At 70.9% G+C, this 111,263-nt stretch carries 109 protein-coding genes and 1 other RNA gene (2 of these 110 only partly in view); 34 read left to right on the top strand and 76 right to left on the bottom strand.

Annotated features, from left to right (window positions below):
- From map to ABIA36_RS13750, 4 genes are all read left to right on the top strand, one after another.
- Window positions 1–199: the final stretch of a type I methionyl aminopeptidase gene (gene map, locus ABIA36_RS13765; protein WP_369963052.1), read on the top strand. Its footprint begins 668 nt before the window's first position; only the last 199 of its 867 coding nucleotides appear in the window; its start codon lies off the left edge, out of view; it ends in the stop codon at window positions 197–199.
- A gap of 64 nt (window positions 200–263) precedes the next feature.
- Entirely contained in the window at window positions 264–1,079 is an 816-nt protein-coding gene (gene ppgK, locus ABIA36_RS13760) for a polyphosphate--glucose phosphotransferase (RefSeq protein WP_369963051.1), read from the top strand.
- Window positions 1,080–1,104: 25 nt separating this feature from the next.
- Window positions 1,105–3,603, top strand: a complete 2,499-nt coding sequence (locus ABIA36_RS13755) for a DUF4118 domain-containing protein (protein WP_369963050.1) — start codon at window positions 1,105–1,107, stop codon at window positions 3,601–3,603.
- Complete coding sequence (locus ABIA36_RS13750) at window positions 3,600–4,322, top strand: response regulator (protein WP_369963048.1); 723 nt, start codon at window positions 3,600–3,602, stop codon at window positions 4,320–4,322. Before ABIA36_RS13755 ends, ABIA36_RS13750 begins: the two co-directional genes overlap by 4 nt.
- A 79-nt stretch (window positions 4,323–4,401) precedes the next feature.
- Here the strand turns inward: ABIA36_RS13750 and rnpB are convergent.
- The 4 genes from rnpB to ABIA36_RS13730 form a co-directional block, all read right to left on the bottom strand.
- An RNA gene (gene rnpB, locus ABIA36_RS13745) (RNase P RNA component class A) lies at window positions 4,402–4,771 on the bottom strand.
- 28 nt (window positions 4,772–4,799) lie between these two features.
- The gene (locus tag ABIA36_RS13740) at window positions 4,800–5,534 is read right to left on the bottom strand and encodes a zinc ribbon domain-containing protein (protein ID WP_369963047.1); all 735 of its coding nucleotides are present in this window, start codon (window positions 5,532–5,534) and stop codon (window positions 4,800–4,802) included.
- Between the two features lie 106 nt (window positions 5,535–5,640).
- On the bottom strand, window positions 5,641–6,459 hold the full coding sequence (locus tag ABIA36_RS13735) for a Nif3-like dinuclear metal center hexameric protein (protein WP_369963046.1): 819 nt from the start codon (window positions 6,457–6,459) through the stop codon (window positions 5,641–5,643).
- A gap of 46 nt (window positions 6,460–6,505) precedes the next feature.
- A complete protein-coding gene (locus tag ABIA36_RS13730) occupies window positions 6,506–8,797 on the bottom strand; it encodes a cytosine permease (RefSeq protein ID WP_369963045.1) in 2,292 nt (763 codons plus the stop codon).
- Window positions 8,798–8,889: 92 nt separating this feature from the next.
- Here ABIA36_RS13730 and ABIA36_RS13725 point away from each other — a divergent pair, with 92 nt between their 5' ends.
- A complete protein-coding gene (locus ABIA36_RS13725) occupies window positions 8,890–9,699 on the top strand; it encodes a thymidylate synthase (protein ID WP_369963044.1) in 810 nt (269 codons plus the stop codon).
- Window positions 9,696–10,193: a dihydrofolate reductase gene (locus tag ABIA36_RS13720; protein ID WP_369963043.1), complete on the top strand. Its 498-nt coding sequence runs from the start codon at window positions 9,696–9,698 to the stop codon at window positions 10,191–10,193. Before ABIA36_RS13725 ends, ABIA36_RS13720 begins: the two co-directional genes overlap by 4 nt.
- A gap of 50 nt (window positions 10,194–10,243) precedes the next feature.
- Here the strand turns inward: ABIA36_RS13720 and ABIA36_RS13715 are convergent, their stop codons facing one another.
- Window positions 10,244–10,888 carry a DUF1345 domain-containing protein gene (locus tag ABIA36_RS13715; RefSeq protein WP_369963042.1) on the bottom strand — a complete coding sequence of 215 codons (645 nt, stop codon included), beginning with the start codon at window positions 10,886–10,888 and terminating at the stop codon, window positions 10,244–10,246.
- Between the two features lie 61 nt (window positions 10,889–10,949).
- Here ABIA36_RS13715 and ABIA36_RS13710 point away from each other — a divergent pair, with 61 nt between their 5' ends.
- A complete protein-coding gene (locus ABIA36_RS13710; protein WP_369963040.1) occupies window positions 10,950–12,239 on the top strand; it encodes an aminotransferase class I/II-fold pyridoxal phosphate-dependent enzyme in 1,290 nt (429 codons plus the stop codon).
- Between the two features lies 1 nt (window position 12,240).
- Complete coding sequence (locus ABIA36_RS13705; RefSeq protein ID WP_369963038.1) at window positions 12,241–12,744, top strand: GNAT family N-acetyltransferase; 504 nt, start codon at window positions 12,241–12,243, stop codon at window positions 12,742–12,744.
- A gap of 35 nt (window positions 12,745–12,779) precedes the next feature.
- Here ABIA36_RS13705 and dhaM read toward each other — a convergent pair whose 3' ends face one another.
- The 4 genes from dhaM to trpD all read right to left on the bottom strand — a co-directional run bounded on the left by dhaM (window position 12,780) and on the right by trpD (window position 16,271).
- Window positions 12,780–13,493 (bottom strand): dihydroxyacetone kinase phosphoryl donor subunit DhaM, encoded by a 714-nt coding sequence (dhaM, locus tag ABIA36_RS13700; RefSeq protein WP_369963037.1) that lies wholly within the window; start codon window positions 13,491–13,493, stop codon window positions 12,780–12,782.
- Window positions 13,490–14,122: a dihydroxyacetone kinase subunit DhaL gene (dhaL, locus tag ABIA36_RS13695; protein ID WP_369963036.1), complete on the bottom strand. Its 633-nt coding sequence runs from the start codon at window positions 14,120–14,122 to the stop codon at window positions 13,490–13,492. Before dhaL ends, dhaM begins: the two co-directional genes overlap by 4 nt.
- Window positions 14,123–14,194: 72 nt before the next feature.
- The gene (gene dhaK, locus ABIA36_RS13690; RefSeq protein ID WP_369963035.1) at window positions 14,195–15,196 is read right to left on the bottom strand and encodes a dihydroxyacetone kinase subunit DhaK; all 1,002 of its coding nucleotides are present in this window, start codon (window positions 15,194–15,196) and stop codon (window positions 14,195–14,197) included.
- A 25-nt stretch (window positions 15,197–15,221) separates the two neighbouring features.
- Window positions 15,222–16,271 carry an anthranilate phosphoribosyltransferase gene (gene trpD / locus ABIA36_RS13685; RefSeq protein ID WP_369963033.1) on the bottom strand — a complete coding sequence of 350 codons (1,050 nt, stop codon included), beginning with the start codon at window positions 16,269–16,271 and terminating at the stop codon, window positions 15,222–15,224.
- Between the two features lie 132 nt (window positions 16,272–16,403).
- On the opposite strand from trpD, the gene ABIA36_RS13680 reads away from it, so the two are divergent.
- The 5 genes from ABIA36_RS13680 (at window position 16,404) to ABIA36_RS13660 (ending at window position 21,545) form a co-directional block, all read left to right on the top strand.
- Window positions 16,404–17,048 (top strand): heme-copper oxidase subunit III, encoded by a 645-nt coding sequence (locus ABIA36_RS13680; RefSeq protein ID WP_369963032.1) that lies wholly within the window; start codon window positions 16,404–16,406, stop codon window positions 17,046–17,048.
- A gap of 24 nt (window positions 17,049–17,072) precedes the next feature.
- Window positions 17,073–17,927, top strand: a complete 855-nt coding sequence (locus ABIA36_RS13675) for a c-type cytochrome (RefSeq protein WP_369963031.1) — start codon at window positions 17,073–17,075, stop codon at window positions 17,925–17,927.
- A 44-nt stretch (window positions 17,928–17,971) separates the two neighbouring features.
- Entirely contained in the window at window positions 17,972–19,045 is a 1,074-nt protein-coding gene (locus ABIA36_RS13670) for a Rieske 2Fe-2S domain-containing protein (protein WP_369963030.1), read from the top strand.
- On the top strand, window positions 19,042–20,661 hold the full coding sequence (locus ABIA36_RS13665) for a cytochrome bc complex cytochrome b subunit (protein WP_369963029.1): 1,620 nt from the start codon (window positions 19,042–19,044) through the stop codon (window positions 20,659–20,661). The genes ABIA36_RS13670 and ABIA36_RS13665 overlap by 4 nt, the downstream gene beginning before the upstream one ends.
- A gap of 77 nt (window positions 20,662–20,738) precedes the next feature.
- Window positions 20,739–21,545, top strand: a complete 807-nt coding sequence (locus ABIA36_RS13660; RefSeq protein ID WP_369963028.1) for a methyltransferase domain-containing protein — start codon at window positions 20,739–20,741, stop codon at window positions 21,543–21,545.
- A 532-nt stretch (window positions 21,546–22,077) separates the two neighbouring features.
- Here the strand turns inward: ABIA36_RS13660 and ABIA36_RS13655 are convergent.
- The 5 genes from ABIA36_RS13655 to ABIA36_RS13635 form a co-directional block, all read right to left on the bottom strand.
- A complete protein-coding gene (locus ABIA36_RS13655; RefSeq protein WP_369963027.1) occupies window positions 22,078–22,500 on the bottom strand; it encodes a cytochrome c oxidase subunit 4 in 423 nt (140 codons plus the stop codon).
- Between the two features lie 3 nt (window positions 22,501–22,503).
- Window positions 22,504–24,252, bottom strand: a complete 1,749-nt coding sequence (gene ctaD, locus ABIA36_RS13650) for a cytochrome c oxidase subunit I (RefSeq protein WP_369963026.1) — start codon at window positions 24,250–24,252, stop codon at window positions 22,504–22,506.
- A gap of 25 nt (window positions 24,253–24,277) precedes the next feature.
- Complete coding sequence (gene coxB, locus ABIA36_RS13645) at window positions 24,278–25,165, bottom strand: cytochrome c oxidase subunit II (RefSeq protein WP_369963025.1); 888 nt, start codon at window positions 25,163–25,165, stop codon at window positions 24,278–24,280.
- A 144-nt stretch (window positions 25,166–25,309) separates the two neighbouring features.
- Window positions 25,310–25,666, bottom strand: coding sequence for an iron-sulfur cluster insertion protein ErpA (gene erpA / locus ABIA36_RS13640; protein WP_345834712.1), 357 nt, complete (start codon window positions 25,664–25,666; stop codon window positions 25,310–25,312).
- Window positions 25,667–25,741: 75 nt separating this feature from the next.
- The gene (locus ABIA36_RS13635; RefSeq protein ID WP_369963024.1) at window positions 25,742–27,193 is read right to left on the bottom strand and encodes a dipeptidase; all 1,452 of its coding nucleotides are present in this window, start codon (window positions 27,191–27,193) and stop codon (window positions 25,742–25,744) included.
- A gap of 41 nt (window positions 27,194–27,234) precedes the next feature.
- Between ABIA36_RS13635 and ABIA36_RS13630 the strand changes: the two genes are divergently transcribed.
- Complete coding sequence (locus ABIA36_RS13630) at window positions 27,235–27,828, top strand: DUF3043 domain-containing protein (protein ID WP_369963023.1); 594 nt, start codon at window positions 27,235–27,237, stop codon at window positions 27,826–27,828.
- A 1-nt stretch (window position 27,829) separates the two neighbouring features.
- Window positions 27,830–28,747, top strand: coding sequence for an RNase H family protein (locus ABIA36_RS13625; RefSeq protein WP_369963022.1), 918 nt, complete (start codon window positions 27,830–27,832; stop codon window positions 28,745–28,747).
- Here ABIA36_RS13625 and ABIA36_RS13620 read toward each other — a convergent pair.
- The 3 genes from ABIA36_RS13620 to hisD all read right to left on the bottom strand — a co-directional run bounded on the left by ABIA36_RS13620 (window position 28,715) and on the right by hisD (window position 31,738).
- The gene (locus ABIA36_RS13620) at window positions 28,715–29,758 is read right to left on the bottom strand and encodes a quinone-dependent dihydroorotate dehydrogenase (protein ID WP_369963021.1); all 1,044 of its coding nucleotides are present in this window, start codon (window positions 29,756–29,758) and stop codon (window positions 28,715–28,717) included. The genes ABIA36_RS13625 and ABIA36_RS13620 overlap by 33 nt on opposite strands.
- Window positions 29,759–29,862: 104 nt before the next feature.
- The gene (nrdR, locus tag ABIA36_RS13615) at window positions 29,863–30,336 is read right to left on the bottom strand and encodes a transcriptional regulator NrdR (protein ID WP_369963020.1); all 474 of its coding nucleotides are present in this window, start codon (window positions 30,334–30,336) and stop codon (window positions 29,863–29,865) included.
- Window positions 30,337–30,433: 97 nt separating this feature from the next.
- Window positions 30,434–31,738 (bottom strand): histidinol dehydrogenase, encoded by a 1,305-nt coding sequence (gene hisD / locus ABIA36_RS13610; RefSeq protein WP_369963019.1) that lies wholly within the window; start codon window positions 31,736–31,738, stop codon window positions 30,434–30,436.
- 111 nt (window positions 31,739–31,849) lie between these two features.
- Between hisD and ABIA36_RS13605 the strand changes: the two genes are divergently transcribed.
- A complete protein-coding gene (locus tag ABIA36_RS13605) occupies window positions 31,850–32,344 on the top strand; it encodes a flavin reductase family protein (protein ID WP_369963018.1) in 495 nt (164 codons plus the stop codon).
- A gap of 9 nt (window positions 32,345–32,353) precedes the next feature.
- On the opposite strand, the gene dnaE is transcribed toward ABIA36_RS13605, so the two are convergent.
- The 25 genes from dnaE to ABIA36_RS13480 form a co-directional block, all read right to left on the bottom strand.
- Window positions 32,354–35,824 (bottom strand): DNA polymerase III subunit alpha, encoded by a 3,471-nt coding sequence (gene dnaE / locus ABIA36_RS13600; RefSeq protein WP_369963755.1) that lies wholly within the window; start codon window positions 35,822–35,824, stop codon window positions 32,354–32,356.
- 90 nt (window positions 35,825–35,914) lie between these two features.
- Entirely contained in the window at window positions 35,915–36,835 is a 921-nt protein-coding gene (locus ABIA36_RS13595) for an RluA family pseudouridine synthase (RefSeq protein WP_369963017.1), read from the bottom strand.
- Window positions 36,835–37,434: a signal peptidase II gene (gene lspA, locus ABIA36_RS13590; protein WP_369963016.1), complete on the bottom strand. Its 600-nt coding sequence runs from the start codon at window positions 37,432–37,434 to the stop codon at window positions 36,835–36,837. Before lspA ends, ABIA36_RS13595 begins: the two co-directional genes overlap by 1 nt.
- 31 nt (window positions 37,435–37,465) lie before the next feature.
- Entirely contained in the window at window positions 37,466–38,248 is a 783-nt protein-coding gene (locus ABIA36_RS13585; protein ID WP_369963015.1) for a DivIVA domain-containing protein, read from the bottom strand.
- Window positions 38,249–38,409: 161 nt separating this feature from the next.
- On the bottom strand, window positions 38,410–38,706 hold the full coding sequence (locus ABIA36_RS13580; RefSeq protein ID WP_369963013.1) for a YggT family protein: 297 nt from the start codon (window positions 38,704–38,706) through the stop codon (window positions 38,410–38,412).
- Window positions 38,707–38,782: 76 nt separating this feature from the next.
- Entirely contained in the window at window positions 38,783–39,304 is a 522-nt protein-coding gene (locus ABIA36_RS13575) for a cell division protein SepF (RefSeq protein ID WP_369963012.1), read from the bottom strand.
- Window positions 39,305–39,374: 70 nt separating this feature from the next.
- Window positions 39,375–40,079, bottom strand: coding sequence for a YggS family pyridoxal phosphate-dependent enzyme (locus tag ABIA36_RS13570; protein WP_369963010.1), 705 nt, complete (start codon window positions 40,077–40,079; stop codon window positions 39,375–39,377).
- Window positions 40,045–41,223 carry a cell division protein FtsZ gene (ftsZ, locus tag ABIA36_RS13565; RefSeq protein WP_369963009.1) on the bottom strand — a complete coding sequence of 393 codons (1,179 nt, stop codon included), beginning with the start codon at window positions 41,221–41,223 and terminating at the stop codon, window positions 40,045–40,047. The genes ABIA36_RS13570 and ftsZ overlap by 35 nt, the downstream gene beginning before the upstream one ends.
- 142 nt (window positions 41,224–41,365) lie before the next feature.
- Window positions 41,366–42,376, bottom strand: coding sequence for an FtsQ-type POTRA domain-containing protein (locus tag ABIA36_RS13560; protein ID WP_369963007.1), 1,011 nt, complete (start codon window positions 42,374–42,376; stop codon window positions 41,366–41,368).
- A gap of 6 nt (window positions 42,377–42,382) precedes the next feature.
- Window positions 42,383–43,813 carry a UDP-N-acetylmuramate--L-alanine ligase gene (murC, locus tag ABIA36_RS13555; protein WP_369963006.1) on the bottom strand — a complete coding sequence of 477 codons (1,431 nt, stop codon included), beginning with the start codon at window positions 43,811–43,813 and terminating at the stop codon, window positions 42,383–42,385.
- A 57-nt stretch (window positions 43,814–43,870) separates the two neighbouring features.
- Window positions 43,871–44,962 (bottom strand): glycosyltransferase, encoded by a 1,092-nt coding sequence (locus ABIA36_RS13550; RefSeq protein ID WP_369963005.1) that lies wholly within the window; start codon window positions 44,960–44,962, stop codon window positions 43,871–43,873.
- On the bottom strand, window positions 44,959–46,200 hold the full coding sequence (ftsW, locus tag ABIA36_RS13545) for a putative lipid II flippase FtsW (protein WP_369963004.1): 1,242 nt from the start codon (window positions 46,198–46,200) through the stop codon (window positions 44,959–44,961). The genes ABIA36_RS13550 and ftsW overlap by 4 nt, the downstream gene beginning before the upstream one ends.
- Window positions 46,201–46,325: 125 nt before the next feature.
- Window positions 46,326–46,733, bottom strand: coding sequence for a hypothetical protein (locus tag ABIA36_RS13540; protein WP_369963002.1), 408 nt, complete (start codon window positions 46,731–46,733; stop codon window positions 46,326–46,328).
- Window positions 46,734–46,870: 137 nt separating this feature from the next.
- Window positions 46,871–47,236 (bottom strand): hypothetical protein, encoded by a 366-nt coding sequence (locus ABIA36_RS13535; protein ID WP_369963001.1) that lies wholly within the window; start codon window positions 47,234–47,236, stop codon window positions 46,871–46,873.
- A 149-nt stretch (window positions 47,237–47,385) separates the two neighbouring features.
- Window positions 47,386–49,062, bottom strand: coding sequence for an alpha/beta hydrolase (locus tag ABIA36_RS13530; protein WP_369963000.1), 1,677 nt, complete (start codon window positions 49,060–49,062; stop codon window positions 47,386–47,388).
- Window positions 49,059–49,376, bottom strand: coding sequence for a hypothetical protein (locus ABIA36_RS13525; RefSeq protein WP_369962999.1), 318 nt, complete (start codon window positions 49,374–49,376; stop codon window positions 49,059–49,061). Before ABIA36_RS13525 ends, ABIA36_RS13530 begins: the two co-directional genes overlap by 4 nt.
- 62 nt (window positions 49,377–49,438) lie before the next feature.
- Entirely contained in the window at window positions 49,439–50,962 is a 1,524-nt protein-coding gene (gene murD / locus ABIA36_RS13520) for a UDP-N-acetylmuramoyl-L-alanine--D-glutamate ligase (RefSeq protein WP_369962998.1), read from the bottom strand.
- Complete coding sequence (gene mraY / locus ABIA36_RS13515) at window positions 50,959–52,071, bottom strand: phospho-N-acetylmuramoyl-pentapeptide-transferase (RefSeq protein ID WP_369962996.1); 1,113 nt, start codon at window positions 52,069–52,071, stop codon at window positions 50,959–50,961. The genes murD and mraY overlap by 4 nt, the downstream gene beginning before the upstream one ends.
- Window positions 52,068–53,519: a UDP-N-acetylmuramoyl-tripeptide--D-alanyl-D-alanine ligase gene (gene murF, locus ABIA36_RS13510; RefSeq protein ID WP_369962995.1), complete on the bottom strand. Its 1,452-nt coding sequence runs from the start codon at window positions 53,517–53,519 to the stop codon at window positions 52,068–52,070. Before murF ends, mraY begins: the two co-directional genes overlap by 4 nt.
- Window positions 53,519–55,063 carry a Mur ligase family protein gene (locus ABIA36_RS13505; protein ID WP_369962994.1) on the bottom strand — a complete coding sequence of 515 codons (1,545 nt, stop codon included), beginning with the start codon at window positions 55,061–55,063 and terminating at the stop codon, window positions 53,519–53,521. The genes murF and ABIA36_RS13505 overlap by 1 nt, the downstream gene beginning before the upstream one ends.
- A gap of 67 nt (window positions 55,064–55,130) precedes the next feature.
- Window positions 55,131–56,873 (bottom strand): peptidoglycan D,D-transpeptidase FtsI family protein, encoded by a 1,743-nt coding sequence (locus tag ABIA36_RS13500; RefSeq protein WP_369962993.1) that lies wholly within the window; start codon window positions 56,871–56,873, stop codon window positions 55,131–55,133.
- Between the two features lie 25 nt (window positions 56,874–56,898).
- A complete protein-coding gene (locus ABIA36_RS13495; protein WP_369962992.1) occupies window positions 56,899–57,660 on the bottom strand; it encodes a hypothetical protein in 762 nt (253 codons plus the stop codon).
- Window positions 57,657–58,607 (bottom strand): 16S rRNA (cytosine(1402)-N(4))-methyltransferase RsmH, encoded by a 951-nt coding sequence (gene rsmH / locus ABIA36_RS13490; RefSeq protein WP_369962991.1) that lies wholly within the window; start codon window positions 58,605–58,607, stop codon window positions 57,657–57,659. The genes ABIA36_RS13495 and rsmH overlap by 4 nt, the downstream gene beginning before the upstream one ends.
- A 106-nt stretch (window positions 58,608–58,713) precedes the next feature.
- Window positions 58,714–59,145: a division/cell wall cluster transcriptional repressor MraZ gene (mraZ, locus tag ABIA36_RS13485; protein ID WP_369962990.1), complete on the bottom strand. Its 432-nt coding sequence runs from the start codon at window positions 59,143–59,145 to the stop codon at window positions 58,714–58,716.
- 250 nt (window positions 59,146–59,395) lie between these two features.
- Entirely contained in the window at window positions 59,396–59,773 is a 378-nt protein-coding gene (locus tag ABIA36_RS13480; protein WP_369962989.1) for a DUF3040 domain-containing protein, read from the bottom strand.
- A gap of 78 nt (window positions 59,774–59,851) precedes the next feature.
- On the opposite strand from ABIA36_RS13480, the gene ABIA36_RS13475 reads away from it, so the two are divergent.
- The gene (locus tag ABIA36_RS13475; RefSeq protein WP_369962987.1) at window positions 59,852–60,973 is read left to right on the top strand and encodes a polyprenyl synthetase family protein; all 1,122 of its coding nucleotides are present in this window, start codon (window positions 59,852–59,854) and stop codon (window positions 60,971–60,973) included.
- A gap of 47 nt (window positions 60,974–61,020) precedes the next feature.
- Here the strand turns inward: ABIA36_RS13475 and ABIA36_RS13470 are convergent, their stop codons facing one another.
- Window positions 61,021–61,362, bottom strand: coding sequence for an Rv2175c family DNA-binding protein (locus ABIA36_RS13470; RefSeq protein ID WP_369962986.1), 342 nt, complete (start codon window positions 61,360–61,362; stop codon window positions 61,021–61,023).
- Window positions 61,363–61,514: 152 nt separating this feature from the next.
- Here ABIA36_RS13470 and ABIA36_RS13465 point away from each other — a divergent pair, with 152 nt between their 5' ends.
- Window positions 61,515–62,618, top strand: a complete 1,104-nt coding sequence (locus tag ABIA36_RS13465) for a LysM peptidoglycan-binding domain-containing protein (RefSeq protein ID WP_369962984.1) — start codon at window positions 61,515–61,517, stop codon at window positions 62,616–62,618.
- A 97-nt stretch (window positions 62,619–62,715) separates the two neighbouring features.
- A complete protein-coding gene (gene pknB, locus ABIA36_RS13460) occupies window positions 62,716–64,617 on the top strand; it encodes a Stk1 family PASTA domain-containing Ser/Thr kinase (protein WP_369962983.1) in 1,902 nt (633 codons plus the stop codon).
- A gap of 98 nt (window positions 64,618–64,715) precedes the next feature.
- Here the strand turns inward: pknB and ABIA36_RS13455 are convergent, their stop codons facing one another.
- From ABIA36_RS13455 to ABIA36_RS13445, 3 genes are all read right to left on the bottom strand, one after another.
- Window positions 64,716–66,044: a class II 3-deoxy-7-phosphoheptulonate synthase gene (locus tag ABIA36_RS13455; protein WP_369963754.1), complete on the bottom strand. Its 1,329-nt coding sequence runs from the start codon at window positions 66,042–66,044 to the stop codon at window positions 64,716–64,718.
- 85 nt (window positions 66,045–66,129) lie between these two features.
- Window positions 66,130–66,894 carry a lysophospholipid acyltransferase family protein gene (locus tag ABIA36_RS13450; protein ID WP_369962982.1) on the bottom strand — a complete coding sequence of 255 codons (765 nt, stop codon included), beginning with the start codon at window positions 66,892–66,894 and terminating at the stop codon, window positions 66,130–66,132.
- A 61-nt stretch (window positions 66,895–66,955) separates the two neighbouring features.
- Window positions 66,956–67,903, bottom strand: coding sequence for an ROK family glucokinase (locus ABIA36_RS13445; protein ID WP_369962981.1), 948 nt, complete (start codon window positions 67,901–67,903; stop codon window positions 66,956–66,958).
- Between the two features lie 163 nt (window positions 67,904–68,066).
- Between ABIA36_RS13445 and ABIA36_RS13440 the strand changes: the two genes are divergently transcribed.
- The gene (locus ABIA36_RS13440) at window positions 68,067–69,896 is read left to right on the top strand and encodes a long-chain fatty acid--CoA ligase (RefSeq protein WP_369962980.1); all 1,830 of its coding nucleotides are present in this window, start codon (window positions 68,067–68,069) and stop codon (window positions 69,894–69,896) included.
- A 40-nt stretch (window positions 69,897–69,936) separates the two neighbouring features.
- Here the strand turns inward: ABIA36_RS13440 and ABIA36_RS13435 are convergent, their stop codons facing one another.
- The 4 genes from ABIA36_RS13435 to ABIA36_RS13420 form a co-directional block, all read right to left on the bottom strand.
- The gene (locus ABIA36_RS13435; RefSeq protein ID WP_369962979.1) at window positions 69,937–70,785 is read right to left on the bottom strand and encodes an NAD-dependent epimerase/dehydratase family protein; all 849 of its coding nucleotides are present in this window, start codon (window positions 70,783–70,785) and stop codon (window positions 69,937–69,939) included.
- Between the two features lie 18 nt (window positions 70,786–70,803).
- A complete protein-coding gene (def, locus tag ABIA36_RS13430; RefSeq protein WP_369962978.1) occupies window positions 70,804–71,295 on the bottom strand; it encodes a peptide deformylase in 492 nt (163 codons plus the stop codon).
- Between the two features lie 47 nt (window positions 71,296–71,342).
- The gene (locus tag ABIA36_RS13425; protein WP_369962977.1) at window positions 71,343–72,665 is read right to left on the bottom strand and encodes an AAA family ATPase; all 1,323 of its coding nucleotides are present in this window, start codon (window positions 72,663–72,665) and stop codon (window positions 71,343–71,345) included.
- A gap of 137 nt (window positions 72,666–72,802) precedes the next feature.
- Window positions 72,803–76,207, bottom strand: a complete 3,405-nt coding sequence (locus ABIA36_RS13420; protein WP_369962976.1) for a pyruvate carboxylase — start codon at window positions 76,205–76,207, stop codon at window positions 72,803–72,805.
- A gap of 79 nt (window positions 76,208–76,286) precedes the next feature.
- Here ABIA36_RS13420 and ABIA36_RS13415 point away from each other — a divergent pair, with 79 nt between their 5' ends.
- Window positions 76,287–77,096 carry a ParA family protein gene (locus tag ABIA36_RS13415; protein WP_369962975.1) on the top strand — a complete coding sequence of 270 codons (810 nt, stop codon included), beginning with the start codon at window positions 76,287–76,289 and terminating at the stop codon, window positions 77,094–77,096.
- Between the two features lie 222 nt (window positions 77,097–77,318).
- On the opposite strand, the gene ABIA36_RS13410 is transcribed toward ABIA36_RS13415, so the two are convergent.
- From ABIA36_RS13410 to ABIA36_RS13395, 4 genes are all read right to left on the bottom strand, one after another.
- Window positions 77,319–77,870, bottom strand: a complete 552-nt coding sequence (locus ABIA36_RS13410) for a MerR family transcriptional regulator (RefSeq protein ID WP_179605594.1) — start codon at window positions 77,868–77,870, stop codon at window positions 77,319–77,321.
- A 119-nt stretch (window positions 77,871–77,989) separates the two neighbouring features.
- Complete coding sequence (locus ABIA36_RS13405) at window positions 77,990–78,688, bottom strand: MerR family transcriptional regulator (protein WP_369962972.1); 699 nt, start codon at window positions 78,686–78,688, stop codon at window positions 77,990–77,992.
- A gap of 7 nt (window positions 78,689–78,695) precedes the next feature.
- Window positions 78,696–79,145, bottom strand: a complete 450-nt coding sequence (locus ABIA36_RS13400) for an FHA domain-containing protein (protein ID WP_369963753.1) — start codon at window positions 79,143–79,145, stop codon at window positions 78,696–78,698.
- Between the two features lie 61 nt (window positions 79,146–79,206).
- Entirely contained in the window at window positions 79,207–79,836 is a 630-nt protein-coding gene (locus ABIA36_RS13395; RefSeq protein ID WP_369962970.1) for a CDP-alcohol phosphatidyltransferase family protein, read from the bottom strand.
- Between the two features lie 63 nt (window positions 79,837–79,899).
- Between ABIA36_RS13395 and ABIA36_RS13390 the strand changes: the two genes are divergently transcribed.
- Window positions 79,900–80,727 carry a DUF1295 domain-containing protein gene (locus tag ABIA36_RS13390; RefSeq protein WP_369962968.1) on the top strand — a complete coding sequence of 276 codons (828 nt, stop codon included), beginning with the start codon at window positions 79,900–79,902 and terminating at the stop codon, window positions 80,725–80,727.
- Here ABIA36_RS13390 and ABIA36_RS13385 read toward each other — a convergent pair.
- Window positions 80,711–81,208, bottom strand: a complete 498-nt coding sequence (locus ABIA36_RS13385) for a hypothetical protein (protein ID WP_369962967.1) — start codon at window positions 81,206–81,208, stop codon at window positions 80,711–80,713. The genes ABIA36_RS13390 and ABIA36_RS13385 overlap by 17 nt on opposite strands.
- Before the next feature lie 91 nt (window positions 81,209–81,299).
- Between ABIA36_RS13385 and ABIA36_RS13380 the strand changes: the two genes are divergently transcribed.
- The 3 genes from ABIA36_RS13380 to ABIA36_RS13370 are packed head-to-tail and all read left to right on the top strand — an operon-like array spanning window position 81,300 to window position 83,064.
- The gene (locus tag ABIA36_RS13380) at window positions 81,300–81,797 is read left to right on the top strand and encodes a hypothetical protein (RefSeq protein ID WP_369962965.1); all 498 of its coding nucleotides are present in this window, start codon (window positions 81,300–81,302) and stop codon (window positions 81,795–81,797) included.
- Complete coding sequence (locus tag ABIA36_RS13375; protein ID WP_369962963.1) at window positions 81,794–82,180, top strand: RNA-binding S4 domain-containing protein; 387 nt, start codon at window positions 81,794–81,796, stop codon at window positions 82,178–82,180. The genes ABIA36_RS13380 and ABIA36_RS13375 overlap by 4 nt, the downstream gene beginning before the upstream one ends.
- Window positions 82,181–82,239: 59 nt before the next feature.
- Window positions 82,240–83,064: a DUF72 domain-containing protein gene (locus tag ABIA36_RS13370; RefSeq protein ID WP_369962962.1), complete on the top strand. Its 825-nt coding sequence runs from the start codon at window positions 82,240–82,242 to the stop codon at window positions 83,062–83,064.
- Window positions 83,065–83,075: 11 nt separating this feature from the next.
- On the opposite strand, the gene ABIA36_RS13365 is transcribed toward ABIA36_RS13370, so the two are convergent.
- Window positions 83,076–83,465 carry a VOC family protein gene (locus ABIA36_RS13365; protein WP_369962960.1) on the bottom strand — a complete coding sequence of 130 codons (390 nt, stop codon included), beginning with the start codon at window positions 83,463–83,465 and terminating at the stop codon, window positions 83,076–83,078.
- 33 nt (window positions 83,466–83,498) lie between these two features.
- Window positions 83,499–84,446 (bottom strand): J domain-containing protein, encoded by a 948-nt coding sequence (locus tag ABIA36_RS13360; protein ID WP_369962959.1) that lies wholly within the window; start codon window positions 84,444–84,446, stop codon window positions 83,499–83,501.
- A 113-nt stretch (window positions 84,447–84,559) separates the two neighbouring features.
- Here ABIA36_RS13360 and ABIA36_RS13355 point away from each other — a divergent pair, with 113 nt between their 5' ends.
- Window positions 84,560–84,943 carry a glyoxalase superfamily protein gene (locus tag ABIA36_RS13355; RefSeq protein ID WP_369962957.1) on the top strand — a complete coding sequence of 128 codons (384 nt, stop codon included), beginning with the start codon at window positions 84,560–84,562 and terminating at the stop codon, window positions 84,941–84,943.
- Here the strand turns inward: ABIA36_RS13355 and ABIA36_RS13350 are convergent.
- Genes ABIA36_RS13350 through ABIA36_RS13325 form a run of 6 tightly spaced genes read right to left on the bottom strand, consistent with a single transcriptional unit; the run spans window position 84,940 to window position 90,220 of the window.
- Window positions 84,940–85,827 (bottom strand): prenyltransferase, encoded by an 888-nt coding sequence (locus ABIA36_RS13350; RefSeq protein ID WP_369962955.1) that lies wholly within the window; start codon window positions 85,825–85,827, stop codon window positions 84,940–84,942. The two genes, ABIA36_RS13355 and ABIA36_RS13350, sit on opposite strands and share 4 nt — an antisense overlap.
- Entirely contained in the window at window positions 85,824–86,201 is a 378-nt protein-coding gene (locus ABIA36_RS13345) for a lycopene cyclase domain-containing protein (protein WP_369962954.1), read from the bottom strand. Before ABIA36_RS13345 ends, ABIA36_RS13350 begins: the two co-directional genes overlap by 4 nt.
- Window positions 86,198–86,527: a lycopene cyclase domain-containing protein gene (locus ABIA36_RS13340; RefSeq protein ID WP_369962952.1), complete on the bottom strand. Its 330-nt coding sequence runs from the start codon at window positions 86,525–86,527 to the stop codon at window positions 86,198–86,200. Before ABIA36_RS13340 ends, ABIA36_RS13345 begins: the two co-directional genes overlap by 4 nt.
- On the bottom strand, window positions 86,524–88,140 hold the full coding sequence (gene crtI, locus ABIA36_RS13335; protein WP_369962951.1) for a phytoene desaturase family protein: 1,617 nt from the start codon (window positions 88,138–88,140) through the stop codon (window positions 86,524–86,526). Before crtI ends, ABIA36_RS13340 begins: the two co-directional genes overlap by 4 nt.
- 11 nt (window positions 88,141–88,151) lie before the next feature.
- Complete coding sequence (locus ABIA36_RS13330; RefSeq protein WP_369962950.1) at window positions 88,152–89,081, bottom strand: phytoene/squalene synthase family protein; 930 nt, start codon at window positions 89,079–89,081, stop codon at window positions 88,152–88,154.
- On the bottom strand, window positions 89,078–90,220 hold the full coding sequence (locus ABIA36_RS13325) for a polyprenyl synthetase family protein (protein ID WP_369962949.1): 1,143 nt from the start codon (window positions 90,218–90,220) through the stop codon (window positions 89,078–89,080). Before ABIA36_RS13325 ends, ABIA36_RS13330 begins: the two co-directional genes overlap by 4 nt.
- A gap of 73 nt (window positions 90,221–90,293) precedes the next feature.
- Between ABIA36_RS13325 and ABIA36_RS13320 the strand changes: the two genes are divergently transcribed.
- Window positions 90,294–90,851 (top strand): MarR family winged helix-turn-helix transcriptional regulator, encoded by a 558-nt coding sequence (locus ABIA36_RS13320; protein ID WP_369962948.1) that lies wholly within the window; start codon window positions 90,294–90,296, stop codon window positions 90,849–90,851.
- Here ABIA36_RS13320 and ABIA36_RS13315 read toward each other — a convergent pair.
- Entirely contained in the window at window positions 90,832–92,349 is a 1,518-nt protein-coding gene (locus ABIA36_RS13315; protein ID WP_369962946.1) for an SDR family oxidoreductase, read from the bottom strand. The genes ABIA36_RS13320 and ABIA36_RS13315 overlap by 20 nt on opposite strands.
- A gap of 93 nt (window positions 92,350–92,442) precedes the next feature.
- On the opposite strand from ABIA36_RS13315, the gene ABIA36_RS13310 reads away from it, so the two are divergent.
- Together ABIA36_RS13310 and ABIA36_RS13305 are read left to right on the top strand one after the other, a co-directional pair.
- On the top strand, window positions 92,443–92,784 hold the full coding sequence (locus tag ABIA36_RS13310; RefSeq protein WP_369962945.1) for an ATP-dependent DNA ligase: 342 nt from the start codon (window positions 92,443–92,445) through the stop codon (window positions 92,782–92,784).
- Between the two features lie 126 nt (window positions 92,785–92,910).
- The gene (locus ABIA36_RS13305) at window positions 92,911–93,108 is read left to right on the top strand and encodes a hypothetical protein (protein ID WP_369962943.1); all 198 of its coding nucleotides are present in this window, start codon (window positions 92,911–92,913) and stop codon (window positions 93,106–93,108) included.
- A gap of 51 nt (window positions 93,109–93,159) precedes the next feature.
- Here the strand turns inward: ABIA36_RS13305 and ABIA36_RS13300 are convergent, their stop codons facing one another.
- The gene (locus tag ABIA36_RS13300) at window positions 93,160–94,071 is read right to left on the bottom strand and encodes a sigma-70 family RNA polymerase sigma factor (protein WP_369962942.1); all 912 of its coding nucleotides are present in this window, start codon (window positions 94,069–94,071) and stop codon (window positions 93,160–93,162) included.
- A gap of 283 nt (window positions 94,072–94,354) precedes the next feature.
- On the opposite strand from ABIA36_RS13300, the gene ABIA36_RS13295 reads away from it, so the two are divergent.
- Complete coding sequence (locus ABIA36_RS13295) at window positions 94,355–95,776, top strand: MFS transporter (RefSeq protein ID WP_369963752.1); 1,422 nt, start codon at window positions 94,355–94,357, stop codon at window positions 95,774–95,776.
- A gap of 3 nt (window positions 95,777–95,779) precedes the next feature.
- Here ABIA36_RS13295 and ABIA36_RS13290 read toward each other — a convergent pair whose 3' ends face one another.
- On the bottom strand, window positions 95,780–96,745 hold the full coding sequence (locus tag ABIA36_RS13290; protein ID WP_369962941.1) for a DNA topoisomerase IB: 966 nt from the start codon (window positions 96,743–96,745) through the stop codon (window positions 95,780–95,782).
- Complete coding sequence (locus tag ABIA36_RS13285; RefSeq protein WP_369962940.1) at window positions 96,742–97,677, bottom strand: Ku protein; 936 nt, start codon at window positions 97,675–97,677, stop codon at window positions 96,742–96,744. Before ABIA36_RS13285 ends, ABIA36_RS13290 begins: the two co-directional genes overlap by 4 nt.
- Window positions 97,678–97,763: 86 nt before the next feature.
- On the opposite strand from ABIA36_RS13285, the gene ABIA36_RS13280 reads away from it, so the two are divergent.
- Window positions 97,764–100,202 carry an ATP-dependent DNA ligase gene (locus ABIA36_RS13280; protein ID WP_369962939.1) on the top strand — a complete coding sequence of 813 codons (2,439 nt, stop codon included), beginning with the start codon at window positions 97,764–97,766 and terminating at the stop codon, window positions 100,200–100,202.
- Here ABIA36_RS13280 and ABIA36_RS13275 read toward each other — a convergent pair.
- Complete coding sequence (locus tag ABIA36_RS13275) at window positions 100,189–101,763, bottom strand: phosphatase PAP2 family protein (RefSeq protein WP_369962938.1); 1,575 nt, start codon at window positions 101,761–101,763, stop codon at window positions 100,189–100,191. The genes ABIA36_RS13280 and ABIA36_RS13275 overlap by 14 nt on opposite strands.
- Before the next feature lie 76 nt (window positions 101,764–101,839).
- On the opposite strand from ABIA36_RS13275, the gene ABIA36_RS13270 reads away from it, so the two are divergent.
- Both ABIA36_RS13270 and ABIA36_RS13265 read left to right on the top strand, forming a co-directional pair.
- Entirely contained in the window at window positions 101,840–102,274 is a 435-nt protein-coding gene (locus ABIA36_RS13270) for a hypothetical protein (RefSeq protein WP_369962937.1), read from the top strand.
- Window positions 102,275–102,363: 89 nt separating this feature from the next.
- Entirely contained in the window at window positions 102,364–103,629 is a 1,266-nt protein-coding gene (locus tag ABIA36_RS13265) for an MFS transporter (protein ID WP_369963751.1), read from the top strand.
- A gap of 20 nt (window positions 103,630–103,649) precedes the next feature.
- Here the strand turns inward: ABIA36_RS13265 and ABIA36_RS13260 are convergent, their stop codons facing one another.
- Entirely contained in the window at window positions 103,650–104,285 is a 636-nt protein-coding gene (locus tag ABIA36_RS13260; RefSeq protein WP_369962936.1) for a putative glycolipid-binding domain-containing protein, read from the bottom strand.
- Between the two features lie 74 nt (window positions 104,286–104,359).
- Window positions 104,360–105,529 (bottom strand): citrate synthase, encoded by a 1,170-nt coding sequence (locus ABIA36_RS13255; RefSeq protein ID WP_369962935.1) that lies wholly within the window; start codon window positions 105,527–105,529, stop codon window positions 104,360–104,362.
- 51 nt (window positions 105,530–105,580) lie between these two features.
- On the opposite strand from ABIA36_RS13255, the gene ABIA36_RS13250 reads away from it, so the two are divergent.
- Complete coding sequence (locus ABIA36_RS13250; protein ID WP_369962934.1) at window positions 105,581–106,786, top strand: citrate/2-methylcitrate synthase; 1,206 nt, start codon at window positions 105,581–105,583, stop codon at window positions 106,784–106,786.
- A 16-nt stretch (window positions 106,787–106,802) separates the two neighbouring features.
- On the opposite strand, the gene ABIA36_RS13245 is transcribed toward ABIA36_RS13250, so the two are convergent.
- From ABIA36_RS13245 to ABIA36_RS13220, 6 genes are all read right to left on the bottom strand, one after another.
- Window positions 106,803–107,462, bottom strand: coding sequence for a methionine ABC transporter permease (locus ABIA36_RS13245; RefSeq protein ID WP_369962932.1), 660 nt, complete (start codon window positions 107,460–107,462; stop codon window positions 106,803–106,805).
- Window positions 107,459–108,484 (bottom strand): methionine ABC transporter ATP-binding protein, encoded by a 1,026-nt coding sequence (locus ABIA36_RS13240; protein WP_369962930.1) that lies wholly within the window; start codon window positions 108,482–108,484, stop codon window positions 107,459–107,461. Before ABIA36_RS13240 ends, ABIA36_RS13245 begins: the two co-directional genes overlap by 4 nt.
- Before the next feature lie 2 nt (window positions 108,485–108,486).
- Window positions 108,487–109,446, bottom strand: a complete 960-nt coding sequence (locus tag ABIA36_RS13235; RefSeq protein WP_369962928.1) for a MetQ/NlpA family ABC transporter substrate-binding protein — start codon at window positions 109,444–109,446, stop codon at window positions 108,487–108,489.
- A 266-nt stretch (window positions 109,447–109,712) separates the two neighbouring features.
- Window positions 109,713–110,132 (bottom strand): VOC family protein, encoded by a 420-nt coding sequence (locus tag ABIA36_RS13230; protein WP_369962927.1) that lies wholly within the window; start codon window positions 110,130–110,132, stop codon window positions 109,713–109,715.
- 159 nt (window positions 110,133–110,291) lie between these two features.
- Window positions 110,292–110,705 carry a helix-turn-helix transcriptional regulator gene (locus tag ABIA36_RS13225; RefSeq protein WP_369962926.1) on the bottom strand — a complete coding sequence of 138 codons (414 nt, stop codon included), beginning with the start codon at window positions 110,703–110,705 and terminating at the stop codon, window positions 110,292–110,294.
- Between the two features lie 16 nt (window positions 110,706–110,721).
- Window positions 110,722–111,263, bottom strand: the final stretch of a protein-coding gene (locus ABIA36_RS13220; protein ID WP_369962924.1) for a TM0106 family RecB-like putative nuclease. Its footprint extends 2,968 nt past the window's final position; 542 of the gene's 3,510 nt are visible here — the last part of the coding sequence; its start codon lies off the right edge, out of view — the gene reads right to left on this strand; its stop codon occupies window positions 110,722–110,724.

Below are 111,263 nucleotides of genomic sequence, written 5' to 3'. Positions count from 1 at the left end.
CTCCGCGCCCGCGTTCGACGACGTGATGGAGGTCGGGATGGTCTTCACCATCGAGCCGATGCTCACGCTCGGCACGAGCGAATGGGACATGTGGGCCGACGACTGGACCGTGGTCACACGCGACCGCAGCATCACGGCGCAGTTCGAGCACACGCTCGTGGTCACCGAGCGGGGCGCGGAGATCCTGACCCTGCCGTGACCGGCTCCCCGGTCGCGCCGCGCGCTGCTGCCGCCGCACCGACCCGCGGGGTAGATTCGAGATCATGAGCGCGCAGAACCACGCAATCGGGATCGACGTCGGCGGAACGGGCATCAAGGGGGCGCTGGTCGACCTCGACAGTGGTGAGCTGGTGAGCGACCGCATCAAGCTCCCGACTCCGGAGGGCGGCAAGCCCGACGACATCGTCGAGACTGCCAAGGAGATCGCCGAGAAGCTGGCCGCCGAGGAGCCGGACGCTCCGGTCGGCGTGTGCTTCCCCGCGATCGTCAGCCACGGCGTCACCCTCTCGGCGGCCAACGTGTCCAAGAAGTGGATCGGGCTGAACGCCGAGGAACTGTTCGAGAAGGCGCTGGGCCGGCAGATCCACTTCGTCAACGACGCCGACGCGGCCGGCTACGCGGAGACCCGGTTCGGCGCGGCGAAGGGGACCGACGGGCTGGTCATCATGACCACGCTCGGCACCGGAATCGGTTCCGCGCTCATCTACGACGGCGTCCTGATCCCGAACGCGGAGCTCGGCCACCTGGAGATCGAAGGCCACGACGCCGAGTCCCGCGCGGCCTACTCGGCGAAGGAGCGCGAGGACCTCTCCTGGGAGAAGTGGGCGAAGCGGCTGCAGAAGTACTACTCGACGCTGGAGTTCCTGTTCACCCCCGACCTCTTCATCGTCGGCGGCGGCGTGTCCAAGAACTACGCCGAATTCCTGCCGCTGCTGGACCTCAAGACGATGATCGTCCCCGCCACCCACCGCAACAACGCGGGCATCCTGGGGGCTGCGGCCCTCGCGGTGCGCAACGAGCGGCGGGATGCGGGAGCGCGCGGGCGCGCGGCCGAGGTCGGCGTCTCGTCCGACGACTAGACACCCGAGAGAGGGATCGAGAGCAATGGCGCGTGGCCACCTCCGGGTCATGCTCGGCGCGGCGCCCGGCGTCGGCAAGACCTACGCGATGCTCGAGGAGGGCAAGCGGCTGAAGGCGCTGGGGAAAGACGTGGTGGTCGCCGTCGTGGAGACCCACGGCCGCTCCGCGACCGCCGCCATGCTGGAGGGGCTGGAGGTCGTCCCGCGCCGCACGGTCGAGCACCGCGGGGTGGAGCTCACCGAGCTGGACCTGGACGCCGTGCTCGCCCGGGCGCCGGAGCTCGCGCTCGTGGACGAGCTCGCTCACACCAACGCCCCCGGCTTGGAGAACGCCAAGCGCTGGGAGGACGTGGAGGTGATGCTCGCCGCCGGCATCGACGTGATGTCGACGGTCAACATCCAGCACATCGAGTCGCTGAACGACGTGGTCGAGCAGATCACCGGCGTGCAGCAGCGCGAGACCATCCCGGACGCGGTGCTGCGCCGCGCCGACCAGATCGAGGTGGTCGACCTCGCCCCGCAGGCGCTGCGCGACCGGCTCGCGGAGGGCGTGGTCTACCCGGCCGCGCGCGTGGACGCCGCCCTCTCCAACTACTTCCGGCTCGGCAACCTGACGGCGCTGCGCGAGCTCGCCCTGCTCTGGCTGGCCGACGAGGTCGACAGCGCGCTGCAGCAGTACCGCGCCGAGCACGGCATCGCCGGCAAGTGGGAGGCCCGCGAGCGCGTGGTCGTCGCCCTCACCGGCGGCCCGGAGGGCGAGACGCTGCTTCGGCGCGGCGCCCGGATCGCCGCGCGCTCGGCCGGCGGCGAACTGCTCGCCGTGCACGTCACCAGCCAGGACGGCCTCCGCGAGGCGAACCCCGGCGCGCTCGCGTCGCAGCGCGCACTGGTGGAGCAGCTCGGCGGCAGCTACCACCAGGTGGTCGGCAGCGACATCCCGCAAGCCTTGGTCGACTTCGCGCGCGGCGAGAACGCGACGCAGCTCGTCATCGGCGTCTCCCGCCGCAGCCGGCTCGCGGCGCTGCTGACCGGGCCGGGGATCGGCTCGACGGTGGTCAGGGAGTCCGGTGACATCGATGTGCACATCGTGACGCACTCCCGGGCGGGCGGGCGGTTCTCGCTGCCGCGGCCGCGTGGCGGACTCACGACGCGGCGGCAGGTCTACGGCTTCCTGCTGGCGCTGATCGGCGGCCCGCTGCTGACCGTGCTGCTGGTGAGCCTGCGCTCGACCGAGTCGATGACCGCCGACGTGCTCAGCTACCAGCTCCTGGTGGTGGTCGTCGCGCTCGTCGGCGGGATCTGGCCGGCGCTGTTCGCGGCGCTGCTGTCCGGCCTGACGCTGGACTACTTCTTCGTCGCCCCGCTGTACACGATCACCATCGCCGAGCCGCTGCACCTGATCGCGCTGATCCTCTACATGATCATCGCCGCGCTGGTCAGCCTGGTCGTGGACCAGGCGGCCCGGCGCACGCGCGCCGCCCAGCGCGCCGCGGCGGAGGCCGAGCTGCTGGCGACGGTGGCCGGCGGCGTCATCCGCGGCGAGGACGCCCTCCAAGCTTTGGTGACCCGCACCCGCGAGGCGTTCGGGCTCACCGGAGTGCGCCTCCTGGACGGCGACGAGGTGGTGTCCACGGACGGCGAGGCCGCCGACTCGGATCACACGCAGCGCATCGCCGTGGGCGACCGCGGCACCTTGGAGCTGTCCGGCCGCGACCTGGAGGCCGCCGACCGGCGCCTGCTCGGAGCGATCGTCGCCCAGCTCGACGCCGCGCTGGAGCACCGCGAGCTGGCCGCGACCGCGAGCGAGCTCGGCCCGCTCGCCGAGGCCGACCGGGTCCGCAGCGCGCTGCTCGCCGCCGTCGGCCACGACCTCCGCCGGCCGCTCGCCGCCGCGACCGCCGCCGTCACCACGCTGCGCCAGCGCGACCTCCGGCTCAGCGACGCCGACCGGGAGACGCTGCTGGAGACCGCGGAGGACAGCCTGGACGGCCTCGCCACCCTGGTCACCAACCTGCTCGACGTCAGCCGGGTGCAGGCGGGCGTGCTCGGGGTGTCGCTGGCGCCGACCGAGCTGGACGACGTCATCCCGGCGGCGCTCGAAGAGCTCGGGCTCGGGCCGGCGAAGGTGGAGCTCGACCTGGCGGAGGAGGTGCCGCCCGTGCTCGCCGACGGCGTGCTGCTGCAGCGCGTGCTGGTGAACCTGCTCGGCAACGCCCTGCGGTTCTCGCCCGACGGCCGCCCTCCCGTCATCGCGGCCAGCGAGTTCGGCGGCACGGTGCAGCTCCGCGTCGTCGACCACGGGCCAGGAATCCCCGGCGAGCGCCGCGAGGCCGTCTTCCTGCCGTTCCAGCGGCTGGGCGACACGGACAACGACACCGGGATCGGGCTGGGACTCGCGCTCTCCAAGGGCTTCGCCGAGGGGATGGGCGGGACCCTGGAGGCCGAGGACACCCCGGGCGGCGGGCTGACCATGGTGGTGTCGCTGCCGGCCGCACCCACATCGAACACGGAGGAGACGCCATGAGGATCCTGATCGCCGACGACGACCAGCAGATCCTGCGCGCGCTGCGCATCCTCCTCACCGCCCGCGGCTACGAGGTCCACACGGCCCGCACCGGCGCCGAGGCCCTGTCGGTGGCGGTCGAGCACCATCCCGACCTGGTAATGCTCGACCTCGGGATGCCCGAGCTGAACGGCATCGAGGTGATCGAGGGGCTGCGCGGCTGGTCGACGGTCCCGATCCTGGTCGTCTCGGGCCGCACCGGCTCGGCCGACAAGGTGGACGCGCTCGACGCGGGCGCCGACGACTATGTGACCAAGCCGTTCGCGGCCGACGAGCTGCTCGCGCGCATCCGGGCGCTGACCCGGCGCCAGGCCGGCCCCTCCGACGAACCGACGGTGCGCTTCGGCGACATCACGGTCGATCTGGCGGCGCACCAGGTGGTGAAGCGCACGGCCGACGGGGAGTCGCCCGTGCGGCTGACCCCGACCGAATGGGAGATCCTGGAGGTGCTCGTGCGCAACCCGCGCCGGCTGGTCACGCGGCAGGCCCTGCTCACGCAGGTGTGGGGCCCGCAGTACACCAACGACACCGGCTACCTCCGGCTCTACCTGGCCCAGCTCCGCAAGAAGCTGGAGCCCGTCCCCTCCGCCCCGCGCTACCTGCTGACCGAGCCCGGCATGGGCTACCGCTTCACCCCCGACCCCGACACTGACGCCGACACCGACCCCGACCCCGAGTAACCGCCGAGTACGCGAAAAGTCAGGCGAAAACCGCCGAGTACGCAGACTATTCGCGTACTCGCGAGGTGATCGGCGGAAGGGAACGGGTCGGCCGATACGCCGGGTTCTGTCACGGCGCTCGCGCGCCGCGGACGGCCATCTCTCTCGGGACGACGTTGCCGCCGCCCTCTAGCGGTCTACCCGGGGACGAGACGAGCAGCCTCATGGTCCCCTGTCTGACCTTGCTCCGGGCGAGGTTTACCCAGCCGGCCGAGTCACCCCGGCCGCTGGTGGTCTCTTACACCACCGTTTCACCCTTACCGCGCACTCGCGTGCGAGGCGGTCTGCTTTCTGTTGCACTTTCTCGCGGGTTGCCCCGGGTGGGTGTTACCCACCACCCTGCTCTGCGGAGCCCGGACGTTCCTCGGCGGCCCGCTCGCGCGGACCGACGCGACCGTCTGGCCGACCCGTTCCGGCCCCCACACTAGCGCACGCGCCCTAGAGCCCCGACTCCTCGTTGCGGATCAGGATCGCGCCGCTGTCCGGGCAGAGCACCACGTCGTCGTCGGGCGCCCGGCGGATCTCCGCGAGGTCGGACTCGGTGAGCTTCACGTTCGAGCCCAGCGACACGCCGCGCAGCAGCAGCGCCGCACCGACGCCGTACCGCGAGCGCTGCCGCTCGTACAGCGCGACCAGGTCGGCGGGGAGTGCGCCGGCGATGGTGGCGCGGTCGCGGGCGAGGGCGTCGCGCTGGGCGCCGACCGTGCCGGCCTCGCCGTCGCGGGCGGCCTCCAGCTCCTGGACGCGGCTCTCCAGTCCCGTGCGCTCGGCCTCGATCGCGGACAGGGCCGCCTCGAGCCCTTCCAGGCGCTCCATGACCGTCAACTCGATCTCCTCGAGGTCGCCCTGGCGCTTGGCGAGGGAGGTCAGCTCGGCCTCCAGTGCCTGCACGTCCTTCACCGAGGACGTGTGCTGCAGCCGCTCGCTGTCCCGGCGCTTGCGCGCCTCCACGACCTCGACGTCGGACTCGACGCGCTTCAACTCGGCGCGGGCGTCCTCCACCTCGCCGGTCGCGGCGATCCACCGCGCGCGGAGGGCGTCCACCTCGGGCTGCAGCGCGGCGAGCTGCGCGGCCTGCGGGAGGTTGCGGACGGTGTGGTCGAGCTGGCTGAGGCGGGTGTCGGCGGCCTGCAGCCGGAGGAGCTCGTTCTGGTCGGCGGGGCTGGCTTTCATGCTCTGCTCTCTGCGGTCGTCATGGGGGCGGTCGTCATGGGGGCGGTCGTCATGGGGGCGGTCGTCGCGCGGGCGGTCGTCGCGCGAGCTGTCGTCGTGCGGTTCATCATTGCAGGATCGCGAAATCCCAGGGGTCGGTGCGCAGCTCGCTGACGACGACCTCCACGCCGGGCAGCTCGCGGCGGAGGCTCTCGGCGGCCGTATCCAGCCACAGCCACTCGCTCGCCCAGTGCGAGACGTCGAGGAGGGCGGGGCCGCCGCCGAGGACGGCCTGCTCGCGCGCCTCCGACGCCGGATGGTGCCGGAGGTCGGCGGTGATGTAGACGTCCGCTCCACGGACGGCTTCGCTGGCGAGCAGCGAGTCGCCGGCGCCGCCGCACACGGCGACGCGGGAGACGGGCTGGTGGTAGTCGCCGGCCGCGCGCACTCCCCCGGCGGTCGGCGGCAGAAGGTCGGCGAGCGCGCGGGCGAGCACGCCGAGCGTCGTCGGCTCCGCCAGCGTGCCGACCCGGCCGATCCCCGTGACCCCGTCCGGCGCCGGCGCGATCGGCGCGGTGTCGCGGAGGCCGAGGGCGGCGGCCAGCACGGCGCTCGTGCCGTCCTGCACCACGTCGGCGTTGGTGTGCGCGGCGATGAGCGCGCAGTCGTTGCGGATCAGGGTCGCCAGCAGCGAGCCCTTGTAGCGGTCCTCGGCGACGGAGGTCACGCCGCGCAGCAGCAGCGGGTGGTGGGCGAGCAGAAGGTCGGCGCCGAGCCCCACCGCCTCGTCGACGGTCGCGGCCACGGCATCCACCGAGAGCAGGATGCGCTCCACGCTCGCGGCCGGATCGCCCGACACGAGTCCTGGCGCGTCCCACCCCTCGGCCCCGGAGACCGGCCAGAGCGATTCCACGACCTCGCAGACGGAACGGAGAGTGTGCGGCACGCACTAGAGCCTACGTGATCGAGCCTCGCCCGGGACGGGCCTTTCGTCAGGCGACCACGCGTTCCTGCCGCCGCACCTCGCGCACGCCCGAGACCATCGGCGTCACCAGGCCGATGCCGAGCGCGAGCAGGACGCCGACGTTGCTCGTGCCGATGCCGGTGTGCGGGTCGGCCCCCAGCAGCCGGAACAGGTAGCCCTCCCACGCCAGCCACGGCAGCGGCGAACTGACGAAGCCGAGCCCGATCGCGCTCGCGGCCACGAGCACGCTGAGGTTGACCCAGCGCCAGTCCGGGTAGACCCCGCCGCGGTTCAGCAGGGAGCCGTGGTGGAAGCGGCGCGTGCGCAGCATCATCTCGCCGGCGAACAGTCCCGCCCACGCCGCGACGGGCACCGACAGCGCGGTCGGGATGCCGCGGATGACCACGTCCAGGTCGCTCACCGTGAGGGCGAGCACGACGCCCACTGCCGCGATCACGGCGCCGATGACCACCGTGCTCCAGCGCCGGCCGAGCCGCACACCGAGCGCGTCGAGGGTGAAGCCGCCCGAGTAGATCGTGAGCACGAGGGCGGAGATCAGGCTGAGCCCGACCGCCAGCAGCAGCGGCACCGGGTACCAGGCCGGGAGTCCGAGCTGCACGAACCCGCCCACCGGGTCGCTGGCCAGCTCGGCGGCCAGGCGCGGGTCGGAGGCCGCGAGCAGGCCGCCGTAGGAGACCAGCACGAACGGCGGCACGCCGGCCCCGAACGTCGCCCACAGCATCCCGGCCGCGCCGGAGGAGCGCCGGCGCTGGTACCGCGCGACCTCCGCGCTGCTCATCGCCCAGGCCAGCCCGACGTAGCTGAACACGAGCACCGCTCCGGTCACGACGTGGGTCCAGAGCGCGTCGGGCACGGCGAGCGCACGCGACACGTCGACGTGCCGCCAGGTCGCCGCGATCGTCACGCCGATGAGCACCGCGGAGGCGATCGTGAGGACGAGCTGGACCCGGGAGACGAGCCCGTAGCCGAAGAACGCGACGACGCCGGCGGCGGCGATGGTCACGATCAGCGCGATCGCCGTCGGGATCGCGGCCTCGTGCGACCAGCCCTCCGAGACGGCCAGCGACCCCGCCGCCGACCCGGCCAGCCAGAGCAGCACGGCACCCCAGAACAGCTTCGTGACCAGCGCCAGCACGGTCGGGAGGACGTTGCCCCGCAGGCCGAACGTGGCGCGCGACACCACCAGGGTCGGCTGCCCGCTCCACTTGCCGGCGAGCGTCCCGAGCCCGAGCGGGAGGAACGACAACGCGACCCCGAACAGCGTCGCGACCAGGAGCTGGCGCAGGCTCAGCCCCAGCAGGAACAGGGTCGCGCCCACACCGACGCTGATGAGGGAGGAGGTGCCGGCGAACCAGAGCCAGAACAGCCGGGACGCGTGCCCGGCCCGCTGGTCGAACGGGGTGGGCTCCAGATCCACGGCCTCCGGCACGAATGCCGGAGGTGCGACCGGGGCGGCGTGCGGCGCGGCTGCCTCTTCGGGGAGCCGCGGCGACGCGACCGGAGTCGGGGCGCTGAGCGCGTCGCCCGTGTCCTCGGCGATCCCTCCGCCTTCGGGGGCCGAAGTGACAGTGCCCGGGGCGGGCTCGGCTCCGGCCACCGGCGCGGCGAGCGCCACGGGGAGGGCGACCGGCAGCGGCTGGGAGTCGCGTGGCGCGTACTCCTCGGGAACCAGTCCGAGCGGCTCGACGCGCGGGGCGGCGGTCTCGCGAGCGGACGTCGTCTCGGGCAGGAAGGCGGATGCGTCGAGCGCGATCGTCGGGAACTTGGGCGGCGAGACCTCCGGCTGCGGCGAGACCTCCGGCGGCGCCACCGGGGGCTGCGGCGAGCCCGGGGGCTGCCGCACGGCCGCACCCACCCACGCGCCGTACGTCGGCTGCGGCCCGTCCTCCCGCCGAACGGGGAGGTCGTCGAAGCTGATCAACTGGGTGGGCGGCCCGACCCAGTCGTCCTCCTCCTCGTCTTCCTCTTCCTTGTGCTCCTCGACGACGTCGCGCCGCGGCTCCCCCACGACCGGGATCGCCGCCGTCGCCCGCGCCTGCAGCACATTCTGCAGATGCCGGATCGCCCCGAACGTGTCGTGGATCCGGAGGTCCGCGTCCACGATCGCCGTGACCTCCGCGTCGCTGAGGGTGGCGGCGCCCTCCCCGTCCGTCGCGGCCCGCGCCCCGGCGACGATCGGGATGGCCGCCGTCGCGCGGTCGACCTCCGCCTGGAGGGCGTCCGCGAGCTCGTCGTCGCTGTGGCGTGCTCCGCCCGGCTCCGCGACGCCGTCCCCCTCCACGTCATCGGCCCGTTCCATAGTCGAAAGCCTACGACCCGAACGGTCGCCGGGTCAGGGGGAAACCGCGGGTCCCTGGGCACGCGGGCGTACGGAGAAGTAGCATCGTCTCGATGAGCACGCCGATCCCGACTCCGTACGAAGACCTGCTGCGCGACGTCCTCGCGAACGGCAGCCACAAGTCCGACCGCACCGGCACGGGGACGCGCAGCGTGTTCGGCCGGCAGCTCCGGTTCGACCTCGCCGAGGGCTTCCCCTTGATCACCACGAAGCGGGTGCACTTCAAGTCCATCGCCTACGAACTGCTGTGGTTCCTCCGCGGCGAGAGCAACGTCGGCTGGCTCCGCGACAACGGCGTCACGATCTGGGACGAGTGGGCCGACGAGCGCGGCGAGCTCGGCCCGGTCTACGGCGTGCAGTGGAGGTCGTGGCCGGCGCCCGACGGAACGCACATCGACCAGATCCAGCAGGTGATCGACACGCTACGACGCGATCCGGACTCCCGCCGGATCATCGTCTCCGCTTGGAACGTCGCCGACATCCCGGACATGGCGCTCGCGCCGTGCCACGCGTTCTTCCAGTTCTACGTCGCTGACGGCCGGCTCTCCTGCCAGCTCTACCAGCGCAGCGCGGACATGTTCCTCGGCGTCCCGTTCAACATCGCCAGCTATGCGCTGCTCACGATGATGGTCGCCCAGCAGGTGGGCCTGGAGCCCGGCGAGTTCGTCTGGACCGGCGGCGACTGCCACATCTACGACAACCATGTCGAGCAGGTGACCGAGCAGCTCAGCCGCGACCCGTATCCCGCGCCGACCCTGCGGTTCGCACGGAAGCCGGAGAGCATCTTCGACTACCGCTTCGAGGACTTCGCGGTGGAGGACTACCAGCACCACCCCGCGATCCGCGCCGCCGTGGCCGTATGACGCTCGCCCTGAGCAGTACCGTCGCCCTCATCTGGGCCCAGGCCCACGACCGCGTGATCGGCGCGGGCGGGGTCATGCCGTGGCACCTCCCCGAGGACCTCAAGCACTTCCGCGAGCTGACCGACGGCGACCCGGTGATCATGGGCCGCCGCACCTGGGAGTCCCTCCCGGAGCGGTTCCGGCCCCTCCCCGGCCGGCCGAACATCGTGGTGACGCGCGACCCGGCCTATCAGGCCTCCGGCGCGGAGGTCGTCCACTCGCTCGACGACGCGCTGGGCACCGCCGGAGACGGCACCGTGTGGATCATGGGCGGCGCCGAGCTGTACACGCAGTCCCTGCCGCTCGCCGACCGGGTCGAGGTGACCGAGCTCGACCTCGCCGTGGCGGGCGACACGTTCGCACCCGCCCTCGGGCCGGAGTGGCACGGCGACCCCGGCCCGTGGCTGGAGGCCGCGAACGGGATGCGCTACCGCTTCGTCCGCTACGAGCGCTAGGTCAGTCCCGGGCGCTAGGTCAGTCCCTGGCGCTAGGTCAGTCCCTGGCGCTAGGTCAGTCCCGCCACCAGGTTCACCGTGGTCGCGACGATGACGGTCCCGAACACGTACGACAGCAGCGTGTGCCGCACGATCGTCCGGCGCAGGTAGGAGCTGGAGATGTCCGTGTCCGACACCTGGAACGTCATCCCCAGCGTGAACGAGAGGTAGGCGAAGTCGCTGTACTGCGGCGGCTCCTTCTGGTTGAAGTCGACGCCGCCGTCCCTGCGGTAGTAGATCCGCGCATACCGCAACGTGTAGAGGGTGTGCACGAGCAGCCACGAGAGCGCGATGCTCACGATCGCGAGCAGTGCGACGGCGAGCTGCGCACCGCCCTTGAGGCTGCGCGCCTCGACGAGGACCCACACGACCGCGAACAGGCTCACCAGCGCGGTGATGGTCAGCACCAGGTCCGCGGTCCGGCGCCCCGGGTCCTCCAGCGTCGCGTGGCTGCGCGTCTGGTCCGCGTTCATCCGCCAGATCGTCGCCCAGATCCACACGACGTACACCAGGCAGGCCGCCGCCCAGCCGGTGAGGAACGCGTGGTGCAGCACCTCGAAGAAGGCGGCCACCACCGTCACGACGACGCCCACCGCCAGGGCCACGTACAGTTTCACGCGGCTGTGCCCGCGTCCGCGCTTCAGTTCGTCCGTCACAGTACGGATGTTGGCACGTCACGCCGGGACGTCAATGCCAGCGCGCCGGTACGATCGATTTGTGACCACTGCTCCCGCACCCCTCGCCGACCTCGACACCGAAGCGCTCCGCGCCGCGCACGCCGACTTCGAGCGCGCGTACGACGAGCTGAAGGCCGCCGGCCTCGCGCTCGACATCACGCGCGGCAAGCCGTCCGCCGAGCAGCTCGACCTCTCCAACGACCTCCTGCACCTGCCCGACGGGGCCTACCGCGACGCCGCGGGAACGGACCTGCGCAACTACGGCGGCCCGAACGGCCTCCCCGAGCTGCGCGCGATCTTCGCGGACGCGCTGCGGGTGCCGGTCGCCCAGCTCCTCGCGCTCGGCAACTCCAGCCTCACGGTCATGCACGACACCGTCGCGCAGGCGCTCCTGCACGGCGTCCCCGGCGGCGACCTGCCGTGGGGCCACCAGTCGATCAGCTTCCTGGCGCCGGTGCCGGGCTACGACCGGCACTTCACGATCTGCGAGCGCTTCGGCATCCGGATGATCGCGGTGCCGATGAACGATGACGGCCCCGACATCGCCACGATCGAGACGCTGCTGGCGACCGACGACAGCATCAAGGGCATGTGGTGCGTGCCGGTGTACTCCAACCCGACCGGAGCGGTCTACAGCGAGGAGGTCGCGCGTGCGCTGGTGTCGCTGCCCGCCGCGCCCGACTTCCGGCTGTTCTGGGACAACGCCTACGTCGTGCACCACCTGAGCGACGAGCGGCCGGAGCCGATCGACATCCTGGCGCTGGCCGCCGAGGCCGGCAACCCGGACCGCCCGCTGATCTTCGCCTCCACCTCCAAGGTCACGTTCCCGGGTGCGGGCGTCGCGTTCGTCGGCGCGTCGGAGGCCAACATCGCCTGGTTCCAGCACAACTCGGCCGCGCAGAGCATCGGCCCGGACAAGATCAACCAGCTCCGCCACGTGCAGTTCCTGGGCGACGCCGAGGGCCTGGCGGCGCACATGGAGAAGCACCGCGCCATCCTGGAGCCCAAGTTCGCCGCGGTCGACGAGGCGTTCCGCGCGCGGCTGGAGCCGTGGGGCGCCGGCGCCTGGAACGCGCCGCACGGCGGCTACTTCGTCAGCCTCGACGTGCTCGACGGCTGCGCCAAGCGGGCCGTCCAGCTCGCCAAGGAGGCCGGCATCGCGGTGACGCCCGCCGGGGCGACCTTCCCGTACGGGGAGGACCCGCGCGACGCGAACATCCGCATCGCGCCCACGTTCCCGCCGCTCGCCGAGCTCCGCGCGGCCCTCGACGGGCTCTGCACGGCCATCCTGCTCGCCGAGACCGAGGCACTGCTGGCCGAGCGGAACTGACGTGACGTCCGCGTGGGTCGTCCGCCCGAGCGTGGAGGACGACTGGACCGCGTACCGCGCGATCCGGCTGGAGATGCTCGAGGACACGCCCATCGCCTTCCTCGAGACCGTGGCGGCGGCGCGCACGCACCCGGACGAGCACTGGCGGCGGCGTGCGGCGAACACATCGTCCGCCAGCAGGTTGTTCGCCGCGGTCGCGCCCGACGGACGCTGGCTCGGGACGATGGGCGGCTTTCACGCCTCCGGCTCCCGCGATCCGCACCTCGTCGGCGTCTACGTGACGCCGGCGCTGCGCGGACGTGAGCACGGCGTCACCGACGCGCTGCTGGACGCGGTGATCGACTGGGCGCGCCCCCGCTCCGGGCGCCTGCTGTTGGAGGTCCACGAGCACAACACGGCCGCGATCCGCTACTACGAGCGCCGCGGGTTCGCCTTCACCGGCCGCACGCAGCCGTACCCCCTCGACCGCAGGGCCCGGGAATTGGAGATGGCGGCCGACCTGTAGGCCGACCCCCTCCGTCACCGACGGCTGCGGAGGGCTCAGACCTCTCCGAAGCCGCTCTCGACCAACTCGACCAACGCGTCGACTGCGGCCTCCCCTTCGCTGTCCGGGGACGCGATGGAGGCCGTGGCGCCCGCGGTCAGCCCGAGCGACATCACGCCGAGCAGGCTCTTGGCGTCCTTGCCGTTCACGGTCAGCTTCACCGGGAAGGTGTTGGCCAGCTTGACGAACTCGGCGGCCGGCCGGGCGTGCAGGCCCTGCGGGTTGCGCACGAGCACCTCCCGCGTGTAGCCGTCCGCGCCGCGCACAGCAGCCGCGGCTTCGGACGGAGCTGCGGCGCCCGGTGGCTCCTCCGCGCCGCCCCACGCCGAGCGCGCGCCCTCGACGGCAGCAGCGACCCCCGCGAGGTCGGCGCCGGTCTCCGCGGCGACGGCCGCGGCGACGCCGCCCTCCACGAACGGCCCGTCGACCACGCGCACGCGCTCGCGCTCGTCCTCCGGAAGCAGGTCGAGAACGGTCTCCGCCGTCAGCAGTGCCGAGCCGAGGTCGCTGACGACCACGACGCCGGCGCCCTGATCGGCCTCCCCCACCGCGGTCATCACCTTGCCGAAGCTGGTGCCGATGCCGTCGTCGTCCGTCCCGCCCGCGGGCAGCAGCGTCACCGACGGCGCCATCTGCCCGGCGAGGGCGACGGCGCCGGCGGCGAGCTGCGAGCTGTGCGAGACGAAGACGATCCCGACGCGGCCGGTCATCCGGCCGCCTCGGCAGCGGCGCGGAGGATGAGCGCGGTCGACTGCGCCCCCGGGTCGCGGTGTCCCGCCGAGCGCTCGCCCAGGTAGCTGGCGCGACCCTTGCGGGCGACGAGCGGGATGGTGGCGTCCGAGCCCTGCTCGGCGGCCGCGGCCGCCGCGTCGAGGATCGCGGCCGGGTCGTCCCCCGCGGCGAGCGCGGCCGAGGCCGCCTCCACCGCGGGGGTCCAGGCATCGACCATCGTCTTGTCGCCGGGCTCCGCCTTCCCTCGGGACACGATGCCGTCGCGCGCGCCCCTGAGGAGCGCGACCAGGGTCTCCCCGTCGATCGGGTCGGCGTCGCCGACCGGCTCGGCCGCTTTGAGGAAGGCCGTGCCGTACAGCGGGCCGGACGCGCCGCCGACCGTGGAGATCAGGGTCATCGCCACCGACCGCAGCGCCGCGGACGGCGTCGCGTCGGCGGGCAGCTTCCCCAGCGCGTCCACGGACGCACGCAGGCCGCGGTCCATGTTCTCTCCGTGGTCGCCGTCGCCGATCTCCCGGTCGAGCGTGTTCAGCTCACCCTTGTGCTCGCCGACGGCCGTGGCCGCGGCGGAGATCCAGGAGGTGACCCAGTTCGTGTCCAGCGCCATCAGCGCGTCCTTCCTCGTGTCGTGTCCGTCATCCGGTGTGTGGAGCGTACGCCCCGGTCCGCGCCGGCCAGCTCACACGCCCCAGCGGAGCGCGGCGGTGTGCACCGGCGCGTCCCACAGTGCGGTCAGCTCGTCGTCCAGCTTCAGCACCGAGATGGAGGCGCCCTGCATCTCCAGCGAGGTGACGAAGTTCCCGACCAGCGACCGGCCGAGGACGATCCCCTTCTCGTCCAGGATCTCCGCCGCACGCCGGAACAGGATGTAGAGCTCCGAGAGCGGCGTGCCGCCCATGCCGTTGACGAACAGCAGCACGGTGTCGCCCGAGGAGAACGGCAGGTCGGTGAGGATCGCGTCCATCATGCGGTCGACCAGGCGGTCGGCGGGCTCGAGCTTGATCCGCTCGCGGCCGGGCTCGCCGTGGATGCCGACACCGAACTCGATCTCGTCCTCCGGCAGCACGAAGCCGGGCTCGCCCGCGTGGGGCACGGTGCCGTCGGTGAGGGCGAGGCCGATCGAGCGCACGTTGGCGTTGACCTTCTTCGCCACTGCGGTGACAGCGTCGAGGTCGTCACCGCGGTCGGCGGCGGCTCCGGCGATCTTCTCCACCAGCACGGTTCCGGCGACGCCGCGGCGGCCCGCGGTGTACAGGGAGTCCTGAACGGCCACGTCGTCGTTGGTGACGACGGCCCGCACCGTGATGCCCTCCGCGCCCACCAGGTCGGCGGCCGTCTCGAAGTTCAGCACGTCGCCCGTGTAGTTCTTCACGATGTGGAGCACGCCCGCTCCGCCGTCCGCGGCCTTGGTGGCCTCCACGATCGGCATCGGCGTCGGCGAGGTGAAGACCTCACCGGGGACAGCGGCGTCGAGCATGCCCTTCCCCACGAAACCGGCGTGCAGCGGCTCGTGGCCGCTGCCTCCACCGCTGACCAGGCCGACCTTGCCGCGCACCGGGCCGTCGGCCCGGGAGACGAAGCGGGGGTCCTGCGACACCGTGACGATGTCCGCGTGAGCCCGTCCGAACCCCGCGAGGGACTCGGCGACGACGTCGGGTACGTCGTTGATGAGCTTCTTCATCGAAAACCCTTCCTTCCACTTGCTGTCAGTGCGTCGCCTCGACCCATTCCTCGAGCTTCGCGGCCGCAGCCCCGGAGTCGATCGCCTGGGCGGCGACCGCCATGTGCGAACGGAACCGATCCAGGATGGACACCTGGACCCTCGACGGGTCGGACGCGAGCTCGTAGGACACGAGCCCGGCCGCCGCGTTGAGCAGGACGATGTCGCGCACGGGGCCCTCCTGGCCCGCGAGCACGGCACGCACGACAGCCGCGTTGTACGCGGCGTCCTTGCCGAGCAGGTCCTCGATCCTGGCGCGCGGGATGCCCAGATCGCGCGGGTCGATGTCGTGCTCGGTGACGAGGCCCCTGGAGACCTCCCAGACGTGGCTGTGACCGGTGGTCGACAGCTCGTCGAGGCCGTCGTCGCCGCGGAAGACCAGCGCGGTCGCGCCGCGGGTCTGGAACACGCCGACGATCAGCGGGATGCGGTCGAGCGTCGCGACGCCCACCGCCGACGCCTCGGGGCGCGCCGGGTTGCACAGCGGCCCGAGGAAGTTGAACACGGTCGGCACGCCGAGCTGGGAGCGCACGGGGCCGGCGTTGGCGAATCCCGGGTGGAAGGCGCTCGCGAACGCGAAGGTGATCCCGGTGCTCTTCAGCACCTCGGCCACGCGCTCCGGCGGCAGGGTCAGGTCGATGCCGAGCGCCGCGAGCACGTCGGAGGAGCCGGACGACGAGCTGGCCGCCCGGTTGCCGTGCTTGATGACCGGCACACCCGCGGCCGCGGCGACGATGGAGGCCGTGGTCGAAACGTTCACGGTTCCGAACCGGTCGCCGCCGGTGCCCACGATGTCGAGCGCCATCGGGTCGACGGGCAGCGGCACCGCGTGGTCGAGGATGGCGTCGCGGAAGCCGACGATCTCGTCCACGGTCTCGCCCTTGGCGCGCAGAGCGATGAGGAATGCGGCGAGCTGGGCCTCGGTAGCCTCGCCCGACATGACCTGGTCCATCGCCCACGCCGCGTCCGCCACGCTGAGGTCCTCACGGGCCAGCAAAGAGGTGAGCACGGACGACCAGGACTGCATTTCCGTCATACAGCGATCCTATGGGGAGGCGACACGCCACGGGGAGCCGCCGGTTTGTACCAGGTGCACGGGCCTCCTTTCCTGAATCGGAGCAGATTCCTGCCATTCAGGTGAGAAAACCACGGCTTCTTTTCAGCCATAATGGGAATTGTGACGAGCACCTCCATTTCCCCTGCAACGAGTGCGCCGGCGATCAACCGGCCCAATGTCGTGGCCGTCGGCACGATCGTCTGGCTCGGCTCCGAGGTGATGTTCTTCGCGGGCCTGTTCGCGATCTACTTCACGCTCAAGTCGACGTCGCCCGGTCTGTGGGCCGCCGAGACGCAGCACCTGAACATCCCCTACGCGGCTGTGAACACCACGATCCTCGTGCTGAGCTCGTTCACCTGCCAGTTCGGGGTGTTCGCCGCCGAGCGCCTCCAGCCGCGCCGCACGGGACGCCCGCTCCAGTTCTGGAAGTGGGGCATGGTCGAGTGGTTCGCCCTCTCGTACATCATGGGCGCCATCTTCGTCTCCGGCCAGGTGCTCGAGTACGCCACGCTCGTCTCCGAGGGCATCTCGCTCGACGCCAACGCCTACGGCTCCGCCTTCTATCTGACGACCGGCTTCCACGCCCTCCACGTCACCGGCGGCCTCATCGCCTTCCTCCTCGTCATCGGCCGCGCCTTCGCGGTCAAGACCTTCGGCCACAAAGAGGCCACGAGCGCCATCGTCGTGTCGTACTACTGGCACTTCGTCGACGTCGTGTGGATCGGACTGTTCGCGGTCATCTACATCATCCGATAGATCAACAGGAGCTGACCCCACCTCATGCGTCCCCGCGTCCCCGGCACCCAGAAGTCCCGCGCAGCAGCGCCCTCGCGTAACGCGAAGGCCGCGCGCAAGACCGGCCGCCGCCACCCGCTCGCCACCGTCGCACTGCTCGCCATCGGCCTCGGCCTGACCGGCGGAGCCTACGCCGCGTTCACCACCACCACGGCCTCCGCCGACACCCCGCAGGTCCAGACCGCCAGCTCGTCCTCGATCTCGCAGGGCCAGAAGCTGTTCCAGGCCAACTGCGCCACCTGCCACGGCATGGAGGCCCAGGGCACGGTCAACGCGCCGTCCCTCATCGGCGTCGGCGCCGCAGCGGTCGACTTCCAGGTCGGCACCGGCCGCATGCCGATGCAGATGCAGGGCCCGCAGGCCCAGGAGAAGCCGGTCCAGTTCTCGAACGAAGAGGTCGCGGCCCTGGCCGACTACGTCGCCTCCCTCGCTCCCGGGCCCTCGATCCCCGAGCAGAAGTACCTCGACGGCAAGGGCGACGCCGCCAACGGCGCCCAGCTCTTCCGGATCAACTGCGCGATGTGCCACAACGTCGCCGGCGCCGGTGGAGCCCTCACCGAGGGCAAGTACGCCCCGCCGCTCACAGGCGTGAGCGCCAAGCACATCTACGAGGCCATGGTCACCGGCCCGCAGAACATGCCGGTCTTCAACGACCTGAACATCTCGCCCCAGGGCAAGGCCGACATCATCACGTACCTCAAGTACATCCAGAACAACCCGTCCCCGGGCGGCATCGAGCTCGGCTCGCTCGGCCCGGTGGCCGAGGGACTCTTCCTCTGGATCTTCGGCCTGGGCGCCATCGTCGCCCTGACCGTGTGGATCACAGCGAAGTCCAACTGACCGTTCTGTCGTACTTGTAGAAGCACAGCGTAAGAAGGAGAACAATGGCACAGGACGAGAACGGCGGTCACGAGCTGACGCCAGCCAGTTCGTCGGCCGTCGACGTGCACCGGACCGGCGACCCCGGAACGGCGGTGATCATCCGCGACGCCGTCGAGAACCCCGGGTTCCCGCCGCACCGGTCCCGGGTGACCGACCTCGACCCCAAGAAGGAGCGGCGCGCCGAGCGCACCGTCTACACGCTGTTCTATCTGTCGATCGCGGGCTCCGTCTGGGCGGTCGCCGCCTACATGGCGTTCCCGATCAACGACAGCGACCCGGGCTCGGTCCGCCTGAACAACCTGTTCATCGGCATCGGCATCACCCTGGCCCTCCTCGCGATCGGCATCGGCGCTGTGCACTGGGGCAAAGCCCTCATGCACGAGAAGGAGGGCGTCGACCTCCGCCACCCCGTGCGCGGCTCGGAGCAGACCACCGAGCGCGCGGCGGAGATCTTCCGCCAGGCCGACGAGGAGTCCGGCTTCAACCGCCGGGTCCTGATCCGCAACAGCCTCATCGGCGCGCTGATCGCCTTCCCGCTCCCCGGCATCATCCTCTTCCGCGGTCTCGCGCCGCAGGGCGAGGACCCGGCCGAGCTGCTGTCGCAGACCATGTGGGCCAAGGGCATCCGCCTCACCCGCGACCCGTCCGGAACGCCGATCAAGGCCTCCGACGTCACGCTCGGCAGCGCCTTCCACGTCATCCCCGAGGGCCTCAACGACGCCCCCGACATGCTGGAGCAGAAGGCCAAGGCGGCCGTCCTGCTCATGCGCCTCAAGCCCGAGGACCTGCACGTGTCCCAGGGCCGCGAGAACTGGAACTACGACGGCATCGTCGCCTACTCCAAGATCTGCACGCACGTCGGGTGCCCTGTGGCCCTCTACGAGCAGCAGACCCACCACCTGCTGTGCCCGTGCCACCAGTCGCAGTTCGACATCACGCACGAGGCGCAGGTCATCTTCGGACCGGCGAAGCGGCCACTGCCGCAGCTGCCGATCACCGTTGACGCCGACGGTTACCTGGTCGCCCGCAGCGACTTCCACGAGCCCGTCGGCCCGAGTTTCTGGGAGCGTCATTGAGCACCTCGACCGCCGCAGCCCCTGCGGCACCCACCACGGCCAAGAGCGGCGGCTTCACCGCTGCCGCCGCCAACTACATCGAGGACCGCACCAGCATCTCGGGCGCGGTCAAGGAGTTCGGTCGCAAGATCTTCCCGGACCACTGGTCCTTCCTGCTCGGTGAGGTCGCCCTCTACAGCTTCATCGTCATCCTGCTGACCGGAACGTTCCTGACGTTCTTCTTCCAGGCGTCGATGGCGGAGGTCGTCTACAACGGCTCGTACGTGCCGCTCAAGGGCATCCACATGTCCGCGGCGATGGAGTCCACCCTCAACATCTCGTTCGAGGTGCGCGGCGGCCTGCTCGTGCGTCAGATCCACCACTGGGCGGCGCTGCTGTTCGTGGCCGCGATCGGCCTGCACATGCTCCGCATCTTCTTCACGGGCGCGTTCCGCAAGCCGCGCGAGCTGAACTGGGTGATCGGCTTCACGCTGTTCATCCTGGCCATGGCCGAGGGCTTCACCGGATACTCGCTCCCGGACGACCTGCTCTCGGGCAACGGCCTCCGGATCATCGACGGCCTGATCAAGGGCCTCCCCGTGGTCGGCACCTGGATCTCGTTCCTGCTGTTCGGCGGCGAGTTCCCCGGCACCGCGATCGTCGGACGCCTCTACACGCTGCACATCCTGCTGCTGCCCGCCCTGGTGGTCGCGTTCATCGCGCTGCACCTCGTGTTCGTGGTCGTCCACAAGCACACCCAGTACGCCGCCCCCGGCCGCACGCAGGGCAACGTCGTCGGCTACCCGGTCCTCCCCGTTTATGCGGCGAAGGCCGGCGGCTTCTTCTTCATCGTGTTCGGTGTCGTCGCGGCCATGGCGTCGTTCTTCACCATCAACCCGATCTGGAACTACGGCCCGTACGACCCCTCCCCCGTGTCCGCCGGAACCCAGCCGGACTGGTACATCGGCTTCGCCGACGGCGCGCTGCGTCTGGTGCCGCCGGGCTGGGAGTTCGTCTGGCTGAACCGCACCTGGTCGTTCAACATCATCGTCCCGGTCGCCATCCTCGGTCTCTTCATCGTGACCGTGATGATCTACCCCTTCATCGAGGCGTGGGTCACCGGCGACAAGCGCGAGCACCACATCCTGGACCGTCCGCGCAACGCGGCCACCCGCACCGCCATCGGCGCCGCCGGCGTGACCTTCTACGCGGTGTTCTGGGCTGCGGCCTCGTCGGACATCATCGCGACGCACTTCAAGCTCACGATGGAGGGCGTCATCCACACCCTCCAGGCCCTGCTCTTCGTCGGCCCGGTCGTGGCGTACTTCCTCACCAAGCGCATCTGCATCGCGCTGGCGAAGAAGGACCGCTCGATCGCCCTGCACGGCTACGAGACCGGCCGCATCGTGAAGCTCCCCGGTGGCGAGTTCATCGAGGTGCACGAGCAGCTCAGCGACTACGAGCGCTGGCGCCTGATCAGCTACGAGGCGTACGAGCCGCTGATGATCCGCCCGAACAAGCGTGGCAAGATCACCGCAGGCACCCGCATGCGCGCGAGCCTGTCCCGGTGGTTCTTCGAGGACCGGCTGATCCCGCCGACCCGCGGCGAGCTCGAGTCGGGCCACGGCCACCACTGATCGCGTGTGAGAGCGCCGGTGCAGCTTCTGCACCGGCGCTTTCGCGTATCCCCCACTATTCGTCCCCGGAGGCAGTGATGACCGACCTGGCCCGGCTGGGATCATGGCTGCGCTGCCCCGTCTGTGCCGAGGACCTGGAGCCGGTCGACCGTCTCACGCTCGGCTGCACGCAGGGTCACCGCCACGACGTGAACAAGCGCGGCTACGTGTCCCTCCTGGGCGGCGGCAGCAAGTTCGTGGGCGACACGACGGAGATGCTCGACGCGCGCGACACGGTGCTGGAGGGCGGGGCGTACGCGCCGATCGCCGAGGCCCTCGCGGCCGCCATCGGATCGCCGCAGCGTCTCCTGGACGCGGGCGCCGGCACCGGCTACTACCTGCGGGCCGTGCTGGCCGGCTCGCCCGGCGCCGCCGGGCTGGCGATGGACCTCTCCCCCGCCGCTGTCGCCCGCGCCGTGCGGTCGTCACCCGACGTCGACGGACTGGTGGCGGACACCTGGCGTCCGCTGCCGGTGCGCTCGCACAGTGTGGATGCCGTTCTGGACGTGTTCGCGCCGCGCAACCTCCCCGAGTTCCACCGCGTGCTGCGGCCGGGCGGGACCCTCGCCGTCGTGGTCCCCCGCGCCGACCACCTCGCGTCACTGCGGGCGGCGGGTGGAATGCTCGACGTCCCCACCGACAAGGCGGAGGACGTCATGGCCGCCGCAGAGCCCGCATATGCCCCACTGGCACGCGAACACGTCAGCTACGACCTGGCGCTCGACGACGATCTCCGGCGCGCCCTGGCGGCCATGGGGCCGTCCGCCCGCCACGCCGGCACCACCCCCGCCGAGGCGACCGAGACGACGGTCTCCGTCGACGTCGTCACCTTCACGCCCCGCTGACCCGCGCCCCGAGGAGCACAAGGGACGCGCCGTCGGCGCGCCGCAATCTCAGGGCCCGCGCCCCGTTCACGCGGCCCCTCTGCGTGCATGCAGCGCCGCCCGCACGCGGAGGCGCACTCGGCGAGGCTGCACGCGCGCGGAGCTGCACGCGCGTCGCGCAGCACGCGCGTCCCTGGCAGAACACGCCGTCTCGCCGGGCGCGCACGCGGCATGTCCTGCCAAGGCGTGCAGGACAGGGGTCGCAACACGCCGCTATCGCGGCGGGATAGCGGCGTGTTGCGACCCTCTGCGCACGCACGCCGCGAAGCGCGTGCGCCGCGCAGCGGGCGGGACGTGCGCGTCTGCTTGGCAGAACATGCCGTCGCGGCGACAGTGGACGCGGCGTGTCCTGCCAAGTCGTGCAGGCCAGGGTCGCGACGCGTCGCTGGCGCGGTGGAAGGGTGGCGTGTAGCGGGCGCTCTGTGTTGACGCGCGCACACGACGAGGGCCGCCTCCCTGTGGGAGGCGGCCCTCGTCGTACGCGGTGCGCGGGTCAGCGCGCGAAGTAGCCGCGGTAGTACTCGTAGACCCAGCCGACGATGCAGACGACGCTGAAGGCGACGCCGATGAAGCAGATCCAGAAGCCGACCGCGAGGCCCAGCATGACCAGCGCGGCACCGGTTGCGAGGGCCACGGGCCACCAGCTCCACGGGGAGAAGTGGCCGAGCTCGGGATCGCCGTCGTCGATGTTCGCGTCGAGGCGGTCCTCCGGCAGCTCGCCGCCCTGGGCCGCGTGCGAGCGGCCCACATAGAAGGCGATGAACGCGGCCAGGATGGCGCTCAGCGTCAGCGCCACGGTGCCGACCCACTCGACCTTCAGGTGCATCGGGTCGAGCAGGCTCCACAGCGTGTAGACGACCGCCGAGAGGATGAAGAAGACCGACAGGATCCAGAAGAGGACGGAATTGGCTCTCATGGGTTACTTCACCTTGTTGTTCGAGATGTCGAGCACGGGAGCGTCCGGGGCGTCCTTGCCGCCGCCGACGCCGATCGGGATTCCGGCCTCGGGGTGGTTGAGGTCGAACGCCGGCGACTCGGAGCGGATGCGCGGGATGGACGTGAAGTTGTGCCGCGGCGGCGGGCAGGAGGTCGCCCACTCGAGCGAGCGGCCGTAGCCCCACGGGTCGTTCACGGTGACCTTCGGCGCGTTGCGCGCCGTCAGGTAGACGTTCGCGAAGAACGGGAGCATCGAGATCGCGAGGATGCCGGCGCCGATCGAGGACACCTGGTTCATCCAGGTGAAGCCGTCGGACGGCAGGTAGGTGGCGTACCGGCGGGGCATGCCCACGACGCCCAGCCAGTGCTGGATGAGGAACGTCGTGTGGAAGCCGATGAACAGCAGCCAGAAGTGCCACTTGCCGAGACGGTCGTTGAGCATCTTGCCCGTCCACTTCGGCCACCAGAAGTAGAAGCCGGCGAACATGGCGAACACGACCGTGCCGAACACGACGTAGTGGAAGTGCGCCACCACGAAGTAGGTGTCGGACACGTGGAAGTCCAGCGGCGGCGACGCGAGGATGACGCCGGTGAGGCCACCGAAGGTGAAGGTGATCAGGAAGCCGATCGACCACAGCATCGGGGACTCGAAGGTCAGCGAGCCGCGCCACATCGTGCCGATCCAGTTGAAGATCTTCACGCCGGTCGGGACCGCGATGAGCATCGTCATCAGCGAGAACCAGGGCAGCAGCACCGATCCGGTCACGTACATGTGGTGCGCCCACACGGTGACGGACAGGGCCGCGATCGAGATCGTCGCGTAGATCAGGGTCTTGTACCCGAAGATCGGCTTGCGGCTGAACACCGGGAAGATCTCGGAGACGATGCCGAAGAACGGCAGCGCGATGATGTACACCTCGGGGTGGCCGAAGAACCAGAACAGGTGCTGCCAGAGCAGGGCCCCGCCGTTCGCGGCGTCGTAGATGTGCGCGTCGAACACGCGGTCGGCGGCGAGGGCGAAGAGCGCGGCGGCGAGCACCGGGAAGGCCATCAGCACGAGGATCGAGGTGACCATCGCGTTCCAGGTGAAGATCGGCATGCGGAACATGGTCATGCCCGGCGCGCGCATCGTGATGATGGTCGTGATGAAGTTGACGGCGCCGAGGATGGTGCCGAAGCCGGAGAGGCCGAGGCCGACGACCCAGAGGTTGCCGCCGATGCCGGGCGAGAAGGTCGTGCTCGACAGTGGCGCGTACGCGAACCAGCCGAACGACGCCGCACCCTGCGGGGTGAGGAAGCCGGCGACCGCGATCAGCGAGCCGAACGAGTAGAACCAGTACGCCAGCGCGTTCAGACGCGGGAACGCCACGTCGGGGGCGCCGATCTGCAGCGGCATGAGGACGTTCACGAAGCCGGCGAAGAGCGGCGTCGCGAACATCAGCAGCATGATCGTGCCGTGCATCGTGAAGAGCTGGTTGTACTGCTCCTTGGTCTGCACCACCTGGAGCCCCGGCTCGAAGAGCTGGGCACGGATGATCAGGGCCATCACGCCGCCGATGAGGAAGTAGATGAACGACGAGATCAGGTACATGTACCCGATGGTCTTGTGGTCCGTCGATGTGATGTAGTTCACAAGGATGTTGCCCTTGCGCTCAACGCCGTTGGCGGTGAGGAGGGTGGGCTTCGGAGCGGGCGCGGTGGTCGCTCCGGGCGCCGGTGCTGTCGTCGTCATGCGTGTGTCCTACTCGTTGCCGGAATCACTTGTTGCCCGTGGGGGCGCCCGTTCCGGGCAGGTTGTTGTTGCGATCGTACTGGGACCCGAGCTGGCCCTTGAAGCCCTTGTCGCGCAGCGACTGGATGTGGGCGTCGTAGTCGCTCTGCGACACGATCTTCACGTTGAAGAGCATCGCCGAGTGGTACTCGCCGCACAGCTCGGCGCACTTGCCGACGAAGGTGCCGGTGCGGCCGGTGGTGGAGAAGTACATGTAGTTGGTCTTGCCCGGGATGACGTCCTTCTTGTAGAGGAAGGCCGGAACCCAGAAGGAGTGGATCACGTCGCGCGAGTCGAGTTGGATGGTGATCTTCTTGTTCTCGGGCAGGTAGAGCGTGGGGATCTGGCTCTCCTGGACCGCACCCGGCGTCGCGTTCGAGTCGCTCGGCTGGGCCTGGATGCCCGGGTCGTACACGTTGTCGGTGACGTAGTTGAAGTCCCACGCCCACTGCTTGGCGTAGACCTGGATCTTGAGGTCGGGGTGCGCGTACGGCTGCTCGATGGCGTTCTGGTCGCGCGCCGTGAAGGCGAAGAAGCCGAGGACCAGAATGAGCGGCACGATCGTGTAGAAGATCTCGATCGGCATGTTGTAGCGGAGCTGCACCGGCAGGCCGGTCTGTCCCTTGCGGCGGCGGTACACGACGACCGCCCAGAGGATGAGACCCCAGACGATGATGCCGACGATGAGCAGGACGATCCAGCTCGTCACCCAGAGGCCGCTGATGCGGTCGGTGTGGTTGGTGACGGGCTGCTGGCCCTCGACGAAGCCCGGCAGGAAGCCATGGAGCTGGGCCTGCGTGCAGCCCGCAAGGACGACGGCAAGTGTCGCTGCGATCGGGATTGCAACCCATCGGAAACGGCGATTGTGACGCACCGGTGACCTTTCGAGAGACTCGGGGACAGTTCACATGCAACTGTATGTGGCGTTCTCTACCCTACTCCGACGGACACCCGGTTTCGAACACAAAGGGCCGCCCACAAGGGGCGGCCCAGAGCTGTTTTTTGTGTTATAGAACGCTCAGTGGAACGAGTCTCCACAGGCGCACGAACCCGTCGCGTTGGGGTTGTCGATCGTGAATCCCTGCTTCTGGATGGTGTCCTCGAAATCGATGGTGGCACCGTCCAGGTAGGGCACGCTCATCTTGTCGACGATGACCTCCACGCCGTCGAAGTCGACGGTCGCGTCCCCGTCGAGCATGCGCTCGTCGAAGTAGAGCTGGTAGATCAGCCCCGAGCAACCGCCGGGCTGGACGGCGACGCGCAGACGCAGGTCGTCGCGGCCCTCCTGCTCGAGCAGGCTCCTGACCTTGCCCGCTGCGTTGTCGGTCAGGCCGACGCCGTGGGCCTTGGTCGCGGTCAGCGTTGTGTCGGTCATGGGACTCCTCACACGTGTTTCGGATTCGATTTGCGAAATCTGCATCGATTGTACGACGTGATCCCGCGAGATCGCTCAGTTCCGGGCGTCCAGGCGCGCGAGCAGGAGCGCCTCGGCGAGAATCGCCCGCTTGAACACCCCGAGATGGAGCGACTCGTTCGGGCTGTGGGCGCGGGTGTCCGGGTCCTCCACACCGGTGACCAGGATCTGCGCCTCCGGGAACTCGCGCACCAGGTCGGCGATGAACGGGATGGACCCGCCGACGCCGGTCTCCACGGCCTCCTTGCCCCAGGCGTCGGTCATGGCGCGCTTGGCCTCGGTCGCGGCCCAGCCCGCGGTGTCGACCAGGAAGGCGTCCCCGGTGTCCACGTCGCTGATCTCCACGTGCGCTCCGAAGGGGGCGTGCGCGCGCAGGTGGCGCTCCAGGGCCTCGTAGGCCTCGGCGGCCGGCTGGCCGGGCGCGATCCGGGCGCTGAGCCGCACGGCGACGCTCGGCAGGAGGGTGTTGGAGGCGTCCACGACGCTGGGCGCGTCGATGCCGGTGACAGTCACGGTCGGCTGCGACCACATCCGCGACAGGATCGGCCCGGTGCCTATCGAGCTCACGCCGGGCAGCAGCGCCGCCTCCTCGCGGAACTGCTCCTCGCTCACCGCGGGCGGCTCGGCCGCGTCGTCGTGCGAGCGCAGGCCCTCCACCGCGACCGAGCCGTTCTCGTCGTGCAGCGTCGCGAGCAGCGCGACCAGCGCGAGCATCGCGTCGGGGGCGGCGCCGCCGTACATGCCGGAGTGCGACGCGTGCTCCAGCGTCGAGACCGTCAGCTTGAAGGTCACGTTGCCGCGCAGCGACACGGTGAGCGCCGGCGTGTCGATGTCGACGTTGTCGGAGTCGGCAACCACGATCACGTCGGCCGCGAGCGCCGCCTTGTTCTGCTCCAGGAAGTTCGCGAACGAGCGGGAGCCGAACTCCTCCTCCCCCTCGATGAAGACGGCGAGGCCGAGGTCGAAGTCGGAGCCCAGGACGTCCACGAGCGCGCGGACGCTCGCGACGTGCGCCATCACGCCGGCCTTGTCGTCGGCGGCGCCGCGGCCGTAGAGCCGGTCGCCGCGCACGGTCGGCTCGAACGGCGGGGTGTCCCAGTGCTCGGCGTCGCCCTGCGGCTGGACGTCGTGGTGGGCGTAGAGGAGGACGGTCGGACGGCCGTTCTTGGCGGCACGCGTGGCGAGCACGGCCGGCTGGCCGAGGTTCTCACCCGCGCCGGTCGACGGGCCGCTGATCGGCGCCTGCTTGACCTCGACGCTCTCGAACGCGCCGGTCTCGCGCAGCAGCTCCGCCACGGCCTCCGCGCTCTTGCGGACGTTGCCCGGGTCGTAGGCGGTCCACGAGACCGAGGGGATGCGCACGAGGCGCGAGAGCTCGGCGATGGTCGACGGGAGGCCGGTCTCGACGGAGGCGCGGATGCGCTCCTCCACCTCCGGCCGGTCCCCGGCTGCGGATCGGCCGGAAGGAGTCTGCTGGGTGTCTGTCATGCGGGTAATCTTAAACGGACCCCAGAACGAAGGCTCAAGCTTTGGCGAAACGACAGAATCCGGCGGCCGAGGCGCAGGCGCCCGCCACCGAGACCCCCGAACAGACCGCTGCCCGGCTGCAGGGCAAGGGCGCCCCGACGCCCACCCGCCGCGAGCAGGAAGCCGCGCGCAAGCGGCCACTGGTGCCGACCGACCGCAAGGAGGCGGCCAAGGCGGCACGTGCGCACCAGGCCGATGCGCGCGAAAGGGCCCGCGCCGGCATGGCGGCGGGCGACGAGCGCTACCTCACGCAGCGCGACCGCGGCCCGCAGCGCCGGTACGTCCGCGACTACGTGGACGCCCGGTTCAGCATCGGCGAGTTCCTCATCCCGGTCATGCTGCTGGTGATCGTGCTCAGCTTCCTGCCGTGGGCGTTCATGCAGGTCTGGGGCCTCGTGGCCCTGTGGGTGTTCTTCTTCATCGCGGTGGTCGACGGCATCGTCCTCGGCCTCATGGTGACCAGGAAGGTCGGCGACAAGTTCGGCAAGACCAAGGTGGAGCGCGGCCTCAAGTGGTACGCCGCCATGCGCGCCTTCCAGTTGCGCGTCATGCGCCTGCCGAAGCCGCAGGTCAAGCGCGGCCAGTACCCCGCCTGACGTGACGATCGTCGCAGCGGCGGACGGCTCCGCCCTCGGTAATCCCGGCCCTGCCGGCTGGTCCTGGTACGTCGACGACGAGCACTGGTCGGCCGGCGGCTGGCCGCACGGCACGAACAACATGGGCGAGCTCATGGCGGTCATCGACCTCCTGGAGTCGACCGCGCACGTGGACGACGACCTGCGCATCCTGTGCGACAGCCAGTACGTGATCAACTCGGTCACCAAGTGGATGCCCGGCTGGAAGCGCAAGGGCTGGCGCAAGTCGGACGGCGCTCCCGTGCTCAACCGCGAGCTGCTGGAACGGCTCGACCGGGCGCTGCACGGCCGGACGTACACATTCGAGTGGGTCAAGGGCCACGCGGGCCACGAGCTGAACGAGGCCGCCGACAAGCGCGCCAGGGCCGCGGCCACCGCCTACCGGGACGGCGACGCCATCCCGATCGGGCCGGGCTGGCCGGGCGCGGCGGTGCACGAGCCGGCGCCCGCGCTGGCTGTGGCGGAGAAGGCGGAGCCCGCGGCACCCGCTGCCGCCACGGTGGAACTCGACCTCTTCGACGACCTGCTCAGCGCCTCCGAGTCCGATGAGGACGTGGTGAAGCGTCTGGAGCGCGAGCTCGTGGAGCCGGCCGTGCGCGCGGACTCCGCCCGCGTCGCCGCGCTGCTGCACCCCGACTTCGAGGAGATCGGCCGCTCCGGGCGGCTGTGGGGCCGCGACGCGATCCTGGAGGCCCTGGCCGAGGAGGACGCCCCCGCCGCCGAGCTCGCCGTGCTGGGCACCGAGCGGATCGGCGCGGACGCCATCCTGCTCACGGCGCGCACGGTGGACGACCGCGGCGCCAGCCTGCGCAGCTCGCTGTGGCTGCGCGTGGGAGGGCGCTGGCGCCTACGCTTCCACCAGGGCACGCCGGAGGCGTAGCAGCCCGCGGTTGATCTGCCGCGCCCAGAGCGGGCCGCGGTAGAGGAACGCCGTGTAGCCCTGCACGAGGGTGGCGCCGGCGTCGAGGCGCTGCTGCACGTGCTCCGCGGTCTCCACTCCGCCGACCGAGATCACGCACAGCTCGGCGGGGACGTGCGCGCGGATCAGGCGCAGCACCTCCAGCGAACGCGCGGCGAGCGGGCCGCCGGACAGGCCGCCGGCGCCGGCGGCCTCCACCACGGCGCGGTCGGTCATCAGACCCTCGCGGGAGATGGTGGTGTTGGTGGCGATGATCCCGGCGAGGCCGAGCTCGACGGCGAGGCCCGCGATCTTCTCGACCTGCTCGTCGGTGAGGTCGGGCGCGATCTTCACCAGCAGCGGGGTCTCCCCTGCGACCTGCTTGACGGCGGTCAGCAGCGGGGCCAGCAGCTCCAGCTCCTGGAGGCCGCGGAGGCCCGGTGTGTTCGGCGAGCTCACGTTCACGACGAGGTAGTCGGCGACGGGCGCGAGCGCGCGGGCGCTGGTCAGGTAGTCCTGGGTGGCGTCCTCGACGGCCACCACACGGCTCTTGCCGATGTTCACGCCGAGCACGGGCCGGTGGCGGGCGCGGCGCACCTTCAGCAGGCGGTTCGCGGCCTCCCCGGCGCCGTGGTTGTTGAAGCCCATGCGGTTGATCACCGCGCGGTCCGGGATGAGCCGGAACAGGCGCGGGCGGTCGTTGCCCGGCTGCGGGAGGGCGGTGATGGTGCCCACCTCGACGTGACCGAAGCCCAGGTCGCCGAGGCCGACGACCGCCTCGCCGTCCTTGTCGAAGCCGGCGGCGACGCCGAACGGGGACGCGAACCGCAGGCCGAGGGCCGCCACGGCGAGCGACGGGTCGGGCGCGGTGAAGCGACGGACGAGGCCGCCGAGACCGAGCGCGGGGAGCGCCCGGATCACCAGGAAGGCGAGATGGTGCGCGCGCTCCGGGTCGAGCTTCGACAGGACGAGGGAGAAGAGTGTGCGATACATGCCGGTTCGAGAATAGCCGCTCGCGCGGTGGAGCTAGGAGCAGCGCGAAGCGATGCCGCGACCCCAGCGCCGAGGGAGCCTGCGACCGAGGTTTGAAAAAAGCGTCAGCCCTGCACGTCCGCCGGCTCGCCGCGGTGCTCGACGCGGAGCTGCTGGATGGCCTCCTCGAAGTCCTCCAGCGAGTCGAACGCCTGGTAGACGCTCGCGAAGCGCAGGTACGCGACCTCGTCCAGCTCGCGGAGCTCGGGGAGGATGGCGAGCCCGATGTCGTTCGCCTCGATCTGGGAGGCGCCGGTGGAGCGGATGGTCTCCTCCACCTTCTGCGCGAGCACCGCGAGGTCGGAGTCGGTCACCGGCCGGCCCTGGCAGGCCTTGCGGACGCCGAGCACGATCTTCTCCCGGCTGAACGGCTCGACCACGCCGCTGCGCTTGATGACGCTGAGGCTCGCGGTCTCCGTCGTGGAGAAGCGCCGGCCGCACTCCGGGCACTGCCGCCGGCGCCGGATCGAGAGGCCGTCGTCGCTCGTGCGGGAGTCGATGACGCGGGAGTCCGGGTGGCGGCAGAAGGGGCAGAACATGAGGGAAATCTTATCGCGCGGTGGAGCTAGGGGCAGCGCGGAGCGATGCTGCGACCCCAGCGCCGAGGGAGCCTGCGACCGAGGTTAAGAACGCGCCTCAATCGAACCGGATAGTGACCGCCTCGCCGTGCGCGGGAAGGTCCTCTGCGGTCGAGAGTGCGACGATGCGGTCGGCGACCGTCCGCAGCGCTTCGCGGTCGTAGCGGATGACCTGCTGCGGCCGGAGGAACGAGTACGCGCCGAGGCCGGGCGAGAACCGCGCCTGGCCGCCGGTCGGCAGCACGTGGTTGGAGCCGGCGAGGTAGTCGCCCAGGCTGACCGGCGCACTGGGACCGACGAAGATCGCGCCGGCGTTCTGGATGAGAGCGAGCAGCGCGTCCGGGTCGGCCGTCTGCAGTTCGAGGTGCTCCGGGCCGTAGGCGTTGCTGAAGGCGGCCGCGGCCGCGAGGTCGTCCACGAGCACGATCGCGGACTGCTGGCCGGACAGCGCCGTGCGCACGCGCTCGGCGTGCTTGGTCGCACCGGCGAGGGTCTCCAGCTCGGCCGCGACCCGCTCGGCGAACGCCGGGCTGTCGGTGACGAGCAGGGAGGCCGCGGCCTCGTCGTGCTCGGCCTGGCTGATCAGGTCGGCGGCGACGAAGCGCCGGTCGGCGGTGTCGTCCGCGATCACGAGGATCTCGGTGGTGCCGGCCTCCGAGTCGATGCCGGCCTGGCCGCGGACGACCCGCTTGGCGGCGGCGACGTAGATGTTGCCCGGGCCGGTGATGACCTGCACAGGGTCGAGGCCGATGTCCTCCACGCCCCAGGCGAGCGCGCCGATCGCACCTGCGCCGCCCATCGCGTAGACCTCCTCGATGCCGAGCAGTCCGGCCGCGCCGAGGATGACCGGGTGCACCGCGCCGCCGAACGCGCGCTGCGGCGGGCTGGCGAGCGCCACCGATGCGACGCCGGCGACCTGCGCTGGCACGGCGTTCATCACGACGCTCGACGGGTAGACGGCCTTGCCGCCGGGCACGTACAGCCCGGCGCGCTCCACCGGTTGCCAGCGCTGCACGACGGTCGCACCCGGTCCGATCCGCGTCTCGGCGGCCGGCGGGACCTGCGCGGCGGTCGCCTCGCGGACGCGGACGATCGCCTCCTCCAGGGCCGCGCGCACGTCGGCGGGCAGCGCTTTGACGGCGGCGGCGATCTCAGAGGCGGGCACGCGCACCGAGGCGGGCGCGCCGCCGTCGAACCGCGCGGCCTGCTCGGCGAGGGCGGCGGCTCCCCGGGACCGGACGTCGTCGATCAGCTCGGTCGCGACCTGAACCGCCACCTGGATGTCGACGGCGGGACGGGGGACGAGGCGCTCGAAAGCGGCCCGGGTAGGCTGGACTCCGCGGAGATCGATGGTCTGCATCATGACCGGTCAAGTCTACTGATGAGTAGCTGCGACCCTGCTCCGCACAACCCGCTCCGCCCAGCCCGAAGCTCCGCGGAATTCCTCACCCCGAACGGCGCTTGATAACTGCGTATGACTGACGCGACTCCCGACCTCTCCGCCTTCCGGCAGGCGTTCCGCCGGCACGCCGCCGGTGTGGCGATCATCACCGCGCAGACCGCCGACGGCACGCCGGTGGGGTTCACCGCGACCTCGCTCGCCTCGCTCTCCGCCGTGCCGCCGCTGGCGACCTTCAACATGGCGCTGTCGGCGTCGAGCTGGCCGGCCATCGCGGAGACCGACCGGGTGATCGTCCACATGCTCGGCGTGCGCAACAAGGGCGTGGCCGAGATCCTCTCGGACGACAACACCCGCCGGTTCCTGGGCGACCACTGGCGCCGCGGGCCGCACGGCCTCCCGGTCATCAACGACGTCACCGCGTGGATGGTCGGCCGCATCGTCGACCGCTTCCCCGTGCACAACAGCGCCGTGGTGGTCGTTCAGATCGAGGAGGGCGAGCTCGGCGAGCCGGACGAGCCGCTGCTGTATCACGAGCGGCGTTACCACCGGCCGAGCGAACTCGACTGACGCCTGCGGCTACACGAGGCAGTTCGGCCCGAGCAGCCCCTTCAGCTCGCCGTACAGGTCCGGTGACACCTTCACCGGCTTCGGCACCTCGAAGACGCGGGCGACCTGACCCTTGACCAGGCGCAGGCGCACCTCGCTGTCACCGGGATGCCGCGACAGCACCTCCGCGAGCGAGGCGACCGTGTCGGTCGTCGCGCGCTGGTCGGCCATCGTGATCATCAGCGTGCCCACGTCGTCGGCCTGCCCGAGGTCGGGCACCATCAGGCTGAACGCGTGCAGGTTCATCCCGTCGTCGCGCATGCTGACGCGGCCGCGCACGACGACGATCGAGTCGCCCTGCATCATCGGCGAGAACTCCGTGTAGGCCTTGCCCATGAACATGACGGTCATCTCACCGCCGAAGTCCTCGACCTGGATCATGCCGTACTGGTTGCCGGAGGCCTTGGCCACCCGGTGCTGCACGCTCGTGACGAGGCCCGCGATGACCACGGTGTCGCCGTCCTGCACGCTGTCGGAGGCGAGCAGTTCGGCGATCGACGTGCTCGCGAGCTTCGCGAGCTGCAGCTCCAGGCCGGCCAGCGGGTGGTCGGACACATAGAGCCCGAGCATCTCGCGTTCGAACGCCAGCTTGTCGCGCTTGACCCACTCCGGCCGGTCCGGGATGTGGTGCTGGGTCTGGTTCTGCTCGTCCTCGCCCCAGAGGCTGTCGAAGTCGAAGCCGACGTCGCCGTTGGCCTCGCTGCGCTTGATCTTGACCGCGGACTCCACCGCGTCCTCGTGGACCTCCACGAGCGCGCGCCGGGTGTGGCCGAGGGAGTCGAACGCGCCGGCCTTGATCAGCGACTCGACCGTGCGCTTGTTCGCCGCGTGGATCGGGACCTTGTTCAGGAAGTCGTGGAACGACTCGAACCGGCCCTTGCTCTCGCGGGCCGCCCGCACCCCGTCGACGACGTTGGCGCCGACGTTGCGCACCGCGCCCATGCCGAAGCGGATGTCCTTGCCGACCGCGGCGAAGTAGAGGTTGGACTCGTTGACGTCCGGCGGCAGCACCTTGATGCCCATCCGGCGGCACTCGTTCAGGTACAGCGCCATCTTGTCCTTGGAGTCGCCGACGCTGGTCAGCAGCGCGGCCATGTACTCGGCCGGGTAGTGCGCCTTCAGGTACGCCGTCCAGTAGGAGATCACGCCGTACGCGGCCGAGTGCGCTTTGTTGAACGCGTAGTCGGAGAACGGCAGCAGGATCTCCCACAGCTTGCCGACCGCCGCCATCGAGAAGCCGCGATCCATCATGCCCTGCGAGAAGCCCTCGAACTGCTTGTCCAGCTCGGACTTCTTCTTCTTGCCCATCGCGCGGCGCAGGATGTCGGCCTGTCCGAGCGAGAACCCGGCGACCTTCTGCGCGATGGCCATGACCTGCTCCTGGTAGATGATCAGGCCGTAGCTGGTCGAGAGGATCTCCGCCAGCGGCTCTGCCAGCTCCGGGTGGATCGGCGTGATGTCCTGCAGGCCGTTCTTGCGCAGCGCGTAGTTGGTGTGCGAGTTCGCGCCCATCGGGCCCGGGCGGTACAGCGCGATGAGCGCCGAGATGTCCTCGAAGTTGTCCGGCTTCATCAGGCGCAGCAGCGAGCGCATCGGGCCGCCGTCGAGTTGGAACACGCCCAGGGTGTCGCCGCGGGACAGCAGCTCGTACGCGCCGCGGTCGTCCAGCTCCAGCTCCTCCAGGACGAGATCCTCGCCCCGGTTGTCGCGGATGTTGTCGAGCGCGTCGTTGATGATCGTCAGGTTGCGCAGGCCCAGGAAGTCCATCTTGATGAGGCCGAGCGACTCGCAGGCCGGATAGTCGAACTGCGTGACGATCTGGCCGTCCTGCTCGCGCTTCATGATCGGGATGACGTCGATCAGCGGGTCGGACGACATGATGACGCCCGCCGCGTGCACACCCCACTGGCGCTTGAGGTTCTCGAGCCCGAGCGCGGTGTCGAACACCGTCTTGGCCTCGGGGTCGCTCTCGACGACCGCGCGGATGTCCACGGCCTCCTTGTAGCGCGGGTGGTCCTTGTCGAAGATGCCCGTCAGCGGGATGTCCTTGCCCATCACGGGCGGCGGCATCGCCTTGGTGAGCTTCTCCCCCATCGAGAACGGGAAGCCGAGCACGCGGCCGGAGTCCTTCAGCGCCTGCTTGGCCTTGATGGTGCCGTAGGTGACGATCTGCGCGACGCGCTCCGAGCCGTACTTCTCGGTCACGTACTTGATGACCTCGCCGCGGCGGCGGTCGTCGAAGTCGACGTCGAAGTCGGGCATCGAGACGCGGTCCGGGTTGAGGAAGCGCTCGAAGATCAGGCCGTGCCGGAGCGGGTCGAGGTCGGTGATCCGCATCGCGTAGGCGGCCATCGAGCCTGCGCCGGAGCCACGGCCGGGGCCGACGCGGATGCCGTTGCGCTTCGACCAGTTGATGAAGTCGGCGACGACGAGGAAGTAGCCGGGGAAGCCCATTTGCGAGATCACGCCGATCTCGTAGTCCGCCTGCTTGCGGACGTCCTCGGTGATGCCGCCGGGGTAGCGCTCGTGGAGGCCCTTCTCAACCTCCTTGACGAACCAGCTCTGCTCGGTCTCGCCCTCGGGGACCGGGAAGCGCGGCATGTAGTTGGCCGCGGTGTCGAACTTCACGTCGACGCGCTCGGCGATCGCGAGGGTGTTGTCGCAGGCGTCCGGGTGGTCGCGGAAGAGCTGTCGCATCTCCTCCGGAGTCTTGAGGTAGAACTCGTCGGCGTCGAACTTGAACCGGTTGGGGTCGTCCAGCGTCGAGCCCGACTGCACGCAGAGCAGCGCCGCGTGGCTCTTGGCGTCCGCCGCGTGCGTGTAGTGGAGGTCGTTGGTCGCCACGAGCGGGAGGCCCAGCTCTTTGGCCAGCCGGATCAGGTCGCTCATGATCCGGCGCTCGATGCCGAGGCCGTGGTCCATGATCTCGGCGAAGAAGTTCTCCGGCCCGAAGATGTCGCGGAACTCCGCCGCCGCCTTCTTGGCCTCCTCGTACTGCCCGAGCCGCAGCCGGGTCTGCACCTCGCCGGACGGGCAGCCGGTGGTCGCGATGATGCCCTTGGAGTAGCGCTGCAACAGCTCGCGGTCCATGCGCGGCTTGAAGTAGTAGCCCTCCAGCGACGCGTACGACGACAGCCGGAACAGGTTGTGCATGCCCTCGGTCGTCGCCGCGAGCATCGTCATGTGCGTGTACGCGCCGGAGCCGGAGACGTCGTCGCCGCCGCCGTCGCCCCAGCGCACGCGTGTCTTGTCGGTGCGGTGGGTGCGCGGGGTCAGATAGGCCTCGGTGCCGATGATCGGCTTGATGCCGGCGTCCGTCGCCGTGCGCCAGAAGTCGAAGGCGCCGAACATGTTGCCGTGGTCGGTGATCGCCACGGCCGGCATGCCCTGCTCGACGGCCGCCTCGATGAGCGGCTTGACGCGTGCGGCCCCGTCGAGCATCGAGTACTCGCTGTGGACGTGGAGATGGACGAAGGAGTCGGTCGGCACTATTGCTCCGGGTCGAGGTGAGGGCTTAAGACTACGTCGGACCTACGACGCCCGGAGCACGTCCAGAGCGTGTTGCAGATCCTCCGGGTAGGTCGTGGTGAAGGTCACCCACTCCCCCGTCGCCGGGTGCGCGAACGCGAGCTGGACGGCGTGCAGCCACTGCCGGGTGAGCCCCAGCCGGGCCGACAGCGCCGGGTCGGCGCCGTACATCGCGTCGCCGACGCACGGGTGGCGCTGGGCCGCCATGTGCACGCGGATCTGGTGGGTGCGGCCGGTCTCCAGGTGGATCTCCAGCAGGCTCGCCGCGGGGAACGCCTCGATGGTCTCGTAGTGCGTCACGGACGGCTTGCCGCCGGCGACGACCGCGAACTTCCAGTCGCTCTTCGGGTGCCGGCCGATCGGCGCGTCGATGGTCCCGCTGAGCGGGTCGGGATGGCCCTGGACGACCGCGTGGTAGATCTTCTCCACGGTGCGGTCGTGGAAGGCGCGCTTCAGCACCGTGTACGCGTGCTCCGACTTGGCCACGACCATCAGGCCGCTGGTGCCGGCGTCGAGGCGGTGGACGATCCCCGCGCGCTCGGCGGCGCCGGAGGTCGAGATGCGGAAGCCCGCGGCGGCGAGGGCGCCGAGGACCGTCGGGCCCTCCCAGCCGACCGAGGGATGGGCGGCGACGCCGACGGGCTTGTCGATGACGACGATGTCGTCGTCGTCGTACACGATCGTCAGCTCGGGCACCGCGATGGGCACGATGCGGACTTCCTCGCGCGGCTGCCAGGACACCTCGAGCCAGGAGCCGGCGGAGAGCCGGTCCGACTTGTCGGCCTCGCGGCCGTCGATCGTGACGCCGCCGGCCTCGGCGATCTCGGCGGCGAAGCTGCGCGAGAAGCCGAGCAGCTTGGCGAGGCCCGCGTCGACGCGGGAGCCTTCGAGCCCGTCGGGGATGGGGAGGCTGCGCGACTCCATCAGGGCTGCGGGTTCTTGCGCTCGTGCGCGTCCGCGACCGGCTCGGGTCCGGCGACGGGCTCGGGCTCGGGCTCGGCGACCGCATCGGCCTCGGCAACCGCGTCGGCGTCATCGAACTCGTCGTCCTCCTCCGCTCGCCGGCCGTCGAGACCGACGCCGCGCAGCGAGAGGATGAGGAACAGCGCCATGCTCGAGACGATGGCGACGTCCGCGAGGTTGAAGATGGCGGGGAGCAGCGGGATCTGCAGGAAGTCGACCACGTGCCCGACGCCGAAGCCCGGCTCGCGGAACAGCCGGTCGGTCAGGTTGCCGAGCAGGCCTCCCAGCAGGAGGCCGAAGAGCACGGCCCACGCCGTGGAGCGGATGCGCGGGGCGTACCAGATGACGAAGCCGAGCACGCCGACGCCGACGATCGAGAAGATCCAGGTCGACCCGCTGCCGATGGAGAAGGCCGCGCCCGGGTTCTTGACGAAGTGGAACTGGAGGAGCTGCCCGAGGACCTGGACCTGCTGGCCCTCGTAGAGGTTCGAGACGACCAGGACCTTGGCGATCTGGTCCACGAGGTACACGCAGAGCGCGACCACGGCCAGGATCGCCAAGGCCCTGATGCTGACCTTGGTCCTCGGAGAACTAGCCTCCAAAGCCCGGGAAGACCGGCGGCTGGGCGCCCTGGTCCTGGCTGTTGCCGTCGGAGGAGCCCGCGGGCACCGGGGTGGGGGCGCCGCCGCCGAAGGAGGCGGACTGGCTGTCGAGGTCGCGGAGCTGGCCCTCGATGTAGCCCTTCAGACCCTGGCGGTAGTCGCGCTCGAAGCCGCGGAGCTCGTCGATGCGGCGCTCGAGGCCCGCACGCTCCTGGTCGAGGGCGCTGATCTGGGCGCGCTGCTTGGACTCGGCCTCCGCGACGATGCGGGCGGCGGTGGCGTGCCCCTCCGCGATGAGCGCGTCGCGCTTCTCCACGCCCTCGCGCACGTGCTCCTCGTGGAGGCGGCGGGCGAGCTGGAGGAGGTTGTTGGTCGCGTTCGGGTCGTTCGCGTCGGTCGCACCGGCGGCGAAGCCCGCTGCGGCGCCGGCGGCGGCCGGAGCGGCGGACGCCTGCTGCTTGGCCTGCTCGGCCTCCTGCTGGGCGGCGGCCAGGCGCTGCTTGAGCTCCTCGTTCTCCTGCTGGAGGCGCTGCACCTCGCCGTTGTCGGCGGCGGGGGCGGCCTGTCCGGAGCCGCCGCTGCGCTGCAGCTCGGCGATGCGCGAGTCGGCGGCCACGAGGCGCTGCTTGAGCTCGTCGCTCTCCTGGGTCAGCCGTCGGAGCTCGACGACGACCTCGTCGAGGAAGTCGTCGACCTCGTCCTGGTCGTAGCCCTCACGGAACTTCGTCGGTTGGAACCGCTTGTTGACTACATCTTCCGGAGTCAGCGCCATGGCAAGCCACCTTAGATCTTGAAAAAGACGAACATTGAGTGCGTTCAGCCAACGCTAGCAAAGTGCGCGGCCGGCGCGCACTCCGCCGCACCCGTGGTGCGTCGGCCTCGACAACATTACAACGGCAGCCCAGCCGGACCCCAACCGACGCTCGGAAGGCGTCAGGTGAAACTCAGGGTCACATAGAGGCCGATGATGACGACGAGCATGGTGAGGCTCCAGCCGAAATCGATCGCGACGGGCCCCATCGACAGCGGCGGGATGATCCGGCGGAAGAAGCGGATCGGCGGGTCGGTCACCGCGTAGGTCGACTCCGCCAGGACGAGTCCGAAGCCACGCGGGCGCCACTGCCGCGCGAAGGTGCGCACCAGATCGAGCACGAAGCGGGCCCAGAGCACGAAGAAGTAGATCAGGAGGACGTAGTAGAGCACGTTCGCGATGATCGAGACGACAAGCACCACACCAGTATGAACGACCCGGCATGCACGAAAGCGCACCGCCCGGCCGGGCGGTGCGCTTTCGGAGGAAACTAAGTCAGGCCTGCGCGAAGAAGGAGGCGTCGACGTCGGCGTCCTGGCCGCCGTGCTCGCCGGAGACCACGACGTGCGACGGCGAGAGCAGGAACACCTTCGGGGTCACCCGCTCGATCTTGCCGTAGAGGCCCTGCGAGAGGCCGCTGGCGAAGTCGATGAGGCGGCGGGCGTCGCCCTCGCTCATCTGCGACAGGTTGATGATCACCGGGATGCCTTCGCGGAAGGACTCGGCGATCGCCTGCGCGTCGCGGTACTGACGGGGGTGGACTGTGAGGATCTCGTTCATTTCCTGTACCGAAACATTCCGTGCGGTGGACGATTTGCGCAGCGGGGTGACCGGAGCGCGGCCGGCCACGGGAGCGACCGGTGCAGGGTGCGGGACGGGCTGGACCGGCGACGGGCCGGGAGCCTCGCGGCGCGGCTGGTGCTGCAGCGGCTGGTGCTGCTCCTGGGGTTCGTCGAACTCCAGCTCCTCGTCGGCGAGGCCGAGGTAGACCATCGTCTTCTTCAGCGGGTTGGCCATGCGCTTCCTCCGTGTAGACCGGTGCGCCGACGCCTCGCACGCACTGAATGAACCTTCTTCCCTTTCGAGATTAACGAAGGCTCGGCCGATTCCCGGTAATGGCGGTGCCGATGCGAAGGTGTGTCGCGCCGGCGGCGACGGCCTCCCGGTAGTCCTGGGACATTCCCGCGGAGATGGCGGCGGCGTCCGGGGCGAGCGCGCGGACGCGCCCGCTGGCGAGCCGGACGCGCTCGAACGCGCGCGCGGGCTCCTCCCCGAGCGGGGCGACCGCCATCACGCCGAGCAGGTTCAGGCCGGGCGTGGCGAGCACGTGCTCGACCAGCGGCTCCAGGTCGCCGTCGGCGACGCCGCCGCGCGCCGGGTCGTCGGTGAGGTTGAGCTGGACGAACACGTCCACGTCGGGTGCGTCGTCCATCCGCAGCGCGTCGACCAGCGCGAGCCGGTCGACGGAGTGGATGACGGACGCGTACCGCCGCACCTGGCGCGCCTTCTTGCTCTGGAGCTGGCCGACGAAGTGCCAGCGCAGGTCGAGATCGGCGAGCTCGGCGGCTTTCTCCTGCGCCTCCTGGTGCCGGTTCTCCCCCACGTCGCGCACGCCGAGCGCGGCGAGCTCGCGGACGAGCGACGCCGGGTGGAACTTGGTCACCACGATCGTCGTCAACTCGTCCGGCGAGCGGCCGGCGGCCCGGGCGGCGTCGGCGACGCCCTCCCGGACCGCGGCGAGCCGCTCGGCGAGCGGGCTACTTGAGGAAGTCGGGGATGTCGAGGTCGTCATTCTCGTCGTCGAACGCCGGGTCCTTCTGCGCGGTCTCGGTCACCGGAGCCTCGCCGGTCGCATGCCACTCGGTGGCCGGAGCCTCGACCTGGCCGGCCTCGACCGCCGCGGAGGAGGCGACAGAGGCCTCCTCGGAGCCCGCCTCCACATAGGTCGACCGGCGCGCGTCCGCGGCCGCGGTCTGCACCGACTTCGGCTCGCCGCCGTCGAACCCGGCCGCGATGACCGTGACGCGCACCTCGTCGCCGAGGGTGTCGTCGATGACCGCTCCGAAGATGATGTTCGCCTCGGGGTGGACGGCCTCCTGCACCAGGCGGGCGGCGTCGTTGATCTCGAAGATGCCGAGGTTCGAGCCACCCTGGATGGAGAGCAGCACACCGTGGGCGCCGTCGATGGAGGCCTCCAGCAGCGGAGAGGCGACAGCCAGCTCCGCGGCCTTGATGGCCCGGTCGGCGCCGCGCGAGGAGCCGATGCCCATGAGCGCGGAGCCCGCGCCCTGCATGACCGACTTCACGTCGGCGAAGTCGAGGTTGATGAGGCCGGGGGTGGTGATCAGGTCGGTGATGCCCTGAACACCGGCGAGGAGCACCTGGTCGGCGGTGGAGAACGCCTCCAGCATGCTGATGCCGCGGTCGCTGATCTCCAGCAGCCGGTCGTTCGGCACGACGATGAGGGTGTCGACCTCTTCCTTCAGCCGCTGCACGCCGGACTCGGCCTGCTGCTGCCGGCGCTTGCCCTCGAAGGAGAACGGCTTGGTCACGACACCGATGGTCAGCGCGCCGATCGACTTCGCGATGCGCGCTACGACGGGTGCGCCGCCCGTGCCGGTGCCGCCGCCCTCGCCCGCGGTCACGAAGACCATGTCGGCGCCGGCGAGCGCCTCCTCGATCTCCTCCGCGTGGTCCTCAGCGGCACGACGGCCGACCTCGGGATCGGCGCCCGCGCCGAGGCCGCGGGTGATCTCGCGGCCCACGTCGAGCTTCACGTCGGCGTCGCTCATCAGCAGCGCCTGGGCGTCCGTGTTGATGGCGATGAACTCGACGCCGCGCAGGCCGAGCTCGATCATGCGGTTGACGGCGTTCACGCCGCCACCGCCGATGCCGACGACCTTGATCACGGCGAGGTAGTTCTGGTTTGCTGTCACGTCCGGCCTCCACGGGAACCTTCAACCTCAAGTCGAGGTTTAAAGATATGCTGAGTATGCAATTCTCGATTCGACGGTAAGGGCCGGGGGGCCCCTGTCGCCGCAGTTCGCAGGCGTGTCGGCAAATGCGCCGTCAACCCGGTCATCCCGTCGTCACGCTGTGCGGCGACGAGACGTCGAAACGGCTCGCCTTGGGTGCGGCCTTGAGCAGCGCGGTGAGGTCGGCGGACTTCAGCGCCGAGTCCTCCGCGCTCCCCCAGACCACGGTCGCTCCGCTCTCGCGAAGGGTGAACGACACGTCGTCCTTCGTCTTCGCGGAGATGGTGTCCACGCGGCTCAGCACGTCGGCGGGCAGCGACGAGAGCACCGCGGCAGCGGCGGCGAAGCCGGAGTCCGCGTTGGCGTCCGCTGCCGCTCCTGTCGCGGCGATGAGCGGATACCCGGCGGGCCGGTTCGCGCTGGAGGAGATGGCCACCTTCGCCGCGTCCACGAGCACGAACACCGGACCCTGCTGGACGACGCCGACCGCCTGGCGCTCGACGATGCGCACCACGAGGGTGTCCGGCGGGTGGCTCTCCAGCGTGTAGCTGCGGATGAGCGGGAACGCGGCCAGGTCGCTGGAGATCGCCGCCTGGTCGAGCAGCACGAGCGGGCGGCCGACCTGGTCGTCGAGCTTGGCCGAGATCGCGCCGGCGTCGAGCCGGGACGCCCCCACGACCTGGATGTGCCGGAGCGCGAGCAGCGGTGAGAGGCCGACCAGGACCACGCCGAGCACGAGGGCGACGGCGACGCCGGCTGCGCCGAGCCACGCCATCCGGCGCCGGCGCGAGCGCTTGGTGAACCGGCGCACTTCGCCGCGTTCGACGCGCCGGCGCTCCGCGCGCGCGGCACGGAGGGCCTTGGAGATCTCGCGGTTGCTCGGCACCCGCTCGGTGAGCGGCAGGCGGTCGGCCGTGGCGCGGGACTGCGCGCTCGTGCGCTCCGGGATCGTCTCCTGCGTGCGCACGATCGGGATCGGGTCGGTGATCGTCCCGACGGTGGCCGCGGCGCGGGCGTCCTCGCGGCGCGGCGGAGCGGCGGTCTCCTGCGCGGTGGGCGCCGGAGCGCCGGGCCGCCGGGCCGCCGACCGTTCGAATCCCTGGGGACGCTTCACTGCGGGCTACTCCCGAACGTGAGGAAGCGAGTCGGCGCGGCTCAGCGAGTCGAGGAGCTGCGGGACGATCCGGTAGACGTCGCCGCAGCCGAGGGTGATGATGAAGTCGCCCTCGCGCGCGATCCGGGCGGTGTGGTCGGCGGCCTCCTGCCAGTCCGCGATGAACGCGACGTGCTCGGGATGCCGGAAGCGGTCCGCGACCAGCGCGCCGGTCACTCCGGGCTCCGGGTCCTCGCGCGCGCCGTAGACGTCGAGCACGACGGTCTCGTCGGCGTAGGTCTCCAGGGTCTCGGCGAACTCCTGGGCGAACAGGCGGGTGCGGCTGTAGAGGTGCGGCTGGTGCACCGCGATGATGCGCCCCTCGCCGACGACCGTGCGCGCAGCCGACAGGGCGGCGGCGACCTCGGTCGGGTGGTGGGCGTAGTCGTCGTAGACGCTCACGCCACCGACGGTGCCGTGCAGCTCGAAGCGGCGCTCGGTGCCGTCGAACTCCGCGATCGCGGCCAGCGCAGCGGCCGGCTCGAAACCGAGACCGGTCAGCACGGCGAAGGCCCCGCCGGCATTGATCGCGTTGTGCCGTCCCGGCACGTTCAGGCGCGCCGGATACTCGGCGCCGTCGTAGCTGAGCGTGAACGCGACCGGGCCGTCGGTGACGATCGAGTGGACGCGCACGTCGGCGTCCTCCGCTTCGCCGAAGGTGACGACGCGCTTGTCGGGCGCGACCTCCGCCAGCCGGCGGTGGACGTGCTGGGCGCCCGCGTCGTCGGAGGAGACGACGACGAACTCGTCGGCCTCCCGGGCGAAGGTCACGAAGGCGTCCTCGAATGCCTCAAGCGAGCCGTAGTGGTCGAGGTGGTCGGGGTCGACGTTGGTGATCAGCGCGACCGCCGTGTCGTAGAGCAGGAAGGAACCGTCCGACTCGTCCGCCTCGACGACGAACAGCTCGCCGCTGCCGGTCTGCGAGCTCTTGCCGAGCGAGGCGATGACGCCGCCGTTGACGAAGCTCGGGTCCTCGCCGAGGCCGAGCAGCCCGGTGACGATCATGCCGGTGGAGGTCGTCTTGCCGTGCGCTCCCGCGACGGCGACGAGGCGCTTCTTGTTGATGAGCCAGGCCAGCGCCTGCGAGCGGTGGAGAACGGGGATGCCGTTCGCGAGCGCGAGCTGGTACTCCGCGTTGTCCTGCCAGAGCGCGCCGGTGACGACGAGGGTGTCGGCGTCGCCGACGTTCGCGGCGTCGTGGCCGATCGCGATGGTGGCGCCGAGCGCCCGCAGCGTGTCGACGTTGGCCGAGTGGCGCACGTCGGAGCCGGTGACCGAGTGGCCGGACTCCAGGAACAGCCGCGCGATGCCGCTCATGCCCGAACCGCCGATGCCCACGAAGTGGAGCCTGCCCAGCTCGTCGGGGATGGTGGCGTTGAGGTCGGGTTTGATCGTCACAGGTGCTGCTTTCGGTCCGCGAGTCGAGTTGACAGGTTACAGGCTACGCGGCGAACCTCAGGATCCGGCCAACCCACTCCGGTTCAGGGCGCTCCGGATCAGAGCGACCATGCGGTCGGAGCCGTCGCGCACACCCGTGATCGCGGCCTTGCGCGCCATCTCGCCGACCGCGATCCGGTCCGCGAGCAGCGGGAGGAGGTTTCCGTCGACCCAGCCGGGGAGGAAGTCCGCGTCGTCCACCAGGATGCCGCCGCCGGCCTCCACGACGCCGGCCGCGTTGAAGCGCTGCTCGCCGTTGCCGATCGGGAACGGCACGTAGACCGCGGGGATGCCGAGGGCGGCGAACTCGCAGACCGTCGCGGCGCCAGCGCGGGCGACGGCGAAGTCGGTCAGCGCGTACGCGAGGTCCATGCGGTCGCAGTAGTCCAGCAGCCGGTAGTGCTCGAGGCCGGGGTCGGTCAGCTCGCCGCGACCGCCCTGGATGTGGAGCACCTGCCAGCCGGCGGCGGTGAGCTCCCGCGCCCGTTCGGCGATGGTGCCGTTGAGGCGGCGTGCGCCGAGCGAGCCTCCCATGACCAGGAGGGTGGGGCGGCCGGCGGTGAACCCGAACTCGGCCAGGGCCGCCGGGCGGGCAGCCGCCCGGTCCAGCTCCTCGATCTCGTGGCGCAGCGGCATGCCGACGAAGCGGGAGTGCCGCAGCGGCGTGCCCTCGAACGCGACGCCGACCCACGGGGTGGAGCGGGCGCCGAGCCGGTTGGCGAGGCCCGGCCGGGCGTTGGCCTCGTGCAGTGCGTACGGCACGTGCGCCTTCCGGGCGGCGGAGTAGGCGGGCGCGGCCGCGTAGCCGCCGAAGCCCACCACGACGTCGATGCCGCGGTCACGGATCAGGTCGGTCACCGTGCGCACCGCGCGCCGGTACTCGCCGGGGAAGCGCAGGGCCGCTCCGTTCGGGCGGCGCGGGAACGGCAGCTTCGGGATGGTCGCCAGCTCGTAGCCGCGGTCCGGGACGAGCCGGGCCTCCAGCCCCTCCTTCGTGCCGAGGACGACGACCTCTGCGGAGGGGTCGTCGCGGCGCAGGCGGTCGGCGACGGCGAGCAGCGGATTGACATGGCCGGCGGTCCCGCCGCCGGCCAGAAGGTAACGGCTCACAGGGCGTTGCCCCTCGTGCGACGTGCGTCGCGGGCGTTCTGGCGGGCGAAGGACATCACGATGCCGATAGCGATCATGGAACTGATCATCGCAGTACCTCCCGCAGAGATCAGTGGGAGCGGCACGCCGAGCACCGGGATGACGCCGAGCACCACGGCGATGTTCACGAACGCCTGGAAGACCAGCCACACCATGATGGCCGCGGTCGTGACGCGCGGGAAGGTCTCGGTGGACGCGTGGATGATCCGCAGGAAGACGATCGCCAGCATCACGAACAGCAGCAGCACAACGACGGCCCCGATCAGGCCGAGCTCCTCGCCGATGATGGCGAAGATGAAGTCGGTGTCGGCGGCGGGCAGCCACGACCACTTCGAGTGCGAGTTGCCGAGGCCCACGCCGAACACGCCGCCGGAGGCGAGGGCGTAGAAGCCGTTGTCGATCTGCCAGTTGACGTCGGGGTTCGCGGCGCTCGTGCCGCCGAAGAGCGCGGCGATGCGCCCCATCCGGCTGGCGCTCGACATCGCCACCACGACGGCCACGATGGCGACCCCGACGAACCCCGTGAACAGGTAGCGCAGCCGCACGCCGGCGAAGTAGAGCCCGCCGAGGACGAACGCCGACATGACCATCGTCGTGCCGAGGTCGCCGCCCAGCACGACGACGCCGATGGCGGTTCCCGCGATCGGGAGCACGGGCACGGCGACGTGCCGCCAGTCGTCGAGGAGGTCCTGCTTGCGGGACAGCACGACGCCCAGCCAGATGACCAGCGCGATCTTGATCGCCTCCGACGGCTGGCCGACGAACCCGCCGATGCGGATCCAGTTGCGGTTGCCGCCGATCTCCACGCCGAGGGGTGTCACCAGCACCAGGAACTGCACGAAGCACGCCGCCCCGAGGATGAACCAGATCGAGCGCTTCCAGAAGGCCATCGGGATGCGCGAGACGATGAACATCAGCGGGAGGCCGATGAGGGCGTACATCCCCTGGGACCAGAACCGCGAGAAGAAGTTGTCGGTGTCGTTGTGCGACTCCACCGCGGAGGACGAGAGCACCATGACGAGGCCGAACACGACCATGAAGAGCGTGATGCCGAGCAGCAGGAAGTAGTCGGAGGACTCGCTGTTCATCGCCCGGCCGAGGGTGATGCGGGCGGTGAGGCCGGCACGGGAGTCGGCCGGCTGTTCCGCGTGCTCGTGCGGCTCAGGCCCTCGGCGGACGCGAGGCGGGCTCGTCGTCATCCGCCCCACCTCCAAGAACTCGTCGACGGCCGCCTGCCGTCACCTCAGTCTCGTCGGCGTGGGGCGCCAGCCACGGCAGCCCGGGGGTGTGTTGCACGAAATGCGGGGAGTCGGAGGCTGTGCGGTCACTCGATCAGGGCGTCGGTCAACTCGCTGGAATCCCCCGGAATACACCGGCCCGACATATGGATCGTGGCCGAGAAGTCGGTGATCCCCAGCTGAAGGAACGTCCGCTCGGCATCCGTCATATACGTGACCTCGTAGCCGACACCGTCAGGAAACAACTCGACAGTGACCCCCGCGTAACCGCGAGCCTCCCACAGTTCCGCGATCTGCCGCGCCACCGTCACAGAGTCGATCGTCGTCACGATGCCGTCCTGGCGAGTGAACCTGGCCGCGGCGTTGCCGTCGGGAAGCGTGCAGGTCCCGTACCACTGACCGTTGATTTTCCAGGTGGTTCCCCCGATCAGGTCCCTCGTGGCCTCGAACAACTCCAGAGTGGCAGCCCGAGATTCCTCCGGGGTCGGATACATAGAAGCCATCGAACGAACAGCCTTTCCCGTCGAGGGCGCGCCCGACGCGCACCCACTCAACGCAACAGCCAGAGACCCGCCGAGCGCGAGGACTACCAGTCGCTTGCTCACGTAGTTGCCCCAGTTGTAATGCGCAATCACTCCACCAGCGCGTGGGTCAACTCATCAGCATCGCCCGGAATACACCTATCCGACATATGAATCGTGGCCGAAAAGTCCGTGATCGCCACCTGAAGGAATCTCCGTTCGGCATCCGTCGGATACATGACTTCATAGCCGACACCGTCAGGAAACAACTCGACAGTGACCCCCGCGTACCCACGAGACTCCCACAGGTCCGCAATCTGCCGCGCCACCGTCACAGAGTCGATCGTCGACACGACGCCGTCCTGACGAGTGAACCTGGCCCCGGCATTGCCATCGGGAAGCGTGCAGGTCCCGTACCACTGACCGTCGATTTTCCAGGTGGTTCCCCCGATCAGGTCCCTCGTGGCCTCGAACAACTCCAAAGTGCTAGCCCGAGATTCCTCCGGGGTCGGATACGCAGAAGCCATCGGACGAACAGCCTTTCCCGTCGGGGGCACGCCCGACGCGCACCCAGTGAACACCACAACCACAGCAGCACAAAGCGCGAGCACCACCAGTCGCCTTCTCATTTCGCCGCAGCTCCCGGGAACCCCATCGAATGCGCAGCCATGTTGAAAAGCGACGCCGTTGCGTCGTCGTAGTACCCGTACTTCGTCGGATCGGTCGCGTGGACCGTCGCCGCGTGGTCGGTCGTCCCCGCAACGTCCCTCCCGTCAGGGGTACGAGCATCATCTGTGCTGAACGGAACGGCCCCGTAGGCGGAAGGGTCACTCCGACCGCTGAATCCCCTCCCGAACGTCGCCGTCACGTCAGCACTGGCCTGCCCGGACGAAACACCACCCTCGGGAACATTCAGCGGTGCACGATACGGAACGCGCCCCGCCACATCGCCCGAAATCCCCGCAGAGCCCACCGATACGAACGTCCCGGCCGACGCCCGCTTCAACGCTTCACCGCCGACCGCCGAACCATACGAGAACCCCACCACCGACAGATTCGCCGACCGGATCGGCCAACCCCGCGCGGCCAGGGTGCCCTCCAACGCCCCCGCCAACGCCTTGCCGCCCGCCCGAGCGGAGTCGTTCCCGTTCACCTCCAACACATCTTGCGGAGCGTCATACCCCAACCACGCCACCACCGCTACACGATCGGAGCCACCCATCTTTCGAGCGACGACCTGCTGCTGGACGTAGAGGTTCCTGCTGGCCTCGGTCCACCCGTTCATGTCCTTGGCGACCGTGGTCATCATGCCGGGGATGTTGAAGGTCACGTGATCCGCCGTGTCCAGGTCTCCGACCGAGATCGCCGCCTTCGGGTTCTCACCCGAGAGGTCCAGCAGGAGCAACTGCAACGGCGGGTCCAGCTTCTCCGGGTTATCACCGAGCTTCTTCTGGATCGCCGCCACCGCCTTCAGCTTCGCCTGCGCGGCATCGAACCCCGGATCGCCCTTCTTGATCTTCTTCAGCTCCTTGGCGAACCGTGCCAGTTCCGCCCGATTCGCGGCCGAACGCGATCGGGCGTCCACGCCGTCCAGGCCCCCGATCACCCCGGGCATCTCTTTCACATACCGCTGCCGCGCCGCCGCCGTCAGCGAACCCCACCATTTCGCGACCTCCGCCGGGCTCATCGCCCGCAAGTTCTTGCCCGGCAGAAGCGGAGCCGGCTTCGTCACGGACACCGTGGTCGCGGTCACGGCTTTCGGCGCCGCCAACCGGTCCCGCGCGGCGGCGTGCAGAGACCGGACCGAACGCTCGAACTGGAGTACGGAGTCCTCAGCCGACCGGTTGAACGCCTCGACCTCGCGGTACGCGTCCTCCTCCAGCTTCTCCGCAGCAGGAACCTCGTGGACCTCCGGATAGCGCATCGCGCCGCGCTCCACCATCCAGGCTTCCAGCAGCACGGGGATGTCGCGCGCGTACATCGTCTCAACGAACGCCCACAGCTCCTCGCGCCGCCGAGCCAGGTCACGGTGCCCGTGAAAGGCGGCCTCCAGGACGTGGCACAGACCCTGCGCTGTCGCGTGCACCTCCTCCAGAGCCGCCCGACCCGGCTTCACGAACCCCGCCACCGTGTCCGGCATCCGCCGCGACCGGAAGTTCTCCGCGAACACGCCCTGGGCCGACTCCGCCTCCAGCGCGTGCCCCACCATCCGGGCCGCGGAGTCCCGGTACACCACGGCCGCCTCCAGCACGCGCGTGGGGTCCAGCTCCGCCGTATCCAGCAGGTGGTCCTCGCGGATCACGCGACAACCACCGGACCCGCGATCGCCTCGAACGAGCGAGCGCCGTCCGCGTCGACTGCGACCTTTCCCTCCACGGCGTCCGCATCCGTGCGTGCCAGTGTCCGGAACACGTCGGCCGATCGGCCAGGGACCCCGGCGAGCTCCTCCACCAACGCCGTCAACGCCCACCGCACCGGAGCGCACCGCATCGCGAACGCGACCTCCGCACCCGCGGATCGAAAGAGAGGCTCCGCAGCCTGAATGGCCTCGGCAGCCGTCAAAACCCTCGCCGCAGCAGCACGCGCCTCGACAGGCCGAACCTCGATATCTGACATGGAGTCAAATACTACTGACAAACACCCCAGAACAAAACCTCGGGCGGGCTGGCTAGCTCAGATCACTCACCCGAGGCGGGCTCGTCGTCTTCCGGACCCCGGCCGAAGAACTCGTTGACGGCCGCCTGGAAGAGACGCCCGCGCTCCGCGTAGTCGGCGAACTGGTCCATCGACGCCGCCGCCGGAGCCAGCAGGACCGTGTCCCCCTCGCGGGCGAGACCGCCGGCCAGCCGCACTGCCGTCGGCATCACCTTGTCGGTCGCGTCCGCGTCCACCTCGAGCACCGGCAGCCCGGGGGCGTGCCGCTCGAAGGCGGCCAGCAGCGCGGCGCGGTCGACCCCGATCAGGACGGCGCCGCGCAGCCGGTCCGCGTGCGCGGCCACGAGCTGCTCGATGTCGACGCCCTTGAGGAGGCCGCCGACCACCCACACGACGGACGGGTACGCGCGCAGCGACGCGTCGGCGGCGTGCGGGTTGGTCGCCTTGGAGTCGTCCACCCAGCTCACGCCGTCCTCCACCCTCACCAGCTCGATGCGGTGGGAGTCGAGGCGGAAGGCGGTCAGCACGTCGCGGATGACCTGCGGCTCGACGCCGTAGGAGCGGGCCAGCGCGCTGGCGGCGAGGATGTTGGCGACGACGTGCGGGGCGGCGAGGCCGGCCTCCGCCAGCTCGTCGAGGGTCGTCAGCTCGATGGCGCTGTGGAGGCGGTCCTCCAGGAACGCGCGGTCGCACAGGATGCCGTCGACGATGCCGAAGTCGCTCGGGCCGGGCACGTCCAGGCCGAAGCCGATGGCGCGGGCGCCCTCGGTCACTTCGGCCTCCTCGACCATCCGCAGGGTGTTCTGGTCGGCGCGGTTGTAGACGCAGGCGACCTGGGTGTTGTCGTAGACCTTCGCCTTGGCCGCGATGTAGGCCTCCAGCGAGCCGTGCCAGTCGAGGTGGTCGTCGGCGATGTTCAGGCAGGCGGCGGAGTACGGCGAGAGCTCGCCGCCGCGGTTCCGGTTGACCCAGTGGAGCTGGTAGCTCGACAGCTCGACCACGAGGACGTCGAAGCCCTGCGGGTCGCGGATGGCGTCGAGCACCGGCACGCCGATGTTGCCGCACGGCGCGACGCGCGAGCCGCCGGCGAGCAGCATGGTCGCGGTGAGCTGGACGGTCGTGGTCTTGCCGTTGGTGCCGGTGACGCAGATCCAGTCGGCAGGGTCGCCGACCTTGTCGCGCAGCCGCCAGGCCAGCTCGATGTCGCCCCAGACCGGGATGTCGCCCTGCTCGGCCCAGAGCAGCAGCGGGTGGTCCCAGTGGAAGCCGGGCGAGACGACCACGAGTTCCGGGTCGAACTCCACGAGCCGCGCGGGCGGCGCGCTCAGGTCGGGCTCCTCCAGCAGCTCGGCGCCGATGACCTCCAGCAGCATGGCGCGCTCGCTGTCGGCGCGGGAGGCGACGACCAGCACCTGCGCTCCCAGCTCGGCGAGGGTGTCGGCGACCGAGAAGCCGGTGACGCCGAGGCCGAACACGGCGACCCGCAGTCCCGACCAGTCGTGGTGCCAGCTCGTCAGGGACTCCAGACGCTCCCGGGACCCGGTCACGTCGCGAGCCACTCGAGGTAGAACGACCCTACGCCGGCCGCGACGAGGAGTCCGCCGATGATCCAGAACCGGACCACGACCGTCACCTCCGCCCAGCCTTTCAGCTCGAAGTGATGATGGATCGGGCTCATCAGGAAGATGCGCCTGCCGTGGGTGACCTTGAAGTACGCCCGTTGGACGATCACCGAGCCCGCCTCGATCACGAACAGGCCGCCGATGAGGACCAGCAGCAACTCGGTGCGGCTGAGGATCGCGAGCGCCGCGACCGCGCCGCCGAGGGCGAGCGAGCCGGTGTCGCCGAGGAAGATCTGCGCGGGCGAGGTGTTCCACCACAGGAAGCCGACCACGGCGCCCACGATCGCCGTCGCGACGATCGCCAGGTCGAACGGGTCGCGCACGTCGTAGCACTTGGCGATGTTCTCGGGATTGAGGTTGGGGCTCGCGCACGACTGGATCGACTGCCAGAACCCGATGATGATGTAGGCGCCGATGGCGAGGATGCTCGCCCCGGACGCCAGCCCGTCGAGGCCGTCGGTGACGTTCACCCCGTTGGAGGTCGCCGCGACGATGAAATTGATCCAGATCAGGTAGAGGCCGTAGCCGACCAGCACGCCGATCACGCCGAACTTGGTGATCGAGCCGAAATCGATCGGGAGGTCCCGGATGAACGAGACGCTCATCGTCGCCGGCGTGTAGCCGCGCGAGTCGGGGAAGCGGACGGCGAGGAACGCCCAGACCGTCGCCACGACGACCTGGCCCGCCACCTTCGCCCAGCCGGTCAGGCCCAGGCTGCGCTCCCTGCGGGTCTTGAGGAAGTCGTCGACGAACCCGACGACGCCGAGGCCCACCATGAGGAGCAGCACCAGCAGCGCGGAGACGCTCGTCTGGTCCCCCGTCAGCAGCAGGGCGGTGAAGTAGCCGAACAGCGTGCCGACGATGACGACGATGCCGCCCATCGTGGCGGTGCCGCGCTTGGCGTGGTGGCTCTGCGGGCCGTCGTCGCGGATGAACTGGCCCCACTGGAGGCGCCGGAAGAGCCGGATGAAGAGCGGCGTGAGGAACAGCGTGAACGCCATCGACAGCGCGCCGGAGGTCAGAAGGGCTCTCACGAGAAGAATTCTCCCAGTCGGTCGCCGAGGAAGCGCAGCCCCGCCGAGTTGGAGGACTTGACGAGCACCGTGTCCCCGGAGCGGAGCGCCCCGCTGAGGTGGTCGAACGCCGCATCCTGGGTCTCGAAGTACAGGGACTCCCCGTCCCACGAGCCCTCGTTGATGGCGGTGATGTGCATGCGCCGCGCGGACGGCCCGACGATGACGAGCTGGTCGATGCCCAGCCGGACGGCGAGCAGGCCGATGCGGTCGTGCTCCTCGCCGGAGAACTCGCCCAGCTCGCTCATCTCGCCGAGGACGGCGACGGTACGCTCCCCCGGCTCGGCGATCTGGGCCAGCGTCTTGATGGCGGCGGCCATCGAGTCCGGGCTCGCGTTGTAGGCGTCGTTGATGACGGTGACGCCGCGGGCGCCGCCCATGACCTCCATCCGCCAGCGCTCGGCGCGCTGCACGGCCTGCAGGCCCTGGACGATCGTGTCGATGTCCACGCCGAGGGTGTGCGCGGCGGCCGCGGCGGCCAGCGCGTTCATCACGTGGTGCTCGCCGAGCACGCGGAACTGAACCGTCCGCGACTCCCCGGCGCCCTCGCCGCCGTCGGCCGGCGGCAGGTGCAGCACGAACGACGTGCCGCGCGCGGTCGAGCGCACGTCGGTCGCCCGCACCGCGGCGCGTTCGTCGAGGCCGAACCACAGCACGCGGGCCAGGGTCTTGTCGGCCATCGAGGCGACGCGCGGGTCGTCCAGGTTGAGCACGGCGACGTCGGACTCCAGGAGGTCGCTGACCATCTCGGTCTTGGCCGCGAGGGTCTTCTCGATGCCGCCGAACTCACCGGCGTGCGCGAGGCCCACCTTGAGGACGATGCCGATGTCGGGCCGGGCCATGCGGACCAGCCTGGCGATCTCGCCGATGCCGCTCGCGCCCATCTCGGCGACGAGGTACTCCGTCTCCTCGGTGACCTCCAGCATCGTGACCGGCGCACCGACCTCGTTGTTGAACGACGCGCGCGGGGCGATGGTCGGGCCGACCTGCTCCAGGATCTCGCGCAGCAGGTTCTTGGTGGTGGTCTTGCCGTTGGAGCCGGTGACGCCGACGATCTTCAGCCGGCCGAGCGCACGGACCCTGGCGATCACCTCTGTGGCGAGGTCGCCGAGCGCCACGATGGTGTCGGGCACGAGGAGCTGCGGGACCGGCAGGTCGAGCGCGTGGTCGACGACCAGGAGGGCCGCGCCGGACGCGACGGCCTGCGGCGCGAACAGATGGCCGTCGGTCACCTCGCCGGGCTTGGCGAAGAAGATCGTGCCGGGCACGACCTCCCGCGAGTCGGTGGTGGAGAGACCGGAGACGACGGTCTCCGGGGTGGCGGCCGTTCCGTCCGGCAGCACGGCGCCGTCGAGCAGCAGCGTGCCCCGGGTGGCGTCGGCGATCTCCGCGAGGGTGAGAGCGATCATCAGAGCCACCCGGCCTCTCGGAGCGCCAGCCGGGCGTCGTCGCGGGCCGAGTACGGGAGGCGCTGGCCGGCGACCTCCTGGTAGTCCTCGTGGCCGGGACCCGCGTAAAGCACCACGTCGCCGTCGCCGGCGAGCGAGAGCGCCGTGCGGAAGGCGGCGCGCGGGTCGGCGACCTCGTAGAGCTCGGCGTCCGGCACGGCGGCGCGGGCGCCGTCGAGCAGCGCGGCGCGGATGAGCGCCGGGTCCTCGGAGCGCGGGTGGAAGTCGGTGATGACCACCGCGTCGGCGCCGCGCGCGGCGATCGCGCCCATGTCGGCGCGCTTGGTGGTGTCGCGGTCGCCGTCGGCGCCGAAGACCATGACGATCCGGCCGTCGGTGACCCGGCGCAGCGCGCCGAGCAGCGACAGGAAGGCGTCGGGCGTGTGGCCGTAGTCGATGAAGACGACCGGGCCCCGGTCGCCCGAGAGCCGCTCGGTGCGGCCGGGCACGTAGGCGTCGATGCCGCCGTCGCGCTCCAGCGCGGCGCCGATGGCGTGCAGGTCGTAGCCGGACTCCACCAGCATGACGATCGCGAGCGCGGCGTTGGCGGCGTTGTACGCGCCGAGCAGCGGCACGCTGGTCTCCAGGCGGCGGCCGTCCGGACCGGCGAGCTCGAAGACCGTCTCGGAGAGGGTCTCCTCGATCACGGTCAGCGTCCAGTCGGCGTCGACCCCCGGCACGCTCGCCAGGGTGGAGACCGGGATGCGGGACTGCTCGACCAGCGCTCGTCCCCACTCGGAGTCGACCGTGACGACGCCGCGGCGCGCGCGGTCGGGCTGGAACAGTTCCAGCTTGGCCGCGAAGTAGTCGTCCATCGCCGCGTAGTCGTCGAGGTGGTCGTGGCTGAGGTTGGTGAAGCCGACCACGTCGAACTCGATGCCGTCGACGCGGTGCCGGCTGAGGGCCTGGGCGGAGACCTCGACGGCGACGGCGCGGACGCCCTCCTCGCGCATCCGGGCCAGCAGCGCGTGCAGCTCGCTGGCCTCCGGGGTGGTCAGCTTGCTGGTGATCGCGTGCTCGCCGATACGGCGCTCCGCGGTCGAGGACAGGCCGGCCACGACGCCGAGCTGGCCGAGGATCCCGTAGAGCAGGTAGACGACGCTGGTCTTGCCGTTTGTGCCAGTGACGCCGAACAGCGTGGCGGAGTTCTCGTCGGTGCGGTACACCCATCGCGCCACCGCGCCGAGCGCGGCCCGCGGGTCGGGCGTCACGATGACGGGGACGCCCGCGTCGGCCGCGAGCTCCGCGCCCGCGGCATCGGTCAGGACCGCGACGGCTCCGGCCTCGACCGCGGCGGCGGCATAGCTCGCGCCGTGCACGTTCTTCCCCGGCACACCGACGTACAAGTCGCCCGGCTCGACCGCCGAGCTCGCGAGGGCTGCACCGGTCACCTCGACGGCGTCGAGGTCTCCCCGCACATCCAGCCCGAACTCCGCGACCAGTTGGGCGAGCGGGCGGGCGACGGGATGCTCGGGGCGCAGGGAGGAGGGCGCCGGTCCTGTCACGGGGCTCACTTTCACTCGGGGTTCTGGGATCGGACGACGGTCTCGGGCGACGGCGTCTCGGTGGGGTTCAGTAGTAGGGCGGGTAGTCGGCCGGGCTCGTCGTCGACGGCTTCACCCGGTAGGTCTTCAGCACCTGACTCATGATCGTGTGGAACAGCGGAGCGGCGGCAGCCGACGAAGTAATGGTAGTCGGGAACCCGAGGTTGACCGAAACGACGTACTGCGGATCGTCCACCGGCGCGATGCCCATGACGGAGACGTAGTACGACGGCAGATAGCCGCCCTTGCCGTCCGGCTGCTGCGCGGTTCCGGTCTTCGCGGCGACGTTGTAGCCGGGGATCTTGAGCTGTTTCGACAGCTCGCCCTGGGTGGTGACCGACTCCAGCATCCCGAGCGTCGTGTGGGCGGCGTCGGGCGAGACGACCGTGACGGGGGCCGGCTTCGGAACGTCGGTGAGCGTGCCGTCGGCCTGCTTGCAGCCCGCGACCATCGTCAGCGGGATGCGGGTGCCGCCGTTGGCGAGCGCCTGGTACGCGCCCACCATCTGGAGCTGGGTCGCCGAGACGCCCTGGCCGAACATGGTGGCGTACTTGGTCTGGTCGTCCCAGTCCTTCACGGGGTTCAGGATGCCGGACGACTCGCCGGGATAGGGCAGTCCGGTGGGGTCGCCGATGCCGAACTTCTTGAGGTAGTCGTAGCGGGTCTGGTCGGTGAGCGCGCTGCCCAACTGGGACATGCCGGTGTTGGACGAGTTCATCAGCACCCCGGTGAGGGTCAGCCGTTCGGGCGCGTGATAGCCCGAGTCGTGCAGGTCGGCGCCGTTGCCGGACTTCCACTCGTAGGGCGCCAGCACCTGACTGGTCGGCGTCGCCTTGCGCTGGTCGATGAGCATCGACGCGGTGAGCGCCTTGAAGGTGGAGCCGGGCTCGCGCGGGTCGGTGAGCGACTGGAGGCGCCAGTACGACGGGTCGGTGGCGTCGATGTTGTTGGGGTCGAGCGCGGGCCACTGCGCGATCGCCTTGATCTTGCCGGTCTTCGCCTCCGCCACGGTCACGAAACCGAACTTCGACCCGGTCGCCGTGACCTGCTGGGCCAGCGTCTGCTCGGCGAACCACTGGAGGTCGCTGTCGACGGTGAGCTCGAGCGTCCCGCCGTCCTTCGCCTTCTGCTGCACGACCGTGCTGCCGGGGATGGCGACCCCGTCCGCGCCGCGCTGGTACGTGTCCTTGCCGTTCTTGCCGGCCAGGCAGCCGTTCTCGCTGTCCTCCAGACCGCCGTTCCCGCCCTGCGAGACGTAGCCGAGCAGGTTGCCGGCGACGGCGCCGTTCGGGTAGCTGCGGGCCTGGGTCTTGTCGAAGGTCAGCCAGGGGTACGGCAGCTTGTCGAGCTTGTCGAACGTCGCCACGTCCATGCCGGACTTGATCAGCGCGTACTTCGACTTGGGGTTCGCCTTCAGGGCGTCGTCGAACAGCTTCACCACCGCGTCGCCGCCCTGGCCGGTGATCGCGCCGATCTTCGCGGCGGCCTCCACCATCTTGTCCCGGCCGCCGGCGATGGCGTCGGACGGCGAGGCCTGCGCGCTGTAGGTGTAGATCGTCGTCGCCAGGATCTTGCCGTTCGCGTCGACGATGTCGCCGCGGTTGCCGTAGAGGGTGTTCGAGCCCTCCTTCGCGTTCACCGACGCCTTCTGGAGGGCGTCGGCGCGCACCACCTGGATGTCCACCAGCTTGCCGCCGAGGATGGCCACGAACGCTGCGACGGCCACGACGGTGAGCGCCGTACGCCTCCGCAGCATCTTCCTGTTGATCACGCCCCGCGTCCGTCCCGTCGCGTCGTCAGTGCGTCACCGGTGTCGGCAACGCTCCCTGCAACGGTACGGACGGCTTCGCCGGAGTCGTGGATGCCGCACCCGCGGTTGCGGAACTCCCAGCTTGGACGGCCGCCCCCACGGTCGCGGGAGCACCGGTCGCGGGAGCACCGGTCGCGGGAGCACCGGTCACGGTCTGCCCGGGCGTCGCCGCGAGCGGCACCCCGTTGAGCTGCGCGTTCGGGACCAGGTTGCCCTGGCCTCCGGTCACGGTGCCCGCCGCGCCCGTCGCCGGGATCGGCGCGCCGAGGACGGCGCCGTCGGAGAGTCGCAGGTAGGCGGGGTTGCTGTTGCTGACCATGCCGAGTGCGTTCGCGTTGGCCGCCAGGTTCTGCGGCGACGTGAGCCGGTTGAGGTCTTCGGAGGCGGCCTGGTAGCTGCGCTGGAGCTGGGTCTGCTGTGTCTGCAGCGAGCTGAGCTGGTAGGCGCCCAGGGAGACGCCGATGCTGAGCAGGAGCTGGGCGACCACGATCACGAGCAGTGAGGACACCGCGGTGATGGCGTACACCGTGCGCGGACGGGCCCGGCGCTGACTGCGGCTCGACACCACCTCGAGGTGGGAGCGGCGCTCGCGTGCCGGCTGTTCCGGCCGGTCCAGCAGCGGGGCGGCCGCATCCAGCTTCGGCGCGGTGGCCGCCGTGGACGCCGGCACCTGCCAGGCCATCGTCGGACGTCTGCGGACGCCGGTGCTCCCGGTTCCCCCGGTGACTTTGAAAGCGGTGTTGCTCACGAGTCCCTCCTCACCCGTTCGGCCGCGCGCAGGCGCACCGGGGTCGCCCTCGGGTTCGCGGCTTTCTCCTCGTCGTCGGCCAGCTCCGCACCCCGGATCAGGAGCTTCAGCTCCGGCCGGTGCTGCGGCAGCTCGACGGGCAGCCCCGCCGGCGCGCTGGACCGCGACCGCGTCTGCAGCTCGCGCTTGACGATGCGGTCCTCCAGCGACTGGTACGCCTCCACGACGATGCGGCCGCCCACCGCCAACGCGTCGATCGCGGCCGGGATGGCGCGCTCGAGCACGGCCAGCTCCTGGTTCACCTCGATGCGCAGCGCCTGGAAGACGCGCTTGGCCGGATGGCCCTGGCGCGAGATCGCGGCCGGCGTGGCCTTCTGCAGGATGTCGACCAGCTGTCCGGAGCGGACGATCGGCGCGTTCTGCCGCTCCTCCACGATGCGGCGGGCGTAGCGGGCGGCGAGCTTCTCCTCGCCGTAGTCGCGGAAGATCCGGCGCAGGTCGGCCTCGGAGTAGGTGGCGAGCACGACCTCGGCGGTGAGCTCGCTGGTGCCGTCCATCCGCATGTCGAGCGGCGCGTCCTTGGAGTACGAGAAGCCGCGCTCGACGCGGTCGAGCTGCAACGACGAGACGCCGAGGTCGAACAGCACGCCGTCGATCGTGTCGATGCCGAGCCCGTCGAGCGCCTCGCGGATGCCGTCGTAGACGGTGTGCACCAGGTGCACGCGGTCGCCGAAGCGGGCGAGCCGGGCGCCGGCGATGGTCAGCGCCTCGGGGTCGCGGTCGAGCCCGACCAGGGTGACCTCGGGGAAGCGCTCCAGCACGCCGGCCGAGTGGCCGCCCATGCCGAGGGTCGCGTCCACGAAGACGGCGCCCGGCCTCTGGAGGGCGGGGCCGAGCAACTCGATGCAGCGTTCGAGGAGGACCGGGGTGTGGATGTCGTCTGTCATGTCCGCATCCGGGAGGACCGGCTCCTGGTTCCGGATCCCCATCCATTCCGACCTGCCACCGGGGAAGTGGTGTCAGGGCGTATGGCTGGGAGTCCGGCGCCAGGCGCTAGAACAGTCCCGGGATCACCTCCTCCTCCGTGTTCGCGAATGCTGCCTCCTGATCGGCGAGGTAGGTCTCCCACGCCTCCGCGTCCCAGATCTCGGCGCGGCTTCCCGCGCCGATCACCACCAGGTCCCTGTCGAGACCCGCGTACGACCGCAGTGGGGTGGGGATGGTGACCCGGTTCTGCTTGTCCGGGACCTCCGCGCTCGCCCCCGAGAGGAAGACGCGCAGGTAGTCGCGGGCCTGCTTGCTGGTCACCGGCGCCTGCCGGATCTTCTCGTGGAGCGATTCGAACTCGCGCTGGGAGAAGACGTAGACGCAGTGCTCCTGGCCGCGGGTCAGGACGAGTCCGGACGCGAGCTCATCCCGGAATTTGGCCGGCAGGATGATGCGCCCCTTGTCGTCGAGCTTGGGGGCATAGGTACCGAGGAACATCGGTGCCACCCCCACTCTCCCGGCCACGGTTGCGGTATGCCTCCACTTTACTCCACTCCCATCCACAAAATCAGCAGAAACGGGAATATTGCCTCGTTTAGGGGTGTTTTCGGCGCGGAAATACGCGGGAGAACGCGGTGGAGGGAAATGGAGGGTGAAGGGACCCCCGGGAGTGCTGGACGCACCAAAAAAGGGCCGATCCGAAGATCGGCCCTCACAGTGGGTGCGTCAGTGGAGTGCGGTGGAGGGGCTACTGCTGCCCGTCCTGCCGCTTGTCCCAGCGGTCGTTCATGCGGTCCATGAAGCCGGGCTGGCCACGGGTCGGCTTGCCGGACGAGCCGGCCGCTGCGTCGGGGTCGACCGCCACGCGCTTGCCCGGCGCGATAGCCAGGAGCACGCCGCCGAACATCACCACGAATCCGAGGATCCCGACGATGGGGAGCTGAACGAAGACGCCGGTCACGAGGACCGCCACGCCGATGACCGCGAGGAGGATTCCGAGCACGATCGACCGGTAGGCGGGGCGGGCCCGCTTGCCTCCGACCTTCGCTACGAAGTCCGCGTCGTTCTGGTAGAGACTGCGTTCCATCTCTTCGAGGAGGCGCTGCTCATGTTCTGAAAGCGGCATCCGGATCCCCCTCTTTCTAGCGGGTTCTAGGCGTTGTGTGGCCGATTCTAGCCGCACCACTCTGACTAGGCTATACGTGTGTCCGAAAGCATCCGATTCGTCGACCTCATCCAGTCCAGAATCGATGGATTCTTCGATGCGCGTGCATCCATTCTCGTCTCCATCGCCGACGAACTCGCCCCGATCGCGGCTTTTTCGAGGGATTTTCTCAGCGGCGGCAAGCGCTTCCGAGCGCTGTTCTGCTTCTGGGGATGGCAAGCCGTGCGAACGGCCGGCGACGAGCCGGGCGAGGGCGGGGCGGTGACAGCGGGTGGGCCGCTCGACGCGGTCGTCTCCGTCGCCTCGTCGCTCGAGCTGTTCCACGCCGCCGCACTCGTGCACGACGACCTCATCGACAACTCCGACACCCGCCGCGGCGCGCCGTCCGCGCACCGCCGCTTCGAGCGGCTGCACGACCAGGAGGGCTGGCAGGGCTCCGGCGCGACGTTCGGCACCGGCGCTGCGACGCTGCTCGGCGACTACCTGCTCATCCTCAGCGACGAGCTCTTCGACGAGGGCCTCACCCAGACGGTGAGCGCGTCGGCCCGGCGGTCGGCGCGCGCCGAGTTCAACCGGATGCGCCTCGACGTCACGGCAGGCCAGTACCTCGACATCTTCGAGGAGATCGGCTGGGCCGGCCGCCCGGACGCCGATCAGCTCGCCCGGGCCGAACGCGTCATCGTCTACAAGTCGGCCAAGTACTCGATCGAGTCGCCGCTGCTGATCGGCGCCAGCCTCGCGGGCGCGACGGTCGGCCAGCTCGACGCTCTGCGCCGCTTCGGCCTCCCGCTCGGCATCGCTTACCAGCTCCGCGACGACCTGCTCGGCGTCTTCGGCGACGCGGAGGTCACCGGCAAGCCGAGCGGAGACGACCTGCGCGAGGGCAAGCGCACCGTCCTCATCGCGCTCACCCGGCAGGCGATCCCGGCGGGCGCGCGGGCGACGCTGGACGAGCTGCTGGGCGACCCGGACCTGACGCCGCAGCAGATCCAGACCCTCCAGATGACGATCCGGGACTCCGGCGCCGTCGAGAAGGTGGAGCGCATGATCGCGGACAACGTGGCGAGCGCGATCCAGGCCCTCGACGAGGCGCCGATCGGCCCGGCGGCGCGCGCGCAGCTCCGCGAGCTCGCGGTCACGGTCACCCGCCGCGCCTCCTGACCACCCCCGGACCCTGACGGGCCGGGCGGCTCAGCCGGCCGCGCGGATCAGGCCAGCGCCTGGGCGACGCGGCGCACCTCGGCCTTGCGGCCGGCGCGCAGCGCTTCGATGGGGGCCGTACCGAGGCTGTCCTCCTCGGCGAGCAGCCAGTCCACGGCCTCGTCGTCGTCGAAGCCGTTGTCCGCGAGCACGATGAGCGTGCCGTGCAGCTCGCCGAGCGGCTCGCCGTCGCGGAGGAAGAGGGCGGGGACCTTGAGGACGCCGTCGACGCGCTTCGCGGCGAGATGACGGTCCTCGATGAGGCGGCGGACACGGCTGACGCCGAGCCCGAGCTGCTCCACGAGGTCGGGGATGGTGAGCCACTCGGTGGCCTGGACCTGCTCGTTCACACAGACAAGCGTGCCACGTCCGGCGGCCGATCACCTCTTCAGGCGAATGTTACGGTTGTGTTAACTGTTGTCACAGCAGTCACACTGGTTGACTCCTTACTCACAGTGTGTCAGCGTGGAGGATGGTTTTGTCACTCACAAGGGGGTCGACCATGTCTCTGACCGAGAGCGCCAACCGGCGGATGCTGGGCACGGTGCCGATCGCGATCGCCGGCTCCATCGCGGTGACCCTGAATCTCTTGGCCCCCGCGCAGGCCGCCACCGGCGAGGTGCGCGACCGGGCTCCGGAGAAGCGCGACACGACCGGGCCGGGCAACACGATCCGCAGCGCGGTGACCCCCGCGGCCACCGCGGCCTCCCCCGCCCCGGTCGAGATCGCGGCCGCCCCCGCCAGCTACCGGGTGCAGACCGGCGACACGGTCTCCGGCATCGCCGCCCGGTTCGGCTTGTCCACCGCCGCGGTGCTCGCGCTCAACGGGCTGAGCTGGAAGAGCCTGATCTTCCCCGGCCAGGTGCTGGCGCTCGGCGCGACGCCGAAGCCCGCGGCCGCCGCGCCGGCTCCGGCGCCGTCAGCCCCTGCGCCGTCCAGGACGACCTACACGGTCGTGCGCGGCGACACCGTCAGCGGTATCGCGGCCCGGTTCGGGCTCCGCACGTCCGCCGTCCTCGCCGCCAACGGCCTGAGCGGCGCGAGCATCATCTACCCGGGCCAGAAGCTCGCCATCCCCGGCATGACCACGGCGGCGCTGAGCACCCCGACGCCGGCCGCCGTCGTCGTCGCACCGGCCCCGGTCGTCACCGCGCCGGCCCCGGCTCCCGCCCCGGTCGTCCAGCCGGGCCAGGTCGTCGCACTCACCGACGAGATGCGGGTGAACGCCCAGTTGATCATCCGGATCGGCCACCAGGAGGGCGTCCCGGCCCAGGGCATCGTCATCGCCCTCGCGGCGGCGGCCCAGGAGTCCGGGCTGAGGAACGTGCGCTACGGCGACCGCGACTCCCTCGGCCTGTTCCAGCAGCGCCCGAGCACCGGCTGGGGAACGCCCGCCCAGGTGCTCGACCCGACCCGCGCGACCCTGGCCTTCTACGGCGGGGCGAACAACCCCAACAAGGGCCGCACGCGCGGCCTCCTCGACATCCCGGGCTGGACGTCGATGACCGTCACGCAGGCCGCCCAGGCGGTGCAGCTCTCGGCCTTCCCGACCGCCTACGCCAAGTGGGAGACGTCGGCGCGCGCGTGGCTGGCGCAGCTCGGCTGACGGGCGCGCCGCGCCGAAGATCACAGCCGGGTCACAGCCCCGGCGCACACCGGTGTTTTGCAGGTTTCGCGACCGCCGCGTTCCCTAGACTCGACCCGTGACCACGAGCCAAACAGACCCGATGATCGGACGTCTCATCGACGGCCGCTATCAGGTGCGCTCGCGGATCGCCCGGGGCGGCATGGCGACGGTGTACCTCGCCACCGATCTGCGCCTGGAACGACGGGTCGCGATCAAGGTCATGCACGGCCACCTCGCCGACGACAGCACCTTCAAGAGCCGCTTCGTGCAGGAGGCCCGCTCGGCCGCCCGGCTCGCCCACCCCAACGTGGTCAACGTCTTCGACCAGGGCCAGGACTCCGACATGGCCTACCTGGTCATGGAGTACCTGCCCGGCATCACCTTGCGCGACCTGCTCAAGGACTACGGCAAGCTGACGCCCGAGCAGACCATCGACATCATGGAGGCCGTCCTCAGCGGCCTCGCCGCCGCGCACAAGGCCGGCATCGTGCACCGCGACCTGAAGCCCGAGAACGTCCTCCTCGCCGACGACGGCCGGATCAAGATCGGCGACTTCGGCCTCGCACGCGCCGCCAGCGCCAACACGGCGACCGGGCAGGCGCTGCTCGGCACGATCGCCTACCTCTCCCCCGAGCTCGTCACCCGCGGCGTCGCCGACGCCCGCAGCGACATCTACGCGCTCGGCATCATGATGTACGAGATGCTCACGGGCACGCAGCCGTTCCACGGCGAGCAGCCCATGCAGATCGCCTACCAGCACGCGAACGACCCGGTGCCGGCGCCGAGCAGCGCCAACCCGGCCGTCCCGCCGGAGCTGGACGAGCTCGTGCTGTGGGCGACCGAGAAGGACCCGGACCGCCGGCCCTCCGACGCCCGCGAGATGCTCGACCGGCTCATCGAGGCCGAGAAGTCGATCCGCGGCGACACGGTGATGCAGTCCACGATGGTGCTGCCTCCCGCATTCGACATCGCCGACGGGGACACCCAGATCATCAACCCCGCCATCCGCCAGCAGGTCGCCTCGAGCACGCCCGCGGCGACGGACACGCTGACCCGGGCCGCCCGGCGCCGGCGCGGCAAGGGCTGGTGGCTCTTCGCGCTCGTGCTGGTGCTGGCGGCCGTCGCCGGCGGGACGGGCTGGTACTTCGGCTCGGGTCCCGGCTCGTTCGTGACCGTGCCGAACGTCGTCTCCCAGGCGCCGGCGGCCGCCACGACGACGCTGACGAACCTCGGCTTCAAGACGGCGCAGGCGCCCGAGTACAGCGTCACGATCCCCGCAGGCCAGGTGTCCAGCACCGACCCGAAGGCCGGGTCCTCGGCGAACCGCGGCAGCACCGTCACGCTGCGCGTCTCGCAGGGCCCGAAACCGATCACGCTTCCGGCGCTCGCGGGAGCGAGCCTCGACGCGGCGAAGTCCGCGATCACCGGCACCGGGGCCAAGGTCGGGGCTGTCGCGCAGCAGTTCGATGCCAAGGTCCCCGCGAACACCGTCATCTCGGCGACCCGCGCTTCCGACGGAAGCGACATCTCCGGAGGCGGCGCCTACTTCCAGGCCGCGGCGGTCAACCTCGTCGTGTCGGTCGGCCCCATCCCGGATGTCACGGGCAAGTCGGTCTCTGGCGCGACGACCGCGCTCGAGAAGGTCGGGCTGCACGCCACGGCCGGCCCGCAGAGCTACAGCGACACGATCGACAAGGGCGACGTCATCTCGGCCCAGCCGCAGGGCCAGCCGGTGCGCCCCGGCGACACGCTCGCCCTCGAGACCTCGCGCGGACCCGCTCCGGTGCCGGTGCCCGACGTGGTCGGACAGACCTGGGATAAGGCCAAGGCGGCGCTGCAGGCGGCGGGCTTCCAGCTCAACTACAGCGCGGCTGCGGACCTCCTGCCCGGCGGCTTCGTGGTCTCCAAGGTGTCGCCCGCCCCCGGCACCCAGGCGCCCAAGGGGTCGACCATCACGGTCAACTTCGCCGGCTTCTGAGCCGCGCGCCCGCCCCCACGCCGGCGAACTTTCGCGGGACACAGAGACGCCCTCACCCGCGCTGGATGAGGGCGTCTCGACACTGATTCGGGCCGGGTTCAGCCCTGGCTGAGCTCCTCGGCGACCAGGAAGGCGAGCTCCAGCGACTGCATGTGGTTCAGGCGCGGGTCGCACAGCGACTCGTAGCGGGTGGCGAGGGTCTCCTCGTCGATGTGCTCCGAGCCGCCCAGGCACTCGGTGACGTCGTCACCGGTGAGCTCGACGTGGATGCCGCCCGGGTGCGTGCCCGCGGCGCGGTGCGCTTCGAAGAAGCCCTTGACCTCGTCCACGACGTCGTCGAAGCGGCGCGTCTTGTAGCCGTTCGGCGTGGTGAGGCCGTTGCCGTGCATGGGGTCGGTGACCCACAGCGGGTTGGCGTCGGAGTTCTTCACGGCCTCCAGCAGCGGCGGCAGGGCGTCGCGGATCTTGCCCGCGCCCATGCGCGTGATGAAGGTCAGCCGCCCGGGCTCGCGCTCGGGGTCGAGCGCGTCGATCAGGCGGCGCATGTCGTCGGCCGTCGTGCTCGGGCCGAGCTTGACGCCGATCGGGTTGCGGACGCGCGACAGGAAGTCGACGTGCGCGCCGTCGAGGTCGCGGGTGCGCTCCCCGATCCAGACGAAGTGCGCCGACGTGTTGTAGGGCGTTCCGGTGCGCGAGTCGATGCGGGTCATCGGGCGCTCGTAGTCCATCAGCAGCGCCTCGTGGCTGCTGTAGAACTCGACACGGGTCAGCTCGTCGAAGTCCGCGCCCGCGGCCTCCATGAACTTGATCGCGCGGTCGATGTCGCGGGCCAGGCCCTCGTAGCGCTGATTGGCCGGGTTCGCGGCGAAGCCCTTGTTCCAGCTGTGCACCTCGCGCAAGTCGGCGAAGCCACCCTGCGTGAAGGCGCGGATCAGGTTCAGCGTCGAGGCGGCCGTGTGGTAGCCCTGGACGAGCCGGCGCGGGTCGGCCGCGCGGGACTCCGGGGTGAAGTCGTAGCCGTTCACGATGTCGCCGCGGTAGGCCGGCAGGGTCACGCCGCCGCGGGTCTCGGTGTCGCTGGAGCGCGGCTTGGCGAACTGGCCGGCCATCCGGCCCATCTTGATGACGGGGACGGACGCGCCGTACGTCAGCACGACGGCCATCTGCAGCACGGTCTTGACCCGGTTGCGGATCTGGTCGGCCGTCGCTCCGGCGAACGTCTCGGCGCAGTCGCCGCCCTGGAGCAGGAACGCGTCGCCTCGCGCCGCGCGGGCGAGCCGCGAACGGAGCTGGTCCACCTCGCCGGCGAACACCAGCGGCGGCAGGGTCGCGATCTCCGCGGACGCCGCAGCGGCGGCCTCCGGGTCGGGCCACTGCGGCTGCTGCTTGATCGGGAGCGTGCGCCAATAGTCGAGGCCCTCGATCACGGAGTCGTCAGCTTTCACGACGGGATCTGTGGTCTGCAGCACTGTTCTGGTTCCGCTCGGTCGGGGTGAATCGGGATAACCGAGCCTATCGCGCCGGGCGGGCCTCCGGCGCCGTGGGAGCGGATTGTGACGGGACCGCCACCGGCGGCTGGGGGGCCGGGTCGGCGGCGAGCGCCGCGCGCTTCTCCTTGACCGTGCTGGCGTAGACGTCCACGTACTCCTGCTTGCCGAGAGCGTGCAGCGCGTACATGATCTCGTCGGTGACCGAGCGGAGGATGAAGCGGTCGCCCTCCATCCCCTCGAACCGGGAGAAGTCCAGCGGCTCGCCGATGATGATGCCGATCCGGCCGATCCGCGGGATGCGGCGGCCGATGGGCATGATCTCGGCGGTGTCGACCATCGCGACCGGGACGACCGGGACGCCGGCCTCCAGGATCATGCGCGCGACGCCGGTGCGCCCGCGGTAGAGCTTGCCGTCGGGGCTGCGGGTGCCCTCCGGGTAGATGCCGAGGATTTCGCCACGGGCGAGCACCGCCAGACCGGTGTTGAGCGACGCCTCGGAGGCCTTGCCGCCCGACCGGTCGATGGGGAGCTGGCCTGTGGCGTTCATGAACGCCTTGGTCGCCCAGCCCTTCAGGCCACGGCGGGTGAAGTAGTCGCTCTTGGCGAGGAAGGACACGTGCCGATCGACGACGATCGGCAGGAAGATCGAGTCGATGAATGACAGGTGGTTGCTGGCGAGGATGACGGCGCCCTCCGCGGGGACGTTCTCCAGCCCGACGACCCAGGGACGGAAGACGCCGCGCAGCAGCGGCCCCGCGATCAGGTTCTTCATCAGCCAGTAGAACATCGATCGAAATCCTAGTGCCCCGCCCCGCTCAGCGGGAGGACCGGCTCACGCGCTCCGAGGGTCAGAGCGCCGCGTGCAGGCGAGCGAGGTCGGCCGCGCCGACCACGCCGGCGTCGTTGACCAGCTCCGCGATCTTGAACTCCGGCTCCGGGTGGTAGCCGCGCGCGGGCAGGTTCTCCAGGTAGGCCTGCCGGATCGGCTCCAGCAGCAGTTCGCCCGCTTGCGCGACCCCGCCGCCGAAGACGAAGAGCTGCGGGTCGAGGACGGCGCCGAGGCTCGCGCAGGCCTGGCCGAGCCAGTCGCCGAGCTGGCGCAGGGCGGCGAGCGCGCCGGGGTCCCCCGCCATGATGAGCCCGGAGATGTCGGAGCCGGTCAGCTCGCCGGTGCGGCTGCGGATGTCGGCGAGGGACTGCCCGATGCCGCCGGCGTCGGCGAGCTCGTTCGCCATCCGCTGCAGCGCCCGGCCGGAGCCGTACTGCTCGATGCAGCCGTGCGCGCCGCAGCCGCAGGGCAGGCCGCCCGGCACCACGCGCATGTGGCCGATCTCGGCTCCCGCTCCGAAGCCGCCGCGGAACAGCCGGTCGTTGCTGACGATCGCGCCGCCCACGCCGGTGCCGATGGTGAGGATGACCATGTCGCTGACCAGGCGGCCGGCCCCGTAGCGGAACTCCGCCCAGCCCGCCGCGTTGGCGTCGTTCTCGATGAGCACGGGGAGGTCGATGCGCTTCTCGAGCTTCTCCCGGAACGGCTCGTGCCGCCAGTTGATGTTCGGCGCGTAGTACACGGTCGACTGCGCCGCGTCGATGAAGCCGGCCGCGGCGACGCCCGCCCCCGCGATCTGCTCCGGCCCCTCCGATAGCCGTTCGATCATCGCGACGACGGCGTTCTCGATCTCCTCCGGACGGCTCGCGTCGGTCGGCACGCGGTCCTCGCGGACGATCGCGCCGAGCTCGTCGACGACCGCTCCGGCGATCTTGGTCCCGCCGATGTCGATTCCGATGGCATGCACAGGCGGGCCCCTTCCGGATGGGCGTGGGTCGGGCGATGGTGGGATGAGCGGACCGGGACGTCTCGGAAGACTCCCTGCCGCACCATCTAGAGTGTAATCAACCACTGCGAGCCGGAACGATTCGGCCCGATCACCCGCCCGCCCGGTATCGAGGGAGCTACCGTTGAACCAGTTCGAAACCCCCGCCGTCGTCCCCGCCGACCCCGAGGCCAACGCGACGGACCTGCTCGTGCAGCGGGTCGCCGCGACTCCGGACGCCGCACTGTTCAGCCTCCCGGACGGCGACGGCTGGCGGGATGTCACCGCGGCGGAGTTCTACCGCCAGGTCATCGCGCTCGCCAAGGGCCTGGTCGCGGCCGGCATCCAGCCGGGCGACATGATCGGCCTGATGTGCAAGACCCGCTACGAGTGGTCGCTGATCGACTTCGCCACCTGGTTCGCCGGTGCGGTGCTCGTCCCGATCTACGAGACCTCCTCGCCCGCGCAGGTGCAGTGGAACATGTCCGACTCTGGCGCGAAGGCCGTCATCCTGGAGACCGCGGAGATGTTCTCCCGGTTCGACGAGGTGCACGCCGACCTCCCGCTCATCGAAGACGTCTGGCAGCTCCACCTCGGCGACCTGGACAAGCTCGTCGCCGCCGGCGTCGACGTGCCGGACGCCGAGATCGAGCGCCGCCGGAACCTCGCCCGCGGCGAGGATATCGGCACCCTGATCTACACCTCAGGCTCCACCGGCCGCCCCAAGGGCTGCGTGCTCACCCACTCCAACTTCGTCGAGCTGTCCCGCAACTCGGCCGAGGCGCTGAAGGAGGTCGTGATGCAGCCGGGCGGCGCCTCCACGCTGCTCTTCATCACGACCGCCCACGTCTTCGCCCGGTTCATCGCCGTGCTGTGCGTCACCGCGGGCGTGAAGGTCGGCCACCAGTCCGACACCAAGCAGCTCCTGCCCGCGCTGGCGAGCTTCAAGCCGACGTTCCTGCTCGCGGTGCCGCGCGTGTTCGAGAAGGTCTACAATTCGGCCGAGCAGAAGGCGGAGGCCGGCGGCCGTGGCAAGATCTTCCGCGCCGCCGCCGAGGTCGCCGTCGAGCACTCCAAGGCCGTCGAGGCCGGCTCGGTGCCCTTCGGCCTCAAGCTCAAGTTCGCCCTCTACGACCGGCTGGTGTTCTCGAAGCTCCGCGCGGCGATGGGCGGCCGCGTGAAGTACGCCGTCTCCGGCTCCGCGCCGCTCGGCGCGCACCTGGGGCACTTCTTCCACAGCCTCGGCATCAAGATCCTGGAGGGCTACGGCCTCACCGAGACCACCGCGCCGGCGACAGTGAACCTCCCGTCCCAGTTCAAGATCGGCACGGTCGGCCCCGTCCTCCCGGGCGTCGGCGTGCGTCTCGTGGAGGACGGCGAGATCGAGGTGCGGGGCGTCAACGTCTTCAAGGAGTACTGGAAGAACCCCGAGGCGACCGCCGCCGCCTTCGACGACGGCTGGTTCCGCACGGGTGACCTCGGTTCCCTCGACGAGGACGGCTACCTGACCATCACCGGCCGCAAGAAGGAGCTCATCGTCACGGCCGGCGGCAAGAACGTCTCCCCCGCGGTGCTGGAGGACCCGATCCGCGCCAACCCGCTGGTCAGCCAGGTGATCGTCGTCGGCGACCAGAAGCCGTTCATCGCGGCGCTGGTGACGCTCGACACCGAGATGCTGCCCACCTGGCTTGCGAACAACGGCGAGGACAAGGACATGACCCTCGCCGAGGCGTCCGTGAACCCGGCGGTGAACGCCGAGATCCAGCGCGCGATCGACGCGGCCAACCAGGGCGTCTCCCGTGCGGAGAGCATCCGCAAGTTCGTCATCTTCGCCACGGAGCTGACGGAGGCGAGCGGCCACCTCACGCCGAAGCTCAGCATCAAGCGCAACGTCATCCTCGCCGACTTCGCCGACGTGATCGACGGGGTCTACAGCGGCAACGCGAGCACGCAGGGCATCTCGCTGGCGCACTAGTCTCTGGTGAACTGGAGTGCGCCAGCGAGCATCCCGTTCGCTACACCTCGTCGCGCCAGGAGTGCTGGGGGTCGTACCCCAGCACCCGGCGCGCCTTGTCGATCGACAGCAGGGTCTCGTTGTTGTCGAGGTCGTCACGCTTCAGCGGGACGCCGGGGAACACCTCGGCGACGAGCTCGGCGTTCGGACGGCTCATCACCGTGTCCGCCGCCGCGATGATGAAGCGGTCGAAGCCGGTGGTGTCCCACTCGAGGGCCTTCTGGATGGCCTGGGCGCCGTCGCGGGCGTCGATGTAGCCCCAGAGGTTCCACTTCCGCCCGCGGGCGTCCGCGTCGTACGACGGGAAGGCCGCGTAGTCGGCGGGCTCCATCACGTTCGAGAAGCGCAGCGCCACGATCTTCAGCGACGGATCCCAGCGCGTCAGCTCGATGGCCATCTGCTCCTCGAGGTGCTTGACCAGCGAGTACGTCGACTCGGGGCGGGCCGGGTAGTCCTCGTCCACCGGGATGTAGGGCGGCGGCACGTCGAACGGGAGGCCGAGCACCGTCTCGCTGGACGCGTAGACGATGTTCTTGATGCCGGCGCGGCGCGCGGCCTGGAAGACGTTGTAGGTGACGCGGATGTTGTTGTGGAAGGTGGCGACGTCGCTCAGGATGGCCGGCGCAGGGATCGCGGCCAGGTGCACGATGGCGTCGAAGCCGCCGTGCGCGTCGTCGACCCCGAGGATCGCGTCGACCGTCTGGCCGTAGTCGGTCAGGTCGACCCGCACGAAGCCGCGACCGCGCTCCCCCGTCGCGTCCAGGTTGACGACGGTGTGACCCGCCGCGCGTAGTTCGCGGACGACTGTGCGTCCGAGCTTGCCCGATCCTCCGGTGACTGCAATGTCCATGCCACCGAGTCTACGGACTCAGAACCAGTCGCTCTCCCGCACCTGGCGCATGGCCTCGCGGCGGGTGTCCTTGTCGAGGCGGTCGAGGTAGAGCTTGCCGTCGAGGTGATCGGTCTCGTGCTGCAGCGCCTGCGCCATCACGCCGGTGCCGGAGAGCTCGATCTCGTTGCCGTCGAGGTCGATCCCGCGCACCCGGGCGAACGGGTAGCGGGAGGTCTTGAACCACAGGCCCGGCACCGAGAGGCAGCCCTCGTCCACCAGCTCGGGCTCGCCGGAGACCTCCACCAGCTCGGGGTTGAGGATGTAGCCGACCTCGCCGTCCACGTTGTAGCTGAACGCCCGGAGGCCGACACCGATCTGCGGGGCGGCGACGCCCGCGCGTCCCGGCGTGATCACACTGTCGATGAGGTCCTCGACCAGGCCGCGGACGCCCTCGTCGATGTCGCCGACGGGCTCGGACGGGGTCTTCAGGACGGGGTCGCCGAACAGGCGGATCTGACGTTCGGTCACGGGGGTCTCCTAGAGCGCGGGCGGCGCGGGGTGGGACGGGAGCGGGATCAGGGGCGCTCGGCGGGCAGGCCCTCCACCACGAGCGCGGCGAGCGCCCGGGCGGACAGCTTGGTCAGGGGCTTGAGGTCTTTCCAGTTGACCACGGAGCCGGCGGCGAGCTGCGGGTCGTACGGGATACGGACGATCTCGCGCACGCGCGAGCGGAAGTGCGACTCGATCTCCTCGAGCTTCACCAGGTTGGTCGCGTGCGTGGCCGTGTTGAGGGCGACGACAGCGTTGCGGACCAGGTCCGTGTAGCCGTTCGCCTCCAGCCAGGTGAGGGTCTCGGAGGCGAGGCGGGCCTCGTCCACGCTGCCGCCGGAGACGATCACGATCTCGTCGGCGCGCTGCAGGGTGGCCCGCATCACCGAGTGGACGATGCCGGTGCCGCAGTCGGTCAGCACGATCGAGTAGAACCGCGCCGCCAGGTCGGCGACCACGTTGTAGTCGTTCTCGTCGAACGCCTCGGACAGCAGCGGGTCGGTGTCGGAGGCGAGGATGTCGAGCCGGGTCTCGTCGCGCGACACGAGCGCGGAGAAGTCGGTGAACCCGCCGATGCTCGCCGCCTTGTGCACGACGTCGCGCACGGTGGCGCGGGTCTGCTTCGGGACGCGCTCGGAGAGCGTGCCGCGGTCGGGGTTGGCGTCGACGGCGATGATGCGGTCCTCGCGCGCGTCGGCCAGCGCCATCCCGAGCAGGGTCGTGACGGTGGTCTTGCCGACGCCGCCCTTGCGGGTGAGCACCGGGACGAAGCGGGTGCCGCCCTCGAACTGCTTCTGGATGCGGTGGTCGAGCTCCTTGCGGGCGCGGACCTTGGCGGAGTCGCCCAGGTTCACCGTGCGGAAGGTCGTGTGGTAGACGAAGCGCTGCCACGGGCCCTCCGGGCCGGGTCGGGTCTTGCGGTTGACCTCCAGCAGGCGGTCGGCGGTCAGCATCGCGGCCGGCTCGGGCTGCGGCGAGTGCTCGCCGCGCAGGCGGTCGCGGCGGGACTGCGCGAACGCGTCAGGGCTGTCGTGGCCGGGCAACGGCACGACGCCGTCGCCTGCCGCGGTGTCCTGCGTCGGCGTCGGGCCGGTCGCGAGACGCGAGGCGACGATGGCGACGGAGGTCGTGGTGGGCTCGGTCGGCGACGGGACGAAACCCGGGTCGACGGGGACCTCGTCGATCGCGACGGCCGCCTCGTCCTCCGGCACCTCCTGGGGCGGGGCGGGCGGCAGGTCGACGGCGATGCTCAGCTTGGTGTCGACCTCGAGCGGGGACGGCCTGAACGTCGGCTCGGCGCCCCGGGGCGCGAGGTCGCCGTGTTCGGGCTCCTCCGGCTTGTCTGCCACGCGTGCACTCCTCCTGCCGCTCGACGGCGGCACTGCGACAGTTTACCGGGCGGTCCGCCGGCGGGAACAGCGAACGCCCTGCGCCCTGCGCGCCGCAGCGCTCCCCGCGTGGACGGGGAGCGCTGCGAGCGGGCGGGTCAGGCGGGCGTGACGACGACCAGGAGGTCGCCCGCGTCCACCTGCTGGGTCTTCGGGATGGCGAGGCGCTCGACGGTCCCGGCGACGGGGGCCGTGATCGCGGCCTCCATCTTCATGGCTTCGATCGAGGCGACGGCCTGCCCGGCGGCCACGACGTCGCCCGGGACGACGTGCAGCGTCACGACGCCCGAGAACGGCGCGGCGATGTGGCCGGGCTTGGCGGAGTCGGCCTTCTCGGCGGCCTTCGTCTCGACCACGATGCTGCGGTCGCGCACGAACACCGGCCGGAGCTGGCCGTTGAGCGTGGTCATGACCGTGCGCATGCCCTTCTCGTCGGCCTCGCCGATGGCCTCCAGGCCGATGTAGAGCCGCACGCCCTTGCTGAACTCGATGACGTGCTCCTCGACCGGGGAGAGCCCGTAGAGGTAGTCAATCGAGTCGACGACGGAGAGGTCGCCGAACAGCTCGCGGATCTGCTCCTGGATGCGGGTCGGGCCGGGGAAGAGCAGCCGGTTGAGGGTCGCCCGGCGCTCGGCGCTGGAGCCCTCCAGCGCCTCCGCGTCGGCGGCGGAGAGGTCTTCGACACCGATCTTGACGGTCTTGCCCGCCAGCACCTTGGTGCGGAAGGGCTCCGGCCAGCCGCCCGGCAGCTCGCCCAGCTCGCCGGCCATGAAGCCGACCACCGAGTCCGGGATGTCGTAGTTCTGCGGGTTCTCGGCGAAGTCGTCCGGGTCGGCGCGCACGGCCGCGAGGTGGAGGGCGAGGTCGCCGACCACCTTGGACGACGGCGTGACCTTGGGGATGCGGCCGAGGATCCGGTTCGCCGCGGCGTACATGTCCTCGACCAGCTCGAAGTCCTCCGCCAGGCCCAGCGCCTTGGCCTGCTGGCGCAGGTTGGAGAGCTGGCCGCCGGGGATCTCGTGCTTGTAGACGCGACCCGTGGGGCCGGGCAGCCCCGACTCGAACGGACGGTAGACCTGGCGCACGGCCTCCCAGTACGGCTCGAGGTCCTCGACCGCCGTCAGCGAGATGCCGGTGTCGCGTTCGGTGTGGGCGAGGGCGGCGACGAGGGCAGAGGCGCTCGGCTGGCTGGTGGTGCCGGCCATCGGTGCGCTCGCCACGTCGACCGCGTCGGCGCCGGCGCGCGACGCCGCGAGCAGCGTCGCGAGCTGGCCGCCCGGGGTGTCGTGGGTGTGCACATGCACCGGGAGGTCGAACCGCTCGCGGAACGCGCTCACCAGCTTCTCGGCGGCGGCGGGCCGCAGCAGGCCGGCCATGTCCTTGATCGCGAGGATGTGCGCGCCGGACTCCACGATCTGCTCCGCGAGGCGCAGGTAGTAGTCGAGCGTGTAGAGCTCCTCGGCCGGGTCGAGCAGGTCCGCGGTGTAGCAGACCGCGACCTCGGCGATGGACGAACCGGTGGCGAGCACCGACTCGATCGCCGGGCGCATCTGCGACACGTCGTTCAGCGCGTCGAAGATGCGGAAGATGTCCACGCCGGTCGCCGCGGCCTCGCGCACGAACGCGTCGGTCACCTGGGTCGGGTACGGCGTGTAGCCGACCGTGTTGCGGCCGCGCAGCAGCATCTGGATGTTGATGTTCGGCAGGGCCTGGCGCAGCGAGGCGAGGCGCTCCCACGGGTCCTCGCCGAGGAAGCGGAGGGCGACGTCGTAGGTCGCGCCGCCCCAGGCCTCCACCGAGAGCAGCTCGGGGGTGAGGCGGGCGACGTACGGTGCGACGGCGAGCAGGTCCTTGGTGCGCACGCGGGTCGCGAGCAGCGACTGGTGCGCGTCGCGGAAGGTGGTCTCGGTGACGGCGAGGGCGGTCTGCGCGCGCAGCGCCTCGGCGAAGCCCTTCGGGCCCAGCTCCAGCAGTTTCTGGCGCGACCCCGCCGGGGCCGGCACGTTCAGGTCGATGCGCGGGAGCTTCTCCACCGGATCGGCGACCTCGGGACGCGGGCCGTTCGGCTGGTTGACGGTGACGTCGGCCAGCCAGTTGAGCACCTTGGTGCCGCGGTCCTTGGACTCGCGGCCCTTGAACAGCTGCGGGCGCTCCTCGATGAAGGAGGTGGAGACGTTGCCGGCGATGAAGTCCGGGTCCTCCATGACCGCCTGCAGGAAGGGGATGTTCGTGGCGACGCCGCGGACGCGGAACTCGGCCAGCGCGCGCCGGGCGCGCAGCACGGCGGCCGGGAAGTCGCGGCCTCGGGTGATGAGCTTGGCGAGCATGGAGTCGAAGTGCGGGCTGATCTGGGCGCCCGGGTTGATCGTGCCGCCGTCGAGGCGGATGCCGGCCCCGCCCGGCGAGCGGTAGGTGGTGATCTTGCCGGTGTCGGGGCGGAAGTTGGCGGTCGGGTCCTCGGTGGTGATGCGGCACTGCAGGGCCGCGCCGCGCATCTGCACGGTGTCCTGGCTGAGGCCGAGGTCGGCCAGCGTCTCGCCGGCCGCGATGCGGATCTGCGACTGCACCAGGTCGACGTCGGTGATCTCCTCGGTGACCGTGTGCTCCACCTGGATGCGCGGGTTCATCTCGATGAACACGTGCTGGCCGGCGCGCTCCCCCGCGGTGTCGAGCAGGAACTCGACGGTGCCCGCGTTCTCGTAGCCGATCGACTTCGCGAAAGCGACCGCGTCGCGGTAGAGCGACTGGCGGATCTCGTCGGAGAGGTTGGGCGCCGGTGCGATCTCGACGACCTTCTGGTGGCGGCGCTGCACCGAGCAGTCGCGCTCGAACAGGTGGATGGTGTTCCCCTGGCCGTCGGCGAGGATCTGCACCTCGATGTGGCGCGGGCGCAGCACGGCCTGCTCCAAGAACATGGTCGGGTCGCCGAACGCGCTGTCCGCCTCGCGCATGGCCTCCTCCAGCGATGCGCGCAGGTCCTCCTTGCGGGCGACCCGGCGCATGCCGCGGCCGCCGCCGCCGGCGACCGCCTTGGCGAAGATCGGGAAGCCGATCTCGTCGGCGCCCGCGAGCAGCTCCTCGATGTCACGCGAGGGCGGGGTGGACTTCAGGACCGGGACGCCCGCGGCGATCGCGTGCTCCTTCGCGGTCACCTTGTTCCCGGCCATCTCGAGCACCTCGGCGCGCGGGCCGATGAAGGCGATGCCTGCGGCCCGCGCTGCCTCCGCGAGCTCCGGGTTCTCGGAAAGGAAGCCGTAACCGGGGTAGATCGCGTCGGCGCCGGACTCCTTGGCGACCCTGATGATCTCCTGCACGTCGAGGTAGGCGCGGACCGGGTGGCCGGGCTCCCCGATCTGGTAAGCCTCGTCCGCCTTGAGCCGGTGCATCGAGTTGCGGTCTTCGTACGGGAAGACGGCGACCGTGGCGGCGCCCAGTTCGTACGCGGCGCGGAAGGCCCTGATGGCGATTTCACCGCGGTTGGCAACGAGGATCTTACGGAACATGGGGACCTTTCGAGCAGGGGTGGGCACCACACAGCAAACGGTTAGGTAGTCCAAGACTAGTGAAGGTAACGTGGCTGTCGTGCACGTACTCAGCGTTAGTTCCCTCAAGGGCGGTGTCGGAAAGACCACGGTGACGCTTGGTCTGGCCTCGGCGGCGTTCGCCAAAGGGCTCCGTACGCTCGTCGTCGACCTCGATCCGCAGTCCGACGTCTCGACCGGCATGGACATCCAGGTCGCCGGTCACCTCAACGTCGCCGACGTCCTCGCCTCCCCGAAGGAGAAGATCGTCCGCGCGGCGATCGCGCCCTCCGGCTGGACCAAGGGACGCCCGGGCAAGGTCGACGTCATGATCGGCAGCCCGTCGGCGATCAACTTCGACGGCCCGCACCCGAGCATCCGCGACATCTGGAAGCTCGAGGAGGCCCTGGCCAACGTCGAGCACGACTACGAGCTCGTGCTGATCGACTGCGCCCCGTCGCTCAACGCGCTCACCCGCACGGCCTGGGCGGCCAGTGACCGCGTGGCGGTCGTGACCGAGCCCGGACTGTTCTCGGTGGCCGCCGCCGACCGCGCGCTGCGTGCGATCGAGGAGATCCGCCGCGGCCTCTCCCCGCGCCTCCAGCCGCTCGGCATCATCGTCAACCGCGCCCGCGTGCAGTCGCTGGAGCACCAGTTCCGCATCAAGGAGCTGCGCGACATGTTCGGCCCGCTGGTGCTCGCGCCCCAGCTCCCCGAGCGCACCTCGCTGCAGCAGGCGCAGGGCGCGGCGAAGCCGCTGCACGTCTGGCCGGGTGAAAGTGCGCAGGAGATGGCGCACAACTTCGACATCCTCCTGGAGCGCGTCCTCCGCACCGCCAAGATCGGCGAATACGCCGTCGCCGGCAACTGACGCGCCCCCTCAGCACCCCGTTTCCGTAACTCCGGAAAACCATGACGAAACGCCGCGGTTCTCCGTACGAACGGACTCCTCGGCGGCGTGTCGCGTCAGACCTCCGGAGTTGCCGACCGCGCGACTAAATCCGGAGATTGGTCCGGACCACCCCTGAAAATGACCGTTCCCACGGTTTTTCGGCCCAGAACCGGGTGAATGTCCGGAGTTAGCGACGCGCGGTCAGGAGGCCTTGGACTTGGCGGCGCGGCGGGCGGCCAGCTCGTCGAGGTCGTCGCCTGCGGTGTCGAGCTCGACGAGGGAGGACTCCACCTCGCGGAGGACCTTGCCGACGGCGATGCCGAAGACGCCCTGGCCGCGGCTGACCAGGTCGATGACCTCGTCGTTCGAGGTGCACAGGTAGACGCTCGCGCCGTCGCTCATCAGCGTGGTCTGCGCCAGGTCGTTGACGCCCGCCTCGCGGAGCTGGTTGACGGCCGTGCGGATCTGCTGGAGCGAGATGCCCGTGTCGAGCAGGCGCTTGACCAGCTTGAGCACGAGGATGTCGCGGAAACCGTACAACCGCTGCGACCCGGAGCCGGCCGCGCCACGGACCGTGGGCTCCACGAGACCGGTGCGCGCCCAGTAGTCGAGCTGGCGGTAGGAGATGCCGGCCGCGCGGGCCGCGACGGCGCCGCGGTAGCCGTTGGCGTCGTCCATCTCGGGCAGGCCGTCGGTGAACAGCAGCCCCAGATCGTACCGGGCGGCGTCGCTGTCACGACTCAGTTCGCTCATGATGACTGCCCCTCGGTTGACGGATCGGGCGCTTCGTGATGAGGCGCTTCAACCACGGTACCCATCCCCCGGTCGCCGGGCAACGACATCCGGAAAACGCGCTCGGCGTGTCGACCCGGTCAGTGCTGGATGCGCGTCAGCGCGGCGCGGATGATGCTGCCGCGGACGACGTCGAGCTGCCCCGCGATCTCGCGGGCGAGTTCGGCGGTCTGCGGTCCGGCCGTGACGTCCTTGCGGCGTGCGAGCGGAACCAGGGCGGTCTCGATGAGCCCGATCTCGCGCTCGGCGGCGGCGCGGAAGCCGCGCAGGTGGCGCGGCCCGATCCCGGTGCGGGACAGCTCGACGAGCGCGCGGAGCACGGTCAGCGTGTCCTCGCCGTAGACCTCGGCCGGCACGATCAGCGAGGAGCTGATGGCCTCCTGCAGCAGTTCGGGCGTCGCGCCCGCCTCGCGGAGCAGCTCGTCGCGGTGGAACCGGCGGCCGGCCGGGAGCATCGACGCCGAGCCCTCGCGCACGCCACCGGGCAGCGGCGGGTTCTCGCCGGCGTCGACCGCGGCGAGGTACTTCTTGATGACCTTGAGCGGGAGGTAGTTGTCCCGCTGCATCGCCAGCACCGTGTGCAGCCGCTCGACGTCGGCGGGCGAGAACTTGCGGTAGCCCGAGGCCGTGCGCGACGGCGAGATGAGCCCGCGCTCCTCCAGGAAACGCAGCTTGGACGACGACAGGTCCGGGAACTCGGGGGTCAGGCGCGCCAGCACCTGGCCGATCGAGAGCAGTGCGGGCGGGGCGGTGTGCGCCCTCGCTGCTTGCCGGGCCACTGGTTCGTTAGTTCTTCGCCGCGGCGGCGAGGTCTTGCCGTGAGGCGTAGAACGTGAGCCGGAACTTGCCGATCTGGACCTCGGACGAGTCGCTGAGCAGGGCGCTCTCGATGCGCACCCCGTCGTAGTACGTGCCGTTGAGGGAGCCCAGGTCGCGGACCTCGAAGGCCGTGCCGCGGCGCGTGAACTCCGCGTGCCGGCGCGAGACGGTCACGTCGTCGAGGAAGATGTCGGCGTTCGGATGGCGGCCGGCGCTCGTGACGTCGGCGTCCAGGAGGAACCGCGCGCCGGTGTTGGGACCGCGCCGCACGATGAGCAGGGCCGAGCCGCGCGGCAGCGCTGCGATCGCCTCCTGCTCCTCGGGGCTGATCTCGCCGTCCATGGGGAACATCTTGGAGATGAACTCCTCGCCGAAGCGCGCGGTCGTGTCCTCGTTCCCCGTCGCGGCTTCGCGCAGGGGGTTCTCGGCGTCGCGGCCGTCGTCAGCAGCAGCAGAAGCCCATCCAGGGTAGTTCTCGTCAGGCACCGTCAACCTCCTCGTGATCAAGCCTATCGGAATGTGGGCCGCTGTCATCGGCCGGAAGGCGGATGACCCGTGCGGTCTCCCGAATGTAGACGATGCCGGCCCACCAGTAGAGGAAGGCTCCCCACAGCGCGAAGGCCCAGCCGAGCGGCAGCGAGAAGGGCGCGAGCGGGTCGAACGCCTCGCCGAGCATGAGCAGCGGGAGCGCGCAGAACAGGCAGAACGTGGCGACCTTGCCGAGGTGGTGGACCGGCAGCGGGCCGTAGCCGTGGTTCGCCAGGATCACCCCGAGGACCGCCAGCATCACGTCGCGCGCGAGGATCACCGCCACCAGCCACCAGGGGATGACCTCCCGCCAGGCCAGGCCGACGAGGGCGGCGAAGATGTAGAGCCGGTCGGCGGCAGGGTCGAGGAGCTGCCCGAGCCGGGAGACCTGGTTCAGCTTCCTGGCCAGCCAGCCGTCCAGGAAGTCGGTGACGCTGGAGACGACGAGGACGAGCAGGGCGAGCGCGTCCTCCCCCGCGATCACGAACGCCAGGAACACCGGCACCAGGGCGAGCCGGAAGAAGCTGAGGACGTTCGGGACCGTCCACACGCGCGAGCTCACCGCGCCGACACCATCCACGTTTCCACTCTACTGACCGCCGTCCTCCCGTCGAGGGCGGTCCGCGACTCTAGGATGTGGGGCGTGGAGCCCTTCTTCGTGTGTCTCTGGATCCTCGCGGGCGTGTGCGCCCTCACATGGGTGCTGTCGCTGATCACGGGCGAGCACTCCTGGGTGGACCGGATCTGGTCCATCGTGCCCGTCGTCTACGTCTGGGTGTTCGCGATCGCGGCCGGCCTCCAGGACGCCCGGCTCGACCTGATGGCGGGCCTGGTGACGCTGTGGGGCGCCCGGCTGACCTTCAACTTCGCGCGCAAGGGCGGCTACGCGCCGGGCGGCGAGGACTACCGCTGGGAGGTGCTGCGCGGCCGGATGAGCCGGGCCGCCTTCGCGGTGTTCAACCTGTTCTTCATCGTGATCTACCAGAACGTGCTGCTCCTGCTGATCGCCCTCCCGGCCTGGACGGCGTACCAGCACCGGACGCCGCTGAACGGCTTCGACCTCGTGTGCGCCGGGCTCTTCCTGGTGCTGCTCGCGGGCGAGACGATCGCCGACCAGCAGCAGTGGGCCTTCCAGCAGTGGAAGCGGGCGGAGGTCGCGGCCGGCCGGCAGCCGAGCCCGCGCTTCCTGCAGACCGGGCTGTTCCGCTATTCGCGGCACCCGAACTTCTTCTGCGAGCAGGCCCAGTGGTGGGTGGTCTTCCTGTTCGGCTGCGCGGCCGCGGGGTCGCTGCTGCAGTGGACCGTGATCGGGCCGCTGCTGCTCACCGGGCTGTTCATCGGCTCGACGGTCTTCACCGAAGGCATCTCGCGCTCGCGCTACCCCGAGTACGCGGACTATCAGCGCCGGACGTCGCCGATCGTGCCGTGGTTCCCGCGCCGCGGCGGGGAGGCCGTCACGGCGCGGTCGTGACGGTTCGGGCCGGGCGCGGGAAGGCCTCCCGCATGTGGTCGGAGTCGAGGTAGTCGGCCACGCCGATCAGGATCAGGCTGAACACGATCTGCTCGGTCACCATCCAGAACGGGTAGAGGCCGGGGATCGCCGCGATCACGAGCGTGACGACGGGGAAGATCTTGGCGAACAGCCGCAACCGGGAGTAGGCCCAGTAGTAGCCCTTCTGCGCGCGCCAGGCGAAGTAGAACAGCGTCACGGTCATGCCGAGCACGACGACGGAGCGCATCCAGACGGCGAACGGCACCGGCGCGCCGTCGAGCGTGAGCACCAGCGCGATGACGACGGCGGTGCTGCCGACGACGAGCTCGGCGACCAGCAGCCAGGCGATGACGACGAAGGCGCGGCGCGTGCGCGGGTGGTCGCGCCCCTCCTCCGGGACGGTGTAACCGGCGTGGCGTCCGCCCGCGATCCGGTCGAGCCGTCGGAGCAGTGAATCCATGTGTTTACGGTAACCCGACGCGGCTGGGAGCCCCTTCACTTTCCGGATGTCACGGTCACCTTTCGACGGATCGAGCGCGTACCGTGGAGGCATGTCGTGCATCCGCTTCAACACCCCCGCGCAGCGCCGGGCCATGCGCGATCACCGCCCGGCGATGCTGACGGCCGAGGAGGCAGCTGCGCTGCACCCGGCGCCGGAGTTCACGGAGAGCAAGCTGCGGAGGCTGCGGCTGCTGGCGGCGGACCCGAACCCGAAGATCCGGGAGGCGGTCGCGTCCAGCTACAACACGCCGGTGGACCTGTTCGAGACGCTCGCGAGGGACCCCGACGAGGGTGTGCGCGGCTGCGTCGCGAAGAACGAGGCGACACCGTGCGACATCCTGAGCACGCTGGCGACCGATCCGTCGGAGACCGTGCGCGGCTGGGTGGCGGTCAACTACTCCGTGCCGGCCGATGTGATGGCGGTGCTGGCGAACGACCGCAGCAGGACGGTGCGCAGCCTGGTGAAGTGGAAGGCGTCGCTCGCCGAAGAAGCCGAAGCGGAGCAGGCGGCGGCGGAGCGCGCCGCGGAGCCCGCGCTCTCGCGATGAGCGCGACGCCGCCCGGTGGCGCGTCGGCCGTCCGCGTCGACGCCTGGGCCTGGGCGGTGCGGCTGTACAAGACGCGCTCGGCGGCGTCCGACGCCTGCAAAGCCGGCCACCTCAAGGTGAACGGCGACCGGGCGAAGCCATCGCAGCAGGTGAAGGTCGGCGACGAGGTGCGCGCCTTCGTCGGCGGCTCGGAGAAGATCTACATCGCCCGCCGGCTGATCGTGAAGCGCGTGGGCGCGGCGATCGCGGCGGAGTGCTTCGAGGACCGCACGCCTCCCCCGCCGCCGAAGGCCGAGACGCCGTCGGATGTCACGCGCGAGCGCGGCGCCGGCCGGCCGACCAAGCGCGACCGGCGTCTCATCGAGCAGCTCCGGGGTCGCTGATGGCTCAGAGGCGGGAGGCTCAGAGGCGGGAGGCTCAGAGGCGGAAGGCACAGACGCGGGTGGCACGGGCGCGGGAGGCTCAGGCGCGGGTGGGGATCTCGGGCTGGACGTACGCGCCGTGGCGCGGCGTGTTCTACCCGAAGGGCCTGCCGCACCGGGCCGAGCTCGAGTACGCGTCCGAAAGGCTGAACTCGATCGAGCTGAACGGCAGCTTCTACGCGCTGCAGAAGCCCTCCAGCTACCGCAACTGGGCGGCGAGCACCCCGGAAGACTTCGTGTTCGCGGTGAAGGGCGGCCGCTACATCACGCACATCCTGCGTCTGAAGAACGCGCGGACCGCGCTCGCCAATATGTTCGCGTCGGGCGTGCTGACGCTCGGGCCCAAGCTCGGCCCGCTGCTGTGGCAGCTCCCGCCGACTCTGCCGTTCGACCCGGAGTCGCTGGACGCGTTCCTCGGGATGCTGCCGAAGACGACGGCCGCCGCCCGGGCGCTGGCCGCGGACACGACCTTGGAGCAGGACCGTACGGACTCCTCCGGCGCCGGCGACCGTCCGCTCCGGCACGCCGTGGAGGCGCGGCACGCGAGCTTCACCGACCCCGCGTTCCCGCGCATCTGCCGGGAGCACGGTGTCGCGGTGGTGCTCGCGGACACGGCGGGGCGCTACCCGGTGCTGCGGGAGACGACGGCGGACTTCGTGTACGTGCGGCTGCACGGCGACGAGGAGTTGTACGCGAGCGGGTACTCGGACGAGGCCCTCGACCGCTGGGCCGGCGAGCTGCGGGCTCGGCTGGCGGACGGGCTGGACGTGTACGCGTACTTCGACAACGACATGAAGGTGCGCGCGCCATACGACGCGATGGGGTTGCTGGAGCGGCTGACCTAGCCCGCCAGAACCTAGCCCGCCAGCACCGACATCACGTTCCCCGCCGGGTCGCGGAACCACGCGATGTCCGGCCCCCGGTTCGCCGCCCGGCCGCGGGCGACGCCCTTCTCGTCGGTGTGCAGCTCCTCGTCGTCGTAGATCTTGGTGACGACGCCCTTGGCGTTCAGTTCGTCGACGGCCGCGTCGATGTCCTCCACCGCGAGGTTCAGGATGGTGAAGCTCGCCGGGGTGTGGTCGGGCTTCGGGTAGACGAAGACGTGGCCGCCGCCGGGGAGCGCGATGTCGAGGTTGCCCATCGGGCCCTCCGTCACGTCCAGGCCGAGGGCGTCGCGGTAGAAGTCGCGGGCGGCGTCGATGTCGTTCACGCTGAAGCCGCTGAAGATGTCGATTGCGTTGACCATGGTGGCCACTCTGCCCCGGAGCGGGCGCGGCGTCTAGACGAAGCGCACGGCCTCCTGCAGGCGCGGCCGCAGCTCGAAGGCGCGGTCGACGCTCGCGCGGCCCGCGGCGTCGGCGCCGTCGCGGAGGATCTTCGGCAGCAGCGACCGGCGCACCACGGTGGCCCCGGCCAGCCGGCCGCGCTGGACGACGTCGAGCGGCACCGCCAGCGCGTCGTCCGGGACGACCACGATCAGGCCGGTGAAGCGGACGCCGGCCTGGCGGCCGAAGCTCTTGGCGGAGTTGTGGAGCTCGTGGAACGGCTCCTCGTCGCGCCCGATCCCGGAGCCGACCAGCTCGCCCTTCGCCAGCTTGACCGGGGCGCCCCAGTCGGCCGAGCGGAGGGCGAACAGCCCGGCGGGGCCGAGGACGATGTGGTCGAGCTTGGCATCGGTGGCCGGGTGCACGGCGACGTCGTTCCAGATCGTGAAGCCGATGCCGAGGCCGGAGACCGCGCGAGCCGTCGCCTCCTCGGCGAGCGCCTCCGCCAGCAGCATCCGGATCTCGCGGGGCGCCGAGCGCACCAGCGCGGGATCGTAGGGGTCGGCGGGGTCGGCGCCGCGACCCATCCACTCCCGCATCAGGGTGAGGAAGCGCTCGCGGGCACGGCCGCCGGGGTGGCCGTAGCTGCGGGCGCGGACCGTCGGCCCGCGGCCCGCCGAGCGGGTCGGGTGCACGGTGGCGCTGAAGCCGCCCCCACCCGACTCACCGGAGACGGCGTCCATCACCAGGGACTCGCCGCGGTCGTAGCGCGCGCGGTCCTCCGGGTCGCCGACCTGCTCCCAGGCGACCTGCACGGCCTGGAACGCCTCGGCGGTGCCACCGGTGTCGGGGTGGGTCAGGCGGGCCAGCCGGCGGTAGGCGCGGCGGAGCTCCTCCTGGCTGACGGTCGCGCTGACGCCGAGCACCTCGTAGGCGCTCGGCGCGGCGGGACTGTCACTCATGGTTCACGAGGGTAGCGGGCGGATCCGTGGATTCGCTCGATTTCGATTGAGGACGGAACCTGACCGCATGTCGCTCTAGCCTGGGATCACACCGATCGGAAAGAGCAGGAATCATGACCATCAGCGACTGGCGCATCGAGCTCATCATCGTCCCCGTCACCGACGCGGACCGGGCCAAGGCGTTCTACGTGGACGCCCTCGGCTGGCACGCGGACTTCGACCAGCGCGTCACCGACACGCTCCGCTTCGTGCAGGTGACGCCTCCCGGCTCGGCCTGCTCGATCGCGTTCGGCGACGGGCTGACCGACATGGAGCCTGGCACGATGAAGGGGCTGCAGATCGTGATCCCCGACGCGGACGCCGCGCTCGAGCACCTGCGCAGCAACGGCGTCGAGGCGCAGGGCGTCGACGAGCAGCCCTGGGGCCGGTTCGTCTATTACACCGACCCGGACGGCAACGGCTGGAGCCTCCAGCAGCTCGTTCCGCAGAACGGCTAGCGGGACGACCCCAGCGCGTACGCGATCAGCAGCAGCGTCACGACGAACCCGCACGCGTAGTTGATCCAGAGGAAGCGCCGCCAGCCCCGGTTGGCGGCGCTCGCGCGTTCGTCGGGGACGGACCAGTAGGGCGCGGCGGTGAGGAGGTACGGGACCGCGAGCACGGCGGCGAGGGGGCCGGGCCACGCGGCGCCGAGCATCGCGACGCCCGCGGCCGCCCAGGCGAGGACCGCGAGCCGCGTGGTCCGGGCGGCGCCCAGCACCGTCGCGATGGAGGCGATGCCGCCCTCCCGGTCGGGGACGACGTCCTGCACCGCCCCGAACGCGTGGCTGCCGACGCCCCACAGGAAGAACGCGAGCAGCAGCAGCCAGAGCGCCGGGGTGAAGACGGCGCCGGCGAGCACGAGGCCGTAGAGCGCCGGGCTGACGAAGTGGAAGCTCGATGTCGCCGAGTCGAGGAACGGGACCTCCTTGAACCGCAGCCCCTTCACCGAGTAGGCCAGCACGGCGAAGACGCTCGCCGCGAGCACCAGCCAGGACAGCGGCGAGCCGACCAGGACGAGGAAGACCAGGAACGGCACGTTCGTCGCAGCGGCCGCGATCAGTGTGCGCCGATGCATGCCCCGGTCAAGCAGGGCGCCCTCCGCGCCGCCCTTGCGCGGGTTGCGCAGGTCCGACTCGTAGTCGAACACGTCATTCACCCCGTACATCGCCAGGTTGTACGGGATGAGGAAGTAGAGCGTGCCGACGATCAGCACGGCGTCGACCCGGCCCGTGGTGACCAGGTAGGCGGCGGCGAACGGGAAGGCGGTGTTGATCCAGCTCAGCGGGCGGGAGGCGAGCAGGAGCTGGCGCGCGGCGGACGGAGCCAGGGTCGTGGTCATCGGCTGCTCCGGTCGTGGGTGCGGGCGTCCGCCGTCGGTTCGTGAGCGCTGGTCGACTCCTCGGGCCTCGGCCGAAGCAGCAGCCAGAGACCGGGGAGCAGCAGGAGCCCGGCGACGGGATAGGCGAGATCCTCGATCGGGACCAGGCCGAGGTGCGCGCCGGAGATCGCGGCCGAGGCGTAGGTCATCAGCCCGGCCGCGATCATCAGGTTGTCGAAGACGGCCGTGAGCACCACCAGCATCGCGCCGGACACGACGGCCGGGACGGTCCACCGCCGGACGAGGCGCGCGCGGTCCGGCGCGCGCACGAGGCCGGCGACGAGCACGGCCGCGGCGAGCGCGAGGAACGCCGCGCTGAGCAGGGGGTACGTCATCCGCGCTCCCGCCGGTCGAGCAGCGCGCGCGTCCCGGAGAGCAGGACCAGCGTCAGGTAGCAGAGGAACGCCAGGAAGACCGGCTCCTCCAGCGGGAGCTGCGGCGCGAGCTCGATCCCGGTCATGAACGGGGAGCGCCCGCGGGCGAAGACGCCGAGCGCGATGCCGAGCACATCCCAGGCGAGGAAGAAGACCAGCCCGGCCGCGAGCACCAGCCCGGCCCGCCGTGCCGCGCCGCCACGCCAGAAGACCAGGGCGAACCGCCGGTCGAGCAGCACGAGCGCACCGAGTGCGACCAGGAGGCAGGCGAGGTAGGCGACGCTCACGGGACCCGTTCTCCCGCGGTCGCCTGGCGGAGCGGTTCCGGCAGCGGCGCCGCGCTGTCGTCGCCGCGCAGGCGTTTGAGGACGAGCTCCGCGCTGATCAGGCACATCGGGAGGCCGATCCCCGGGATGGTCGACGATCCCGCGTACAGGAGGCCGTCGACCCGCTTGGACGCGTTGCCAGGCCGGAAGAACGCGCTCTGCCGGAGGGTGTGCGCGAGCCCGAGCGCGCCGCCCATCCAGGCGTTGAAGCCCTGCGCGAAGTCGTCGGGCCCGACCGTGCGGCGCACGACGATCCGGTCGGCGAGGTTCGGGATGCCGGCCCACGCCCCGACCTGGGCGACCGCCGCGTCGACCGTCTTCTCCACCAGCCGGTCGCCCGCGCCGTCCACGCCGCCGCGGCCGATCGAGACGTCGGCGGCCACGGGGACGAGCACGAAGAGGTTCTCGGAGCCCTGCGGCGCCACGCCGGGGTCGGTCGCGCTCGGCTTGCAGACGTAGAGCGACGCCGGGTCGGGGATCACCGTGCCGCGGCCGAAGCCGCGGCGTGCGCCGTAGATGCGCGCGAAGCCGGCCTCCCAGTCGGTGGTGAAGAAGAGGTTGTGGTGGGTGAGCTCCGGGAGGGACCCGCGGACGCCGAGCATGGCGAGCACGGCGCCGGGGCCCGGGTCGCGGCGGTCCCAGCTCCGCTCGGGGTGGGTGCGCAGCGCCGGCGGCAGCAGCTCGGTCTCGGTGTGGTGGAGGTCGGCTGCGGAGACCACGATGTCCGCCTCCGCGACCCGTGGGGTTCCCGCGCGGTCGACGTACTCGACGCCGGTGGCGCGGGCCTTCCGGTCCCGCCCCGGCTCCGTGCGGATCGCGGTCACCCGCGCCCCGGTCACCAGGTCGGCGCCCGCGGCCTCGGCAAGCGCCGCGATCCGCCGGATCAGCTCGGCGAAGCCGCCCAGCGGGTAGCGGACCCCGTCGTCCAGGTCGAGATGGCTCATCAGGTGGTACATGCTGGGCGCACGCCCGGGCGAGGTGCCGAGGAAGACCGCCGGGTAGCCGAGGAGCTGACGAAGCCGGGTGTCGCGGACGAAACCCGCGGCGTAGCGGTCGAGCGGTTCGAGCAGGAGCCGCGCCAGCCTCCCGGCGCGGCGGAGGACGGCGGGGTCCAGCAGCGGGCCAGGTGTCGCGAACGTCGCGTAGAGGAAGCGGTCGACGGCGAGCCGGTAGGTCTCGGCCGCGCTCGCCAGGTAGCGGTCGAGCGCGGCTGCGGCGCCGGGCTCCACGCTCTCGAACAGGGCGCGGTTGCCCCGGCCGTCGGCCCGGACGTCCAGTGGAGCGCCGCCGGACTCCGCGAACAGCCGGTAGCCGGGGTCGAGGGTGACGAGGTCGAGCTGCTCCGCCGCGCTGGTCCCGAGCAGCCGGAAGAAGTGGTCGAACACCTCCGGCATCAGGTACCAGGACGGGCCGGTGTCGAAGCGGAAGCCGTCCGCCTCCCAGAGCCCGGCCCGGCCGCCCAGAACGTCGTGCTGCTCGAGCAGGGTGACCCGGCGGCCGTCCTTCGCGAGCAGCGCCGCGGTGGCGAGTCCCGCGATGCCGCCCCCGATGATGACGACTCGGCCCTCGGCCATCGGACGCTCCGTCACCGCAGCACCCCGGTGGAGGCCCGCAGCAGGATCGCGAGCTTCGTGGCGTTGGGCACCCGCACCCGGCGCTGGAGCAGCTCGGGGGCCGGCGTCCGCCGGATCCGGTCGCTCAGCTCCGAGAACAGGCCGTGGGCGGCGGCGATCGCGCGGCGGCAGTTCTCCGGCAGTTCCGGGATGGCGTCCGCCGCGGCGCCCAGGTCGCAGTCGATGTCCACGACCAGGGCGAGCTTCTGCCGCTCGGTGAGGCGTGCGGGGTCGATACCGGGGAAATAGCTGCGGCCGAGCTCGGCGTAGTCGACGGCGAGGTCGCGCAGGAAGTTGATCTTCTGGAACGCCGCGCCCAGCCGGCGCGCGCCAGCCTCCAGCCGGCGCCGGGTCGCGTCGGGCACCGGCGAGTCGGCGAGGAAGACGGCGAGGCACATCAGCCCGACGACCTCCGCGGAGCCGTAGACGTAGGCGCTCAGCTCGTCCGCGCTGAAGTCGACCGGGTCGAGGTCCCGGCGCATGGAGGCGAAGAACGGCCGGGTCAGCTCCGCGCCGAAGCCGGCCGAGCGCGCGGCGCGGGCGAACGCGTGGACGACGACGTTGGCGCTGTAGCCGGTGCGCAGCGCCTGCTCGGTGTCGTCCTCCAGCGCCGCCAGCACCTCCCCGATCTGCTCGGTGGTCAGCCCGGCCTCGGCCGCCGCGCCGTCGACGATCTCGTCGGCGACCCGCACGAGCGCGTAGACGTCCTCGACCAGGGGGCGGACGGACGGCGACAGCAGCCGCGTGGCCATCCCGAACGAGGTGGAGTACTCGTGGATGATCGTCGCGGCGCTGCGGTGGGCGGCCCGGCTGTACAGCGTGAGGTCGGTGTCGGTGACGGTGACGAGCGCCGGGCGCCCGTCGGGAGAGGTCTCCGACGCCGACGGCTCGGTGCGGGTCATGCGGTCCTCCCGACGCAGCCGTGGGCGACGCCGGTCAGCGTCGCGGCGAGGGCGGACGGCAGCAGCGGGGTGTCGAGCACCGCGACGGCCGCGGCGACCTGGTCGGCCAGGAGGCGCTCGGCGAAGTCGCGCGCCCCGCAGCGTTCGAGGCCTGCTGCCAGCTCGGCGGTGTCGTCGGGGCCGAGGTCGGCCCGCCCGAACAGCGGCTCCAGCTCGGGCCACTGCGCAGTGCCGCGCGCGAAGGCGATGAGCGTCGTCTCCTTGCCCTGCTGCAGGTCGCCGACCACGGTCTTGCCCGTCACGGTCGCGTCGCCGTACACCCCGAGCAGGTCGTCGCCGAGCTGGAAGGCGACGCCGACCAGCCGGCCGTAGTGGCCGAGCAGCTCCACCACGCCGTCGTCCGCGCCCGCCAGGAGGGCGCCGGCGGCGAGCGGCCCCGACACCGAGTACTCGGCGGTCTTGTGGGCGGTCATCGCGAGGACGTCGGGCAGAGCGCCGGCGGACATCCCGGTGGCCAGGCCGACGTCGGCCAGCTCCCCCGCGGCGGTGACGAAGACGGAGCGGTCGATCAGGTCCAGCAGCCGGGACCGTGTGGCCTCCTCGACCCCCAGGCGCGCGACGCGCTGCGCGGCGGCGTGCAGCAGCAGGTCGCCGGCGAGGATGGCCGCCGACTCGCCCCAGAGCCGGGCGCGGGGGAACCCGGCTCCCCGGAAGAGCGCGTCGGCGCTGAACTCGCCTGCGACGTTCGGACGACCGCGGCGCACCGTGTCTCCGTCGATCACGTCGTCGTGCAGCAGGAAGGCGCTGTGCAGGAGCTCGAAGGCGAGCGCGGTCTGGACCGCGGCGGCGCGTTCTGCGGCGGCGGGTTCTGCGGCGGCGGGTTCCGCGGCGCCGGCCAGACCGTGGAAGGCCGACAGCACGAGCCGCGGCCGGAGCCGCTTGCCGCCGCGGGAGGACTCCGCCACGGCCTGCCACAGGCGGGCGTATTCTTCGCCGTAGCGCGCGGCGTCGCGTTCGCGTGCGGCGAGGAAAGAGGACAGTTCGCGCTCGACGGAGCGCAGGTCCTCCTCGACGGGGTCGGGCGCAGTGGACTCCGCGTGGGGGCGGTGCTCCGTGAGTTCCGGGCAAAGCTGGGTCATATCGACCTCCTTTACCTAGCCTGGTTAGCAAATAACTTAGCACGCTTCTTACGCGAGGCAATAGGATGGCCGCATGAGTTCGAAAGAGGAGGCCCGGCGCATCTCCGGGTCGCTGATCGACCCGCGGGTGATCGACCCGCGGCAGGAACTCGTGCGCCACGACGACCTCAGCGACGACGAGCTGCAGCAGGTCATCGGCGTCCTGGACGCCGTCCGCGGCTGGCGGGAGGCCGAGCAGCGGCTCAGCCTCGAGTCGCGCACCGCGATGCAGCTCAACGAGACCGACATGAAGGCGCTGCGCTACATCATCGCCTCCGGGAACGCCAACGTCGCGGTCACCGCCGGTGCGCTCGCCGAGCACCTGCACATCTCGACCGCCTCCGTCACCAAGCTGCTCGACCGGCTGGAGCGGGCCGGGCACATCGTCCGCAGGCCGCACCCGACCGACCGACGCGCGGTCACGGTCGAGATCACCGAGGAAACGCACCGTCAGGTGCGCCGGACGATGGGCATGCAGCACGCCCGGCGTTTCGAGGTCGCCCGCGCGCTCAGCTCAGCGGAGCGCGAGATCGTGACGCGCTTCCTTCACGACCTCGCCGCCACCACGCTCGTCACGGCTCCGCCGGAGTGACCCCTCCCGCAGCCTCGGCGCGCGCCCGCTCGGCGCGCGCCGCCCGCTCGGCCTCCACGACGATCCGCTCGGCCATCCCCGCGAAGATGATGCCGTGGAACGGCAGGATCGCCAGCCAGTAGAGCCGGCCGGCGAGCCCGTGCGGGAAGAACACGGCGCGCTGACGGTAACGCGACCCGGCGCCGTCCGGCGTGACGCCGAGTTCCAGCCAGGCCAGGCCAGGGACCCGCATCTCGGCGCGCAGCCGCAGCGATGAGCCGCGGTCGAGGCGCTCGACGCGCCACCAGTCCAGCGCGTCCCCGGTCTGCAGCCGGTCGGCGTCGCGCCTCCCCCGCCGGAGGCCCACGCCGCCCGCCAGCTTGTCCAGCCAGCCGCGCAGCGCCCAGGCGAGCGGGAACGAGTACCAGCCGCGGTCGCCGCCGATCCCCTCGATGACGCGCCAGACCTCCTCCGGCGGCGCGGCGCTGGTGCGTTCGCGTACGTCGGTGTAGACGGTGTGGCCCGACCAGTCCGGGTCGCTCGGCAGCGGGTCGCTGGGAGCCCCGGACACCGAGGCGTCCTGCCAGCTCGTCTCGACGGTCCCGGCGCTCAGCCGCGCCAGCGCGAGCCGGACGGACGCCCGGTACCCGGTGAGACCGCCCTCCGGCGGCGGGATCACGGCGTCGATGTCGTGCTCGCGCATCACGCAGTCGTACTGCAGCGACTCGATGATGGGCACGGCGAGCGCCCGCGGGATCGGCGTGACGAGGTTCACCCACTGCGACGCCAGCCACGGGGTGAACACGGGCAGCGAGGCGATGGGGCGCTCCCGCAGCCCGGCCTCCAGCGCGTAGCCGTTCATCATCTGCCCGTAGCGGAGGATGTCGGGGCCGCCGATGTCGAAGGCGCGCGACACTTCCGGCGGCAGCTCGGCGGCCGCCAGCAGGTAGTGCAGCACGTCGCGCACCGCGATCGGCTGGATGCGGTTGCGGACCCAGCGCGGCGCCGGCATGTACGGGAGGACGTCGGTGAGCTGCCGGATCATCTCGAACGACGCCGAGCCGGAGCCGATGACGACGCCGGCCTGCAGCACGACCGTGGGCACGCCGGAGTCCAGGAGGATGCGGCCGACGGCGACGCGCGAACGCAGGTGCCGGGACAGCGGCCCGTCCGGGTGCAGCGCGCCGAGGTAGACGATCCGGCCGACGCCCGCCGCCGCGGACGCCTCGGCGACGGCGCGCGCGCCGTCCGCCTCCTCCTCGTCGAAGTCGCCGGTCGCGCGCATGGAGTGCACGAGGTAGTACACGACGTCGACATCGCGCACCGCCTCCGCGACGGACGCGCGGTCGTGCAGGTCGCCCCTCACCACCTCGACGTCCGGCGCCCAGGGCACGTCGGTGAGCTTGAGCGGCGAGCGCACCAGCACCCGGACGCGGTAGCCGCGCTCCAGGAGGCGGGGCACCAGCCGGCCGCCGATGTAGCCGGTGGCGCCGGTGACGAGGACGCGTCGAGGTTCCACGGCCCGACCCTACCCCCGGCGCAGGAAAATCCCTCCGGGCGGTTTTCCCGCGCCGAATGGCTGCATCGACCGGGATTCCGGTACGGTTCTCGCATGGGCAAGCTCGTTTACGGCGGTACGACCGAGATCGGATTCGAGGACAGAGTCCTCGCGCACCTCCAGATCGTCGTCGGACTCAAGCTGCGGCGCAAGGAAGGCTTCTTCTTCTCCTGGCGCGACGAGCAGGGCGTCGGCGACGGCCGGAGCGCCATCTGGGTCGACCCGGCCATCCCGCTGCTGTTCCGCTACAGCGGCGGTCGCCAGCCCTCCATCAACAAGCAGTGGCTGGAACAGCTCACCCTGTCCTCCAACAGCGCCCAGGGGCTCCAGCTCACCGAGGAGATCGGCGCGCTCGGCGCCGACGAGGTCAACGCCGACTCGCCTCCCGGGCGATGACCCCGCGCTGATCGCGCGCCGGCTGGCGTCGTCGCCGCCAACTCGCTGGGAGAAGTTCAGCGATGCTTGATCGCCTCCCGGGCCGCCCCTATCCTGGCCGTGATCGTGGCAGAACGGAGGCGCGCCATGACACCGGAATCAGACGAACCACTCGCAGCCGCCGGGCCGGCCGAGGCTCCCGTGGCGGAGACCGTCGCGGGCCCCGCGGACGCGGAGGCAGGCGCCGAGGACACGGGCGCTGCCGAGGCCGCCGAGGGTGACCACCCCGGCGACATCCCGTTCGAGCAGGCTGTCGTAGAACACGAGAACCCCGCGCTCGGCTGAGTTCGTCTCAACCGGAGCCCGGGGTTCCCAGGAGTGTGTCCTGCGCGACGCTCAGCGCAGGTATTCGAGCAGTTCGGGGCTGCGCAGCCGCTTGAGGCTGCGGGTCTCGAGCTGACGCACGCGCTCGCGGGTGATGCCGTAGACCGCGCCGACCTCGTCCAGGGTCATCGGCTTCTGGCCGTCGAGCCCGAAGCGCATCCGGACGACCTTGGCGTCGCGCGGCGGGAGCTCGCGGAGGCGCTCCTCCAGGTCGCGGTGGCGGAACTCGACCTCCACCGACTCCGACGGTCCGGGGGCGTCGCCGTCCTCGATCAGGTCGCCGAGCTCGGCGCCCTCGTTCTCGCCGACCGGCACGGCCAGCGATACGGTCTCCGAGTCGCTCATCTGCAGCTTGTGGACTTCGGCCGGCGTTAGGTTGGCGGCCTCCGCCATCTCCTCCAGCGTGGGCGTGCGGCCCAGCTCCCCGCCCAGGTCGCGGCGGATGCGGTCGAGCTTGTCGATCTTCTCGACGGTGTGCACCGGGATGCGGATCAGGCGGGCGGTGTCGGCGATGCCGCGCAGGATCGACTGGCGGATCCACCAGGTGGCATAGGTGGAGAACTTGTTGCCGGTGCGGTAGTCGAACTTCTCGACCGCGCGCACCAGGCCGAGGTTGCCCTCCTGGATCAGGTCCATCACCGCGAGCCCGCGTCCGGCGTACCGCTTGGCGATGCTGACGACGAGGCGGAGGTTCGCCTCGATGAAGCGCTCGAACGCGCGCTTGCCGTCGTCGGCCAGGTACTGCAGCTCCCGCTTCTCGCGCGGGGTCAGTCCGGGGCGCGTCGCCAGGCGGTCGCCGGCGAGCACGCCCACCTCGATCCGCTTGGCCAGGGCGACTTCCTCGTCCGCCGTCAGCAGGCGGGTTCTTCCAATGGAATTGAGGTAATCGCGAACTGGATCATTGGTCACTTCGAGCGTCGTCATCGTGTCATCCCATTCCATCGTGGGCAGTGAATTTCTGCCTCGATTCGGTACCTAACGGAATCAGATTGCTCAGTCCCCCAACAAGGGGTTGACAAGCGTGGTACACCCCGCTAGACGTGTCGCTTGCCTTCGCGCAAATGCTCGGATGTCTTCGAATACGCGGTTGTCAAGGGCCTGCAGGCCGAAACGGGACGCTCGTACTGTCCTGAAGATGAGCGAGCGATCATCGGATTCTCAGCGGAACACCGGACTCAAGACGATCCGGACCTCCATCCCGGCCCGAATGGACCGCCTCCCCTGGTCGCGCTTCCATTGGCTCGTCGTGGTGGGGCTCGGCACGGTGTGGATCCTGGACGGTCTCGAGGTCACCATTGTCGGAGCAATCGCGAGCCGGCTCACCGAGCCCTCGTCCGGACTCGGGCTCACCACCGCGCAGGTCGGCCTCGCCGCGGCGATCTACGTCGCCGGCGCGTGCGTCGGCGCGCTGTTCTTCGGCTACCTCACCGACCGGTTCGGCCGCAAGAAGCTCTTCATCGTCACGCTCGGTCTCTACCTGCTCGCGACCGTGCTCACCGCGTTCTCCGTGGCGCCCTGGATGTTCTTCGTGTTCCGGTTCTTCACCGGCGCCGGCATCGGCGGCGAGTACGCGGCGATCAACTCTGCGATCGACGAGCTCATCCCCGCCCGCCGCCGGGGTGTGGTGGACCTCGCCATCAACGGCTCGTACTGGCTCGGGACCGCCTTCGGCGCCGTCCTCACGGTTTTCCTGCTCAACACGGCGATCTTCCCGGCGAACATCGGCTGGCGCATCGCCTTCGGCCTCGGCGCGGTGCTTGGCCTGGTCATCCTGCTGGTGCGCCGCAACGTGCCGGAGTCGCCGCGCTGGATGTTCATCCACGGCCGCGACGAGGCGGCAGAGAAGGAAGTCGCCGGGATCGAACGCGACATCGAGAAGGAGCGCGGCTCCGCCCTGGAGGTCGTGCCGGACGACAAGGCCATCGAGATCCACCAGCGCCGTTCGACCGGGTTCGGCGAGATCATCCGGGTCGGCATCCACCAGTACCCGAAGCGCTCGATCCTCGGGCTGTCGCTGTTCATCGGCCAGGCGTTCCTCTACAACGCCGTGTTCTTCACCTACGCGCTCGTGCTCACGAACCTGCTGAAGGTGCCAGCCGACGTCGCGCCGTGGTCGCTGCTGCCGATCGCTGTGGGCAACTTCCTCGGGCCGCTGCTGCTCGGCCGGCTGTTCGACTCGGTGGGCCGCCGGTTCATGATCACGCTGTGCTACGTCGGCTCCGGCGTGCTGCTGATCGGCACCGCCCTGCTGTTCTCCGCGGGCGCGCTCGACGCCGTCTGGCTGACGGTCTGCTGGATGGTCGTGTTCTTCTTCGCCTCGGCGGGCGCGAGCGCGGCCTATCTGACCGTGAGCGAGATCTTCCCGATGGAGACCCGCGCCATGGCGATCGCCTTCTTCTACGCGGTCGGCACCGCGGCGGGCGGCATCGTCGGCCCGATCCTGTTCGGCCAGCTCATCGGCGGCGGCATCCAGTCCGTCGCGTTCGGGTATTACATCGGAGCGGGCCTGATGATCGCGGCGGGGCTGGTAGAGCTCTTCCTCGGCGTGGACGCGGAGCGGAAGTCGCTGGAGGACATTGCGGCGCCGCTGTCGGCGGGGACGCCGGCGCAGTCGGCCGCGAAGCGCTAGCGGTCAGCTCAGGAGCTCCAGCAGCGCGGGCTCGGGAGCGCGGCCGCCGCGGGCGTCGATGACCTCCCCCGACCGGTAGCGGTCGAACACCCGCGGGTCGATGTAGCTGTTGCGCGCGATGGCCGGGGTGTTGCCGAGCGCCTGCGCCGCCTCGGCCACCGCGGCCGTGACGCGCTTGGCGCGCTGCGCCTCCTTGGTCGCCAGGCCCAGCTCGGCGAGCGCCTTCGCGGCGACGATGGTGCCGTGCAGCGTCCGGAAGTCCTTGGCCGTGAACTCGCCGCCGGTCTGCCGCTGGATGTACTCGTTCAGCGACGCCGGCCGGATGTTGTGCCAGGTTCCGTCCTTCCACGACAGCAGCCGGGAGCGCTGGCCGCGCACCGCCACGATCTCCGCCAGCAGCTCGGCCAGGTCGGCGTCCACGATCGTGCTCGACCACTTCTGCGCCGACTTCGCCGGGAAGGTCAGGGTCACCTCGTCCCCGTCGATCGCGACGTGCCGGCACAGCAGGGTGGTGAGGCCGCGGCTGCCGTTGGCGTGCAGGTACTCCTCGCTGCCGATCCGGAGGCTGCCGAGGTCGATGATCCGGAACGCCGCCGCGAGGATGCGGTCGCGCCCGAATCCCTCCTGCCGGAGATCCATCGTGACCTTGCGGCGAGCGCCGGGCAGAGTCTCGGCCAGCTGGGCGGCGCGCTCGAACTTGATGCGGTCCTGATGCAGCCGCCACGACTCGTGGTAGAGGTACTGCCGCCTCCCGGCCGCGTCCGTCCCGACCGCCTGGATGTGGCCGCGGGCGTCCGGGGAGATCCAGACGTCCTGCCAGGCCGGCGGGATGACCAGCGAGCGGATGCGCTCCAGCTCCCGCTCGTCGACGATGCGGTTGCCCGCTTCGTCCTCGTACACCGGACCCTTGGCAGACGAACGGCGGGCATACCCCGGCCCCGACGGGTCGCTGCGGCGCAGGCGCGTCACGCGGGCTTCTTCGTCTTCTTGGCGGGAGCCTTCTCCGCCTTCGCAGCGCCGGCCTTCGCGGCGGCACTCTTCGCCGGTGCACTCTTCGCCGGTGCCTTCTTCGCCGGTGCTTTCTCCGCGGCCGCCTTCGAGGACCCGCCTCCCCGGCTCCGCTCGACGCTGCGCTTCAGCGCCTCCATCAGATCGATGACTTCGCCGCCGCCCTTCTTCGCCTCCTCGGCCTCCTCGCCGAAGGTGGCGGCCGTGTCGATCGTCTCGCCCTGCTCGAGCTTGGCGTCGATCAGCTTGCGCAGCTCCTCCTGGTACTCGTCGCTGAACTTCTCCGGCTCGAAGTCGCCCGCGAAGCTCTCCATCAGGGCCGAGGACAGCGACAGCTCGCGCTCGGTGATCCGCGGAGTGGTCTCCAGCGCCGGGAACTCGGCGGCGCGGATCTCGTCGTGCCACAGCATGGTCTGCAGCACCAGGACGTTGCCGCGCACGCGCAGCGCGCCCAGCCGGGTCTTCTGCCGCAGCGCGAAGTTGACGATCGCGGTGCGGTCCTCGTCCTCCAGGGTCTTCCGCAGCAGCGCGTAGGCCTTCAGCGACTTGGAGTCCGGCTCCAGGTAGTAGCTGCGGTCGAACATGATCGGGTCGAGCTGGTCGTTGGGGACGAACTCCACGACGTCGATCTCGCGGCTGCGCTCGGCGGGCAGCGACTCCAGGTCCTCCGCGGTGAGGATGACCGTCCGCTCGCCGTCGTCGTACGCCTTCGCGATGTGCTCGTAGGGGATCGTCTTGCCGTCGATCTCGCACACGCGCTTGTAGCGGATGCGCCCGCCGTCGGCGTCGTGCACCTGGTGCAGCGCGACGTCGTGGTCCTCGGTCGCGCTGTAGACCTTCACCGGCACATTGACCAGCCCGAAGGTGATCGCTCCCGTCCATATGGCCCTCATGGCACCATCGTGTCCGCGCTTCCGCGGAAATTCAACAGTGGATGCCGCATCTGCCCCGGGCGCGCCGCACGGCGTACGGTATCGGCATGGTTGCGGAGGACACCGAGACCGTCTCGATCGACGGTCACCGGCTCAAGCTGACGAACCTCGACAAGGTCATGTACCCGGAGACCGGGACCACCAAGGCCGACGTGATCGGCTACTACAGCGCCATCGCCCACGTGATGATCCCGCACACGCGCGACCGCATCGCCACCCGCAAGCGCTGGGTGCACGGGGTCGGCACGCCGGAGAAGCCCGGCGAGGTGTTCTTCCAGAAGAACCTGGACCCGGCCTCCACGCCCGGCTGGGTGAAGACCCGCACCATCCGGCACAAGACCAGCGAGAACACCTACCCCCTGGTCAACGACCGGGCGACGCTGGTGTGGCTGGCGCAGATCGCGTCGCTGGAGCTGCACGTGCCGCAGTGGCGCGTCGGCCGCGGCGAGGCACGGCACAACCCCGACCGCCTGGTGCTCGACCTCGACCCGGGCGACGGCGCGACGCTGCAGGACTGCGCGGAGGTCGCCCGGCTGGCCCGCGCCATCCTCGCCGACATGGGGCTCGACCCGCTGCCGGTCACCAGCGGATCGAAGGGCATCCACCTCTACGCGCCGCTCGACGGATCGCAGACCAGCGACCAGGTCTCCGCGGTGGCGCACGAGCTGGCGCGGGCGCTGGAGGCCGACCATCCCGACCTGGTCGTCAGCGACATGAAGAAGGCGCTGCGCACGGGCAAGGTGCTGGTCGACTGGAGCCAGAACAACGGCGCGAAGACGACCATCGCGCCGTACTCGCTGCGTGGCCGGTTCCGGCCGACGGTGGCGGCGCCGCGGACCTGGCGGGAGCTGGCCTCGAAGGACCTGCGACACCTGGAGTACACGGAGGTGCTGGAGCGGGTGAAACGCCGCGGCGACCCGCTCGCGGACCTGTCGGCGGGGCGGGCAGCGGCCGAGGGCATCAGCGATGAGGGAATCAGTGCGGCGGGCTCCGACCGGCTGACGACTTACCGCTCGAAGCGCGACGCCGACAAGACGCCGGAGCCGGTGCCGTCGGTCAGCCCGGACGCGGTGGACGGCCGCTCGTTCGTCATCCAGGAGCACCACGCCCGGCGGCTGCACTGGGACTTCCGGCTGCAGCACGACGGCGTGCTCGTGAGCTGGGCGCTGCCGAAGGGGCCGCCGACCGACCCGAAGCAGAACCACCTCGCCGTGCATGTGGAGGACCATCCGCTGGAGTACGGCACGTTCGCCGGCGACATCCCGCACGGCGAGTACGGCGCGGGCCACGTCGACATCTGGGACCACGGCGAGTACGAGCTGGAGAAGTGGCGCGACGACGAGGTCATCGCCACCCTGCACGGGCAGCCGGACGGCGGGCTCGGCGGCGAGCCGCGCAAGTTCGCGCTCATCGCGACGAAGCAGGGCGGCGACGAGAAGAACTGGCTCATCCATCTGATGAAGGAGGCCGATGGGGTGAAGGTCGGCGCGACGAAGAAGAAGTCGCCCGCCCCCATCACCGACCCGCCCGTCTCCCCCATGCTCGCCACCCTCGGCTCCCGCGCCGACATCCACGACGAGTCCGAGTGGGCGTTCGAGATGAAGTGGGACGGCATCCGCGCCATCGCCGTCGTCCGCGACGGCGCCCTGCGGCTGAACACCCGCAACGGCATCGACGTCACCGCCACCTACCCCGACCTCGCCGGGCTCACCGGGCTCGCGGGCGACCACGAGCTCGTCCTCGACGGCGAGATCGTCACGCTCACTCCCCAGGGCCGGCCCGACTTCGGCCTCCTGCAGACCCGGATGGGCCTGACCCGACCGGCGGAGGTGCGCGCGGCGGCCGAGCGGGCGCCCGCGCACTACTTCGTCTTCGACCTGCTGGAACTCGACGGCGAGGACCTCCGCCGCCACCCCTACGACGAGCGCCGCGCCACGCTCCAGGAGACGCTGCGACCGCCCAAGGACGACCCGGTGCAGGTGCCTCCGGCCTTCGCCGGCGACGTCGACCACGCCATCGCCTCCTCGCGCGAGTTGGGCCTGGAGGGCGTCATGGCGAAGCAGCGCGACGGCACCTACGCGAGCGGCCGCCGCTCCCGCACCTGGATCAAGATCAAGCACCACCTCGCGCAGGAGGTCGTCATCGGCGGCTGGACCCCCGGCAACGGACGCCGCGCGAACAGCATCGGAGCGCTGCTGCTCGGCATCCCGGACGGCGACGGCCTGCGCTACGTGGGCAAGGTGGGCACCGGGTTCACCGACGCGATGCTCGACGACCTGGCGAAGAAGCTGGCCGCGCACCCGCGCACGACTCCCCCGCTGGAGGGCGTCCCGTCGGCCGACGCACGGGGCGCGCACTGGGTGCGGCCGGAGTACGTCGGGGAGGTCGAGTTCGCCGAGTGGACGGGCACCGACCGGCTGCGTCAGCCGTCCTGGCGCGGCCTGCGACCGGACAAGCGCGTCGACCAGGTGGTCAAAGAGAGCTGACCGGCGCGTACACCGCGAGCCCCGCGGGCAGGATGCGCAGGTCCAGCCCGTCGCCCGGCGTGCGGGTGGAGGCCTCCCCGTCGTGGGCGTAGCCCGGGTCCTCGTCGCGGGTGCGCAGCGAGATCCGCTCCGCGGTGAAGCCGTCGATCACCGGAGGACCCTGGAGGAACGGCAGCCGCGCCACCAGTGCGTCGGTGCGGCCACCGAACGCGAGCGCCACCGCACCGCGGGTCTTCGGCGTGTGCCCCGCGTCGAGGATGCGGATGTCCAGCAGGCCGTCGTCCAGCCGCCGACGCTCGATCGGGGCGACGGTGACCGGGTAGTAGCGGTCGACCCCGACGAACACCGACCACACCGACCGGCGGCGGCCGTCCACCTCCAGCTCGACCGGCGTGCTCTTCCGGACCACGCGGATGGCGGCGATCACGGCCGCGAGCGGCTTGCCCCAGCGGCCCTCGTGCCGCTCGCGCTCGGCGACGAACGCCGGGTAGACGCCGACCGAGGACGTGTTGAGCACCGTCCGCGTCACGGCGGCGTCGTCGTCGCCGCCGGCCCCCAGGCGCAGCTCGGCGACATCGACGCGTCGCCCCGTGCCCGCGCCGAACGCGTCGAGCGCGATCTCCAGCGTGTCGGCCCCGATCGCCTTCGCGAAGTGGTTGAACGTGCCGCCGGGCAGCACCAGCAGCGGGAGGCCGGCCACGCGCGCCTCGTGGGCCATCGCCGCCACCGTCCCGTCCCCTCCCGAGATGCCGAGCACACGCGGCGGGTCCTCTGACCCCAGCCGCTCCCGGACGAGCGCGGCGATGTCGTCGCCCTCCTGGAGCTCGTGCACGCGGGCCTCGGGGAACCGCTCGGCGAGCACCGGTCGCGGGTCCGGCCGGCCGAGCCCGGCGCCCGAGCCGGGATTGACCACGATGAAGGCGCCGGCGCCATGCGGGAGGACGGGCAGCTCGACCGTCTGCTCTGTCGGCGCGCCAGGGCGCACGACGGGGCGGAGCCTCCGGAGCGCCGGGCCAACGGCCTTCACCAGCACCGCCGCGCCCGCGCCGATCGCGGCGCCTCCGACGACGTCGGAGAACCAGTGCGCCCCGGTGTGCAGCCGCGAGTAGCCGACGCCCGCGGCGAGCGGGGCCAGCGCGGCCCCGGCGGCCGGCGAGTCGAGCGCGACCCCGGTCGCGAACGCCACCGCGCTCGCGGTGTGCCCGGACGGGAACGACGGGGAGGTCGGCGAACGGTGCAGCCGCCGCGCGACGGGGATGGCGGCCAGCGACGGCCGGTCGCCGCCGACGAGCTGCTTGCCCACGACGTTGGCGATCAGGCTGGCCACACCGAGCGAGACGAGCCCGCGGGCCGCCGCCCGCGGCTTGCCGAGCGCCACCAGCACGGCGGCGGCGGTGAACCAGAGCTTGCCGTGGTCGGCGGCGCCGCTGAGCAGGCGCCAGAACCGGTCGACCCCCTGCCCGGTCGTGCGACGGCCGATCCGGCGGGCCACGGCCTCGTCCGTACGGACGACGCGGTCGGGCAGGCTGAGCCGGGGCCTCCGGCGGCGGTCAGTCGACATGGCATCCAACCTACCCGCCGCGCGCGGGGCCGGAAGGGCGTGCGGGCGTGTCCGGACGGGCGATAGGATCGTCGTCGTGACCACGCACATCATCGCCGAGCCCCGCACCGAGAACGAGATCGACGCCGAGCACAGCGCTCTCGTCCGCAGCCTGAGCGCCACGCTGCCGCCGATGCTCGGCAACCTGCTCGCGACCCTCGTCGTGCTGGTCTCCCTCGTGCTCGGCGTCATCAGCCTGGTCGCGACCTGGACCGGCAACGCCCACGCGTTCCTGCCGCTCTTCCAGATGACGGTCGCCGGCACCATCGTGTCGCTCAACGCGCTCTACGCGCGCCGCACCTTCAGCTACGTCATCACGCTGATCGGCGCGATCCTCTGGCTCTGGGTCTCGGTCACCCCGTTCCTGCCGTTCTTCCAGGTCGTCCTGCAGGCCGTCACGGTCACGCTCATGGCCGCCGGCGTCGTCTTCTCCCTCGCGGCGGTGTCGCTCAGCAAGAAGCCGCGCTTCTGAGCGCCGGGCAGGCTCCCGGCACTAAGGAGCCCGACGATACGAGCGAGCCGCGGCTCGCGCACGCACGGCACTTCGTCGACCTCAGCCCGCTGAGGGAGTCGCCGGCGTTCGCCCGGCTCTGGATCGGCGGCGCGATCTCCGGCATCGGCGGCCAGATGACCATCGTCGCCGTCGGCCTCAACATCTACGACCTCACGCACTCGACGCTGGCCGTCTCCCTCGTCGCGCTGTTCGCGCTCGTGCCGATGATCGTCTTCGGGCTCTACGGCGGCGTGCTGGCCGACGCGTTCGACCGCAGGAAGGTCGCGCTCGTCACCGCTATCGCCGCGTGGGCCTCCACGGCCGGGATCGCCGTGTTCGCCTGGCTGCACATTCCCGTGGTGTGGCCGCTCTACATCCTCACGACGATCAACGCGGTCGCCGCGGTCATGATCGGCGCCACCCGGCAGGCGATCACGCCGCGCCTCCTGCCCGCGCGGCTGCTCCCCGCCGCCAGCGCGCTCGGCGGGATGAGCATGGGCGTCATGGTCACCGTCGGCCCCGCGCTCGCCGGCCTCCTGGTCGCGAGTGTCGGCATCCCGTGGACCTACACGGTCGACGTCATCCTTTTCACGGCGGCCTTCCTCGGGATCTTCACGCTCCCGTCGATCGTGCCGGAGGGCGAGCGGCAGAGCGCCGGGCTGTCCTCGGTGCTGCAGGGGCTGCGGTTCCTGAAGTCGGCGCCGAACCTGTCGATGACGTTCGTGCTCGACCTCATCGCGATGACGTTCGGACAGCCGCGCGCGCTGTTCCCGGCGGTCGGCGCGCTGCTCATCGGCGGCGGCCCGGTGACGGTCGGCATCCTGACGGCGGCCGGCGCGGTCGGCGTGCTGGTGTCGAGCGTGTTCTCCGGCCGGCTCGGGGGCGTCCGGTGGCAGGGCCGTGCGGTGGAGCGGGCGATCATCGTCTACGGCGCCTCGATTCTCGGCTTCGGCATCGTGCTCGCCGTCGTCGCGTTCAGCGGGACGGCCGGCGGCGCCGCCTCGATCGCCGACGCGAACCTCCCCGCGCTGATCGCGGCCACCGTGCTGCTCGCGGCCTCCGGCGCGGCCGACAACGTGAGCTCGATCTTCCGGATGACCATCCTGCAGGCCTCGGCGCCCGACGTGATGCGCGGCAGGCTGCAGGGCGTGTTCACGGTGGTGGTGACCGGCGGCCCGCGGCTCGGCGACCTCTACATCGGCGTGCTCGCGCTCACCGGGGCGCTCTGGTTCCCGCCGCTGCTCGGCGGCCTCCTGATCGTGGTACTGGTCGCGACCATCGTGCGCATCAAGCGGGGCTTCCGCGACTACGACGCGCTCGCCCCCACGCCCTGAGCCGCGCCGCCTTTCTGGCGTCAGCGGGTGCGGATGCGGCGGGCCAGGCGCGGGTAGTCGATGACGAGGCCGTCCTCGTCCACGCCGATGTCCGCCATGAACCCGCTGCCGACGCTGCGGAACCGCACCACCGAACGGCCCGCCCCCGCGTCGAACGGCGCGGCCGCGCTGTACGCCTGCCGGCTCGCGACCACCGCGAGCGACGGGAGGTCGACCCACGCCATCGTGAGCTCGGTCTCCTCCAGCCCCTGCAGCGCGCCGAGCCGGAGGATCGGCATGGTGTTCGTGACGGGGCAGAGCGCCAGGTCGCAGTCGAGCGCGCCGCCCAGGCTCCCGGGATCCGCGATCCCCGGAGCGGCCATCGGCTCGTCGTGGTAGCGGTCGTCGCCGTGCGTGTACGACTCGGAATCCCAACGGCCGTGGGCGTCGCGGGTGAGGACGAGCCAGCGGGTGAAACCACGGCCGTCCACCGCGACCGACAGCCGGGAGGTCACCCAGTCGGGCCCGGTCTCCAGCGCCCAGCTCGTGACGTAATCCGTCGTGCGGGAGGTGCCGAGCGCGTCCAGTCGGTCGGGCGCGAGGGTGACGACCGCCGCCTCCAGCCGCTCCGGATCCTCGTCGCCGACCCACTCCACGTGCCGCACCGCTCCGCGCATCGCGTCCTCCGTCGCTCGTGCGGCCGCCCAGGTGCCGCCCGAGCAGCACGATACGCCCCCGGACCCGTCCGCGGTCAGGCGGCGATCGACCTGCCCGGCAGCGGCTCGGGCGCGGGCGGCCCGACGTAGCGCGACGACGGCCGCAGAATCTTGCCGTCCGCCGCCTGCTCCAGGATGTGCGCCGTCCAGCCGACCACGCGCGCCGCCGCGAACGTCGGCGTGAACAGTGCGCGCGGGATGCCGCACAGCTCCATCACGACACCGGCGTAGAACTCGACGTTCGTGTGCAGCCCGCGCCCGGGCTTCAGTTCCTCGAGGAGCTGCTGGACGCGCTCCTCGACCCGCACCGCGAAGTCCACCCGCTCGCCGCCGAAGCCTTGCGCGACCTCCCGCAGCAGCACCGACCGCGGGTCCTCGGTGCGGTAGACCGCGTGACCGAAGCCCATCACCCGGCCGCCCGAGCGCACGGTCTCGGTGATCCACGCGTCGATCCGGTCGGGCGTGCCGATCGCGTCGAGCGTGTCGAGCGCCCGGCTGGGCGCGCCGCCGTGCAGCGGGCCGGACAGGGCGCCCAGCGCACCGCCGACCGCCGCCGCGACGTCCGCGCCGGTGGACGCGATCACCCGGGCGGTGAAGGTGGAGGCGTTGAAGCCGTGGTCGATCGCGGCCGTGAGGTACGCGCTGAGCGCGTACTCGTGAGCGGGGTCCGGCACGCGCCCGGTGATCAGGCGGAGGTAGTCGGCGGCGTAGCCGAGGTCGCTGCGCGGCTCCGGTGGGGTCCGGCCCTCCGCGTACGCGTGCAGGGACGCCAGCAGCACCGGCGTGATCGCGGCGACCCGGATCGCGTCGCGGAGCCGGGCGTCCTCGTCCTCGTCGTAGACGGGGCGCATCCCGTCCGCGGCGGCCACCGCGGCGAGCGCCATCCGGAGCCCGGCCAGCGCGTCACCGTCGGCGGTCAGCCGGGCGATCGCGGGCAGGAGCTCGGCGACCGGCTCCGGGATGCGCCGCGCCTCGGCGATCCGGGCCCGGAAGCCCGCCAACTCCTCGGCGGACGGCAGCTCGCCGAACAGCAAGAGGTACCAGGCGTCCTCGAACGTGCGCTCGCGCGCCAGGTCGATAGCCGAGTACTGGCGGTAGTGGTAGAAGCCTTCGTGCCCGCGCACGTCGCCGAGCGCGGTGGTGGCGGCGACCACGTTGGTCAGTCCGCGCGGGACGTCGATGAGGGTGTCGTTCATGCGGTCCATGCCAGTAGTGTGAACGTGGATGCTACGCACGTCAACGTTGATCGGATCAATATGAGCGACCTCCCGCGGCTCACCGCCGAACAGACCGCCGAGCGCCTCGGGGTGAAGCTCGCGACGCTGTACGCGTACGTCGCGCGCGGCCTGCTCACCCGCGAGCGCACCGCGGCAGGGTCGAGCTTCGACCCGCTGGAGGTGGAGGCCTTCGCCGCGGCACGCCGCCGCCGCGCCTCTCCCGCGCCGCCGCGCTCGGACGGCCGGCCGCTGATGGTGATCGAGACGGACTTCGCGCTGATCGACGACGGCGAGCTGTACTACCGCGGGCGCGCGGCCGCCGAGCTCGCGCGAGAGCCGTTCGAGGTCGTCGCGCGCTGGGCGCTCACCGGGCGGTGGGAGGCGTCGGCCCGGTTCGCGCCGGGTCCCGGGCTGGCGGCCGCCCGGCGAGTCGCGGCGGCGCTGCCGGCCGGCGCAGGCGACCGCGACCGGCAGCTCGTCGCTGTCACGGCGCTGGCGGCGGCGGACCCGCTGCGCACGTCGCTGGAGCCGGAAGCGGTGGCGGGCGCGGCGGAGCGGCTGATCGCGGGGATGGTGGAGGTGCTGCCGGAGAAGTCGTCCTCGCAGGGCGACGGCCTGGCCGCCACCCTCTGGTCCCGCCTCTCCCCGCTCCCCGCCTCCCCCGAAGCCCTGCGCACTCTCAACGCCGCCCTGGTCCTCCTCCTGGACCACGACCTCGCCGTCTCCACGCTCGCCGCCCGCGCCGCCGCCTCCGCGCGCGCGACCCCCTACGCCGTGGTGGTGGCGGGCCTCGGCGCGCTCGACTCCCCGCTGCACGGCAACGCCAGCCGCGCCGCGCACCGCATGCTCGCCCGGATCGCCGCCGGGGAGGAGCCCGCCCGGGTCGTCGCCGACGCCGTGGTGGACGGCCGCGGGCCGGTCCCCGGCTTCGGCCAGCCGCTCTATCCCGCGGGAGACCCGCGCGGGCGCATCCTGCTCGGGATGCTCGCCGACACCCCCGGCGCCGGGTCCGTGGTGGCGGCCGTCGACGCGCTGGCCGCGCTGCTGCGCGACCGCACCGGCGCCGCTCCGAACGTGGACCTCGCCCTCGCCGCGCTCTCCTTGGCGGGCAGGATGGCCGACGACGCCGGCGAGGTGATCTTCGCGACCGCCCGCACCGCCGGCTGGATCGTGCACGCCCTCGCCGAGTACCGCGAGCCTCCGCTGCGCCTCCGGCCGGTCGGCCGCTACACCGCGCAGGCGTAGCGGCCGACCCGCGGGCTCACCGCCGCAGCGCCTTCCGCGCCAGCCTGTTCCCCAGGAACTGCGCCGCCTGCACCAGGACCACGATCGTCAGCACCGCGATCCACGTCACCACCCAGTTGTAACGCTGGTACCCGTACGAAATCGCGAAGTCCCCGAGGCCTCCGCCGCCCAGGCTCCCCGCGACCGCCGACAGGTCCACGATGGCCACGAACACGAACGTGTAGCCGAGGATCAGCGGGCCGAGCGCCTCCGGGATGAGCAGCGTGGAGATGATCCGCCACGGGCTCGACCCCATCGCGCGCGCCGCTTCGATCACACCGGGGTCGATGGTGACCAGGTTCTGCTCGACGATGCGCGAGATCGCGAAGGTCGCCGCGATGGTCATCGGGAAGATCGCCGCGGGCGTGCCGAGGAACGTCCCCAACACCGCCTGCGTCAGCGGCGCGACCGCGGTCATGAAGATGATGAACGGGATCGGCCGGACGAAGTTCACCAGCACGTTCAGCACCGCCGACAGAACCCGGTTCTCCAGCAAGCCGCCCGGCCGCGTGGTGTAGAGCAGCACGCCGAGCGCGAGTCCGAGCACGCCGCCGAGCACGAGCGTCGCCACGACCATCCACAGGGTCTGCCCGATGGCGGTCAGGTACACCGGCCAGAGCGTCGACCAGTCCGTCATGCCGCCACCTCCTCGACCTCGGTCACCGTTCGCAGCTCCGCCACCAGGGCGTCCACCGCCTCCGGCTCGCCGAGCAGTTCCAGCGTCAAGCTCCCGAAGGAGCGGCCCTGCAGCGCCGAGATGCCGCCGTAGACGATCTCGAACCGCACGCCGTGCCGTCCGACCGCGTCGGAGAGCACCGCGCCGAGGCGGCCGTCGTCGTGGATGCGCGCCGAGACGATCCGGCCGGCGTGCTTACCGCGCAGCCGCTCGATGTCGGCCTCCCCCGGCTGGTTGCGCAGCACGGTGCCGACGAAGCGCTGCGAGGTCGCCGTCTGCGGGTCCGAGAACACCTCGAACACGGTCCCGAGCTCGATGATCCGGCCGGCGTCGAGCACGGCGACCCGGTCGGCGATGGAGCGGACGACCTCCATCTCGTGAGTGATGACCACGATGGTGACGCCGAGCTCCGCGTTGACTCGTTTGAGCAGCGCCAGCACGTCGGCGGTGGTCTCCGGGTCGAGGGCGCTGGTCGCCTCGTCGGCGAGCAGGATGGCGGGGTTCGTGGCGAGCGCCCGGGCGATGCCGACGCGCTGCTTCTGGCCGCCGGAGAGCTGGTCGGGGTACGCCCACGCCTTCTCGGTGAGGCCGACGAACGCGAGCAGCTCGGTGACGCGCTCCGTGCGCTTGTCCGCCGGCCAGCCCGCCACCTTGAGCGGGTAGGCGATGTTCGCGAACACGGTGCGCGAGCGGAACAGGTTGAACTGCTGGAAGATCATCCCGATCCCGGCCCGCACGCTCCGGAGGTCGCGCTCGCGCAGCGTGGTCAGGTCGCGGCCGTCGACGATCACGGAGCCTGCGGTCGCGTGCTCCAGCGCGTTGATGAGCCGCAGCAGCGTGCTCTTGCCCGCGCCGGAGTAGCCGATGATGCCGAAGATCTCGCCGCGCTCGATGGTCAGGTCGATGTCCGAGACGGCGGAGACCGCGGCGTCGCCCGAGCGGAAGCTCTTGGTGACGCCGCGGAACTCAATGAGGGCGCTCACGCCTACTTCGCCGCCTTGATGGACTTCTCCAGCGAGTGCAGGATCGCGAGGAGGTCGGCCTGCGGCTTCTGCACGAGCACGGCGGTGTTCTTGGAGTCCGCGAGCACCGCGTCCTGCACGGCCTTCGTGTGGTAGAGGTCGGCGATCTTCAGGAAGGTCGCGTTGTCCTTGTCCTTCGCACGGGCGACGAACGCGTTGATGTACGGCTCCGCCGCGGAGCTCTTCGGGTCGTCCTGGAAGAGCGCGGACTTCGGGTCGATGCCGGCCGGGCCGACGAAGGTGTTGTTGATCACCGCGGCGTCGGCCGAGTCGAGCGCGGGAGCGGTCTGCGCCGCGTCGACGGGAAGCACCGTGACCTTCGACGCCGCGGCGTCGATGTCGGCGGGCGTCGAGAGCGTGGTGCCGCCGTTCTTCAGCTTCAGGAGGCCGGCCTTCTGCAGTACGATCAGCGCGCGCGCCTGGTTGGTGGGGTCGTTCGGGATGGCGATCTTCGCGCCGGCCGGGAGCGCGTCCAGCGAGTGGAACTTCTTCGAGTAGAGCGACAGCGGAACGACGTAGGTCGAGGCGATCGGCACCAGGTTCTGGCCCGACTCGACGTTGTAGTTCGCGAGGAACTGCAGGTGCTGGAACAGGTTGAGGTCGAGCTGGCCGTTCGCCAGCGCCGGGTTGGCTTGCGTGTAGTCACGGAAGCCGACGACCTGGATGTCGATGCCCTCCTTGGCGGCCTCGCTCTTCAGGATCGGCCAGTACGGCGCAGACTGCTCGGTCGTGCCGATCTTCACCGCGACCGTCTTGCCGGAAGCGTCGGCCGAGCCGCTGTTGTTCGCGTTGACGACCGCGACGACACCGCCCACGATGGCGAGGACCGCGACGACGGCGATGCCGACGATCCACGGGGTCTTCGAGCGCTTCGGCTTCTCGGGGAGTGCGGGGACGGTTCCGGGCGGGGTGGCGTCGCGCATGGCTGTGCCTCTCTTGTGAAGGGGTGTGATGTGCCGGCGAACGGTTGGCGGCACATCGAGCCTTCCAAGCGGAGACCGCGAGGGCAAAACGCGTTCCGTAATGTGACGACGCCGGTCCGCGTCGTCGGACGGCCGATTGAGGTGCGAACGCTCTGGCTGGGCGCCACGGGCTTCGCGAGAATCGGAAGTACGTGTGCGCCGGAGGCCATTGGGGGACCTCCGGCGCACACCGCGCCTGCGCCCGCCTTGCGGGGAGGCTGCGCCTCCTACGCGGGCTGCGCCGCCGACTGCAGGATGCGCACCATGTTGCCGGACGGGTCGCGGAACGCGCAGTCCCGCGGGCCCCACGGCTGGTCCTTCGGCTCCTGGAGGACCTCGGCGCCGCTGGCGCGCACGCGCTCGAACACGCCGTCGAGGTCGTCCTCGGTGCGGAAGACGACATTGGTCAGCACGCCCTTGGCGACGAGCTCCTGGATGGCGTCGCCGTCGGCCTGCGAGCGGCCGGCATACGGGTCGGAGAGGACGATCTCGGTGCCCGGCTGACCCGCGACGCCGAGGGTGATCCAGTGGTGGCCGCCCGACTCGACGTCGTTGAGGACGTCCAGCCCCAGCGCGTCACGATAGAAGGCGAGGGACTCCTCGGGGTTCGTGACGGTGATGTGCGAGTACTGCAGCGAAATGGTCATACCGCCACTCTAGGAACGGCGCGACCGCGGCGCTTCTCCATTCCTGCTCAGTCCGTTTCAGCCCGGGATCGGCTTCGAGCGCCCATCTCAACCCAGCCCAGACCGCGCTCAACCGGGGATCGGCTTCGAGCGCCCATCTCAACCCAGCCCGGACCGCGCTCAACCGGGGATCGGCTTCGAGCGCACCGGCCGCGTGCGCTGCTTCGCGATGCAGTTGGGCATCGCGAGCACCGCGCGGTGCTCGCGCGCGCGGTAGCTCGTCGGCGTCTCCCCCACGACCTCGGCGAACTTGGAGCTGAACGAGCCGAGCGACGTACAGCCGACCGCCATGCACGCCTCGGTGACGCTCGCCCCCTCGCGCAGCAGCGCCATCGCCCGCTCGATCCGCCGGGTCATCAGGTAGCTGTAGGGCGTCTCGCCGTAGACGGCGCGGAACCGGCGCGCGAAGTGCGACGGTGACATGTAGGCGGACGCGGCCATCGTCGGGACGTCGAGCGGCTCGGCGTACTCGCGGTCGATCTTGTCGCGCGCTCGTCGCAGGATGACGAGCTCCTCCAGTTCCTCCGGGGACACGCCTCCACCGTAGCTCTCAGACCCGCGCCTCACCAGCGGCTTCACCCGCGGCCACGGTGGGGCGATCCGACGCGCCAGGCTCGACCAGCCGGATGAACGCGCTCAGCTCGCCCACCCCGGCCGGCGTCGTCGGCAGGAACTCCGTCAGCTCGGGCGAATGCACCAGGTAGGCCGCCCACTTCGCCCGTGAGATCGCGACGTTGAGCCGGTTCTTCATCAGCAGGAACGACATCCCGCGCGGCACGTCGGCCGCCGAGGACGCGGCCAGGCTGACGATCGCGACCGCGGCCTCCTGGCCCTGGAACTTGTCGACCGTCCCGACCCGCACCTGCGCGAAGCCGGCCGCGTCCAGCAGCGCGCGCACCTCGGCGAGCTGCGCGTTGTACGGAGTCACGACGATGACGTCGTCCTGCGCCAGCGGCGCGTCCTCCACGCCCGCCGCCGGGTCGCTCCAGGAGCGCCCGATCAGGTCGTCCACGATGCGGACGACGGCGGCGGCCTCCTCCGGCGACGCGGTCGCGTTGCCCACATGCGCCACCGGAACCGGGTGCAGGCCGG

The organism is Leifsonia sp. EB34 (assembly GCF_041260585.1).
Classification (GTDB): Bacteria; Actinomycetota; Actinomycetes; order Actinomycetales; family Microbacteriaceae; genus Leifsonia.
This window is presented reverse-complemented; position numbering and strand designations above follow the sequence as displayed.

What these genes read in the sequence shown, in the direction of transcription:
- ABIA36_RS13275 (WP_369962938.1), bottom strand. Translation starts at nt 101,763, where the DNA reads ATGTCGACTGACCGCCGCCGGAGGCCCCGGCTCAGCCTGCCCGACCGC.
- ABIA36_RS13575 (WP_369963012.1), bottom strand. Translation starts at nt 39,304, where the DNA reads ATGGCCAACCCGCTGAAGAAGACGATGGTCTACCTCGGCCTCGCCGAC.
- dhaK (WP_369963035.1), bottom strand. Translation starts at nt 15,196, where the DNA reads ATGAAGAAGCTCATCAACGACGTACCCGACGTCGTCGCCGAGTCCCTC.
- ABIA36_RS13360 (WP_369962959.1), bottom strand. Translation starts at nt 84,446, where the DNA reads ATGAGTGACAGTCCCGCCGCGCCGAGCGCCTACGAGGTGCTCGGCGTC.
- trpD (WP_369963033.1), bottom strand. Translation starts at nt 16,271, where the DNA reads ATGACGGAAATGCAGTCCTGGTCGTCCGTGCTCACCTCTTTGCTGGCC.
- ABIA36_RS13595 (WP_369963017.1), bottom strand. Translation starts at nt 36,835, where the DNA reads ATGGAGTCGCGCAGCCTCCCCATCCCCGACGGGCTCGAAGGCTCCCGC.
- ABIA36_RS13670 (WP_369963030.1), top strand. Translation starts at nt 17,972, where the DNA reads ATGGCACAGGACGAGAACGGCGGTCACGAGCTGACGCCAGCCAGTTCG.
- ABIA36_RS13320 (WP_369962948.1), top strand. Translation starts at nt 90,294, where the DNA reads ATGAGTTCGAAAGAGGAGGCCCGGCGCATCTCCGGGTCGCTGATCGAC.
- ABIA36_RS13285 (WP_369962940.1), bottom strand. Translation starts at nt 97,677, where the DNA reads ATGAGGGCCATATGGACGGGAGCGATCACCTTCGGGCTGGTCAATGTG.
- ABIA36_RS13235 (WP_369962928.1), bottom strand. Translation starts at nt 109,446, where the DNA reads ATGCGCGACGCCACCCCGCCCGGAACCGTCCCCGCACTCCCCGAGAAG.
- ABIA36_RS13375 (WP_369962963.1), top strand. Translation starts at nt 81,794, where the DNA reads ATGAGCGCGACGCCGCCCGGTGGCGCGTCGGCCGTCCGCGTCGACGCC.
- ABIA36_RS13635 (WP_369963024.1), bottom strand. Translation starts at nt 27,193, where the DNA reads ATGACAGACACCCAGCAGACTCCTTCCGGCCGATCCGCAGCCGGGGAC.
- ABIA36_RS13450 (WP_369962982.1), bottom strand. Translation starts at nt 66,894, where the DNA reads ATGTTCTACTGGCTGATGAAGAACCTGATCGCGGGGCCGCTGCTGCGC.
- ABIA36_RS13295 (WP_369963752.1), top strand. Translation starts at nt 94,355, where the DNA reads ATGGACCGCCTCCCCTGGTCGCGCTTCCATTGGCTCGTCGTGGTGGGG.
- ABIA36_RS13570 (WP_369963010.1), bottom strand. Translation starts at nt 40,079, where the DNA reads ATGACGACCTCGACATCCCCGACTTCCTCAAGTAGCCCGCTCGCCGAG.
- ABIA36_RS13540 (WP_369963002.1), bottom strand. Translation starts at nt 46,733, where the DNA reads ATGTATCCGACCCCGGAGGAATCTCGGGCTGCCACTCTGGAGTTGTTC.
- dhaL (WP_369963036.1), bottom strand. Translation starts at nt 14,122, where the DNA reads ATGGCGCTGGACACGAACTGGGTCACCTCCTGGATCTCCGCCGCGGCC.
- ABIA36_RS13755 (WP_369963050.1), top strand. Translation starts at nt 1,105, where the DNA reads ATGGCGCGTGGCCACCTCCGGGTCATGCTCGGCGCGGCGCCCGGCGTC.
- ABIA36_RS13465 (WP_369962984.1), top strand. Translation starts at nt 61,515, where the DNA reads ATGTCTCTGACCGAGAGCGCCAACCGGCGGATGCTGGGCACGGTGCCG.
- ABIA36_RS13260 (WP_369962936.1), bottom strand. Translation starts at nt 104,285, where the DNA reads ATGCGCGGAGCGGTGCGGCACGTGGAGTGGGTCGGCGACGAGGATCCG.
- ABIA36_RS13680 (WP_369963032.1), top strand. Translation starts at nt 16,404, where the DNA reads ATGGGAATTGTGACGAGCACCTCCATTTCCCCTGCAACGAGTGCGCCG.
- ABIA36_RS13585 (WP_369963015.1), bottom strand. Translation starts at nt 38,248, where the DNA reads ATGGCGCTGACTCCGGAAGATGTAGTCAACAAGCGGTTCCAACCGACG.
- ctaD (WP_369963026.1), bottom strand. Translation starts at nt 24,252, where the DNA reads ATGACGACGACAGCACCGGCGCCCGGAGCGACCACCGCGCCCGCTCCG.
- ABIA36_RS13675 (WP_369963031.1), top strand. Translation starts at nt 17,073, where the DNA reads ATGCGTCCCCGCGTCCCCGGCACCCAGAAGTCCCGCGCAGCAGCGCCC.
- ABIA36_RS13255 (WP_369962935.1), bottom strand. Translation starts at nt 105,529, where the DNA reads ATGGACCGCATGAACGACACCCTCATCGACGTCCCGCGCGGACTGACC.
- ABIA36_RS13300 (WP_369962942.1), bottom strand. Translation starts at nt 94,071, where the DNA reads ATGACGACGCTCGAAGTGACCAATGATCCAGTTCGCGATTACCTCAAT.
- ABIA36_RS13280 (WP_369962939.1), top strand. Translation starts at nt 97,764, where the DNA reads ATGGTTGCGGAGGACACCGAGACCGTCTCGATCGACGGTCACCGGCTC.
- ftsW (WP_369963004.1), bottom strand. Translation starts at nt 46,200, where the DNA reads ATGACGACGAGCCCGCCTCGCGTCCGCCGAGGGCCTGAGCCGCACGAG.
- ABIA36_RS13365 (WP_369962960.1), bottom strand. Translation starts at nt 83,465, where the DNA reads ATGGTCAACGCAATCGACATCTTCAGCGGCTTCAGCGTGAACGACATC.
- hisD (WP_369963019.1), bottom strand. Translation starts at nt 31,738, where the DNA reads ATGATGCAGACCATCGATCTCCGCGGAGTCCAGCCTACCCGGGCCGCT.
- ABIA36_RS13410 (WP_179605594.1), bottom strand. Translation starts at nt 77,870, where the DNA reads ATGAGCGAACTGAGTCGTGACAGCGACGCCGCCCGGTACGATCTGGGG.
- nrdR (WP_369963020.1), bottom strand. Translation starts at nt 30,336, where the DNA reads ATGTTCTGCCCCTTCTGCCGCCACCCGGACTCCCGCGTCATCGACTCC.
- ABIA36_RS13480 (WP_369962989.1), bottom strand. Translation starts at nt 59,773, where the DNA reads ATGCCGCTTTCAGAACATGAGCAGCGCCTCCTCGAAGAGATGGAACGC.
- ABIA36_RS13750 (WP_369963048.1), top strand. Translation starts at nt 3,600, where the DNA reads ATGAGGATCCTGATCGCCGACGACGACCAGCAGATCCTGCGCGCGCTG.
- ABIA36_RS13620 (WP_369963021.1), bottom strand. Translation starts at nt 29,758, where the DNA reads ATGTATCGCACACTCTTCTCCCTCGTCCTGTCGAAGCTCGACCCGGAG.
- ABIA36_RS13720 (WP_369963043.1), top strand. Translation starts at nt 9,696, where the DNA reads ATGACGCTCGCCCTGAGCAGTACCGTCGCCCTCATCTGGGCCCAGGCC.
- ABIA36_RS13380 (WP_369962965.1), top strand. Translation starts at nt 81,300, where the DNA reads ATGTCGTGCATCCGCTTCAACACCCCCGCGCAGCGCCGGGCCATGCGC.
- ABIA36_RS13350 (WP_369962955.1), bottom strand. Translation starts at nt 85,827, where the DNA reads ATGACCACGACCCTGGCTCCGTCCGCCGCGCGCCAGCTCCTGCTCGCC.
- mraZ (WP_369962990.1), bottom strand. Translation starts at nt 59,145, where the DNA reads ATGTTCCTCGGTACCTATGCCCCCAAGCTCGACGACAAGGGGCGCATC.
- ABIA36_RS13435 (WP_369962979.1), bottom strand. Translation starts at nt 70,785, where the DNA reads ATGGACATTGCAGTCACCGGAGGATCGGGCAAGCTCGGACGCACAGTC.
- ABIA36_RS13310 (WP_369962945.1), top strand. Translation starts at nt 92,443, where the DNA reads ATGGGCAAGCTCGTTTACGGCGGTACGACCGAGATCGGATTCGAGGAC.
- ABIA36_RS13740 (WP_369963047.1), bottom strand. Translation starts at nt 5,534, where the DNA reads ATGAAAGCCAGCCCCGCCGACCAGAACGAGCTCCTCCGGCTGCAGGCC.
- ABIA36_RS13305 (WP_369962943.1), top strand. Translation starts at nt 92,911, where the DNA reads ATGACACCGGAATCAGACGAACCACTCGCAGCCGCCGGGCCGGCCGAG.
- ppgK (WP_369963051.1), top strand. Translation starts at nt 264, where the DNA reads ATGAGCGCGCAGAACCACGCAATCGGGATCGACGTCGGCGGAACGGGC.
- murF (WP_369962995.1), bottom strand. Translation starts at nt 53,519, where the DNA reads ATGATCGCTCTCACCCTCGCGGAGATCGCCGACGCCACCCGGGGCACG.
- ABIA36_RS13730 (WP_369963045.1), bottom strand. Translation starts at nt 8,797, where the DNA reads ATGGAACGGGCCGATGACGTGGAGGGGGACGGCGTCGCGGAGCCGGGC.
- ABIA36_RS13420 (WP_369962976.1), bottom strand. Translation starts at nt 76,207, where the DNA reads ATGTTCCGTAAGATCCTCGTTGCCAACCGCGGTGAAATCGCCATCAGG.
- ABIA36_RS13345 (WP_369962954.1), bottom strand. Translation starts at nt 86,201, where the DNA reads ATGACGTACCCCCTGCTCAGCGCGGCGTTCCTCGCGCTCGCCGCGGCC.
- crtI (WP_369962951.1), bottom strand. Translation starts at nt 88,140, where the DNA reads ATGGCCGAGGGCCGAGTCGTCATCATCGGGGGCGGCATCGCGGGACTC.
- ABIA36_RS13725 (WP_369963044.1), top strand. Translation starts at nt 8,890, where the DNA reads ATGAGCACGCCGATCCCGACTCCGTACGAAGACCTGCTGCGCGACGTC.
- ABIA36_RS13605 (WP_369963018.1), top strand. Translation starts at nt 31,850, where the DNA reads ATGACTGACGCGACTCCCGACCTCTCCGCCTTCCGGCAGGCGTTCCGC.
- ABIA36_RS13385 (WP_369962967.1), bottom strand. Translation starts at nt 81,208, where the DNA reads ATGGATTCACTGCTCCGACGGCTCGACCGGATCGCGGGCGGACGCCAC.
- ABIA36_RS13250 (WP_369962934.1), top strand. Translation starts at nt 105,581, where the DNA reads ATGAGCGACCTCCCGCGGCTCACCGCCGAACAGACCGCCGAGCGCCTC.
- ABIA36_RS13230 (WP_369962927.1), bottom strand. Translation starts at nt 110,132, where the DNA reads ATGACCATTTCGCTGCAGTACTCGCACATCACCGTCACGAACCCCGAG.
- rsmH (WP_369962991.1), bottom strand. Translation starts at nt 58,607, where the DNA reads ATGACAGACGACATCCACACCCCGGTCCTCCTCGAACGCTGCATCGAG.
- ABIA36_RS13525 (WP_369962999.1), bottom strand. Translation starts at nt 49,376, where the DNA reads ATGTCAGATATCGAGGTTCGGCCTGTCGAGGCGCGTGCTGCTGCGGCG.
- ABIA36_RS13655 (WP_369963027.1), bottom strand. Translation starts at nt 22,500, where the DNA reads ATGAGAGCCAATTCCGTCCTCTTCTGGATCCTGTCGGTCTTCTTCATC.
- ABIA36_RS13330 (WP_369962950.1), bottom strand. Translation starts at nt 89,081, where the DNA reads ATGACCCGCACCGAGCCGTCGGCGTCGGAGACCTCTCCCGACGGGCGC.
- ABIA36_RS13355 (WP_369962957.1), top strand. Translation starts at nt 84,560, where the DNA reads ATGACCATCAGCGACTGGCGCATCGAGCTCATCATCGTCCCCGTCACC.
- dhaM (WP_369963037.1), bottom strand. Translation starts at nt 13,493, where the DNA reads ATGACCGGCCGCGTCGGGATCGTCTTCGTCTCGCACAGCTCGCAGCTC.
- ABIA36_RS13325 (WP_369962949.1), bottom strand. Translation starts at nt 90,220, where the DNA reads ATGACCCAGCTTTGCCCGGAACTCACGGAGCACCGCCCCCACGCGGAG.
- dnaE (WP_369963755.1), bottom strand. Translation starts at nt 35,824, where the DNA reads ATGCTCGACGGGGCCGCACGCGTCAAGCCGCTCATCGAGGCGGCCGTC.
- ABIA36_RS13660 (WP_369963028.1), top strand. Translation starts at nt 20,739, where the DNA reads ATGACCGACCTGGCCCGGCTGGGATCATGGCTGCGCTGCCCCGTCTGT.
- ABIA36_RS13245 (WP_369962932.1), bottom strand. Translation starts at nt 107,462, where the DNA reads ATGACGGACTGGTCGACGCTCTGGCCGGTGTACCTGACCGCCATCGGG.
- erpA (WP_345834712.1), bottom strand. Translation starts at nt 25,666, where the DNA reads ATGACCGACACAACGCTGACCGCGACCAAGGCCCACGGCGTCGGCCTG.